The 114,367-nt window shown below is 48.6% G+C and carries 104 protein-coding genes, 3 tRNA genes, 4 pseudogenes and 2 riboswitches (1 of these 113 cut by a window edge); of the genes and pseudogenes, 52 read left to right on the plus strand and 59 right to left on the minus strand.

Annotated elements, in window-relative coordinates; genetic code table 11:
* Positions 1-181: 181 nt before the first annotated feature.
* Positions 182-1,693: a ubiquinone biosynthesis regulatory protein kinase UbiB gene (gene ubiB / locus ACTHTU_RS07510; RefSeq protein WP_070850202.1), complete on the minus strand. Its 1,512-nt coding sequence runs from the start codon at positions 1,691-1,693 to the stop codon at positions 182-184.
* Between the two features lie 206 nt (positions 1,694-1,899).
* Positions 1,900-1,997: riboswitch (glycine riboswitch) on the plus strand.
* A 210-nt stretch (positions 1,998-2,207) separates the two neighbouring features.
* Between ubiB and gcvT the strand changes: the two genes are divergently transcribed.
* The 15 genes from gcvT (at position 2,208) to ACTHTU_RS07585 (ending at position 17,757) form a co-directional block, all read left to right on the plus strand.
* Positions 2,208-3,308 carry a glycine cleavage system aminomethyltransferase GcvT gene (gcvT, locus tag ACTHTU_RS07515; RefSeq protein WP_440362192.1) on the plus strand — a complete coding sequence of 367 codons (1,101 nt, stop codon included), beginning with the start codon at positions 2,208-2,210 and terminating at the stop codon, positions 3,306-3,308.
* A gap of 147 nt (positions 3,309-3,455) precedes the next feature.
* Positions 3,456-3,854 carry a glycine cleavage system protein GcvH gene (gene gcvH / locus ACTHTU_RS07520; RefSeq protein ID WP_036492952.1) on the plus strand — a complete coding sequence of 133 codons (399 nt, stop codon included), beginning with the start codon at positions 3,456-3,458 and terminating at the stop codon, positions 3,852-3,854.
* A 107-nt stretch (positions 3,855-3,961) separates the two neighbouring features.
* Positions 3,962-4,513: a DNA-3-methyladenine glycosylase I gene (locus tag ACTHTU_RS07525; RefSeq protein ID WP_440362193.1), complete on the plus strand. Its 552-nt coding sequence runs from the start codon at positions 3,962-3,964 to the stop codon at positions 4,511-4,513.
* A 55-nt stretch (positions 4,514-4,568) separates the two neighbouring features.
* The gene (gene gcvP / locus ACTHTU_RS07530) at positions 4,569-7,421 is read left to right on the plus strand and encodes an aminomethyl-transferring glycine dehydrogenase (protein WP_440362194.1); all 2,853 of its coding nucleotides are present in this window, start codon (positions 4,569-4,571) and stop codon (positions 7,419-7,421) included.
* Positions 7,422-7,645: 224 nt separating this feature from the next.
* Positions 7,646-8,455, plus strand: a complete 810-nt coding sequence (gene thiD, locus ACTHTU_RS07535) for a bifunctional hydroxymethylpyrimidine kinase/phosphomethylpyrimidine kinase (protein ID WP_314459278.1) — start codon at positions 7,646-7,648, stop codon at positions 8,453-8,455.
* Between the two features lie 111 nt (positions 8,456-8,566).
* Positions 8,567-8,986, plus strand: coding sequence for an OsmC family protein (locus ACTHTU_RS07540; protein WP_049348121.1), 420 nt, complete (start codon positions 8,567-8,569; stop codon positions 8,984-8,986).
* Between the two features lie 259 nt (positions 8,987-9,245).
* Entirely contained in the window at positions 9,246-9,959 is a 714-nt protein-coding gene (locus tag ACTHTU_RS07545) for a GntR family transcriptional regulator (RefSeq protein ID WP_107810448.1), read from the plus strand.
* A gap of 72 nt (positions 9,960-10,031) precedes the next feature.
* The gene (locus ACTHTU_RS07550; RefSeq protein WP_440362195.1) at positions 10,032-10,811 is read left to right on the plus strand and encodes a DeoR/GlpR family DNA-binding transcription regulator; all 780 of its coding nucleotides are present in this window, start codon (positions 10,032-10,034) and stop codon (positions 10,809-10,811) included.
* Positions 10,812-10,916: 105 nt separating this feature from the next.
* Complete coding sequence (locus ACTHTU_RS07555; RefSeq protein WP_440362196.1) at positions 10,917-12,605, plus strand: glutamine--tRNA ligase/YqeY domain fusion protein; 1,689 nt, start codon at positions 10,917-10,919, stop codon at positions 12,603-12,605.
* Positions 12,606-12,688: 83 nt separating this feature from the next.
* Positions 12,689-13,591: a DMT family transporter gene (locus ACTHTU_RS07560; RefSeq protein WP_440362197.1), complete on the plus strand. Its 903-nt coding sequence runs from the start codon at positions 12,689-12,691 to the stop codon at positions 13,589-13,591.
* A gap of 244 nt (positions 13,592-13,835) precedes the next feature.
* The gene (gene rho / locus ACTHTU_RS07565; RefSeq protein WP_003680905.1) at positions 13,836-15,095 is read left to right on the plus strand and encodes a transcription termination factor Rho; all 1,260 of its coding nucleotides are present in this window, start codon (positions 13,836-13,838) and stop codon (positions 15,093-15,095) included.
* A gap of 56 nt (positions 15,096-15,151) precedes the next feature.
* Entirely contained in the window at positions 15,152-16,510 is a 1,359-nt protein-coding gene (locus ACTHTU_RS07570) for a deoxyguanosinetriphosphate triphosphohydrolase (RefSeq protein ID WP_440362198.1), read from the plus strand.
* A 132-nt stretch (positions 16,511-16,642) separates the two neighbouring features.
* Positions 16,643-16,719, plus strand: a tRNA-Arg gene (locus tag ACTHTU_RS07575).
* Positions 16,720-16,731: 12 nt separating this feature from the next.
* Positions 16,732-16,806 (plus strand) — tRNA-Glu (locus tag ACTHTU_RS07580).
* A 393-nt stretch (positions 16,807-17,199) separates the two neighbouring features.
* Positions 17,200-17,757, plus strand: a complete 558-nt coding sequence (locus ACTHTU_RS07585) for a hypothetical protein (protein WP_440362199.1) — start codon at positions 17,200-17,202, stop codon at positions 17,755-17,757.
* An 83-nt stretch (positions 17,758-17,840) separates the two neighbouring features.
* Here the strand turns inward: ACTHTU_RS07585 and ACTHTU_RS07590 are convergent, their stop codons facing one another.
* From ACTHTU_RS07590 to ACTHTU_RS07600, 3 genes are all read right to left on the minus strand, one after another.
* On the minus strand, positions 17,841-19,151 hold the full coding sequence (locus ACTHTU_RS07590; protein WP_070713519.1) for an NCS2 family permease: 1,311 nt from the start codon (positions 19,149-19,151) through the stop codon (positions 17,841-17,843).
* Between the two features lie 227 nt (positions 19,152-19,378).
* Entirely contained in the window at positions 19,379-20,701 is a 1,323-nt protein-coding gene (gene miaB, locus ACTHTU_RS07595) for a tRNA (N6-isopentenyl adenosine(37)-C2)-methylthiotransferase MiaB (RefSeq protein ID WP_036492978.1), read from the minus strand.
* A gap of 73 nt (positions 20,702-20,774) precedes the next feature.
* Entirely contained in the window at positions 20,775-21,170 is a 396-nt protein-coding gene (locus tag ACTHTU_RS07600) for a hypothetical protein (protein ID WP_049333912.1), read from the minus strand.
* Positions 21,171-21,368: 198 nt separating this feature from the next.
* On the opposite strand from ACTHTU_RS07600, the gene hemL reads away from it, so the two are divergent.
* Entirely contained in the window at positions 21,369-22,652 is a 1,284-nt protein-coding gene (hemL, locus tag ACTHTU_RS07605) for a glutamate-1-semialdehyde 2,1-aminomutase (RefSeq protein WP_440362200.1), read from the plus strand.
* A 78-nt stretch (positions 22,653-22,730) separates the two neighbouring features.
* Here the strand turns inward: hemL and ACTHTU_RS07610 are convergent, their stop codons facing one another.
* Positions 22,731-23,195, minus strand: coding sequence for a universal stress protein (locus ACTHTU_RS07610; RefSeq protein ID WP_049333908.1), 465 nt, complete (start codon positions 23,193-23,195; stop codon positions 22,731-22,733).
* Between the two features lie 186 nt (positions 23,196-23,381).
* On the opposite strand from ACTHTU_RS07610, the gene ACTHTU_RS07615 reads away from it, so the two are divergent.
* The 6 genes from ACTHTU_RS07615 (at position 23,382) to rpmG (ending at position 27,625) form a co-directional block, all read left to right on the plus strand.
* Positions 23,382-24,158, plus strand: a complete 777-nt coding sequence (locus ACTHTU_RS07615; RefSeq protein ID WP_049333907.1) for a tRNA threonylcarbamoyladenosine dehydratase — start codon at positions 23,382-23,384, stop codon at positions 24,156-24,158.
* 10 nt (positions 24,159-24,168) lie between these two features.
* Entirely contained in the window at positions 24,169-24,636 is a 468-nt protein-coding gene (locus tag ACTHTU_RS07620; RefSeq protein WP_440362201.1) for a hypothetical protein, read from the plus strand.
* A gap of 92 nt (positions 24,637-24,728) precedes the next feature.
* Entirely contained in the window at positions 24,729-25,625 is an 897-nt protein-coding gene (locus ACTHTU_RS07625; protein WP_440362202.1) for a segregation and condensation protein A, read from the plus strand.
* 1 nt (position 25,626) lies between these two features.
* On the plus strand, positions 25,627-26,955 hold the full coding sequence (gene brnQ, locus ACTHTU_RS07630) for a branched-chain amino acid transport system II carrier protein (protein ID WP_440362203.1): 1,329 nt from the start codon (positions 25,627-25,629) through the stop codon (positions 26,953-26,955).
* A gap of 250 nt (positions 26,956-27,205) precedes the next feature.
* Complete coding sequence (gene rpmB / locus ACTHTU_RS07635) at positions 27,206-27,439, plus strand: 50S ribosomal protein L28 (protein ID WP_002216391.1); 234 nt, start codon at positions 27,206-27,208, stop codon at positions 27,437-27,439.
* A 30-nt stretch (positions 27,440-27,469) separates the two neighbouring features.
* A complete protein-coding gene (gene rpmG / locus ACTHTU_RS07640) occupies positions 27,470-27,625 on the plus strand; it encodes a 50S ribosomal protein L33 (RefSeq protein ID WP_003684373.1) in 156 nt (51 codons plus the stop codon).
* A gap of 228 nt (positions 27,626-27,853) precedes the next feature.
* On the opposite strand, the gene nqrM is transcribed toward rpmG, so the two are convergent.
* From nqrM to ACTHTU_RS07725, 17 genes and pseudogenes are all read right to left on the minus strand, one after another.
* Positions 27,854-28,075 (minus strand): (Na+)-NQR maturation NqrM, encoded by a 222-nt coding sequence (nqrM, locus tag ACTHTU_RS07645; protein ID WP_003680888.1) that lies wholly within the window; start codon positions 28,073-28,075, stop codon positions 27,854-27,856.
* 17 nt (positions 28,076-28,092) lie between these two features.
* The gene (locus ACTHTU_RS07650; RefSeq protein WP_300482877.1) at positions 28,093-29,160 is read right to left on the minus strand and encodes an FAD:protein FMN transferase; all 1,068 of its coding nucleotides are present in this window, start codon (positions 29,158-29,160) and stop codon (positions 28,093-28,095) included.
* 132 nt (positions 29,161-29,292) lie between these two features.
* On the minus strand, positions 29,293-30,510 hold the full coding sequence (nqrF, locus tag ACTHTU_RS07655; RefSeq protein ID WP_049352532.1) for an NADH:ubiquinone reductase (Na(+)-transporting) subunit F: 1,218 nt from the start codon (positions 30,508-30,510) through the stop codon (positions 29,293-29,295).
* 13 nt (positions 30,511-30,523) lie between these two features.
* The gene (gene nqrE / locus ACTHTU_RS07660; RefSeq protein ID WP_003684365.1) at positions 30,524-31,117 is read right to left on the minus strand and encodes an NADH:ubiquinone reductase (Na(+)-transporting) subunit E; all 594 of its coding nucleotides are present in this window, start codon (positions 31,115-31,117) and stop codon (positions 30,524-30,526) included.
* 3 nt (positions 31,118-31,120) lie between these two features.
* Positions 31,121-31,747, minus strand: a complete 627-nt coding sequence (locus ACTHTU_RS07665; RefSeq protein ID WP_049329022.1) for an NADH:ubiquinone reductase (Na(+)-transporting) subunit D — start codon at positions 31,745-31,747, stop codon at positions 31,121-31,123.
* Positions 31,747-32,523, minus strand: a complete 777-nt coding sequence (locus ACTHTU_RS07670; protein WP_440362204.1) for a Na(+)-translocating NADH-quinone reductase subunit C — start codon at positions 32,521-32,523, stop codon at positions 31,747-31,749. Before ACTHTU_RS07670 ends, ACTHTU_RS07665 begins: the two co-directional genes overlap by 1 nt.
* Complete coding sequence (locus tag ACTHTU_RS07675; RefSeq protein ID WP_315039643.1) at positions 32,516-33,748, minus strand: NADH:ubiquinone reductase (Na(+)-transporting) subunit B; 1,233 nt, start codon at positions 33,746-33,748, stop codon at positions 32,516-32,518. Before ACTHTU_RS07675 ends, ACTHTU_RS07670 begins: the two co-directional genes overlap by 8 nt.
* A 2-nt stretch (positions 33,749-33,750) precedes the next feature.
* On the minus strand, positions 33,751-35,094 hold the full coding sequence (locus ACTHTU_RS07680) for a Na(+)-translocating NADH-quinone reductase subunit A (RefSeq protein WP_440362205.1): 1,344 nt from the start codon (positions 35,092-35,094) through the stop codon (positions 33,751-33,753).
* A 337-nt stretch (positions 35,095-35,431) separates the two neighbouring features.
* On the minus strand, positions 35,432-36,850 hold the full coding sequence (locus tag ACTHTU_RS07685; protein ID WP_315039640.1) for a sodium:proton antiporter: 1,419 nt from the start codon (positions 36,848-36,850) through the stop codon (positions 35,432-35,434).
* A 441-nt stretch (positions 36,851-37,291) separates the two neighbouring features.
* A complete protein-coding gene (locus tag ACTHTU_RS07690) occupies positions 37,292-37,651 on the minus strand; it encodes a YbaN family protein (protein WP_440362206.1) in 360 nt (119 codons plus the stop codon).
* Between the two features lie 14 nt (positions 37,652-37,665).
* Positions 37,666-38,262: a DUF1415 domain-containing protein gene (locus ACTHTU_RS07695; RefSeq protein ID WP_440362207.1), complete on the minus strand. Its 597-nt coding sequence runs from the start codon at positions 38,260-38,262 to the stop codon at positions 37,666-37,668.
* Between the two features lie 117 nt (positions 38,263-38,379).
* Positions 38,380-38,862: an Lrp/AsnC family transcriptional regulator gene (locus ACTHTU_RS07700; protein WP_003684427.1), complete on the minus strand. Its 483-nt coding sequence runs from the start codon at positions 38,860-38,862 to the stop codon at positions 38,380-38,382.
* Between the two features lie 402 nt (positions 38,863-39,264).
* Positions 39,265-39,738: a pilin gene (locus ACTHTU_RS07705; RefSeq protein WP_440362208.1), complete on the minus strand. Its 474-nt coding sequence runs from the start codon at positions 39,736-39,738 to the stop codon at positions 39,265-39,267.
* Positions 39,739-39,837: 99 nt separating this feature from the next.
* Positions 39,838-40,353, minus strand: coding sequence for a pilin (locus ACTHTU_RS07710; protein ID WP_440362209.1), 516 nt, complete (start codon positions 40,351-40,353; stop codon positions 39,838-39,840).
* Positions 40,354-41,144: 791 nt separating this feature from the next.
* Entirely contained in the window at positions 41,145-43,703 is a 2,559-nt protein-coding gene (glnD, locus tag ACTHTU_RS07715; RefSeq protein WP_440362210.1) for a [protein-PII] uridylyltransferase, read from the minus strand.
* Between the two features lie 19 nt (positions 43,704-43,722).
* Positions 43,723-44,019: a helix-turn-helix domain-containing protein gene (locus tag ACTHTU_RS07720; RefSeq protein WP_003680870.1), complete on the minus strand. Its 297-nt coding sequence runs from the start codon at positions 44,017-44,019 to the stop codon at positions 43,723-43,725.
* 240 nt (positions 44,020-44,259) lie between these two features.
* Positions 44,260-44,541: pseudogene (locus tag ACTHTU_RS07725) on the minus strand (transposase); the annotation flags it as partial.
* On the opposite strand from ACTHTU_RS07725, the gene ACTHTU_RS07730 reads away from it, so the two are divergent.
* A complete protein-coding gene (locus tag ACTHTU_RS07730; RefSeq protein ID WP_440362211.1) occupies positions 44,527-45,171 on the plus strand; it encodes a hypothetical protein in 645 nt (214 codons plus the stop codon). The pseudogene ACTHTU_RS07725 and the gene ACTHTU_RS07730 sit on opposite strands and share 15 nt — an antisense overlap.
* A 15-nt stretch (positions 45,172-45,186) precedes the next feature.
* Entirely contained in the window at positions 45,187-45,702 is a 516-nt protein-coding gene (locus tag ACTHTU_RS07735) for a hypothetical protein (protein WP_440362212.1), read from the plus strand.
* A gap of 2 nt (positions 45,703-45,704) precedes the next feature.
* Here the strand turns inward: ACTHTU_RS07735 and ACTHTU_RS07740 are convergent.
* The 6 genes and pseudogenes from ACTHTU_RS07740 to ACTHTU_RS07765 form a co-directional block, all read right to left on the minus strand.
* Positions 45,705-46,424 (minus strand): annotated as a pseudogene (locus ACTHTU_RS07740) (IS5 family transposase); the annotation flags it as partial.
* Positions 46,425-46,515: 91 nt separating this feature from the next.
* Entirely contained in the window at positions 46,516-49,245 is a 2,730-nt protein-coding gene (locus ACTHTU_RS07745; protein WP_440362213.1) for a lactoferrin/transferrin family TonB-dependent receptor, read from the minus strand.
* A gap of 86 nt (positions 49,246-49,331) precedes the next feature.
* On the minus strand, positions 49,332-51,110 hold the full coding sequence (locus tag ACTHTU_RS07750) for a transferrin-binding protein-like solute binding protein (protein WP_440362214.1): 1,779 nt from the start codon (positions 51,108-51,110) through the stop codon (positions 49,332-49,334).
* 137 nt (positions 51,111-51,247) lie between these two features.
* A pseudogene (locus ACTHTU_RS07755) lies at positions 51,248-51,781 on the minus strand (glutamate racemase); the annotation flags it as partial.
* 432 nt (positions 51,782-52,213) lie between these two features.
* The gene (locus tag ACTHTU_RS07760) at positions 52,214-52,654 is read right to left on the minus strand and encodes a TIGR01244 family sulfur transferase (protein WP_440362215.1); all 441 of its coding nucleotides are present in this window, start codon (positions 52,652-52,654) and stop codon (positions 52,214-52,216) included.
* Between the two features lie 78 nt (positions 52,655-52,732).
* Positions 52,733-54,484 (minus strand): M61 family metallopeptidase, encoded by a 1,752-nt coding sequence (locus tag ACTHTU_RS07765; RefSeq protein ID WP_440362216.1) that lies wholly within the window; start codon positions 54,482-54,484, stop codon positions 52,733-52,735.
* 332 nt (positions 54,485-54,816) lie between these two features.
* Between ACTHTU_RS07765 and ccoN the strand changes: the two genes are divergently transcribed.
* The 4 genes from ccoN to ccoP are packed head-to-tail and all read left to right on the plus strand — an operon-like array spanning position 54,817 to position 58,419.
* A complete protein-coding gene (gene ccoN / locus ACTHTU_RS07770; RefSeq protein WP_440362217.1) occupies positions 54,817-56,250 on the plus strand; it encodes a cytochrome-c oxidase, cbb3-type subunit I in 1,434 nt (477 codons plus the stop codon).
* Positions 56,251-56,274: 24 nt separating this feature from the next.
* Positions 56,275-56,886: a cytochrome-c oxidase, cbb3-type subunit II gene (ccoO, locus tag ACTHTU_RS07775; protein ID WP_063075589.1), complete on the plus strand. Its 612-nt coding sequence runs from the start codon at positions 56,275-56,277 to the stop codon at positions 56,884-56,886.
* A 4-nt stretch (positions 56,887-56,890) separates the two neighbouring features.
* Positions 56,891-57,088 carry a cbb3-type cytochrome oxidase subunit 3 gene (locus tag ACTHTU_RS07780; protein WP_003748776.1) on the plus strand — a complete coding sequence of 66 codons (198 nt, stop codon included), beginning with the start codon at positions 56,891-56,893 and terminating at the stop codon, positions 57,086-57,088.
* Positions 57,088-58,419, plus strand: a complete 1,332-nt coding sequence (gene ccoP, locus ACTHTU_RS07785; protein WP_285071107.1) for a cytochrome-c oxidase, cbb3-type subunit III — start codon at positions 57,088-57,090, stop codon at positions 58,417-58,419. Before ACTHTU_RS07780 ends, ccoP begins: the two co-directional genes overlap by 1 nt.
* Positions 58,420-58,569: 150 nt before the next feature.
* Here ccoP and ubiT read toward each other — a convergent pair whose 3' ends face one another.
* The 10 genes from ubiT to ACTHTU_RS07835 form a co-directional block, all read right to left on the minus strand.
* Positions 58,570-59,016: a ubiquinone anaerobic biosynthesis accessory factor UbiT gene (gene ubiT, locus ACTHTU_RS07790; RefSeq protein WP_049323906.1), complete on the minus strand. Its 447-nt coding sequence runs from the start codon at positions 59,014-59,016 to the stop codon at positions 58,570-58,572.
* Positions 59,003-59,920: a U32 family peptidase gene (locus ACTHTU_RS07795; protein WP_440362218.1), complete on the minus strand. Its 918-nt coding sequence runs from the start codon at positions 59,918-59,920 to the stop codon at positions 59,003-59,005. The genes ubiT and ACTHTU_RS07795 overlap by 14 nt, the downstream gene beginning before the upstream one ends.
* 10 nt (positions 59,921-59,930) lie before the next feature.
* Positions 59,931-60,938, minus strand: a complete 1,008-nt coding sequence (gene ubiU / locus ACTHTU_RS07800; protein ID WP_003748766.1) for a ubiquinone anaerobic biosynthesis protein UbiU — start codon at positions 60,936-60,938, stop codon at positions 59,931-59,933.
* Between the two features lie 333 nt (positions 60,939-61,271).
* A complete protein-coding gene (locus ACTHTU_RS07805) occupies positions 61,272-61,892 on the minus strand; it encodes a DUF2238 domain-containing protein (protein ID WP_440362219.1) in 621 nt (206 codons plus the stop codon).
* 107 nt (positions 61,893-61,999) lie between these two features.
* Positions 62,000-62,989: a phosphatidate cytidylyltransferase gene (locus ACTHTU_RS07810; protein WP_315092974.1), complete on the minus strand. Its 990-nt coding sequence runs from the start codon at positions 62,987-62,989 to the stop codon at positions 62,000-62,002.
* A complete protein-coding gene (locus ACTHTU_RS07815; protein ID WP_003748762.1) occupies positions 62,986-63,693 on the minus strand; it encodes a lysophospholipid acyltransferase family protein in 708 nt (235 codons plus the stop codon). The genes ACTHTU_RS07810 and ACTHTU_RS07815 overlap by 4 nt, the downstream gene beginning before the upstream one ends.
* A gap of 62 nt (positions 63,694-63,755) precedes the next feature.
* Positions 63,756-64,130 carry a hypothetical protein gene (locus ACTHTU_RS07820; RefSeq protein WP_315093111.1) on the minus strand — a complete coding sequence of 125 codons (375 nt, stop codon included), beginning with the start codon at positions 64,128-64,130 and terminating at the stop codon, positions 63,756-63,758.
* A gap of 2 nt (positions 64,131-64,132) precedes the next feature.
* Complete coding sequence (locus ACTHTU_RS07825; RefSeq protein WP_440362220.1) at positions 64,133-65,431, minus strand: phosphatase PAP2/dual specificity phosphatase family protein; 1,299 nt, start codon at positions 65,429-65,431, stop codon at positions 64,133-64,135.
* Between the two features lie 53 nt (positions 65,432-65,484).
* Entirely contained in the window at positions 65,485-67,227 is a 1,743-nt protein-coding gene (locus ACTHTU_RS07830) for a bifunctional alpha/beta hydrolase/class I SAM-dependent methyltransferase (protein ID WP_440362221.1), read from the minus strand.
* Between the two features lie 155 nt (positions 67,228-67,382).
* Positions 67,383-67,604, minus strand: a complete 222-nt coding sequence (locus ACTHTU_RS07835; RefSeq protein ID WP_440362222.1) for a hypothetical protein — start codon at positions 67,602-67,604, stop codon at positions 67,383-67,385.
* Positions 67,605-67,926: 322 nt separating this feature from the next.
* Here ACTHTU_RS07835 and ACTHTU_RS07840 point away from each other — a divergent pair, with 322 nt between their 5' ends.
* Entirely contained in the window at positions 67,927-68,211 is a 285-nt protein-coding gene (locus ACTHTU_RS07840) for a PepSY domain-containing protein (RefSeq protein WP_070632613.1), read from the plus strand.
* 363 nt (positions 68,212-68,574) lie between these two features.
* On the plus strand, positions 68,575-70,221 hold the full coding sequence (locus tag ACTHTU_RS07845) for a Pycsar system effector family protein (RefSeq protein ID WP_440362248.1): 1,647 nt from the start codon (positions 68,575-68,577) through the stop codon (positions 70,219-70,221).
* A gap of 140 nt (positions 70,222-70,361) precedes the next feature.
* On the opposite strand, the gene ACTHTU_RS07850 is transcribed toward ACTHTU_RS07845, so the two are convergent.
* Positions 70,362-70,961, minus strand: a complete 600-nt coding sequence (locus tag ACTHTU_RS07850) for a CDP-alcohol phosphatidyltransferase family protein (RefSeq protein ID WP_440362223.1) — start codon at positions 70,959-70,961, stop codon at positions 70,362-70,364.
* 71 nt (positions 70,962-71,032) lie between these two features.
* Positions 71,033-71,078, plus strand: a riboswitch (PreQ1 riboswitch).
* 3 nt (positions 71,079-71,081) lie between these two features.
* On the opposite strand from ACTHTU_RS07850, the gene queC reads away from it, so the two are divergent.
* Positions 71,082-71,741 carry a 7-cyano-7-deazaguanine synthase QueC gene (gene queC, locus ACTHTU_RS07855; protein ID WP_440362224.1) on the plus strand — a complete coding sequence of 220 codons (660 nt, stop codon included), beginning with the start codon at positions 71,082-71,084 and terminating at the stop codon, positions 71,739-71,741.
* A 95-nt stretch (positions 71,742-71,836) separates the two neighbouring features.
* Here the strand turns inward: queC and ACTHTU_RS07860 are convergent, their stop codons facing one another.
* A complete protein-coding gene (locus tag ACTHTU_RS07860) occupies positions 71,837-72,898 on the minus strand; it encodes a L,D-transpeptidase (protein ID WP_440362225.1) in 1,062 nt (353 codons plus the stop codon).
* A 139-nt stretch (positions 72,899-73,037) separates the two neighbouring features.
* Between ACTHTU_RS07860 and rlmD the strand changes: the two genes are divergently transcribed.
* From rlmD to ACTHTU_RS07905, 9 genes are all read left to right on the plus strand, one after another.
* Positions 73,038-74,363, plus strand: a complete 1,326-nt coding sequence (gene rlmD / locus ACTHTU_RS07865) for a 23S rRNA (uracil(1939)-C(5))-methyltransferase RlmD (RefSeq protein ID WP_440362226.1) — start codon at positions 73,038-73,040, stop codon at positions 74,361-74,363.
* Between the two features lie 124 nt (positions 74,364-74,487).
* Positions 74,488-75,963, plus strand: coding sequence for a 23S rRNA methyltransferase (locus tag ACTHTU_RS07870; RefSeq protein ID WP_440362227.1), 1,476 nt, complete (start codon positions 74,488-74,490; stop codon positions 75,961-75,963).
* A 23-nt stretch (positions 75,964-75,986) separates the two neighbouring features.
* A complete protein-coding gene (locus tag ACTHTU_RS07875; protein ID WP_070843488.1) occupies positions 75,987-77,090 on the plus strand; it encodes a response regulator in 1,104 nt (367 codons plus the stop codon).
* A 10-nt stretch (positions 77,091-77,100) separates the two neighbouring features.
* Positions 77,101-77,637 (plus strand): GTP-binding protein, encoded by a 537-nt coding sequence (locus ACTHTU_RS07880; RefSeq protein ID WP_003748733.1) that lies wholly within the window; start codon positions 77,101-77,103, stop codon positions 77,635-77,637.
* Position 77,638: 1 nt separating this feature from the next.
* Positions 77,639-78,280: a peptidase M23 gene (locus ACTHTU_RS07885; RefSeq protein WP_440362228.1), complete on the plus strand. Its 642-nt coding sequence runs from the start codon at positions 77,639-77,641 to the stop codon at positions 78,278-78,280.
* 39 nt (positions 78,281-78,319) lie between these two features.
* Positions 78,320-78,679, plus strand: coding sequence for a roadblock/LC7 domain-containing protein (locus tag ACTHTU_RS07890; protein ID WP_070460119.1), 360 nt, complete (start codon positions 78,320-78,322; stop codon positions 78,677-78,679).
* Positions 78,680-78,775: 96 nt separating this feature from the next.
* Positions 78,776-78,851 (plus strand) — tRNA-Asn (locus ACTHTU_RS07895).
* Positions 78,852-79,057: 206 nt separating this feature from the next.
* Complete coding sequence (locus tag ACTHTU_RS07900; protein ID WP_440362229.1) at positions 79,058-79,849, plus strand: fimb protein; 792 nt, start codon at positions 79,058-79,060, stop codon at positions 79,847-79,849.
* Between the two features lie 260 nt (positions 79,850-80,109).
* Entirely contained in the window at positions 80,110-81,669 is a 1,560-nt protein-coding gene (locus ACTHTU_RS07905) for a TerC family protein (protein WP_440362230.1), read from the plus strand.
* A gap of 63 nt (positions 81,670-81,732) precedes the next feature.
* Here ACTHTU_RS07905 and ACTHTU_RS07910 read toward each other — a convergent pair whose 3' ends face one another.
* Positions 81,733-82,836, minus strand: a complete 1,104-nt coding sequence (locus ACTHTU_RS07910) for an anhydro-N-acetylmuramic acid kinase (RefSeq protein WP_440362231.1) — start codon at positions 82,834-82,836, stop codon at positions 81,733-81,735.
* A 153-nt stretch (positions 82,837-82,989) separates the two neighbouring features.
* Between ACTHTU_RS07910 and ACTHTU_RS07915 the strand changes: the two genes are divergently transcribed.
* Positions 82,990-84,564 carry an inorganic phosphate transporter gene (locus ACTHTU_RS07915; protein ID WP_440362232.1) on the plus strand — a complete coding sequence of 525 codons (1,575 nt, stop codon included), beginning with the start codon at positions 82,990-82,992 and terminating at the stop codon, positions 84,562-84,564.
* A 342-nt stretch (positions 84,565-84,906) separates the two neighbouring features.
* Here the strand turns inward: ACTHTU_RS07915 and ACTHTU_RS07920 are convergent, their stop codons facing one another.
* From ACTHTU_RS07920 to secA, 3 genes are all read right to left on the minus strand, one after another.
* Entirely contained in the window at positions 84,907-85,344 is a 438-nt protein-coding gene (locus tag ACTHTU_RS07920; protein ID WP_070606914.1) for a ProQ/FINO family protein, read from the minus strand.
* A 117-nt stretch (positions 85,345-85,461) separates the two neighbouring features.
* Positions 85,462-86,562 (minus strand): chorismate synthase, encoded by a 1,101-nt coding sequence (gene aroC / locus ACTHTU_RS07925; RefSeq protein WP_440362233.1) that lies wholly within the window; start codon positions 86,560-86,562, stop codon positions 85,462-85,464.
* Between the two features lie 132 nt (positions 86,563-86,694).
* Positions 86,695-89,448 carry a preprotein translocase subunit SecA gene (gene secA / locus ACTHTU_RS07930; protein WP_440362234.1) on the minus strand — a complete coding sequence of 918 codons (2,754 nt, stop codon included), beginning with the start codon at positions 89,446-89,448 and terminating at the stop codon, positions 86,695-86,697.
* A gap of 153 nt (positions 89,449-89,601) precedes the next feature.
* Between secA and ACTHTU_RS07935 the strand changes: the two genes are divergently transcribed.
* From ACTHTU_RS07935 to ACTHTU_RS07965, 7 genes are all read left to right on the plus strand, one after another.
* Complete coding sequence (locus ACTHTU_RS07935; protein ID WP_107769191.1) at positions 89,602-90,024, plus strand: DciA family protein; 423 nt, start codon at positions 89,602-89,604, stop codon at positions 90,022-90,024.
* Positions 90,025-90,315: 291 nt separating this feature from the next.
* Positions 90,316-90,885: an azurin gene (gene azu, locus ACTHTU_RS07940; RefSeq protein ID WP_070460143.1), complete on the plus strand. Its 570-nt coding sequence runs from the start codon at positions 90,316-90,318 to the stop codon at positions 90,883-90,885.
* An 85-nt stretch (positions 90,886-90,970) separates the two neighbouring features.
* Positions 90,971-91,480 carry a hemerythrin domain-containing protein gene (locus tag ACTHTU_RS07945; RefSeq protein ID WP_070584903.1) on the plus strand — a complete coding sequence of 170 codons (510 nt, stop codon included), beginning with the start codon at positions 90,971-90,973 and terminating at the stop codon, positions 91,478-91,480.
* A gap of 34 nt (positions 91,481-91,514) precedes the next feature.
* Positions 91,515-92,135, plus strand: a complete 621-nt coding sequence (locus ACTHTU_RS07950) for a glucose-6-phosphate 1-dehydrogenase family protein (protein WP_004519621.1) — start codon at positions 91,515-91,517, stop codon at positions 92,133-92,135.
* Between the two features lie 112 nt (positions 92,136-92,247).
* The gene (gene dapE, locus ACTHTU_RS07955) at positions 92,248-93,381 is read left to right on the plus strand and encodes a succinyl-diaminopimelate desuccinylase (RefSeq protein WP_440362235.1); all 1,134 of its coding nucleotides are present in this window, start codon (positions 92,248-92,250) and stop codon (positions 93,379-93,381) included.
* Positions 93,382-93,477: 96 nt separating this feature from the next.
* Positions 93,478-94,233 carry a methylated-DNA--[protein]-cysteine S-methyltransferase gene (locus tag ACTHTU_RS07960; protein ID WP_440362236.1) on the plus strand — a complete coding sequence of 252 codons (756 nt, stop codon included), beginning with the start codon at positions 93,478-93,480 and terminating at the stop codon, positions 94,231-94,233.
* 145 nt (positions 94,234-94,378) lie between these two features.
* Complete coding sequence (locus ACTHTU_RS07965) at positions 94,379-95,374, plus strand: ornithine carbamoyltransferase (RefSeq protein WP_440362237.1); 996 nt, start codon at positions 94,379-94,381, stop codon at positions 95,372-95,374.
* Positions 95,375-95,473: 99 nt separating this feature from the next.
* Here ACTHTU_RS07965 and ACTHTU_RS07970 read toward each other — a convergent pair whose 3' ends face one another.
* The 3 genes from ACTHTU_RS07970 to hemN all read right to left on the minus strand — a co-directional run bounded on the left by ACTHTU_RS07970 (position 95,474) and on the right by hemN (position 98,235).
* Positions 95,474-96,460, minus strand: coding sequence for a TraB/GumN family protein (locus tag ACTHTU_RS07970; protein WP_440362238.1), 987 nt, complete (start codon positions 96,458-96,460; stop codon positions 95,474-95,476).
* Between the two features lie 38 nt (positions 96,461-96,498).
* Positions 96,499-96,744, minus strand: a complete 246-nt coding sequence (locus tag ACTHTU_RS07975; RefSeq protein WP_440362239.1) for a DUF1289 domain-containing protein — start codon at positions 96,742-96,744, stop codon at positions 96,499-96,501.
* A 69-nt stretch (positions 96,745-96,813) separates the two neighbouring features.
* The gene (gene hemN / locus ACTHTU_RS07980) at positions 96,814-98,235 is read right to left on the minus strand and encodes an oxygen-independent coproporphyrinogen III oxidase (protein WP_440362240.1); all 1,422 of its coding nucleotides are present in this window, start codon (positions 98,233-98,235) and stop codon (positions 96,814-96,816) included.
* Positions 98,236-98,397: 162 nt separating this feature from the next.
* Here hemN and fnr point away from each other — a divergent pair, with 162 nt between their 5' ends.
* Complete coding sequence (fnr, locus tag ACTHTU_RS07985) at positions 98,398-99,132, plus strand: fumarate/nitrate reduction transcriptional regulator Fnr (protein ID WP_039862092.1); 735 nt, start codon at positions 98,398-98,400, stop codon at positions 99,130-99,132.
* Positions 99,133-99,218: 86 nt separating this feature from the next.
* Here fnr and ACTHTU_RS07990 read toward each other — a convergent pair whose 3' ends face one another.
* Complete coding sequence (locus tag ACTHTU_RS07990) at positions 99,219-100,169, minus strand: CysB family HTH-type transcriptional regulator (protein ID WP_440362241.1); 951 nt, start codon at positions 100,167-100,169, stop codon at positions 99,219-99,221.
* Positions 100,170-100,611: 442 nt separating this feature from the next.
* Between ACTHTU_RS07990 and ACTHTU_RS07995 the strand changes: the two genes are divergently transcribed.
* Both ACTHTU_RS07995 and ACTHTU_RS08000 read left to right on the plus strand, forming a co-directional pair.
* Positions 100,612-101,373, plus strand: coding sequence for an OmpA family protein (locus ACTHTU_RS07995; RefSeq protein ID WP_107868239.1), 762 nt, complete (start codon positions 100,612-100,614; stop codon positions 101,371-101,373).
* Positions 101,374-101,529: 156 nt separating this feature from the next.
* Positions 101,530-102,509: pseudogene (locus tag ACTHTU_RS08000) on the plus strand (IS5 family transposase).
* A 195-nt stretch (positions 102,510-102,704) separates the two neighbouring features.
* Here ACTHTU_RS08000 and ACTHTU_RS08005 read toward each other — a convergent pair.
* Together ACTHTU_RS08005 and greA are read right to left on the minus strand one after the other, a co-directional pair.
* The gene (locus tag ACTHTU_RS08005; RefSeq protein ID WP_440362242.1) at positions 102,705-103,133 is read right to left on the minus strand and encodes a DUF4149 domain-containing protein; all 429 of its coding nucleotides are present in this window, start codon (positions 103,131-103,133) and stop codon (positions 102,705-102,707) included.
* A gap of 98 nt (positions 103,134-103,231) precedes the next feature.
* Positions 103,232-103,708, minus strand: a complete 477-nt coding sequence (gene greA / locus ACTHTU_RS08010) for a transcription elongation factor GreA (protein WP_003684304.1) — start codon at positions 103,706-103,708, stop codon at positions 103,232-103,234.
* Between the two features lie 344 nt (positions 103,709-104,052).
* Between greA and ACTHTU_RS08015 the strand changes: the two genes are divergently transcribed.
* Positions 104,053-105,462 (plus strand): PepSY-associated TM helix domain-containing protein, encoded by a 1,410-nt coding sequence (locus tag ACTHTU_RS08015; protein ID WP_440362243.1) that lies wholly within the window; start codon positions 104,053-104,055, stop codon positions 105,460-105,462.
* 212 nt (positions 105,463-105,674) lie between these two features.
* On the opposite strand, the gene rplS is transcribed toward ACTHTU_RS08015, so the two are convergent.
* The 9 genes from rplS to ACTHTU_RS08060 all read right to left on the minus strand — a co-directional run.
* Positions 105,675-106,040, minus strand: coding sequence for a 50S ribosomal protein L19 (rplS, locus tag ACTHTU_RS08020; RefSeq protein ID WP_003679470.1), 366 nt, complete (start codon positions 106,038-106,040; stop codon positions 105,675-105,677).
* Positions 106,041-106,054: 14 nt separating this feature from the next.
* Positions 106,055-106,804, minus strand: a complete 750-nt coding sequence (gene trmD / locus ACTHTU_RS08025) for a tRNA (guanosine(37)-N1)-methyltransferase TrmD (RefSeq protein WP_003679468.1) — start codon at positions 106,802-106,804, stop codon at positions 106,055-106,057.
* Positions 106,804-107,313, minus strand: coding sequence for a ribosome maturation factor RimM (rimM, locus tag ACTHTU_RS08030; protein ID WP_440362244.1), 510 nt, complete (start codon positions 107,311-107,313; stop codon positions 106,804-106,806). The genes trmD and rimM overlap by 1 nt, the downstream gene beginning before the upstream one ends.
* Before the next feature lie 15 nt (positions 107,314-107,328).
* Positions 107,329-107,577 (minus strand): 30S ribosomal protein S16, encoded by a 249-nt coding sequence (gene rpsP, locus ACTHTU_RS08035; protein WP_003684452.1) that lies wholly within the window; start codon positions 107,575-107,577, stop codon positions 107,329-107,331.
* A gap of 75 nt (positions 107,578-107,652) precedes the next feature.
* Complete coding sequence (locus ACTHTU_RS08040) at positions 107,653-110,043, minus strand: bifunctional acetate--CoA ligase family protein/GNAT family N-acetyltransferase (RefSeq protein WP_296183926.1); 2,391 nt, start codon at positions 110,041-110,043, stop codon at positions 107,653-107,655.
* A 55-nt stretch (positions 110,044-110,098) separates the two neighbouring features.
* The gene (locus tag ACTHTU_RS08045) at positions 110,099-111,496 is read right to left on the minus strand and encodes a HAMP domain-containing sensor histidine kinase (RefSeq protein WP_296183924.1); all 1,398 of its coding nucleotides are present in this window, start codon (positions 111,494-111,496) and stop codon (positions 110,099-110,101) included.
* 15 nt (positions 111,497-111,511) lie between these two features.
* Positions 111,512-112,189, minus strand: coding sequence for a two-component system response regulator MisR (misR, locus tag ACTHTU_RS08050; RefSeq protein ID WP_003748666.1), 678 nt, complete (start codon positions 112,187-112,189; stop codon positions 111,512-111,514).
* Positions 112,190-112,395: 206 nt separating this feature from the next.
* Positions 112,396-114,228 carry a Wzy polymerase domain-containing protein gene (locus ACTHTU_RS08055; protein ID WP_440362245.1) on the minus strand — a complete coding sequence of 611 codons (1,833 nt, stop codon included), beginning with the start codon at positions 114,226-114,228 and terminating at the stop codon, positions 112,396-112,398.
* A protein-coding gene (locus ACTHTU_RS08060; protein WP_049336736.1) for a DUF2069 domain-containing protein crosses the window boundary here: on the minus strand, positions 114,225-114,367 show its 3' portion. 214 nt of this gene lie beyond the right edge of the window; only the last 143 of its 357 coding nucleotides appear in the window; its start codon lies off the right edge, out of view; it ends in the stop codon at positions 114,225-114,227. The genes ACTHTU_RS08055 and ACTHTU_RS08060 overlap by 4 nt, the downstream gene beginning before the upstream one ends.

Genomic DNA, 114,367 nt, shown 5'->3' on the forward strand with positions numbered 1-114,367 from the left:
ATGTGTTTGGCAATCATGGCTTGTGCGGTTTGCTGGAAGAAGGTGCTCATGGAAAATCCCCTAAATGTCTTAGTAGGAATTTAGGGGATTTTGGGGAATTTTGCAAAGGTCTCAGGCCGTCTGAAAATCAGATTTCAGACGGCCTTTTACTTTTATATATCGTTTAAATCTGTATTGCGGTTTACTTAAACAGCAAAATCAGCAACAAAACAACCGCAATCATACCCAGCCACAGGCTTTGGCGTTGCTGTACTTTGACCAAGTGCACATAGGCATCGCGCATTTCCTGCTGGCGGTTTTCGTCAACCAACGCATTGATTTTGCGCGGCAGGGAAGGGATGATTTGCGCCCAGTCGGGGGCTTCGTTTTTGAGGTTGCGCCAAAGGGCTTTGGGGCCGACCTGTTCATTCATCCAGCGCACCAAAAACGGTTTGGCGGTTTTCCACAAGTCCAAATCGGGATCAAGCTGCCTTCCCAAACCTTCGATGTTGAGCAGCGTTTTTTGCAGCAATACCAGCTGCGGTTGGATTTCGACATTGAAGCGGCGGCTGACTTCAAACAGGCGCATCAGCACCAAGCCGAAGGAAATTTGCGAAATCGGTTTGTTGAACACCGGCTCGCACACGGCGCGGACGGCGGCTTCCAATTCTTCCGCGCGCGTGTCGGCAGGCACCCAGCCCGATTCGATGTGGGCGGTGGCGACGCGGTGGTAATCGCGGTTGAAAAAGGCAAGGAAGTTGATGGCGAGATAGCGTTTGTCGTAATCGGTCAGCGTGCCGACGATGCCGAAATCGAGAGCGATGTAGCGGTTGTCGGCAGCGACCAGAATATTGCCGGGGTGCATATCCGCATGGAAAAATCCGTCGCGGAAAACTTGCGTGAAGAAGATTTCCACGCCGTAATCGGCCAGTTTGTGCAAATCGATGCCGTCGGCTTTGAGTTTGGCAATATCGGATACCGGCGTGCCGTCCATCCATTCGATGGTCAGTACGTCGCTGGTGCAGTAGTCGTAAAATACCTTGGGCACAATCAGCATATCGCTGTTTTGAAAATTACGTCCGAGCTGGCTGGCATTGGCGGCTTCGCGCATCAAGTCCAACTCGTCGTGCAGGTATTTGTCAAATTCGGCCACCACTTCGCGTGGCTTCAAACGCTTGCCGTCTGAAAACAAACGTTCCACCCAGCCTGCGCCAAAGCGCATCAGCGACAAATCCTGTTCGATAACGGGCAAAAGGTTGGGGCGCAAGACTTTCACTGCGACCTGTTCGCCCGAATGCAGGCGGGCTTTGTGTACCTGGGCGATGGACGCGCTGGCGACAGGCTCGGTTTCAAATTCCGCGTATAAAGTGTCGATGGATTGGCCCAGCGATTTTTCGATTTGCGAGCGTGAAAGCTGCGCGTCAAACGGCGGTACTTTGTCCTGCAACCTTGCCAGTTCGACCGCGTAATCATGCGGAATCAAATCGGGGCGCGTGGACAATACCTGCCCGAATTTGATGAAAATCGGCCCCAGGCTTTCCAAAGCCAAACGCAGGCGCACGGCAGGCGTCTCGTGTTTGAACTTGGACGACTGCGGCAGCATATTGAGGAAAGTCCGCGCCCAACCCGGACGGACCAGCGAAGCAATCAGCTCGGCAAGGCGGTAGCGGTAGAGCGTGCAGAGGATGGTTTTAATGCGTTTGAGGCGGTTCATGATGGACGCAGATAAATCGAAAAAACAGAATTATATAGGAAAAACGGGTAAGGGCTTCAGACGGCCTGAGACTTTTGCAAAAACATTTGCCGCATAGCTAACAATTTTATAAAGGCTCAGGTTTTGCCACCCCAATAAAAAGACGAATATTCACATCATAAATATTCGTCGGCTACTTGCCCAAACTGCCGATTCAAGACATAATCGGGAAATGTGCAGGAGAGTGTTACACCCAACTACAATGTAACCACCGAAGGCGCAGACACCCTTAAATCGCTCAGGTATCAGGGACTGCACATTGAAACAAACAATCTGGAGAGCGGCGTTAGAATAACGTCCACCGAAGGGGAGAAGGCCGTCTGAACCACCATTCAGACAACCGCGCAAAGCAGTGAGCAGACTGGTTTGCCATCATGCGGATACGGCCGAAAATCTCAGGTTCAAGGACAGATAGGGTCATCCGCGCACAGGTGCGCGGGCGGCATCTGAACAAAAAATCCGGAGAAACTTGAGAATGACTGCTCTGAAAACCACCCCATTTCATCAAGCCCATCAAGATGCAGGCGCGAAGCTGGTAGATTTTGCCGGCTGGGAGCTGCCCATCCATTATGGTTCACAAATCGCCGAACACGAAGCCGTGCGCACCGACGCCGGTATGTTTGACGTATCCCATATGCTCGTTACCGACGTAGCAGGCGCAAATGCCAAAGCCTTTTTCCGCAAATTGATTGCCAACGATGTCGCCAAACTCGCTTTTGTCGGCAAAGCCCTTTATTCCGCTTTGCTCAACGACAACGGCGGCGTGATTGACGACTTGATCGTTTACCGCACCAATGAAGCCGAAACCCAATACCGCATCGTGTCCAACGGCGCGACCCGCGAAAAAGACACGGCGCAATTCCACAAAGTCGGACAAGAGTTCGGCGTTGCCTTCAATCCGCGCTACGACCTCGGCATGCTCGCCGTACAAGGCCCGAAAGCCATCGAAAAACTCCTGACCGTCAAACCTGAATGGGCAGACGTGATTCGCGGCCTCAAACCGTTCCAAGGTGCAGACTTGGGCAACGACTGGTTTGTCGCCCGTACAGGCTATACCGGCGAAGACGGCGTCGAAGTGATTCTGCCGGGCACTGAAGCCGTCGCATTCTTCAAAGCCCTGCAAGCAGCAGGCGTACAGCCTTGCGGCCTCGGCGCACGCGACACCCTGCGCATGGAAGCCGGTATGAACCTTTACGGCAACGATATGGACGACAATACCAGCCCGCTCGAAGCAGGCATGGGTTGGACCGTTGATTTGAAAGACGAAAGCCGCGATTTCGTCGGTAAAGCCGCATTGGTGGCATTGAAAGAAAAAGGCGTTGCCGTCAAACAGGTTGGCTTGTTGCTCGAAAAAGGGGGCATTCTGCGCGCGCATATGGAAGTGTTGACCGATAAAGGCCAAGGCGAAACCACCAGCGGCGTATTCTCTCCAAGCCTGAAACAATCCATCGCCATCGCCCGCGTACCGAAAGATTTTGACGGTGATACCGCCAAAGTTCTGATGCGCGGCAAAGAAGTGGACGTACGCGTACTGAAGCTGCCGTTTGTCCGCAACGGTCAAAAACAGTTTGATTAATATCGGTTCAGACGGCCTTTATTTGTTAAGGGCCGTCTGGAAGCAGGTTTTAATTGTCGTCCGATACGGACGTTTGTAGAAAGCATTGAACAAGGCATCTGTGGATATTGATTCATGCAGATGCCGTCTGAAAATAACCCCCTATCAATGGAGTATCAAACCATGAGCAACATCCCAGCAGAACTGAAATACGTTGCCAGCCACGAATGGCTGCGCCTTGAAGAAGACGGTACCATCACCGTCGGCATTACCCATCACGCGCAAGAACTGTTGGGCGACATCGTGTTTGTCGAGCTGCCAGAAGTTGGTGCGAACCTGGCTGCCGAAGAGCAAGCCGGTGTGGTTGAGTCTGTAAAAGCCGCATCTGACGTGTACGCGCCGATTGCAGGCGAAGTCGTTGCCGTCAACGAAGATTTGCCAAGCGCTCCGGAAACTGCCAACAGCGATCCTTACGGCGCAGGCTGGTTCTTCAAAATCAAACCTGCCAACCCTGCCGATTACGACGGTCTGCTGACTGCCGAACAATACGCAGGCGAAGTAGCTTGATTTTTGCAAACATCCAAACAGGTTTTGCGCCTGTTTGATATTGCAGGTCTTAGGTCGTCTGAAAAATGCTTTCAGACGGCCTTTGTTTCAATTTTTCCTTAGCAAACATGAATTACTGCGAATTTGTCGACACGCTTCCTGACGATACGGACAATCCCAACCAACATTATCACGACACGCAATACGGTTTTCCAATTGAGGACGACAATGAATTGTTTGAGCGGCTGGTATTGGAAATCAATCAGGCAGGATTGAGCTGGACGCTGATGCTGAAGAAGCAGCAGGCATTTCAGACGGCATTTAAAGGTTTTGACATCGATACGGTCGCCGCATTTGACGAAGCCGATATTGAGCGGCTGCTTGCCGATGCAGGCATCGTCCGCAACCGCCTGAAAATCAACGCAGCCATTTATAACGCGCGACAAATCAAACAAATACAGCAAGAATACGGCTCATTCAAAAACTGGTTGGATGCGAACCATCCGCTCGACAAGGCTGAATGGGTGAAGCTGTTTAAAAAACATTTCAAATTTGTCGGCGGCGAAATCGTCGGCGAATTTCTGATGAGTACCGGCTACCTGCCCGGCGCGCATGTGGAAACCTGTCCGGTTTATAGGGAAATATTGGCATGTCGTCCAAAGTGGGCGGAGGCCGTCTGAAACAACATCTGCAAGAAAAAACAGTGTTGATATCGATAACACCGAAGGAGTAGAAATGAAACTATCTGAATTGTTCAACCCGAACGAATTTGCCGCGCGCCATTTGAGCTTTGGTGACGAGGCTGCGCTTTTGGAAGCGCTCGGCGAGAAGAGCATGGATGATTTTGTCGGCAATACCGTGCCGCAAAGCATCCGTATGCCGTCCGAACTCGATTTGCCCGAGGCTTTGACCGAGGCGGATGCATTGGCGAAATTGAAAGGCATTGCGTCGAAAAACGTGATCAACAAGTCCTATATCGGTTTGGGTTATTATCCGACCCGTGTGCCGAACGTGATTTTGCGTAACGTATTGGAAAATCCGGGTTGGTACACCGCCTATACCCCGTATCAGGCGGAGATTGCCCAAGGTCGTTTGGAAGCTTTGTTGAACTTCCAACAAGTGTGTATCGATTTGACCGGTTTCCCTGTGGCAGGCGCGTCTTTGTTGGATGAGGCAACTGCCGCCGCCGAAGCGATGGCAATGGCGCACCGCGTGGGCAAAGTGAAATCCGAGCGTTTCTTTGTGGATGTGCGCGTGTATCCGCAAACTTTGGACGTGATGAAAACCCGCGCCAAATATTTCGGCTTCGAGCTGGTGGTCGGCGATTTTGCCAAAGCGGATGAAGGCGAATACTTCGGCGCGCTGTTCCAATATGTCGGCAAAGACGGCGATGTGCAAGACTTGCAGGATGTTATCGGCCGTCTGAAAACCAAAGGCACAATCGTGGCCGTTGCCGCCGACATTATGAGCTTGGTTTTGTTGAAGTCGCCTGCCGAATTGGGCGCGGATATTGCTTTGGGCAATACCCAGCGCTTCGGCGTACCGATGGGCTTCGGCGGGCCGCACGCTGCTTATTTCGCGTTTAAAGACGAGTTCAAGCGTTCCGCCCCGGGTCGCATCATCGGCGTATCCAAAGACGCATCGGGCAAACCTGCCTTGCGCATGGCGTTGTCCACCCGCGAGCAACACATCCGCCGCGAAAAAGCGACATCCAATATTTGTACCGCGCAGGCATTGCTGGCGAACTTGGCCGGTATGTACGCCGTTTACCACGGCCCCGAAGGCGTGAAACGCATCGCCAACCGCATTCACGCGCTGGCTTCTGCCTTTGCCGATGCGCTGGTTTCAGACGGCCTGAATGTGGTTCATAAAGTCTTCTTCGATACCGTTACCGTCGATTTCGGCAGCAAAGAGAAAGCAGACCAAGTGTTTGCCGCTGCTTTGGAATCGGGCTACAACCTGCGCCGCGTGAGCGATACTCAAGTTGCGGCAGCCTTCCATGAAACTTCGACACGCGAAGATTTAACCGATTTGTATCGCGCGTTTACCGGTAAGGATACGTTCACATTTGCCGATGATGTCAAAGGCCGTCTGAATGCCGAATTGCTGCGTCAAGACAATATCTTGCAACATCCTGTGTTCAACCGTTACCACACCGAACACGAAATGCTGCGCTACCTGAAAAAACTCGAAGACCGCGATTTGGCGATGAACCGCAGTATGATTTCGCTCGGTAGCTGCACCATGAAGCTCAATGCGACTGCGGAAATGTTGCCGATTACCTGGGCAGAGTTCACCGACATCCACCCTTACGCCCCCAAAGACCAGGCCGCAGGCTACCGCGAACTCTTGACCGACATGGAAAACAGCCTGAAAGCCATCACCGGCTTTGACGCGATTTCCTTCCAGCCCAACTCCGGCGCGCAGGGCGAATACAGCGGTATGCTGTCCATCCGACGCTATCAGGAAGCCCAAGGCGAAGCGCAGCGCAACATCTGCCTGATTCCCAAGTCCGCCCACGGCACCAACCCCGCCACCGCCGCCATGCTCGGTTTGAAAGTCGTCGTCGTCGATACCGACGAACACGGCAACGTCAACATCGACGATTTGAAAGCCAAAGCCGAGCAACACCGCGACGCCTTGTCCGCCATCATGATTACCTACCCGTCCACCCACGGCGTGTACGAAGAAGGCATCCGCGACATCTGCCGCATCATCCATGAAAACGGCGGACAGGTTTACATGGACGGCGCCAACCTCAACGCCCAAATCGGCATCATGCAGCCCGCCGAAGTCGGCGCGGACGTGTTGCACATGAACCTGCACAAAACCTTCTGTATCCCCCACGGCGGCGGCGGCCCGGGCATGGGCCCTATCGGCCTGAAAGCCCACCTCGCCCCGTTTGCCCCAGGCCATACCTTGACTGACACGCACAGCGCCAGTGCCAAGCAAACCGCCGTTTCCTCCGCCGCCTTCGGTTCCGCGTCCATCCTGCCGATTACCTGGATGTACCTGACCATGATGGGCAAACAAGGCATGGAACAGGCAACACGCTGGGCATTGCTCAACGCCAACTACGTCGCCAAACGCCTGAGCGAAGACTATCCGATTCTGTATGCAGGCAAAAACGGCCGCGTCGCGCACGAATGTATTGTCGATTTGCGTCCGCTTAAAGCCGAAAGCGGTATTACCGAAACCGACATCGCCAAACGCCTGATGGACTACGGCTTCCACGCCCCGACGGTTTCCTTCCCTGTTGCCGGCACGCTGATGATCGAGCCGACCGAGAGCGAAAGCAAAGCCGAACTCGACCGCTTCATCGCCGCCCTGAAACAAATCAAACAGGAAGTGCTGAAAGTCGAGCGCGGCGAATGGCCGAAAGACGACAACCCGCTGGTCAACGCCCCGCACACCGCCGCCGACGTAACCGGCGAATGGGCGCATCCGTATTCCCGCGAAGAAGCCGTCTTCCCGCTGCCGTTCGTGCGTGAAAACAAATTCTGGCCGAGTGTGAAACGTTTGGATGAGGTCTATGGCGACCGCAATCTGGTTTGCTCCTGCTTGCCGATTGACGCATACGAAGAATAAGTCTGAATAGGTTTAAAATTGAACAGGCCGTCTGAAAATGAAAATAGTTTTCAGACGGCCTTTTGTTTGTTAAGATATTCCGCCCGAGAACGTACGTTTGTTTTGGGTAAAACAACAAATAAGGCTTTCGGAAAGATAGACGGCGCATGACTTGTTTGCGGATAAAACCAAAACGGCTTTCAACAACGATAAGCAAAAGGCCGTCTGAAAAACAGGAGGACACGATGGATGAACTTTTTATTCAAACGCTGACGATTGCCGGCTCCGATTCCGGCGGCGGCGCAGGCATACAGGCGGATTTGAAGACATTTCAAATGCGCGGCGTGTTCGGCACCAGCGTACTGACCGCGGTTACCGCACAAAATACTTTGGGCGTATCGGCGGTGCATCCGATACCGACCGACATGATTGCCGCGCAGATTGCCGCGATTCAGGAGGATTTCCAAATCCGTGCCTATAAAATCGGCATGCTGGGTACGGCGGAAATTATCGAATGCGTGGCGGAACAAACGGCCGAATGCGACTTCGGCAAACGCGTGTTGGACCCGGTCATGATTGCCAAAGGCGGCGCGCCGTTGTTGGAAAACTCAGCCGTCGAAGCCATGAAACGCCTGTTGCTGCCGCATACGGACGTATTGACCCCCAATCTCCCCGAAGCGCAGGCATTGACGGGTATTGATATTGAAAACCGCCAAGATGCGGAACGCGCTGCCAAAACTCTTCAGGAGTGGGGTGTGAAAAATGTGGTGATTAAAGGCGGCCATCTTGCCGACAGCCAAAGCGAATATTGCACCGACTGGCTGTTTACGCCATACGAAACCATCGAGCTGAACAGCAAACGTTTCCCGACGCCGCATACGCATGGCACGGGCTGCACGTTTTCGGCCTGTATTACTGCCGAGTTGGCAAAAGGGTTTAGCGTTCCTGAAGCTGTACAAACGGCAAAAAACTATATTGCCGCCGCCATTTCCCATCCTTTGGGCATCGGGGCAGGGCACGGGCCGGTCAACCACTGGGCGTATCAGGACGAATAATGGGTTTAGGCCGATTGTAATTGATTGTATTTTTCAGACGACCTGACTAGGTTTATCACTTGAAATTGTTTACAATATCGGATTAATGCTTTTACGGATAAAAAAGACACCATGCAAGTTACCTCAAAATGGATAGACGGAATGTGCTTCGTCGGTACAACGGCAAACGGACACAGCGTTGTGATGGAAGGCGCAGCGGCTGAAGGCGAAGTCAAACGCGGCCCCAGCCCGATGGAAATGCTGTTGTTGGGTGTAGCAGGCTGTTCCAGTATCGATGTAGTGATGATTGCCGAGAAACAACGCCAAAAAATCACCGACTGCCGCGCCGAAGTGACTGCCAAACGCGCCGACACTGCGCCGCGCGTGTTTACCGAAATCCATATCCACTTCAAAGTGTATGGTCGAGATTTGCAAGAAAGCGCGATTGAGCGCGCCGTACAGATGTCTGCTGAAAAATATTGCTCCGCATCGATTATGCTGGGCAAAGCGGCAAAAATGAGCCACAGCTTCGAAATCGTCGAAGCAGAATAGGGCGGTTTTCAAGGAAAAAGCTGGAGCGTGAGACGGCTGCACACAAAAAAGCAGATATATTCACGCATTAACATGAATATATCTGCTTGCTTTTTATTCCTTTTTCTCTCTCTCTATCAGCCTTTATAACTTGGCTTGTTGATCTCATTGTGCAAGTTTCGTTTAACATTGTCAACAATTTTTAATTATATTTTAAACAACCCCGAAAGCTGCAGGTTTGTAAACGCTTGCGCCTTAATACGGATACTGGGGAAACAGTATGGATTACGAAAATAATACCAACATTGCGCCTGCAACTTCATCGCTTATTTTGGAAGAGCGTCACGATTCGGAACTCTTCCGCGTGTACGCATTGATTTTGGACGGCATTACCGACCATCTGCTGCTGCCGGGCAAAAAACTGACCGAGTCCGAGCTTTGCCGACAAATGGTTTGCTCGCGCAATACCGTGCGTGGCGCATTGTCACTTTTGGCGCACGATAAAATCGTCGATCTGCAGCCCAACCGCGGTGCATTTGTCCATGTGCCGGACTTGAAAGAAATGAAAGACGTGTTCAACACGCGTATCGAAATGGAAAGCATGATTTTGAGCGTCCTTATCGATATGCCTGATTTGGAAACGCGTCTGCAACCGCTTTACGCCATGATTGAGCAAGAGGGCGCAGCCTCCGAAAGCGGCGACCGCGTGGGTTGGAACCGCCTGTCCAATGCCTTCCATGTCGAATTGGCGCGGCTGCTGGACAACGATGTCCTGTTTGAAATCATGAATACCTTGTGCGCGCGTTCTTCATTGATTGTGGCTGTTTCCGATCCGCTTCGCAAAGAAAAGCGCAACATCGATTCCAATTCGCACCATGAACACCGCGAAATCCTCGATTTGTTGCTGGCAGGCAAGCGCAACCGTGTGACCAAAGTCATGCGCCGCCACTTGGGCGCGTGCATGGAACGCTTGGAACAGAAACTCGAGATGTAATCGGTTTGACAATAAAAAGGCCGTCTGAAATATTCAGACGGCCATTGGTTTATCCTTACAAAACGAAATGCCATGAAACCCAAAATCCAAAGACACGAACATATCCTCACCCTTATCCGCGAACATAACTTCATGACGGTGGAAGAGTTGGCGGCGAATTTGGATGTTACGCCGCAAACCATACGCCGCGATGTGCAGGAGTTGAGCGAGACCGGACAGCTCAAACGCTATCACGGCGGCGCATCTTTGGGCGACGTTTCAGTCGTAACGGCAGGGCAGGAGCGGCGCAACCATCAGCAGCAGGAAAAAAACGCCATTGCCCAATTGATCGCTTCCACCATTCCCGACAATGCCTCGCTCTTTATCAGCATCGGCACCACCATGGAAGCCGTTGCCGCCGAGTTGGTCAGACAGCGTAAAAACCTGCGGATTATCACCAACAATATCTACGCCGCCTCCATCACTGCGGCGCGTACCGACTACACGGTCATCATCGCTTCCGGTGTGGTCCGCCCGTTGGACGGCGGTATTACCGGTGTGGCGACCGTCGATTTCATCAACCAATTCAAAGTCGACTATGCCATCATGAGTACCCACGGCATAGAAAACGACGGCTCGCTTTTGGATGACGATTACAAGGAAGTCAGTGTCATGCAGGCGATGGTGAACAATGCACGCGTGCGCTATCTCGGCGTCGACCACAGCAAATTCAACAGCAATGCCTTGGTCAGACTGGGCGATATCGGCGCATTCGATAAGCTGTTTACCGACCGCCCACCATCCGCCGCCATGCAGAAAACCCTAAACGAGCGCGGCGTGGCGTGGCAGGTTGCCGACCCTGTATCAAAGTAGCCAAGTCGGGTACAATTGAGCCATCATTCCATTCCTTTCAGACGGCCTGATTGAATATTCAGGCCGTCTGAAAACAGAAAATCATTTTCCTATCAAAGAAATATTATGTTGAATAAAGACCAATTCGCGGACAACCACTTTATCCGCACTATTATCGAAGAAGACCTCAAAAGCGGTAAACATACAGCCATCCAAACCCGTTTCCCGCCCGAGCCGAACGGCTATTTGCACATCGGCCACGCCAAATCCATCTGCTTGAACTTCGGTTTAGCTTATATTTATGACGGTTTGTGCAACCTGCGTTTTGACGATACCAATCCTGAAAAAGAAAACGACGAATACGTCAACGCCATCAAAGAAGACGTTGAGTGGTTGGGCTTCCATTGGGCGGGCGAGCCGCGTTTTGCCTCCAACTATTTCGACCAGCTTTACGACTACGCCGTAGGTTTAATCAAAGACGGTAAAGCGTATGTCGATGATTTGACGCCAGAAGAAATGCGTGAATATCGCGGTACGCTGACCGAAGCGGGTAAAAACAGCCCTTACCGCGACCGCAGTATCGAAGAAAACCTCGACCTGTTTACGCGCATGAAAAACGGCGAGTTCCCCGACGGCAGCAAAACCTTGCGCCTGAAAATCGACATGGCATCAGGCAACATCAATATGCGCGACCCCGTCATCTACCGTATCCGCCGCGCCCATCACCACAACACCGGCGACAAATGGTGCATCTACCCGATGTACGACTACACGCATTGCATTTCCGATGCCATCGAAGGCATCACGCATTCCTTGTGTACGCTCGAATTTGAAGCCCACCGCCCGCTTTATGACTGGGTGTTGGACAACATCCCCGCGCCACACGCCACCCGCCCGCGCCAATACGAGTTTTCCCGTTTGGAGCTTTTGTATTCCATCACGTCCAAACGCAAGCTGAACCAACTGGTTTCAGACGGCCACGTTACCGGCTGGGACGACCCGCGTATGCCGACCATTTCCGGTATGCGCCGCCGCGGCTACACGCCCGAAGGCCTGCGCCTGTTTGCCAAACGCGCCGGTATTTCCAAATCTGAAAACATCGTCGATATGAGCGTGTTGGAAGGCGCGATTCGCGAAGAGTTGGAAAACTCCGCCCCGCGCCTGATGGCGGTTTTGAACCCGCTCAAAGTCACCCTGACCAACTTTGAAGCCGGCAAAACCCAAAGCCGCCGTGCCGCGTTCCATCCCAATCACGAAGAAATGGGCGAGCGTGAAATCCCTGTGTCCCAAACCATCTACATCGAGGCAGACGACTTTGCCGAAAATCCGCCCAAAGGCTTCAAACGTCTGACTCCGGGCGGCGAAGTACGCCTGCGTCACGGCTATGTGATCAAGTGCGACGAAGTCGTAAAAGACGCGGCAGGCAATGTGGTCGAACTTAAATGCAGCATCGACCATGACACCTTGGGCAAAAATCCCGAAGGCAGAAAAGTCAAAGGCGTGATTCACTGGGTGTCTGCCGAACACGCCGCCGAAATCAAAGTCCGCCTGTATGACCGCCTCTTTACCGTCGAGCGTCCCGATGCCGTGCGCGGCGAAGACGGCGAATACCTGCCGTTTACCGATTTCCTCAACCCTGAATCCATTAAGGAAATCACCGCCTACGCCGAGCCTGTCGTAAAAGATTTGCCGGCGGAGAGCCGTTGGCAGTTCGAGCGCATCGGCTACTTCGTAACCGACCGCAAAGACCACAGCAAAGACACTCCGGTGTTTAACCGCACGGTGACGTTGAAAGATTCTTGGCAGCCTAAGTAATCTGTTTGCAGTCGCTAAATTGAAGGCCGTCTGAAAACGTGAAATCCGGTTTTCAGACGGCCTTTGTCGATAAAAGGGATGAGATGGAACGTTATTCTGTACATTTGAAACTGCTGGGAATGGCGGTGTTGTGGGGTGCATCTTGGCCGATGGGGCGGATGTTGGGGCAGTCGCTGCCGCCGTTGACGGGCGGGGCGGTTCGGTTTGTCTTGGCTTCGGTTTTGTTGTTGGGCTGGTTGTTTGCGCGCAGCAGGTTCGCGACTTTGGCGGCTTTGTCGGCGCGGCAATGGCTGGGTTTGACGGCAGCCGCTTCTGTTGGCGTGTGCGGCTATGCGGTGTTTTTTATGCTGGGTTTGCAGACTATGCCGGCAGGCAAGGCAGCGGTGGTCGTGGCGGTGAATCCGGTATTGACACTGCTATTGGCGACTTGGTTTTTCGGCGAGCGTTTAAATACGAAGATTTTGGCGGGCATGCTGCTGGCGGTTGGCGGTGCCATTATGGTGGTAACGCAAGGGCAGCCGTTGACAGTTTTATCGGGCGGTATCAATGCAGGAGAGTGGCTGATTTTTGGTTGCGTGGTTTGTTGGGCGGCTTATACTTTAATCGGGCGCGCGGTTTTGCGCGGGATAGATGCGCTGACGGTAACGACGGCAACTTCGTTCATTGGTGCGTTGATGTTATCGGCGGTGGCGTTATGGACGGATGGAATACCGTTTGAGGCGATAGCGGCAATGGATGGGCGCGGCTGGACGGCCTTGGCGTGGCTGGTCATCGGCGCGACGGTATTGGCCTATGCGTGGTATTTTGAAGGTGTGAAGACTTTGGGGGCAGGCAGCGCGGCGGCGTATATTACGCTCGTGCCGATTTTCGGTGTGCTGTCTTCAGCGTGGTTTTTGGGAGAACCGCTGCATATTTCTCTGGTTGCGGGTTGTGCGGCGGCGGTCGGCGGCATGACGCTGATGCGGTACGGGCAAAAGGCCGTCTGAAGTTGGGTAAATACTCGAATTTTTGATGATAAGATTGCGGTTGCCACCTTACTTCCAGCCGTAATCTTATTGAAGGATAAGACCAAGTCACGGTCTCAGTGTTCGATTTAAAAATTTGACACCCTGCCTCCAACTGCCTAAAATTCAACTTTCTCAAAAATCTACCGTATCCTGCGGCACGATTTCATCCTTTCAGACGGTCTTTGTGCCATCTCTCTGATACCATTCAAAATATATCAATACTATGCACGTTTCAGAACTCCAAACCCTCCACATTTCCAAACTCTTGGAAATGGCAGAAGAACATGGCATTGAAAACGCCAACCGTTTCCGCAAACAAGACCTCGTTTTTGCCATCGTCCGCCAGATGATGAAGCAGAATGTCAGCTTTACCTGTTCGGGTACACTTGAAATCCTGCCCGACGGCTTCGGTTTCCTGCGCAGCGCAGATACTTCTTACCTTGCCGGCCCTGATGATATTTATGTTTCGCCCACGCAAATCCGCCGCTTCAATCTGCATACCGGTGACACCATCGAAGGCAGCGTGCGTGTGCCTAAAGATAACGAGCGTTATTTCGCACTTGTCCGCCTCGATACCATCAACGGCGATCAGCCCGAAGTCTGCAAACACAAAATCCTTTTTGAAAACCTCACGCCTTTATTCCCAACCGAACAATTCAAACTCGAGCGCGACATCAAAGCGGAAGAGAATTTGACCGGCCGCGCTATCGACTTGGTTTCCCCAATCGGTAAAGGCCAACGTGCATTGTTGGTGGCGCCGCCTAAAACCGGTAAAACCGTGATGTTGCAAAACATTGCCCACGCCATTACCGCCAATTACCCCGATGTCGAGCTGATTGTCCTGTTGATTGACGAGCGTCCGGAAGAAGTGACCGAAATGAGCCGTTCTGTACGCGGCGAAGTGGTTTCCTCTACGTTTGACGAGCCTGCGCAACGCCATGTACAAGTGGCCGAGATGGTGATTGAAAAAGCCAAACGCATGGTCGAACATAAAAAAGACGTGGTGATTTTGCTGGATTCGATTACCCGTTTGGCACGCGCCTACAATACCGTCGTGCCGACTTCGGGCAAAATTCTGACCGGCGGTGTCGATGCCAACGCTTTGCACCGTCCGAAACGCTTCTTCGGTGCAGCGCGTAATGTGGAAGAGGGCGGTTCGCTTACCATTATTGCGACGGCACTTGTTGAAACCGGCAGCCGCATGGACGACGTGATTTACGAAGAGTTCAAAGGCACGGGTAATATGGAATTGCACCTTGACCGCCGCATGGCAGAAAAACGCCTGTTTCCGGCCATCAGCATCAACAAATCCGGTACGCGCCGCGAAGAATTGCTGGTGCCGAACGATCAGTTGCAACGTATGTGGCTCTTGCGCAAATTCTTGCATCCTATGGACGAAATCGAAGCAACCGAGTTTTTGGTGGGTAAACTCAAAGACTCTAAAAATAACGACGATTTCTTTGAATTGATGCGCGGTAAATAAGCATAAGGCCGTCTGAATATGTTTCAGACGGCCTTTACTTTGCTTGAGGAACCTTTATGACCATCCGAATGAATTGGCAAAACTTATTGTCCACCCAACGCTTCCGTACCAAAAACGGCGAAATCGTGCCGACCGTTACCCCTTCGACTCAGGAAGGTGCCGATGCTTTGCGTACGGATTTTCACATCGACTACGACCGGGTTGTTTTTTCCGGAGCCTTCCGCCGCCTTGGCCGTAAAACGCAAGTGCATCCGCTGGCACAACATGACTTGACGCACAACCGCCTGACGCACAGCGTTGAAGTTGCCAGCGTGGGCAGGAGCTTGGGTAACCGCGTGGGCGTAATGTTGCACAACGGCGGTTTTCTGCCGCAGGGCAATACGCCCAGCGATATTGGTGCCGTGGTGCAGGTTGCCTGTTTGGCGCATGATTTGGGCAATCCGCCGTTTGGTCATACAGGCGAAGATGCTTTGCGTGATTGGTTCAGACGGCCTGAACATCAAATTTATCTGAACACATTAAACGAAGCGGAACGCAACGATATTCAAACCTATGAAGGCAATGCGCATAGCCTGCGTATCGTCGCCAGCCTTGAAATGTATCCGGAGGCGGGCGGAATGCGCCTGACTGCGGCAGCCATCGGCGCATTGTTGAAGTATCCGTGGACAACGCAACATCCGAACGGCAGAAAGAAATTCAATATTTATCAAACAGAGTTGCCGTTTATCCGTCAAGTTGCCGACGAATTGGGACTGGTTTCCGCAGGAATAGACAGCTGGGCGCGCCATCCTTTGTCTTATTTGATGGAGGCTGCAGACGATATTTGCTATGCCTTGCTGGACTTGGAAGATGCCGTCGAATTAGATTTGCTCACGGATACGGAAGTAGAAAGTATCTTGTCCGAGCTGACCTTTGCCGAAAGCGCATGGCATGCCAGCTCCAGTCGTCAGCGTTGCGCCATGTTGCGCGGCATTGCGATCGGCAAGGCGATTGATGATGTCGCGCAAACCTTTATGCTGCATCAGTCCGATTTACTGGACGGAACATTCAAAGGCAAAGACTTGCTTGCTCTGTGTAGCCCGCAAGTGCAAAACACTTTGGCAAAAGCGAAAGAATTGGCGCAAACACGGATTTTTCATCATCACACCAAGCTCTTGACCGAGATTGCCACGTTCCCATGCTTAGGCTCTATCTTGGATTTACTCGTCCCTGCCGCTTATGCCCTGATTGCTGAAAAACAGCTGGCAACGCGTCAGTCTCTAGCGTTGGAATTATTGAAAAAGCACAATCCGATTCTTCCTGAAGACAGTCTGTATCAGGCCTATATGAAGATTTTGGATTTTGTCGGCGGCATGACCGATAACTCCGCCGCCAAAATGGCGCAGGATTTGTCAGGAGTAGGGATTTTGCGTTAATTTTATATTATTTAATTTCAATTAGTTAATTAAAAATATAAAAAATATCCGTGAAAAGAGTAGACAGGTTTCAGTAAAGCCTATATTATTCGGTCTTCTTGATTCACAACGCACTTGCGAAGTGATGAGGATGCACCCGTAGCTCAGTTGGATAGAGTATCTGGCTACGAACCAGAGGGTCGGGCGTTCGAATCGCTCCGGGTGCGCCACAAGATTTATCCGCGCCCATCGTCTAGCGGTTAGGACATCGCCCTTTCACGGCGGTAACCGGGGTTCGATTCCCCGTGGGCGTGCCAGTTTTCAAAAAAGCGCAATCTATTTCAGATTGCGCTTTTTTATTGCATTTACTGTTTGTGTTCTAAGGCCGTCTGAAACGCTCAGCAAATCGAGAGGTAGAAGTATATAAAATAAATTGCTCAGACTTTTGTCGTCTAAATGCGTTTTTCAATCTCATTCTACCATTGCCAACCCCCAATTTATTGACAATAGTATTCATCTTAAAAATACCTAAACCTGAATTTACATGATTTCATATTTATAATTTCTTGATTTTATATCATAAAAATATTTATTTGAACTTTTCTTAAAAAATGCCGTCTGAGATAAAGACAAGACGGAATATCTCTGTTAATGTGTAAATGTCAGCCGGCGTTTGCCGGTTTTTTATTGAAACCATTTGGGAGTCAATTATGAATATGAATGTTAAATTAATCGTTCCTGCCGTTTTGGCGGCTGTTGCCCTGACTGCATGTAGCAGCGGTTCTAAAGCCAAACCTGAAGCTAAAGCTGCGCCTACTGCGCAACAACAAACTCAAGCTCAGGCTCAACAAGCTCAAGCTCCAGTGCCTAATACTTTGAAAGTAGACTCTATCGACGGTACTAAAGAAGTTCACTACAAATGCGGTAAAGACGGCAAAGAGCCTCTGAGCGTAATGTACGGTTTCAAAGGCAACGAAGTTGTTGCTGCACAAGTAAAATACAAAGGCCAATTAACTGAAAACCTGTTCCGTATCACTGACAGCAGCAAAGATGTAAACGCATTCTGGGGCGGTAATGTCGCTTGGGTTGCCGAAGCAGCCACTGCAGCCAACGTAGACAAAGTTGATGGCAACATGCTGACTATCCGCGGTACTACCGAAGTAAACGGCAAACAAGAAGTGGTTGATCAAATCGTTACCCGCTTCTGCGCATTGGACAAAGGCGCGAAAGCTGCCGTTAAACCTGCTGCTAAAAAAGCGAAAAAATAATCTTTTACCGACAGCTTTAAACGCTGGGTAAAATAAAACAGGCCGTCTGAAAAGTTTTCAGACGGCCTGTTCGTTTGAGCGGTTTAACCTAAGAACCAGAATTTCAATGCCCACAACACGGCGACAATCCATACCATAGGCGGTACGTCTTGGGTACGGTTGCACAAGAGTTTGATGAGTGCGTAGCTGATAAAGCCAAACGCAATACCGTCGGCAATCGAATAGGTAAACGGCATGAAGACGATGGTCAGGAATGCCGGTGCGGCTTCGGTCATGTCGTCCCAATCGATTTCACGCGCGCTGCGCAACATTTGCGCGCCAACATAGAGCAGGGCGGGGGCGGTAGCGAATGCAGGAATGCTTTGAACCAGCGGGGAGAAAATCAGACAGGCCAGCATCAGTACGCCGACGGTAACGGCAGTCAGGCCGGTACGGCCGCCGGCAGAAACGCCTGCCGCGCTTTCAACGTAAGGGGTGGTAGAAGAAGTACCCAGGGCGGCGCCTGCGATAATGGCGGTTGAGTCAGCAAGCAGGGCGCGTTTCAAACGCGGCAATTTGCCCTCTTGCAACAGGCCTGCGCGGTGCGAAACGCCGACCAATGTGCCGGTAGAGTCAAACAGGTCAACCAGGAAGAATACAAAAATCACGCTGACCATGCTGACGGTGAATAAGCCTTTGAAGTCCATCTGCATGAATGTTGGCGCAATGCTCGGAACTTCGCCGACCACGCCTTTGAACTCGCTCAAGCCCAAGATGGTGGAGACGGCGGTCAGCGTCAGAATGGTAATGATGATGGAGCCTTTAACGCGGAAGTGGCCAAGTGCAACCACCATGACAAAGCCTGCCATCGCCAGCAGGGCGGTAGGCTGGTGGATGTCGCCCAAACCGACCAATGTGGCAGGATTGGCCACAATCACGCCTGCGCCTTTGAGTGCAATCAATGCCAAGAAGAGGCCGATGCCTGCGGCAATCGACATTTTCAAGCCCATAGGCAGGGCGTTGACCAGCATTTCGCGCACTTTAAAGAAGCTGAAAAGGATGAAAATAATGCCGGAGATGAAGACGGCACCCAAAGCCACACGCCAGTCCACGCCCATGCCTTTGACGACGGCAAAGGTAAAGTAGGCGTTCAAACCCATGCCCGGAGCGAGGGCGATCGGGTAGTTACCGACAAAGCCCATCACGAAACAGCCGATGGCGGAGGCGATACAGGTGGCCACAAATACTGCGCCCATATCCATGCCGGTTTCGCCCAAAATCAGGGGATTGACGATGATGATGTAGCACATGGCGAGGAAGGTTGTCACACCGGCCATAATTTCCGTGCGCACGTTGGTCTGATTGGCGTTGAGGTTGAATAATCTTTCCAAAACGCTTTGATTTGAAGAACTCATTCGAGATATTCCTTTGGGGAAAGCCGTTCGAGGACGGCATCAGCGGGTTTAACTGCCGGAAGCTCGGATTTTGGCCTTAACTTCTAAACAGATAAGGGAATTTTCGGGCGGTATTATACTGAAAAGCCTTTTGTTCGGGTAATAAAAATACATGAATCAGATAATGCCGGGCCGAACCAAGATAAAGGCCGTCTGAACAGTTTCAGACGGCCTTTGTTTGTGTGTGCTTATACCGGTTTGCCTTTCAGGGAGAAGGTGTAGGCTTCGGTGATTTCCAAATCGATCATTTGGTTGATCATGTCGGGTGTACCGGTAAAGTTGACCACACGGTTGTTGGCGGTACGGGCTTGCAGTTGGTCAGGGTCTTTTTTGGAGATACCTTCAACCAAGCAGCGTTGAACCGTGCCGACCATGGTTTGGTTGATACGCGCGGTTTCGGCTTCGATGACTTCGTTCAAAGCTTCGAGGCGGCGCACTTTTTCTTCGTGCGGCGTGTCGTCGTGCAGGTTGGCGGCAGGCGTGCCAGGGCGCGGACTGTAAATAAAGACGAAGCTCAAGTCGAAGGCAATGTCTTTGACCAGTTTCAAGGTTTGCTCGAACTCGCGCTCGGTCTCGCCCGGGAAACCGACGATAAAGTCGGAGCTGAGGCACAAATCAGGACGGATGGCGCGCAGTTTGCGGATGATGGATTTGTATTCCAAGGCGGTGTAGCCGCGTTTCATCGCGCTCAATACGCGGTCGGAACCGCTTTGAATCGGCAGGTGCAGATGGGAAACCAGCTTCGGCAGGTCGCGGTAGCACTCGATAATCGCGTCGGTAAATTCGCGTGGATGGCTGGTGGTAAAGCGCAGACGTTCGATGCCCGGGATTTCGTGGACGATGCGCAATAAAGTGGCAAAGTCGCAGATTTCGCCGTTTTCCATTTCGCCGCGATAGGCATTGACGTTTTGGCCTAAGAGGTTGATTTCTTTAACGCCTTGTTGCGCCAAACCGGCAATCTCGGTCAATACGTCGTTGAGCGGGCGGGAGAATTCTTCGCCGCGGGTATAAGGGACGACGCAGTAAGAGCAGTATTTGGAGCAGCCTTCCATAATGGAAATGAATGCCGAGCCGCCTTCTACGCGCGCAGGCGGCAGGTGGTCGAATTTTTCGATTTCGGGGAAGGAAATGTCGATTTGAGACAGGCCGGTGGTTTCTTTGTCGACGATGAGTTTGGGCAGGCGGTGCAGCGTTTGCGGGCCGAAAACCACGTCCACATACGGAGCGCGTTTGACGATGTTTTCGCCTTCTTGAGAGGCAACGCAGCCGGCAACGCCGATGATGAGGTCGGGATTTTTTTCTTTGAGCGGACGTACGCGGCCTAAGTCGGAGAAGACTTTCTCTTGCGCTTTTTCACGCACGGAGCAGGTGTTGAACAAGATGATGTCGGCGTCGTCAGGTTGGGTAACCTGTTCGATGCCGCCGTGTTCTTCGGCGAGGACGGACAGCATTTTTTCGCTGTCGTACTCGTTCATTTGGCACCCGAAGGTGCGGATAAATACTTTTTTCATGGTTTGTTTTGATTGACTTGCTTGTTGTAAAAGGGTTCAGACGGCCTGTGAAATATTCGGGCCGTCTGAAAAATTATTCTTCCGCCTTTTTCTGCTTTTTGGCGTGTTCGATGAACCTGTCGGCTTCGGCGTCGGTCAAAATCCAGATTTCGCGGACGAGGCGGCTTTCTTCGTTGTATTTGAATGCGACGGCTTTGCCGGTTTGATTCAGCAGGCGGCCCATGGGGATGAAACGGTCGTTTTCATCGTGGATTTTGGTAAAGCGCGTGATTTGCAGTTTGGCCGCGTTGCCGTCCACAATGCCCAAGGTCAGCAGGCGCGTCCAAGAAAAACCGCCTTTGCTGACTTTCAGATAAGGCAAATCGACAGTCTTTAAAACGGCTACATCCATATCGTCAGGCAGGCTGCGTTGTGCATGGACGAGGGAGGACGCCAAAAGGGCGAGGCTGAGTATGAATCCGCGTAACATGATGCTTTTCTTTTATTGTTTCAATAGGTCGCGGATTATAGCACAAGCAGGAAAAATGTGGATAGAGTGTTTGTTTTTAAAGAATAATTTTGATTTTGCGCCCGATTCTTATTTTGAAGCTTGGGCCGTCTGAAAAGGATTTGGTGTTAAAATGGCATCGATTTGATTTTCAGACGACCTCTTACGAAAGAATTGACCATGAACCGTAATGAAAGCTTGTTCAACCGCGCCAAAGCCATTATTCCCGGCGGCGTGAACTCTCCTGTGCGCGCATTCGGCAGCGTCGGCGGCGTACCGCGCTTTATCAAAAAGGCAGAAGGCGCGTATGTTTGGGACGAAAACGGCACGCGTTATACCGACTATGTCGGCTCTTGGGGCCCTGCTATTGTCGGCCATGCCCATCCTGAAGTCATTGAAGCCGTGCGCGAAGCAGCATTGGGCGGTTTGTCGTTTGGTGCACCGACTGAAGGCGAAATTGTCATTGCCGAAGAAATCGCCAAAATCATGCCGTCCGTCGAGCAGCTGCGCCTTGTCAGCTCCGGTACGGAAGCAACGATGACCGCCATCCGTCTGGCACGCGGTTTTACCGGCCGCGACAAAATCATCAAGTTTGAAGGCTGCTACCACGGCCATTCCGACAGCCTGTTGGTTAAAGCAGGCAGCGGTCTGCTGACGTTTGGCAATCCTTCTTCCGCCGGTGTGCCTGCCGACTTTACCAAACATACTTTGGTACTCGAGTACAACAATATCGCCCAACTGGAAGAAGCCTTTGCCCAAAGCGGCAATGACATTGCCTGTGTGATTTTGGAGCCTTTTGTCGGCAATATGAATCTGGTTAGGCCGTCTGAAGCCTTCGTCAAAGCCTTGCGCGAATTGACTGAAAAACACGGTGCTGTGTTGATTTACGACGAAGTGATGACCGGCTTCCGCGTGGCGCTGGGCGGCGCGCAATCTTTGCACGATATCAAACCTGATTTGACCACCATGGGCAAGGTGATCGGCGGCGGTATGCCTTTGGCGGCGTTCGGCGGCCGTAAAGACATCATGGAATGTATTTCACCATTGGGCGGCGTGTATCAGGCAGGTACATTGTCCGGCAATCCAATTGCGGTTGCAGCCGGTTTGAAAACGCTGGAAATCATTCAGCGCGAAGGCTTCTATGAAAACCTGACTGCCTTGACCCAACGCCTCGCCAACGGTATTGCCGACGCGGCTAAAGCACATGGCGTTGAATTTACGGCGGACAGCGTAGGCGGCATGTTTGGTTTGTATTTCGCCAGCCATACGCCGCAAAACTATGCCGATATGGCGCGTTCCAATATCGACGGTTTCAAACATTTCTTCCACGGTATGCTCGACCGCAATGTCGCATTCGGTCCGTCAGCTTACGAAGCCGGGTTTGTTTCTGCCGCGCATACGCCTGAGCTGATTGACGAAACCATTGCTGCGGCACACGAAGTGTTCAAAGAAATGGCGAAATAAAAGCTGAAACTGTCATGTGAGAAAAGGCCGTCTGAAAAATATTCAGACGGCCTTTCGCTATTTTAAATCAATGCTTGATTATGCTTCTTCGGCTTTGCTGCGGATAATCAGCAGAGGCAGGTGGCTTTGACGCATTACGGTCTCGGCGAAGCTGCCCATCAGCAGGTGCATCAGGCCGGTGCGGCCGTGTGTGCCGAGTACCAGCAGGTCTGCGCCGTTGTTGTCGGCGTAGTCAACCAAGTCTTGCGCCATTTCGCGTGCGCCTTTGTTGGCAACCAACAAGTGTTTCACGATGTTTTCAACGCCGTTTTCACGCGCTGTTTTTTCTGCGAAATCCAAAACTTCGTTGCCTTGAGCCACTGCGGCGGCTTCGTAGCTTTCATGTTGCAGGAATTCAGGAGCCAAAGCCATGTATTCGGCAGGGTTGGCAACGTGAACCAAAGTCAGTTGGGCTTTGTTGAGGCTTGCCAGTTCGGCGGCGTGTTTCAATGCATTGAGGGAGGTCTCGCTACCGTCAACGGCTACAACCAGATGTTTGTACATATTCATTCTCCTTTTGCGCCGAGTAGCGGCACTTTCGTTTAATATGAAATCAGAACTTGTCTGAATGTGAAACGATTATAAACTCTTTCGGGCAGGTACAACAGCCCATCTGCTTTCAAGTATAATATCGGTCCGATTCGCCTGTGGCGTTTTTCATTAATTTATTGATATATCACAAGGTTACTTATGCAAGACGCCGCTTTTCTTTCTTCGCGCCGCTTTGGCGGCATTGCCAGACTTTACGGAGACGAAGCACTGGCACGCTTTTCGCGTGCGCATGTGTGCGTGGTCGGCGTCGGCGGCGTCGGTTCGTGGGCGGTGGAGGCTTTGGCGAGGAGCGGTATCGGTCGTTTAACGCTGATTGATTTGGACAACGTTGCCGAGTCTAATGTCAACCGCCAGTTGCACGCTTTGACCGATGATTTCGGTAAGGCAAAAGTTACTGCTTTGCGCGAACGCATCGCCCAAATCAATCCGCAATGCGAAGTGACGGAAATCGAAGATTTTGTGACCGAAGACAATCTAGACGAACTTTTCAGACGGCCTTTTGACTTTGTCATCGACGCCATCGACCAAATCCGTGTCAAAGCGGCGATGGCGGCGTATTTCGTGCAACATAAACAACCGTTTATTATCAGCGGCGGCGCGGGCGGACAGAAAAATCCGGCTTTAATCCAAACCGCCGATTTGAGCCGCGTTACCCACGACCCTCTGCTTTCCAATTTGCGCTATACCTTGCGCAAACGCTACGGCTTCAGCCGCGATACCAAAGAAAAAATGCGCGTGCCTTGCGTCTATTCAACCGAGAATATTACGCCGCCGCAATCCGGCGAAGCGTGTTCGACCGATGCAGCGCCGCAAGGTTTGTCCTGCGCGGGCTATGGGGCGAGTATGCTGGTAACGGCTTCGTTTGGGCTGTATTGTGCGCAGGCTGCGGTGGAGCATATCGCAGAGCGGAAGTGAGGGGTAGGAAATGGGTAAGAGCCGATTTTTTAAAGCCTACTTTATTGCCAGTCTGATTTATGCAGTATGGTTCGGCGTATTGATGTATGCTGTCGATCCGATGTTTCTCGATGTGATGGAATGCAATACGCTGCCGGGCGATTATTTGTGTGTGCAAAGCGGTTATAACCGCCCGTTCACCACTTTTCTTTATCCGTTTCTGTCCGTCATGATATTCAGCCTGTTGCACGCCGGGATCATGAAATGGCGCAAACGCCGTTCGGTTAAAATGATTTGGTTTTTGGTAGGCTGCGAAAGTTTGCTACTGTTGGCTTTGATAGTGGCGATGCTTGCGAGGGATGGTTTTATGTTTTCCCGCGATATTGGCTCGGTACTGACGGGTACGGTTTTTGCCAGCCTGCCGCTGTTGGGTATGGCCTTGGCCCAGACCTTTGCCGTCGCCATTGTTTCTTTGCAAATCAATCGTAAAAAACGTTGATTTTTATATTTAAAACGGCTTGTCCTTGTTTCAGACGGCCTTTTGTTGATGAAACTTCTTACTAAACTTAAAAAGAAAAAGACCCTTTAACCATGCCTTCAGAACACCTTATTTCTTCCACTGCCGCAACGCCGTCTGAACATACCGTTGCGTGGGTGTTCGGTCAGCCTGTCACCGATGTGCCGCAGGATTTGTTTATTCCGCCTGATGCGTTGAAGGTGGTATTGAGCAGCTTCCAAGGGCCGTTGGATTTGTTGTTGTACCTCATCCGCAAGCAGAATATCGATGTCCTCGATATTCCGATGGTGAAGATTACCGAGCAGTATCTGCACTATATTGCTCAAATGGAAGCGTATCAGTTTGATTTGGCGGCGGAATACCTGCTGATGGCGGCGATGTTGATTGAAATTAAATCGCGCCTGCTGTTGCCGCGTCCTGAAGAAGTTGAGGATGAAGAGGCGGATCCGCGTGCCGAGCTGGTGCGCCGTCTGTTGGCTTACGAGCAGATGAAACTGGCGGCTCAGGGTTTGGATGCGTTGCCGCGTGCCGGACGTGATTTTGCTTGGGCGTATTTGCCGTTGGAAATTGCGGTCGAAGCGAAGTTGCCGGAAGTGTACGTTGCCGATTTGACGCAGGCTTGGTTGGGTATTTTGTCGCGTGCCAAGCATACGCGCAGTCATGAAGTGGTGCGGGAAACCATTTCCGTGCGCGCGCAGATGACGGCGATTTTGCGTCGCTTGAACGAAAGCGGTATCAGCAAGTTCAGCGATTTGTTTAAGCCGGAGCAGGGCGCGACATATGTGGTGGTCAATTTTATTGCATTGCTGGAATTGGCTAAAGAAGGCTTGGTGCGTATCGTACAGCCTGAAAATTATGGTGAAATCGAAATCAGCCTGAAAGACGGTTTGGAAACAAACGAAGCCGAAATGCTTTCAGACGGCCTTGAAGTCGATGAAACCGATAACGAAAATTTGAAAAAAGAGAACTAAAATGAATTCGACGACGAGTCATACCAAAGCTTCTTTATGGGCGGTGGGCTTAATGCTGTTTGCCCTGTTTTTTGGGGCGGGAAACCTGATTTTTCCTGCTTTTTTGGGACAGCAGGCCGGTGAAAACTGGCTTTCGGCCATGTCCGGCTTTCTGCTGACAGGGGCGGGTTTGCCATTATTGGGCGTGATTGCCGTCGGCTATTCCGGCTCGCGTGATGTGGAGGCACTGGCTTCCCGTGTTGCGCCTTGGTACGGTGTGACTTTTGCCACTGCGCTTTATCTGGCAATCGGCCCTCTGTTTGCCATGCCGCGTACGGCAACGGTATCTTTTGAAACCGCGATTTCCCCTTTCATTGATGAATCTTGGAAAAACATCGCATTGGCCGTATTCAGCCTGGTGTTTTTCGGCATGACTTATTGGCTGTCGATTTCCCCGGGGAAGCTGGTTGACCGTATCGGTAAAATCCTCACGCCTGTTTTGTTGCTGTCAATTGCGATATTGGTCGGCTATGCCGCCATTAATCCGATGGGTGTGCCGCAGGCGGCGCAAGGCGATTTTGCTACTCATCCGTTGGTTAAAGGCATTTTGGAAGGCTACGGCACCATGGACGCGCTGGCTTCGCTGGTGTTTGCCATTATCGTCATCGATGCCGTTCGCGCCATGGGCGTGGACAACCGCGCGGACTTGCTGAAGACCACGACGATTTCCGGTGTGTTGGCGGCTTCTTGTTTGGCAGTGGTTTACCTGTTTATCGGCTATATGGGCGCGACAGGTGTGGCCGGTATCGGCTTGCAGGAAAACGGCGCGTCGGTTTTGTCTAAAACCGCACAGCACTATTTCGGTACGGCCGGTATTGTGTTGCTTGGCGTCATGGTGCTGCTTGCCTGTCTGAGTACGGCGGTTGGCTTGATTACTTCATGCGCCGAATATTTCAACCGTCTTTGCCCGGGTATTTCTTATAAAATCTTTGTGATACTGAATACGGTGGTGTCTATCCTGTTGGCCAACAAAGGCCTGTCAGCGATTTTGCAGTTTTCCATCCCTATGTTGATGCTGTTGTATCCGCTGACCATCGTTATTATTCTGCTGGCCTTGACAGATAAACTGTTTGGCGGCGGCCGTATTGTCTATTTCTGCACCATGATGGCGGCCCTTATGGTCGGTTTGCTTGATGCCTATAAGGCCGCGTTTGGATTTGATGCCGAAACCGCGGCTGCCATCGAGCGCGCATTGCCGTTTTACAATATCGGTTTAGGGTGGGTTGTTCCCTCTTTAGCCTGCTTTATACTCGGCTGCATTTTGAATGCGGCGTTGAAGAAAAAAGCATGACGATAAACAGGCCGTCTGAAATGTTCAGACGGCCTGTTTATTTCGCCGACCACGCAAACGACAGATGATTTTTTCAAAGAAATCCGTTATAATTGAAAAGTTAAGGCTTTGCGAAATACCGTTTCGCAGATGCAACATATTGAGAAGATTTATTTCCACAAATCCCGTTTTTTCAGTAAACGACTTGAACTGAAGGCGGATTTCGTGGTATAAATCGCGTTTTACTATTTTAGAAGTTTGGAGACTAACCATGGCACGAGTTTGCAAAGTGACCGGTAAGCGCCCGATGTCTGGCAATAACGTATCACACGCCAACAACAAAACCAAACGTCGTTTTTTGCCTAACTTGCAATCACGTCGTTTCTGGGTAGAAAGTGAAAACCGCTGGGTTCGCCTGCGCGTTTCTAACGCTGCATTGCGCACCATCGATAAAGTAGGCATTGATGTCGTATTGGCTGATTTGCGTGCTCGCGGCGAAGCTTAATTTAAACACCATTAATTAAGGATTACTGCAATGCGCGATAAAATCAAACTGGAGTCCAGTGCTGGTACTGGTCACTTCTACACAACTACTAAAAACAAACGTACTATGCCTGGCAAACTGGAAATCAAAAAATTTGACCCAGTAGCCCGTAAACACGTTATTTACAAAGAAACTAAATTGAAATAATCCGGTTTCTTCCAAGAAAAAGCTCCTGTTTTGCAGGAGCTTTTCTTTTTGTTTCATGATTGGTTTGGAGCGGTTTTGATTTAAACGGGTGTGCAAGATATTTTTGGATTGCTTTGGAAGAAGCAAAATAAAAGAGCGTGTATCCATTGGGATTACGCTCTTTTATTTTTCAGACGGCCTGATAGGGGATAAGTAGTCTTAAATCATGAATAAACATTCAATAACAACTTAATGATCAACCTTGATGCCTTGATTGTCGGAATGTTGTTTTTTATCCAGCTCTTTTTGCAAGGTATCGCACGGCGTGTCGCAATCGCACATTTTCTTCATGCCGAGAGAGGAAATGCCGCCGCAGCTGCCTTTGATGGTGCGTTTGGAGAAAATATAGCCGACTGCCATGCCGAGGATGACAATGATAAAAATGCCGAAAGTCAGAAGAAGGGTTTTCATGTGTGTATTCCTGAAGATTAGTTTAATAATTTCTTGAATGCGCTGGACATTTTAGTATGGTAGCCGCCTTGCGGGGTCCGGATGATAAGGAAAACGGCGAGATTTTCTTGCTCGGCAAGTTTAAGTGCTTCAGTTTCTCCGAGGACGAACAATCCGGTTGAAAGGCCGTCTGCAAGTGTGGCGTTTTCAGCTACTACGCTGATGGAAGCAAGGTTGTGGCTGATGGGTTGTTTGGTTTTAGGGTTGATGATATGGGAAAGGCGGCGGCCTGACTTATCAACATGGAAAATGCGGTAGTCGCCGGATGTAGCCAGTGATTTATTGTCCAATGGAATGGTGATTTGGGTGGCACCGCCTTGAACGATATTGGGCTGCTCGATGCCGATACGCCAAGGGTTGCCTTGCGCATTGTGGCCTTTGCCATGCAACTCGCCTCCGATTTCTACCAAATAATTGCCGATATTGAGTTTTTCAAGTTCGGCGGCGGTTTTATCCACACCAAAGCCTTTGGCGATGGAGGATAGGTCTAAATAGACTTCGGGATGGGTTTTGGCGAGTGTAGGCTGCTGTCCGTCTTGGGAAAGTTTGAGTTTGTCCGTACCGACCATTTCTGAAGCATGTTGGATTTCTTGTGCAGTCGGTTCGTGCGTGATTTCTTTTTGCGGGCCGAATCCCCAGAGGTTGACCAAAGGGCCGACGGTTACGTCCAGTGCGCCGTGTGTCAGTTTGTTTAAACGCAAGGCTTCTCCGGTCACATAGGCAAAGTCTTGGGAAATGGGCATGGCCTGATTGACGGTGCGCAGCTGGTTGAATTGGCTGATTTCGGAATCGGTCTGGTAGGTAGACATTTGCCGATTGACTTCTTTAAGCGCGTCATCAATGCGTTTTTGTATTTCGGCAGGGGAGGGGAGTTTATCTTGGCCGTCTGAAAGATATTTGACGGTATAGGTCGTGCCCATGGTCTCGCCTTGCAGGGTAATGGTTTGTTGTTTTTCAGGTTGGCAGGCAGAGAGTGTGAGTGAGGAAAGGATGGCAACGGTGCAACCGATTATCGGACGGTAAAACGAATTGGAAAGAAACGGCATAGGGGATTTGCGGATTATTTTTTGAAGCCTTTATTGTATCGTAAAAGAAAGGTTCAGGCCGTCTGAAAGTATGGTTTTCAGACGGCCTGGCAATAAAAAAGGAAGAAACCGAAGTTTCTTCCTTTTTGTCTGTTAACCGCCGAAATCGTCCAAGAGGATGTTTTCGTCTTCCACGCCCAAATCTTTGAGCATTTTGATCACGGACTGGTTCATGATCGGAGGGCCGCACATATAGAATTCGCAGTCTTCCGGTGCTTCATGGTTTTTCAGGTGGTTTTCGTAAACCACGTTGTGAATGAAGCCTGTGTAACCGTCCCAGTTGTCTTCAGGCAATGGGTCGGACAGGGCGACGTGCCATGTGAAGTTCGGGAATTCTGCTGCGAGTTGGTCGAAGTCTTCGACATAGAACATCTCGCGTTTAGAACGGGCACCATACCAGAAAGTAATCTTACGTTTGGAGTTCAAGCGTTTCAGCTGGTCGAAAATGTGGGAACGCATCGGCGCCATACCCGCACCGCCGCCGATAAATACCATTTCGGCATCGGTATCCTTGGCAAAGAATTCGCCGAACGGACCGGAGATGGTTACTTTATCACCGGGTTTGAGCGACCAGATGTAGGACGACATTTGTCCCGGAGGTGCATCTGGTACGCGCGGAGGCGGTGTGGCGATACGCACGTTCAGCATGATGATGCCTTTTTCTTCAGGGTATGAAGCCATAGAGTAGGCACGCAAAATCGGCTCGTCCACTTTGGAAACGTATTGCCACAGATTGTATTTGTCCCAGTCTTCGTGGTATTCCTTAGGAATGTCGAAGTCTTTGTAGGCAACAGTGTGAGGAGGGGCTTCGATTTGGATGTAGCCGCCGGCGCGGAAGGGAACTTCTTCGCCTTCGGGAATGGCAAGTTTGAGTTCTTTAATGAACGTGGCTTTGTTGTCATTGGAGATGACAGTACATTCCCATTTTTTCACGCCGAACACTTCTTCCGGTACTTCGATGTCCATGTCGGTTTTGACGTTGACCTGACAAGACAGACGGCAGCCTTCGCGCGCTTCGCGTTTGCTGATGTGGGACAACTCGGTCGGTAGAATGTCGCCGCCGCCGCTTTTCACGACAACGCGGCATTGTCCGCATGAGCCGCCGCCACCGCAGGCGGAAGGAACGAAAATACCTTGGCTGGCAAGCGCACCCAGCAGTTTGCCGCCGGCAGGCATCGTCAGCTCTTTTTCGTTATTGACTTTGATGGTGATGTCGCCTTCGCTCACCAACTTGGATTTGGCAAACAGAATCATCAGTGCCAAAACCAAGACGATGACGGTAAACATCACGATACCCAAAATAATCTCCATGCCGATTCCTTTCTTATAACTGGATGCCGGAGAACGACATAAACGCCATTGCCATCAGGCCGGCGGCGATAAAGGTAATGCCCAAGCCTTTGAGGCCTTTAGGGACATCCGAATATTTCATTTTTTCGGTAATGCCCGCCAAAGCGACAATAGCCAAAAGCCAGCCCAAGCCTGCACCGAAACCGTATACAACGGACTCGCCGAAGTTGTATTCGCGTTGCGCCATAAACGATACGGCACCGAAAATCGCGCAGTTTACGGTAATCAGGGGCAGGTAGATACCCAATGCGTTGTAGAGGGCAGGGACGAATTTGTCCAAGAACATTTCCAAGATCTGCACCAAAGCGGCAATCACGCCGATGAAGGTGATGAATTTCAGGAAGGTCAAATCCACGCCTTCAACCAGCGCACCGTCTTTCAGCAGCGAATAAACGAGTTGGTTGGCAGGGACGGACAGGCCGAGTACGAAAGTGACGGCAACGCCCAAACCAAATGCAGTGGATACTTTTTTAGATACCGCCAAAAATGTACACATCCCCAAGAAGAAGGACAGTGCCATGTTTTCCAGAAAGACGGATTTTACAAAGAGGCTTAAGTAATGTTCCATGTGTTATTTCTCCGCCTGTTCAGGTTTCCAAGTGCGCAGACCCCATACCAAGAAACCGATGATGAAGAACGCGCTGGGAGCGAGCAGGAACAAGCCGTTGGTTTGATACCAGCCGCCATCTTGTACGGTTTGGAAAATGGTGTAGCCAAAGAGCTTGCCTGAGCCGATCAGTTCGCGGATGGTTGCGATGATGATCAACATCATGCCGTAACCTGCGCCGTTGCCGATACCGTCAACCAAACTCTCCAAAGGAGGCTCTTTCATGGCGAATGCTTCGGCACGGCCCATCACGATACAGTTGGTAATAATCAGGCCGACGAATACGGAGAGCTGTTTGGACAGCTCATAAGCAAAGGCTTGAAGCAGTTGGTCAACCAGCGTTACCAAGGAAGCAACAATCGCCATTTGCACAATAATACGGATGCTGTTGGGGATGTAGTTGCGTACCAAAGAAATGAAGAAGCTGGAAAAACCGGTTACCAAAGCTACGGAAATACCCATTACGATGGCCGTCTGAAGTTTGGTGGTAACCGCCAAAGCCGAACAAATACCCAAAACCTGCAAGGCAATCGGGTTGTTGTCGATAAAGGGTGAAAACATCAAATGTTTCAAGCGTTTCATGTCAGCCATTATTGTGCTCCTGCTGATTTCAATTTGTTCAGGTAGGGGATATAGCCGTTTTCGCCGAACCAGTAGTCGAACGAACCTTGCACACCTTTAGACGTCAGCGACGCGCCGGAGAGGGCATCTACGCCGTGTTCTTTGTCCGAACTTGCGCCTTTGCCGACGTGCAGGGCAAATTTGCCTTGTTCGTTAAACAGTTTTTTGCCGACGAATTTTTGTTGCCACAGAGGATTGCCGATTTCGCCGCCTAAGCCCGGGGTTTCGCCTTGGTCGTAGTAGGTGATGCCGTTGATGGTGTTGCCGTCGGGTTGGATGGCGACAAAGCCGTACATAACAGACCACAAACCGTTACCGTGCATAGGCAGGATGATTTGGCTGACTTTGCCGTCATCGCCTTTTACCAGATAAACCTCGGTGTATTTGGCACGGCTTTTGATGCCTGCCAAATCGTCTTCAGGTTTGATTTGGATGCTTTGGGCAGGGTCTTTGCCGGCAACGCGTGCGCTGAAGTCTTTAGGCGCATCGGCGACGTATTCGCCGGTAGCCAAGTCCACGACACGTTGCTCGATACGCTCGGCAAAGGTTTTGCTGATGTCGGTGTTTTTATCCATCAAACCGGCTACGCTCAAGATATAGCCTTGTTTATCTTGGAGTTTTTGTTTCTCTTGGATTGGTTTCAAGCCAACGACCGCACCAGCAACGATGATGGAACAAATCAGGCTGACAACCAATACCACAATCAGCGTGCCGCTGAAGCTGTCTTTATCGAATTTCTTAGCCATTGCTGCGCGCCTTTCTGCGTTTGATGTTCGCTTGTGCGACGAAATAGTCGAAAATCGGGGCAAACAGGTTGGCAAACAGGATCGCCAACATCATGCCTTCGGGGTAAGCAGGGTTGACCACGCGGATCAATACGCACATCACACCGATAAGTGCGCCGTACCACCATTTGCCGACATTGGTAAAGGAAGCGGAAACAGGGTCGGTCGCCATAAACAGCATACCGATGGCGAAGCCGCCTACCACCAAGTGCCAGTACCAAGGCATGGAGAACATGGCGTTGGTGTCCGAACCGATGAAGTTAAACAGCGAAGACATGGCAATCATACCGATCATCACGCCGGCGATAATGCGCCAAGAGGCAATACGAGTGAACACGATAAACGCACCGCCGATTAAGAGCGCCAAAGTGGATACTTCACCGATTGAGCCGGGCACATTACCGATAAATGCGTCCATCCAAGAAATATTTTGACCGGTTACAACGTTTTTCAGGCCGTCTGCACCGTGTGCCGCCCATTGCGCCAAAGCAGTGGCACCGGAATAGCCGTCAACTGCAGTCCAGATGGTATCGCCGGTAATGTTGGCTGGGTAGGCGAAGAACAGAAACGCACGGCCTGCAAGAGCAGGGTTCATGAAGTTTTTACCTGTACCGCCGAATACTTCTTTCGCAACCACAACGCCGAAAGAAATACCCAAAGCGGCTTGCCACAAAGGCAGGGTAGGGGGAACGATCAAAGCAAACAGAATCGAAGTCACGAAGAAACCTTCGTTGATTTCATGTTTGCGTACAGTGGCGAACAAGACTTCCCAGAAGCCGCCCACGACAAATACAGTCGCGTAAATCGGCAGGAAGAAAATCGCGCCGAACAGCATTTTGCCCAACACACCCGCTTCAGACGACATATTGATGCCCAAAGCGTTGGCAAGGGCGTAATGCCAGTCGTTGGCGATATTTTGTTGTAACAAATCAGGCGTTAACGCACCGAATGCCTGCACGCCGACGTTGTACATACCGTAGAACATGGCGGGGAACAAAGCCAGCCATACCAAAATCATCATGCGCTTGGAGTCGAGCGCATCGCGGACGTGGGCCGCTTTGCGCGTTACCGCGCCGGATGTATAGAAAATCGTCGCTGCAGCTTCGTAGAGGGCATACCATTTTTCATGTTTGCCGCCTGGCAGGAAGTGCGGTTCGATTTTTTCAAGAAAATGTTTTAAGCCCATAATCAGCCTTCCTTCTCAATGGTTTCCAGCACCTTACGCAACAGCGGGCCGTATTCGTATTTGCCCGGGCAGACGAAGCTGCACAAAGCGAGGTCTTCTTCGTCCAATTCCAAGCAACCCAGTGCCTGAGCGCTGTCGGTATCGCCGACGATTAAATCGCGCAAGAGCAGGGTAGGCAGGATATCCAAGGGCATCACGCGCTCGTAAGTGCCGATCGGTACCATGGCGCGGTCGCCACCGTTGACGGCTGTGTTGAACTTGAAGAGTTTGTTTTTCAGGAAATGGCCGAGGGTTGTGCGCGTGATGGAGTATTTGTCCGGTTGTGGCGCAACCCAGCCGAACAGCTCTTTGCTGCGGCCTTCTTCGATAACGGAAATCTGATTGTGGTAGCGGCCGAGGTAATCGTGCGCGCCTTGTACAATCGCACCGTTCAATACTGAGCCGGAAATCACGCGGTTGTCTGCATCAACCAATTCGCCCGCAGTAATTTGCGATACTTTCGCACCTAAAACAGTACGCAAGAGGCGCGGTTTGTTGACTTGAGAGCCACCCAAGGCAATTACGCGCTCGGTGTTCAGACGGCCTGTTGCAAACAAACGGCCAATGGCAATCACATCTTGATAATTGATGGTCCAAACGGTTTTGTTCGCACCGACTGGCTCGATGAAATGAATGTGCGTGCCACTCAAACCGGCAGGGTGCGGACCGCCAAATTCATGTGTTTCGATGTTGGCAGCGTTTTCAGACGGCACATCTGCGCCGGCTGCTTTACACACATGGATTTTACGCTCGGTCAGGCGGCTTAATACCAACAGGCCGCGTTTGAAGTCCTCGGCGGCTTCTTTGATAATGACCGTAGGGTCGGCAGCCAGCGGATTGGTGTCCATCGCATTGACGAAGATGGCGAACGGCTCGGCATCGACGGCAGGGATTTTGCTGAACGGACGGGTGCGCAGCGCAGTCCACAAACCGGATTGAATCAGGTTGCGGCGCACTTCTTCGCTGCTCAATTTTGCCAGCGCTTCAGGTGCGTAGCGTTCGAACTCGATTTCGTCGATGCCTTCAACGGCAATCACGACTGACTGAAGTACGCGCTTTTCGCCACGGTGAATCGCGGCGATTTTGCCTGAAGCCGGAGCGGTAAATACTACGCCCGGATTCTTTTTGTCTTCAAACAGCACTTGGCCTTTTTTGACGGCTTCGCCTTCCTTGATTTTCATCGAGGGGCGCATGCCGACATATTCTTCGCCAAGCAACGCGACTTCGGTAATGGCCGGGCCGTCATAAATGACTTGCTCCGGTCTGCCTGCGATAGGCAGGTCTAAGCCTTTTTTTATCTTAATCATAAGGATGCGTTACTTTTTGGTGGGTTGAGATTCGGATGTCGGATTGTTTTTTCAGACGGCATGTAATGCTTTGAAACAAAGGATGGGCCGTCTGAAAAAAGCAGAGGTTTGCTATAAAAACAACGAATAAACGCAAACAACAAAGCTTTAGATTTTATCAGGTATAGGCTGCTTTATGTCAGTTTTACGCTTATTTTTACGGGAAAAGTGGGAAAAAAGTAGGAATGTGTAATCGAGTGTTAAGGGGAATAAATTTTAACTGATTGATATTTAGACGCTATATTTGATGATATAGCTGAAAATAAAAGGCCGTCTGAGTTTCAGACGGCCTCTAAGTTTAAAAGAGCTGCCAAACGAAGAAAATCATCGTATGCAGGGCAAACAGCGGTACCAATACAATCACCGACCATGCCATATAGCCGAAGAAGGAAGGCATCGGTACGCCGCGTTGTTCGGCAATGGCTTTTACCATGAAGTTCGGCGCATTACCGATATAAGTGAGCGCACCCATAAATACGGAACCCATGGATACTGCCAGCAGCGAATGGAACAGGTGGCCTGTCATCAAGGCTTGGGCATCGCCACCGGCCATATTGAAGAACACCAAATAAGTTGGCGCATTATCTAAGAATGCCGACAAAATGCCGCTCATCCAGAAATACATCACATTAATCGGATTGCCTGCCGCGTCGTGAACCAAAGAAACAACGGAAGCCAATGCGCCTGTTTCGCCGGCTTTCAAAATCGCCAAGACGGGGGAAATGGTAATGAAAATACCCAAAAACAGTTTGCCCACTTCGGCAATCGGCTCGAAGTTGAACTCATTACCTGCGCGTACCTGTTTGGGCGTAATAATCCAAGATACGGCGGTCAAAGCCAGCAAAATGCCATCGCGCATCAGGTTTTGCAAGGCGTAATGGCTGCCCAAGATTTCAAAGCCCGGATGATTTGGTTTCCACAAGCCGGACAATAAAACCGCGCCGACAACACCGGCCAGTAACAGAAAATTCCATTTGCCATAGATTTTGACTTTTTCTTCTTTATCGGAAGGAGCAGGAGCAAGGTGTTCGCTTTGTTCGCGGTTGAAGTGTCGGCTGTCGATGATGTAGAAAACGGCCAGCAAAATCACAGAACTAATCAATACAGGCATCAGCATGTGTTTGACCGTCCACATGAAATCTACGCCTTTCAGGAATCCTAAGAACAGCGGAGGATCGCCTAAAGGAGTCAGACCGCCGCCAATATTCGCTACCAGGAAAATGAAGAAAATCACGATGTGAACGCGGTAGTGGCGTTTATGGTTGGCTTTCAAAAGCGGACGAATCATCAACATCGCCGCGCCTGTCGTCCCCATGATGGAAGACAAAGCCGTGCCGACTGCCAACAGGATTGTGTTCAATTTGGGCGAACCGTGCAAATCGCCGCTGACAAAAATACCGCCTGAAATGGTATAGAGCGCTAAAAGCAGCAGGATAAAGGGGATATATTCTTCAACCAACGCATGGGCAACGGTATGTACGCCGGCTCCGAAACCAAAGGTGATGATAAACGGCGTTAAAAACAGCAGCGTCCAAAACGCTGTAATTTTGCCGAAGTGGTGGTGCCAAATACGGGAGAAAAACAGAGGTCCGAGTGCAATGGACAAGAGAATCAGTGCAAACGGCAGACCCCAAAGCAGGCTTGCGGATGAGCCGTCAAAATCGGATGCCGAGGCAGGAAAGGCGGCAAGAAGCAGTAAAAATGAGAGAGAGCGCATAGTATTTCCTTTTTATTCTGTTGCACCGTTAGAAACTTCGTTGAGAAAGCACGGCGGTGAAATATTCAGGCCGTCTGAAAATATCCAGACGAACTGCGCGGTGGTGTCAGGGGAAAGTATAACGCAAAGCAAGTGTTAAGGGATGGTTTAGAATGTTGGAATCAAAAGAAATGTTGATACAAATAAAGAAATAAAAGCGATGGGAGTAGTTGGAAGTAGTAAAAAAATGTTTTTGAAACAGGAGCTTGAAACCTTGAAAATAATGCTATCGAAAAAATGTTTTAAATTAATTTTAGCTAAAATTTACATTTGATTGAATAAATGGAGGCCGTCTGAAAAATGAGGATGAATAGGGTGCTTTAGTTCTTACTGATTGTTTTAATGGATAAATTGGGTGTGAAAATAAAAAACAGGTAAGCGAAAATGCCCACCTGTTTTATTTTATGCTTCCGGCCGTAACCACATCCATACTGCCACGCAACTACAGAAGATTGATGATAAGGCACCAATCCACCAGCGTTCTGGAAATTGCCAAAACATAAACAGGCAAGAAAGGGCCATCATGCCGATAGCGAAGAACTTTGCCTTGCGTGGCACGGCGCCGTTGTTTTCCCAGTTCTGTATGATTGGACCGAAATGGCGGTGATGATAGAGCCAATTGTGAAAGCGCGGCGAAGCTTTTGCCCAGCAGGCGGCGGTCAATAAAATGAAAGGCGTAGTCGGCAGTAATGGCAGGAAAATGCCGATAATGCCCAAGACGAGCGACAATGCGCCGCAAAAAATCAACAAATAGCGAACCATATTCCCGTCACCAATTATTTGTTTTCAGACGGCTTGTGATGCGGAAATGGACAACGCGGAATGTCTAATTTATCCCAGCCCTCATGTCCCATTTTTTCAAGCAGCGCGATATTGCGGTCAAAAATTGCCGAGGCATCGGGAAATGCTTCAGTCGCTTTGGCAATACTGTCTTCACGAATCAGATGCAAGGTCGGGTAGGGCGAGCGGTTGGTGTAGTTGCTGATGTCGTCGGCTTCTGTGCCTTCAAATTGGAAATCGGGATGGAACGGCGCAACTTGGACAATGCCTTCCAATTCGTTTTCTACAACGGCATCATCGGCAATTTCCAGCATTTGGTTGAAGGTTTCAAAATCAGGGAATAGCGTCGGATGAACCAGTAAAGTGGTTTCCAATTCCGAAGCGGGCGTATTGCCTAGAAGCTGCAATTCACGATCCAAGTCCTCAAGGAAACCGTCCAAATGACGGGCTTCACTAACAACGATGCGAACCAGGTTTTTAACGTGCGGCGCTTTGGCAAACGGGCAGAGATTCAGCCCGATAACGGCTTTTTCCAGCCATTGTTTGGTATGTTCGGAAACAGTATTGGTATCGAGATGGGCGGTGTCAGTCATGGTAAAAGCTTATGTGAATTATTCTTAAAAAGTATACAAGTGTATGGACGTGAAAGCAAACCATTGGAATTTAAAAGGCCGTCTGAACAACAGACGGCCTTTATCAGTTTCAAATCATCAATCCTGAACTAAATGAACCAAAGGCAGAGCAGTCGTGTTTTTAATTTCTTTCAACACAAAACTCGATTGCGCATCTTGCACGCCGTGGTGCGAAAGCAGCGTGTCCAAAACAAAATGGGAAAACGCGTTCATATCGGTAAAAAAGGCATGGAGCAGATAATCGGTTTCGCCCGTTAAAGCAAAGCAGCTCAATACTTCCGGCCAAGCGCGGACAGATTCGGAAAAATCCTCGCGCGCATCTTTTGCCTTGCTAATCGATACACGGATAAAAGCCTGCAAACCCAAGCCTAAAGATACAGGAGAAAGCTGGGCTGCGTATTTTTGAATAATGCCTGCATCTTCAAGCTGTTTGAGACGGCGCAGACAGGGAGAAGGGGATAGCGCCACCTTTTCAGAAAGCTCAACATTGCTCAACCGCCCATTTTCCTGCAAAACCTGCAGAATCTTTAAATCCGTTTTGTCCAAGTTTAGATGAGGCATGATGGTTCTCCCAGCGTAGATAATGTATGTTTTGAAAATGAAAAATGCTTAAAAATAAAGACTTGCATGGTTAAATTATATATTGAGTTCAGATGTGCGACAAATTGTCTTATCAGGGGTGTTGCGAATTTGTTTTATGTAGTTGTGAAAAGATGAAGGCCGTCTGAAACTAATCAAGACCAAAGTTTTATGTCATATTAGGATTGGATATAAAGAGGCCGTCTGAAAATGATTTCAGACGGCATTTATTTTCGTAATGTGATCATTCAGGCTCTTAAGGACCTTGTTTTGGAGAGTTTTGTTCTTTTGGTTTGTTCGCTTTCCGCGTTTGTATTTGGCTGTGTTTGGGGTGTTTTCTTTGCAATGTATTTTTGTGTTTTTCTTAGGGTATATGCTTGGTTCTTATCCGTGTGAGTCGTCACGGCACATGGCGGGAACCATCATCGGATCCAGTGTTCCGCCGCATTGCCAGTTGAGCAACCAAGTCGAATCGTTATGATTTCGATAAGGGGTCAGGGTCAGGACTTTTCCTTTGTTTTGCCCTTTATCGAAAGGAATACTGATTTTGCCTGTATCTGCTTCTACCGTTACGCCACCGTTTTGGATGTATGTGCCGCCGATGCGTTGAGCGGTAACACCGATTGTGCCTTGTTTGCTGACATCCTCTGCATTGGGCAGGCGGTTATTTACCGCTGAAGCGATGCTGATTTCGGTTTTCAGGTCATCGGCAAGGTATAGTGCTTCGGAGGCTTGCGCCCTACCAGTATAGTTTTGGTAAGTGGGTATGGCGACAACAACCAGAATACCGATGATGGCGATAACTATCATCAACTCAATCAGGCTAAAGCCGGTTTGGGCTTTGCGTAGTTTTTTCATTTTTTGATATGTCGTTTTCTTATTTTTATTTTATAAAGCAAATCCCATAATTCTTATGGGATTTGCTTTGAGTCGAATATCTTTTGTTAGATATTTAAATTAACCACCTGTTCCAGAACCACTTGTAGCAGCAGGAGTAGCAGGACGGCAAGAGGAAGGCAAGAATTTTGTAGCTACGCCATCGGTTGCACCTGGAGTACAAGTCCAGGTAAAGGAGCCGTTAGCAGTTGCAGCAGCACCAGCGGCACCAGCAGTAGTGGCATGAGGAGTAAGTGATACGGTTTTGCCTTTAATTTCGTTATTTACGTCAGCAGCTTTCATTTTGGCAGTAATAATACCATTAGCTCCGACATCTACTTGTGCAACATATTTACCTTGAATGCTTGTATTTGTTGCGATACCTGCTTGCTCATTATTTGCAGGCCATGCACCTTTATCTGCATAGTATTCAACCACAGCGGACTTTTGACCTTCCATCAAAGAGATGGCTTCAGAAACTTGGGCGCGCGCAGTGTAGTCTTGGTATGCAGGCAGGGCGATAACTGCCAAGATGCCGATAATCGCGATGACGATCATCAATTCGATCAGGGTAAAACCTTTTTGGATTGCTTTCATTGTTTAAAACTCCAGTTTGAAAGTGTGAATAATTGTGTTTAAGTAAAAAGTCCGTAATGTGCTTGGCACTATGTATTATGAGTAAACCATAAGTAAGAAGGAATATACAGCTTCCGTCGGGCTTGCTGCTTTGAGGCTTGGGCCTTATCGGATGTGTTGTTACAAGCAGTCTGTGTGCCAAGTGCGAAAAACTAGTTAAAAAATTTATTTTTTATTTCTTGTTTATTGTTTTTATTGGGATTATTTTTTAATTTTTAAATTTTATGAGGTTTTGTTTGAAAGTTTCAGGATTTTAGGGAATTTGGGTGGTTGACGTTTTTTGTCAGTTTTGTGTTTTTTGTGACAGGGAAAGGAGGCAAGTTTGGGTGTGTGACGTTTTTTGTCAGAAATTAAGCTTGTTCAATAATATGTTAATTTGTTTAGATGGGCGGTGATTTTTTGGATTAATCGGTGAGTTTAATATTTTTTGATTTTATTTTTTTGTTTTTTATAGGTTTTATTTTGTATGCGTATTTTTTTTGAATATGGATGAGGAAAAGATTTGGCAGGAAGGATTTTTAAAGAGGGTTTGGTGTAATAGGTGAATGAAAATTTGTTATTAGAATTATATTCATTTGGATTATGATTTTAGAATGTAGTTTTATGTCATGGTAAAGGTCTGATTTTGAATTTTAAAGTTTTGGATTTCTTGAGTGTTTTAAAAGAGTATATTCAGGATGTTTATATATTTGGATGTGATTAGGGTGAGCAAAAAATGCTCACCCTATGTTTTTAAGATGTTCAGACGGCCTTTATGGGGTCAAGACTTCGATCAATGCTTGTTTTAGGGTGTTTTGGGTTTGTGGGTCTTGCAGGGATGGGCTGTAGGTGATGAAGCTGTCCTCAATGCGCTGATCCAAGGTGGTGATTTTGGCGTAGCGCAGGCTGATATTGTGTGCGAAGAAGGTCTCGGCGATGTCGGCGAGGAGATGGGGGCGGTTGACGGCGGTGATGTCTATGGTGTGCCAGCCGGGATAATCTTCTTCGGGGGTGATGATTACGGTAGGCGGAATGGGGATGTGGCGGATGCGGCGGCTGATGTGCGGGCGGCCGCTTTGTTTTTGGACGGTGGTATTGCCGTGGATGAAGCTGTTGAGTTCGGCTTCAAGTGCGCTTTGGCGGTCGGGATATTCTTCGGGCGGGAGATTGTCGGGGAGTTGCAGGATAAAGGTGTCAAGGATGTAGTCGTGCTCGGTGATGAAGGCGCGGGCGGCTTGGATGTCGAAGCGGTGGCTGCTGAAAATGCGGCAGAGGCGTGCGAAGAGGCGGTCGCCATTGGGCATGAACACCATGACTTGAAGGCTGTTGCTTTGGGGAAGGATGCGGCTGCGGACGGCCGGACTTTGGGTGTCGTAGGCGAGGTTTGCGGTGTGCCAGAGGATTTCCCGCGTCTGATGGCGGACGTAGTATGCGCTGCCGAGGATGCGGCGGAGTTTTTGTTGGTTTTTGAGGGGAACGGCCGCGCGCGTGAGCTGATCGGTCGAGGCTTGTTCACGTCGGTTGGGAAGGCGTTCGGGATCGTGGTGTTTGCTGTGTAAAACGGCGGCGGTACTGTGGTAGAGGGTTTGGAGCAGACTGGCGCGCCATGTGTTCCAAAGTTTTGGGTTGGTGCCGCGGATGTCGGCAATGGTAAGCAGGTAGAGTGCGTCGAGGTATTCGCGTGTGGGAATACGGCGGCAAAAGGCTTGGAGGACATGGGGGTCTTGGATGTCTTCTTTTTGGGCAACAGTAGACATGAGCAGGTGGTTTTCAACCAGCCATGCGAGGAGGTGGCTTTCTTCTTCGGTGTAGTAGTGATTGGCGGCGAATTGTTGTGCGTCTTTGATGCCTTCTTTGGCGTGATCACCGCCACGGCCTTTGGCGATGTCGTGCAGCAGTGCGGCGGTGTAGAGGACATGTGGTCGTGGATAGGCCTGCATGATGGCGCTGGCTTCGGGCATTTCGTGGCTGTGGGTTTCGATGGCGAGACGGCGCATATTGCGGACGACGGTCAGGATGTGGTCGTCTACGGGGTAAATATGGAAGAGGTCGTGTTGGAGCAGGCCGGTGATTTTTTCCCATGCGGAAAGATAGCGGCCAAGTACGCCGTAGAGGTTGAGAAAACGGAGGGTTTGGGTGAGGCCGGTACCGTGCTTGAAGAATTGGATAAAGCGGCGGCGGTTTTCTGGATTTTGGGTGAAACGGGTGTTGATTTTTCGTGTGGCCGCCCACCATGCGCGCAGGGTTTGCGGCTCGATGGTGGTGATGTTTTGCTCCTGCATGGTTTGGATGATGGTGAAGATGTGTTCGGGATTTTGTTCGAACAGGGCAAGGTCGTTGGCGGCGATTTGGTGGCCGATGCGTTTGTAGTGGCTGTCGATGGGGTGGATATGTTGGGGACGGCTGGAGGTTTGATGGTTTTTGAGAACCGGTATGAGGATGCCGTTGAGTTGTTTGATGGCTTTGGTGGCGCGATAGAAGGTGTGCATCAGGGCTTCGCTTCTGCCGCGGATGTCGGGTTGGGTATAGCCTAAGCTTTCGGCAACTTGGGACTGGTAGTCGAAAAGCAGCCTGTCTTCGGGGCGGTCGGCGGTAAGGTGGAGGTGAATGCGGATATTGGCGAGACGGCGGTAGCCATGAGCCAGCATGCCGGCTTCGGTGCGTGTGAGGACGCCGGCGGTAACGAGGGCGGTGGGGTTGCTGTCTATGCCTTGTGCTTTGGCTGTCCAGATAAGGGTGTGGATGTCGCGCAGGCCGCCGGGGCAGGTTTTGATGTTGGGTTCGAGTTGTGCGCCTGTGCCTTGGGATTTGGTATGGCGTTGCTCCATTTCGAGGAGTTTGGCTTCGATAAAGGCGGCTGTGTCGCGGCGTGTGTTGAGTTTGTTTAGAAGTTGGGCGGTAAGGTCGGCATTGCCTTGTAGGTGGCGTGCTTCAAGAAAGGCGGTTTCTCCGGTAATGTCGTTTTGGGTACTTTGGAGGATTTCTTCTATGCTGCCGCTTTTGATGGCCGGATTGAGGCGTGCGTCCCAAAGGGTTTGAATAAATTGGGCGGTTTGTTGTTGCAGGCCGTCTGAAAATGGGGCAGAGGAAATAATCGCTAAGTCCCAGTCAGAATGGGGATAGAGTTCGCAACGCCCGAAGCCGCCGATGGCAATCAGACTGATGTCGTTGCTGTCGGGAAAATGGATTTGCCAGAGGGTTTGCAGCAAGGTTTCGGCAGCGGCGATATGGTCGCGGAAGTAAGCGGTAGGGCGGTTGTTTTGGCGGTAGGCAGTTTCTGCTGCGGCTTTTTGCTGCCGGTAGGTTTGGATGGCTTGTTGAGCGGCGGTCATGATGGTGTCTGGCTGTGAATTAGGCTTGGGTATCGGCAGGTTCGGTCATTTGGCGGAGCATTTCTTGCGGCGGAAGGAGGAGTTTGTAAGGGGCGATTTTAAGCGCGGATGCGATTTTTTCGATGTTGGAAAGGGCTATGTTCCAGCGTTTGCGCTCGACGGCGGAGACGTAGGTGCGGTCAAGTCCGCATTGGCGCGCCAGTTCTTCTTGCGACCAGCCGTGATTAACGCGGTAGAGGCGCATGTTGTAAGCGATAACGGCACGGAGGTCTTGCGGATCGGGCAGGCTTGGAGGGGGAGTGAGTTTGTTGACCATGGTATTTTGAGTTTGTGGTTTGAACGATAAGGAGATTTTATACTATTTTTGTGAGGGGAAAGGAAAGGCCGTCTGAAAGTTTTCAGACGGCCTGAGACCTTTGCAAAATTCCTTTTCCCCCGACAGCCGAAATCCAAACACAGGTTTTCGTTTATTTCCGCTCCTAATTACTCCTGATTTTACCCAAATATCCCCTTAATCCTTCCCGGATACCCGATAATCAGGCATCCGGGCCGCCTTTTAGGCAGCAGCAGGCGCACTTAGCCTGTTAGCGGCTTTCAATAGGTTCAAACACATCGCCTTCAGATGGCTTTGTGCACTCACTTTAATCAGCCCGAAATAGCTTGACCGCGCATAGCGGAATTTACGGTGTAACGTACCGAAGCTTTGTTCGACCACATAACGGGTTTTCGACAAATATCGGTTACGTTTGGTTTGCGCTTCCGACAGCGGATGTTTGCGGTGGGCTTTGCGCATAATGCCGCCTAACAACTGATGGTCTTCCAGATGTTGCCGGTTTTCCTTGATGAAAATAAATTTCCTATTACAGATAATCCGACACTATATGTTGATTCATATGCCAAAATGATTTGGGATCCAAGTGATTTTAATACACCAAACATGAATGATAATGCTCAAACAAATAAAGAATATCAGCATTTAGCAAATCGTTTACTTATTACACAACCTATAGTTGAACGTTTAAATTCTCAAAATTATACCCAAAATAGTGAAGAATTTGATAAAGCGGAAACAGAACTAAATTCAATCTTACATAAATATCGATATAATCGTTTAAAAGATTTTTTAACAGATGTAACACCTATAAAGTTGAAAAAACTACAAGGTCAAAATTTGACATCTGAAGAGCATAATTTGCTGCAAGATGCAAATTTAGCATTTCAATATCATACCATACTAAAGATGTTCTCAGATAATATTTATAAAAAAGGGATGAATGTACAGAGTGATATTCTAAAAGAAAAATTCCCACACCTAAAAGATAAAATTATTAGTGCAGATAAGCCTGAAAATTATACAGAAAATGGAAAGGTTGTGGGTTTAATATCAGATTTTGGAGCAGTAAAATTTATTATGTACACTAATCCAAAACAAAATCAAATATTGAAAACTAGATTTATTATCGAATAAATAGAAAGCTGTCTTATGTATAGTAATAAATTAATAACCCTGTTTTTTCTATTGCCTTTATTGTGCCATGCAGTTGAGTTTGATGAAACTCTATATAACGACTGTAAAGATAGACCTATGTTATGTGCTGCTAGAATTTATTCTCCCAAAGGCAATAACTATAAATCTATATGGTATGACGACAATGGCAAGTTAGCATTTATAGCCTTTACTAATCAACAAATGGAAAATCAAGGTCGCCCATCTCTAGCGATGTTTATTAGTGATGACAAAATATCTGATACCAATATTGATGAATTTTTAGCATCTTTCGATCCTGATAAATATCGAATATTTCATGATCCAAGATATAAATTTTTACCATTAGTATGTCGAACTCATTGTAATCCTTATTCTCTTTTTAATATTGATAACAAATTTAAACCTGATGAGAAAGATAAAATCTTTTTTTCAATCCCGACAGATGACACAGATTTTTATAAGAGTTTTTATTTAAATAAGGATTATATAGAAGGTATATATCCTAATTAAATGTTATAGCCTTTGTCGGCATAGACGGTCGTACCTTTGGGCATCCCTTCCAATAAAGGCGACAGGTGTTTGCACTCATGGGCATTGGCAGGGGTAATGTGCAGTTTCTCGATATAGCCTTCCGCATCGGTACGGGTATGTTGTTTGTAGCCAAGTTTGTAAAGGCCGTTTTTCTTTGTCCAGCGGGCATCGCTGTCTTTACTCGGTGTTGTTTGGCCGCTGATTTGTCCTTCTTCATCAACTTCTATAGCCTGACGCTGTTTGCTGCCGGCGGTCTGAATAATGGTGGCGTCAACGACGGCAGCGGATGCTTTCTCTATTTTTAGGCCTTTTTCGGTCAGTTGGCGGTTAATCAGTTTCAGCAATTCGGACAGGGTATTGTCTTGCGCCAGCCAGTTACGGTAGCGGCATAAGGTGCTGTAATCGGGGATGCTCAGTTCATCAAAACGGCAAAACAGGTTAAAATCAATGCGGGTGATAAGGCTGTGTTCGAGTTCGGGATCGGAGAGGCTGTGCCATTGTCCGAGCAGGACGGCTTTGAACATGGACAACAGGGGATAGGCGGGACGGCCGCGGTGGTCTCGAAGGTAACGGGTTTTTTGACGATTCAGGTATTGTTCGATCGGCTGCCAATCAATCACCTGATCCAACTTCAATAGTGGGAAGCGGTCAATGTGTTTGGCGATCATGGCTTGTGCGGTTTGCTGGAAGAAGGTGCTCATGAGAAATCCCCTAAATGTCTTGGTGGGAATTTAGGGGATTTTGGGGAATTTTGCAAAGGTCTCCTATTGCCTTGATGCACGGTTGCTTAGGTTAAAACTTCATCTCCAAAGTCAGGGTGTAATTTCGTCCCGGTGCGGCGTAGCGGTTATACCTGCCGACATTATTGTGCCTATTGACCGCTCCTTCGGCAGTCTGCCTTACAGACTCCCAAGTGGTATACCGGTAGTTGAAGAGGTTATACACGCCTGCGCGCAGGGTCAGGTGTTTCTTGATATTGTAATATCCGGAAACATCCGTAACATGCCAAGGCCGCGTCCGCCGTGATGCTGCTTTTTTAGCATTGGCATTACCGTTCAACAGCGCCTGGCTGCCTAGCAGTTCGTCAACAGATTTTGCCTTGGAATAAGTAAACATCGTATTGATGCCCCATATTCCGTCAGGATGGTCGTAACCCAAACCCAATACATATCGTGAAGGTTGGACGGCATCAAAGAGATATGAAGTTACAAACGTCCTGTCGGCGCGTATATCGGCATCTTTGACCTTGATACGGTTATAGGCAAGCGTGGAATACAACCCGTCCGGCAACCCGCCCCATACACCGTGCCAATCGATTTTACCCAAAATATTGATACCGGCTATCCGTGCATTTTGAGCATTTCGATATCCGGGGTCGCCAGAAGCCGAAGTTTGCCCGTTTTGAGTTCGGGTTTCATAACCGAATGCAATTAGGTCGCGATAAGCATTGTTGAAATAGCTGGCTTCCAAATTGCCGAAGTCCCCTTTAAATACAATACCTGTCTCTCTATTAAAGGATTTTTCCGGTTTCAGATCCAACGTTTTCAAAGACTCCCCGGCTCTCCAGCCGTACATTTCGGCAAACGACGGCAGACGGAAGCCCGTAGAAGCGCGATAAGTCAAATCCATCCAGGTGAAAGGTTTGAGGACTACGCCCGCGTTCCAAGAAAGGTTGCGGTGAGTGCCGGTAGAGACACTCTTATCTTCCGAATGCGTACTGCGATAATCGTAACGTATGCCTGCTCCGACATCCGCCCACCTGCCCAAACGAACATTGTCTTGAACGGCTGCATAATAACCGTTGCCGCCGATATTCCTCGGTGTGCAGTCTGTATAGGTGTTATTGCCGAAACGGCATATCGGCGATGTATTGACCGTGGTCTTGCCGATAGACACCCAATACGGTTTGCCTTGGCTTCCGTTGGGTGACTGCACCCCTTCCGGAATTTTCGATCCATATGCCTGAACTGCGTTTTGAAGATAATAATCGCTGTGGGACAATTGCGACTTAAAGCGGTCGTACCCTAGATTGATACTCAAATTGTGACGGATTTTGGCCGTATCAAATGCCTTTTTAAATACTGCTTGGAACAGGTTTCGGCTTTCTTCATAAATCATCCGGTCGGATTTATAGAAGGAATACGGTTTATTGCCGTCGGGACGGCAATTTTTATCCGAACCGTCGTGAGAGCAATGCGTCTGCTGCAAACGGTTGTCCAAATCTATACCTTGCCGGTCATAAGAAAGTCGGGCGTAATCGGCCCAGGTATCCTTGTCAGCATTATGGTAAACATATTCGACCCCGTACCGGTTTTTAGTATGGCGTTCATCATAAAACACGCCGGTACCGTAACCGATACCCTGCAATGTACCGCCCTCTCCCTGAACAAACAGCCTTTCGGCCTTATTATTGCCCGAATATTTGCCAAAGCCGCTCGGCGTACCGTTTCTCCGGACACTTTCATTCAGATCGGCCTCGGTAAAATAGGCAGGAACAGTCATATCCCGTGTATCAAAGGTCTGCTGCGTACGTTCAAGAACGGCTCCGACATAATGGCGGTTGTCCAAATGCCAACCCGGTCGGAACAGCCATGATTGGCTGCCATACTCAAGCGGGTCCGCAAGGAAGCGGCTGGGGCCGGTATAATCCTGCGTGCTGACGGTTTTGCGCTCATCTTTGGCCAAAGCATCTTTTTTCGCATTGTCTTTACAGGCCGCATATCCATTGGAACATTCCTCTTCGACAATGAAATTTGCGTACGGATGGGTATCCTCGACCGGCATCAGCCGGTTGAAACTCTGCACACCTTTACCAGCATCTTTATGCGCATGGATTTCCTGCCCCCGCCGTTTAGTATAAATAAGGAGGGCTTCCGCGCCGCCGCTGCGTCCTGCAAGCGCAAGGGACTGTGTCAGGGCATGGTCTTTTCCAGAATAGGCAGTTTTACTCTGAATGCCCCACTGTTTTCCCTCTCCGATAATGTCGGCTGCGGTTTTGGTTTGAAATGCGACCGAACCTGCCAATGCGCCGTTTCCGTATTCTGATGAATTCGAACCCTTGCTGATTTCAACGGCCTTAACGTTTTCATACTCAATTTCATTGATTGCGCCGCTGCTGCCCGCCGTCCTCGTCCCACCCAATGCCGCCTGCGCGGTGTAGGACTGTATTTGCGAAACGCCGTCTACCGTTAAGGAAACGCGGTTTTTATCCATGCCGCGTATTGAATAGCCGGAACTTGCGCCCCGACCCTGTTCGACCACGGCAATACCCGGATCGTAACGGGTCAGGTCTCGGATATTCAAAACCTGTTCTTTACTTAGCGTCTCGGAAGATTTGACCAGCTTGCCCAGCCCGGTTACTTCGTTATCACGGCGGGTTTTCTGTTTTTTCGCATTGACCTGCACGGTATCGAGCTGCTTTTCCCACACTTGTCCAGACGGTAAAACATCCGCATAAGCAGGCAGCGCAGTCATCAGCGACAGGCATAAAATATTTAATCGGAACAAATGTTGCTGTTTCATATCATTTCTCTACTTACTGCCTTCAGACGGCATTTAAAACCGATATGCCGTCTGAAGAACTTTCCTCTGTCAACCGGCAGCCCAGTTTACCGGACAAGCTGTTGGCGTTTCGTACCGAATACCACTGCCGCCTTGCCGCTTTCTCCCTCCAATGTATTTCCGGAGAACGATCCGCCCATCTCAATGGCGGTTTTGCCGTAGAAGCTGCCGGACACATCTGCACGGATATTCGTCCGTTTCGGATCGATGGTATTTTTCGGATCTAATGCAAAGCCGTTTTCACCGGTTTTCGCCACACCTGAAAAACCGTTGCCCTGAATCGTGGCAGTGATGGTGAATACGGGGGCAATGCGGTCTTTCGCCGTCAGCATACCGTTGAGGGTTTTCTCGGCAAAATTAACTTTAAACTCCGCCCGGTTACCGCCTTCCTTATTGGAAGGTTCGGCACTCCAGCTCGTACCATTAACAATAGTACCCGACCATGTACCGCGATATACCGCCTCTCCCGCCGTTACAGGCATATCGGAAACCGGCGTACGGCTGCCCTGCAGGAACATATCGTGCGAACCGCCGTGTTCCAACACCCCGAAATGCAGGTAATCCAAATTGGAGCAGCATACCGACACCTTCACACCGTCTTTCTCAAATACATGCTGGAATGCCGTCTGAGTGCCTTCGGACGGCACAAGCGCAAGCTCTACGCCGTCAATCAGCAGTTTGGCCACGTTGCCAAAGCTGTCTATCTGTTTTTTCACAAAATCCGCACCGATGCGGTAAGCGTCCATAAAGGTTTCAGCCAATGGTTTTTCTGCACCGTCTTTCTGTTTCGCGCTGAATACGGCAAGCACTTTCTTATCGTTTGCCAAAAACTTGCCGCCCAACTCATCGCCCTGAGGCCCGTAGAAACCACCTTCCAGACTATCAGAATCAGAAACAAAGGGATGACCGTTCCCAGTATCTTTATCTGCAGCCAACGCCTTACCTTTGAAACGGTTACCGTGCAGGTTAGCCTGAATGTCGTAACGTTTAATTTGTTTGGCTTTATTTTCGGTTTCGTTATGGGTAATCCGGTTATTGCGGTAGAGCGCGCCGGTCATGGTCTTGGCGGCGAAGTCCACCTCAAACTCGCTGGTCAGCCCAAAATCGGTCTGACCTTCCGGTGCCTCGCTTTTATTGCGCAACACATCCGCTTCCTCGGCAGACAAAGCCCCGTACCTATCGCCCGCTTGCGAATTACCCAACTGGGAAAACTTCTGTTTTTCCTTGGCATCGGTTACATAATCCCAAGTGCCTTTGTAAATCGACTTGCCCATCGGCAGAGCTTGGGAAGGATTGCTGCCTTTGTAGAAAAGGTAGCCGTCCGCGCCGGAAAGGGCGATATTGTTTTTGAAATCGATTTTATTGGCACCGTTGCGGTAGATATAGCCCGAGCGGACATATTGGAAATCCGTGTATCCTTCCACACGGCTTTTGCCATCGCCCGTTGTGATGGATTCGTTCAGCGTACCCTTATCCATCGCAAAAATCTCATTCTTTTGGGGAAACTCACCCGGCTCACCCGCACCTAATTTCTCCCAATCCGCTTCTGATAATGCCTTATGATCTTCTTTATTTTTCGGGTGCCAGTTCCGACGCGGTATTTTGGCTGCAAAACCGTAAACCGGACGGTCGTTTTCCGCCGCCTGCGCTTCATCGGGTTTTGCCGGTTTTTCAGTCTGTTCGTCTTGGTATTTCGGTGCTTCGGACTGCGGGTTGTGCTGTTTCGTTTCCACGCTGTCCAAATCGAAACTGCCGCCACCCGCGCAGGCAGAAAGCAGCAGCACAGGCAGGATACCGGCTGCTTGGGCAATAAGTGAATTTTTCATATCAACTTTTTTAAAAATGATAATAGTTTATATTTTATTAACTTAAAATGTAATTTGCAAACATTTTCTGACGTACCTTCACAAAAAACACCCGCACATCCTTACTCCGGATATGCGGGTGTTTGAGCAAACCTTGACTAACCCAAAGACACCATTTCAATCTGCTCCATCGTTCTACTTAGAAAACGTTCGCCTATCATTCTGAATTTCAAAGGAATATCGCTGACATAAAAACGATAGTCGGGATTATTGTTGTCAGTATTGAGAAATCCCTCCTGCGCAAGGACGCGTGCTGTTTCTTCAGCCGTCGTAATTGCAGAATCAACCAACGCGACATTACCCGCCTCCCTACCGATTAAGGGCTTGAGCAAGGGAAAGTGCGTGCAGCCCAACACCAGCGTATCGATGCCGTCTGCAAGCAATGGTTTGAGGTATTCGCATACGGTCAGGCGGGTAACTTCATGTTCCAACCAACCTTCCTCCACCAAAGGGACGAGCAGCGGCGCAGCCTGCGTGCGGACGAGCGTATCAGGGTTGTTCCTATGGATGGCGCGCGCATAAGCATTGCTGTTGACTGTCGTATTGGTGGCGATAATGCCGATTTTATTGTTGCGCGTCGTTGTCAGCGCGGCTTTCGCGCCGGCGGAAATCACGTCCAACACAGGCATATTGAGACCTTTGCAAAATTCCCCAAAATCCCCTAAATTCCAACCAAGACATTTAGGGGATTTTGGGGAATTTTGCAAAGGTCTCGGCCTTAAAGAGGGTAGGTATAAAAAAAAGGGGGTGGCTTTCGGCCACACCCAAACACACACACATCAAGAGGAAAGAAAAATCATTTAATAAGAGAGCTGGCTCTTATAGAGGAAAACTGGAGGATTCGGGCTTGGCCCTGAAGCATTGAAAGGCATTATAAATGAAAATAGGGTCAGGGTATTGATACAGGTCAATTCGGGTTTGATTTAGAAAATATATTTTTAGGATAGTGGAAATAAATTAAAAATAAGATTTGATTGTGAATAAAAGCCATCAGGCCGTCTGAAAGATGGGTTTCAGACGGCCTGATTGGTTTGAAGGCTGCTACTTATTATATAAATAAAGTATTAAGCCAAACCTTTATCTTTGGCTTCTTGCAGGCGGGTCTCAAAGTTGCTGAGGTTGACGCCAGCCTGTTCGGCTGCGGCAACTACTTCGGCTACGGATACGCCGTGTTGCACTTGATGATAACCCCAAAGCAGGGAGCAGCGAGTACCGGTACGGCAGAAGGCAAGGATAGGAGCCGGAGATTGTTGCAACAGATTTTGGAAGGATGCAACATCGGCTGCGTTGATTTGAGGCGCAACGACGGGCTGGTGGGAAAATTGGTTGATGCCGGCCTCTTTAAACCAGTTTTGTACTTCGGCAAAAGCCGGTTGGTTTTCTTCTTCGCCGTCTGGGCGGTTGCAGATGATGGTTTGGATGCCGAGGCGTACGGCTTCTTGGACGTCGGCTTCGGTCAGCTGAGGGGCGATATAGAGGGTGTCGGTCAGTTTACGGATGGGCATAGTTTTTCCTTTCTTTATATTAAATGGATATGTTGATTTCAGACGGCCTAGGAAGTGGCAGGCCGTTTGAAGTTTTATTTAATGATTGTACAACCAGTTTTCGAGTTTTTGGCGATCGGTAATGTGCAGCAGGGCAGTATTGGCTTCTGCTGCTTGAACTGTGATGCTGGTTTCACGCAATAGGCCTTGGCGGAAGAAATGGATGGTGGTGCGCGTGCCGATAGGCAGTTTGCCCCACTGCGCTGCAAGGTCGTTGCAGGCATAGCCGCCTAAGGCGATGATTTTATCTTGCGGGCAGAGTCCGGCATTTTCTGCGCTACCGCCATTAAATACATGAGTCAGGACGGCATGATCGCTGTTTTGTTTGAAACGTGCACCGAAATCGTTGGCAGGGACAACCGACTGGGGTTCGTTGGCAAATGCTCCGCCGTGTTGGCGAGGTAGGGGAATAAAGTCGAGTTTGACACCTATGCTTTGTAGGCATTCTGCGAGCGGAAGGTCTTCGGTGCTGTATAAGGCCGTCTGAAAGAAGGTTTCTAAATCTAAACCGGTCATTTCTTGGCAACGGGTTTGCCAGTGTTTTTCGGGTATGCCTTGATGGGTGTTGCACCAATCGCGATAGTGTTGCTGCATCACGCTGTCGAGGGTGTATTTACTCTGGCTTTTTTCACGGATGATAAGGTCGAGGCAAAGTGCGGCCAGTGCGCCTTTTTGATAGTAGCTGACGATGGCGTTGGGGCTGTTTTCGTCTTGTTTGTAGAACTTGTCCCATGCGCTGAAACTGGATTGGGCAAGTGTTTGTTTCAGACGGCCTTGTGTCTGCTGTACGCGTGTAATGCCTTGTGCAAGCAGGGTAAGGTAGGCTTCGGGGCTGATGGTTTTGCTTCGGGCTAGAAAAAGGTCGTCGTAGTAGGAGGTAATGCCTTCAAATGCCCAAAGTTGCTCGGTGTAGTTTTCTTGGTCGAGATTGTAAGGTGCGAAGACGGCCGGTTTGATGGATTTAACATTCCATGCGTGGAAGTATTCATGGGAAAAGAGGCCGAGTAGTTCGGTATAGGCCTTGTCGGCTTCGCCCATATCGTAAGATGGCAGGCTGTGGCGGTCGGCAAGAAGGGCGGTGCTGCTGATGTGTTCCAGTCCGCCGTAGAGGTTGTCGCCCAGATGTAGTAGGAAAAGGTATTCGGTAAACGGGGCAGGGGAGGGGAACATTGTCAACTCGGTTTCGCAGATTTTTTGAATATCGGCGAGGAAGCGGGCGCGGTCGAAATCGGGGTAGATACCGCTTAATGCAATACGGTGGGGGATGCCTTGTGCTTCAAAGTCGAGGAATTCGATGATGCCTGTTTCAACGGGGTGATCAATAAGCTCGGCATATGAGGCCGTCTGAAAAGTGGTCGCCGAAATTTTGGGCAGGGTTGTAGCTATCTGCCATGTGTGTGGCAGGGTAGGAAATTCGACTTGTTGTAGTTGCTGTTCTTGTCCGTGTACTTTTAAGAATAGGCATGCACCATCGAAAAAGCCGCGCTCGGTACTGAGGAATGAGCCGCGAACAGACAAGTCGAATGCGTAGACGGTGTAGTAAATTTCCCACGCTCCACTGAGGGCAGGGGTTTGCCAATGGTTTTTGCTGGTTTGCGTCAGTGGCTGGGCTTTACCGTTGCAACGCGCGCTGATGTGTGTGATGTGGCGGGCAAAGTCACGGATGAGGTAGCTGCCGGGAACCCAGTTCGGCAGGCTGATTTCTGTTTCAGAATCATTGGTTTGAGTGAATGATAAGGTGATGTGCCATTCATGAGACAGAAAGTTGGGGGTAATTTTGTAATTAATCATAGCTATTGTATACTTTGCTAAAGTTTATTAAGGATAAGTGTTTTTAAAGGTTAGGTTTAATCTATATCAATAAATTTGTACGAAAAAGGGGGCTTGAAAAAATGCTGTGTCTGATTTCTTAGATATGTTTAAATAATTTATTGATTATAAAAGAAATGATATTATGTCTCACTAAAGTTTTTATGCGATATGGAATGTAATTTTGCTTGGCATGTTGTGGTGTCTATGTTAAATTTAGAAAAATTTGAGCCTTAGCCGTATTGCGCTTTTCATAAACGTAAGGGTTGGGGTGAGATAAAAATTTTTTATACCCATAATTTATGGAGACTTCCATGGACACACAAACTTATAACTACAAAGTGGTGCGCCAGTTCGCCATCATGACTGTAGTTTGGGGTATTGTGGGCATGTTGGTCGGCGTTATCGTCGCTGCCCAGCTTTTTGCTCCGGCCCTAGATTTATCCAATATCGGACCTTGGTTCCACTTCGGCCGCCTGCGTCCTCTGCACACCAATGCGGTTATTTTTGCATTCGGCGGTTGCGGTTTGATCGGTACATCATACTACGTTGTTCAACGTACATGTAATACCCGTCTGTTTGGCGGTTGGCTGCCTGCATTTACCTTCTGGGGTTGGCAGGCTGTCATTGTGGCTGCGGCTATCAGCTTGCCTATGGGTTACACCCAAGGTAAAGAATATGCCGAGTTGGAATGGCCTATCGACATTTTGATTACGCTGGTGTGGGTTGCCTACGCCATCGTATTCTTCGGTACGATTGCCAAACGTAAAATCAAACATATTTACGTTGCCAACTGGTTCTACGGCGGCTTTATCTTGGCCGTTGCGCTGTTGCATATCGTCAATAATATCAGCATCCCTGCCGGTTTGATGAAATCTTACCCGGTTTACTCTGGTGCGATTGATGCGATGGTTCAATGGTGGTACGGCCACAACGCGGTAGGCTTTTTCCTGACAGCCGGTTTCTTGGGTATGATGTACTACTTCGTACCAAAACAAGCAGGCCGTCCTATTTACTCTTACCGCTTGTCCGTTGTTCACTTCTGGGCTTTGATTTTCACTTATATGTGGGCAGGTTCTCACCACTTGCACTACACCGCATTGCCTGACTGGACTCAATCTTTGGGTATGGTATTGTCTTTGATCCTGTTCGCACCTTCTTGGGGCGGTATGATCAACGGTATCATGACTCTGTCTGGTGCATGGGACAAACTGCGTACCGACCCGATTTTGAAATTCTTGATCGTATCTCTGTCCTTCTACGGTATGTCTACCTTCGAAGGCCCGATGATGTCTATCAAAACAGTTAACGCTCTGAGCCACTATACTGACTGGACTGTTGCGCACGTTCATGCCGGTGCATTGGGTTGGGTAGGCTTCGTAACCATCGGTTCCGTTTACTACATGATCCCACGCCTCTTCGGTAAAAACGAAATGTACAGCACCAAATTGGTTGAAGCGCATTTCTGGATTGCAACCATCGGTGTGGTTCTGTATATCGCCGCGATGTGGATTGCCGGTGTGATGCAAGGCCTGATGTGGGGTTCTTTGAACGAAGACGGCACACTGACTTATTCCTTTGTCGAATCTGTAAAACGTACCATGCCTTACTACATGATTCGTTTCACCGGCGGTCTTCTGTACCTGAGCGGTATGTGCATCATGGCATATAACGTTTACCGTACTGCTATCAGTGGTAAAGCGGTTGATGCTGAGATTCCTGCGGTTTCTCAAACCCAACACCACTAATAATAAGAAAGATAGGCTACCAAAATGAAATTGCAACAATTAGCTGAAGAAAAAGTTGGTGTACTGATTGTATTCACCCTGCTTGTAGTCAGCGTCGGCCTTCTGATCGAGGCTGTCCCGCTGTTCTTCTCCAAGGCAGTTACTGAACCTGCGCCAGGCGTGAAACCATACAACGCCTTGCAAGTGGCCGGTCGTGATATTTACGTACGCGAAGGCTGCTACAACTGCCACTCTCAAATGATTCGTCCATTCCGTGCAGAAACTGAACGTTACGGCCACTACTCCGTTGCCGGTGAGTCTGTTTATGACCATCCGTTCCAATGGGGTTCTAAACGTACCGGTCCGGATTTGGCTCGTGTCGGTGGTCGCTATTCTGATGAGTGGCACCGCATCCACCTGCTGAACCCGCGCGACGTTGTGCCGGAGTCCAATATGCCTGCATTTCCATGGCTCGCACGCAATAAAGTCGATGCCGAGGCAACTGTGGCGCATATGAAAGCCCTGCGTAAAGTGGGTACACCTTACAGCGATGAAGAAATTGCCAAAGCACCTGAAATGCTGGCCAACAAATCAGAGCTGGACGCTGTTATCGCCTACCTGCAAGGCTTGGGCTTGGCATTGAAAAACGTAAGGTAACATCATGGACGCTAACTGGGCTCGCTCGCTCTTTACTGTTTGGGTATTCATCAGCTTTATTTTAGTCCTCTATATTGTGTTCAATAGACGCAATAAGAAAAACTATGATGATGCAGCCAGCAGTATTTTCGATAATGACGAACAAAGGCCGTCTGAAAAGGACGATCAAGCTCAGTCAGTCCGTGATCACGGAGCAAAATAATGAACACAACATCCCAATTTACCAGTAGTTTCTGGAGTATATATATTGCCGTTATCGTCGTGCTCAGCTTCATCGGCCTGGCTTGGCTTCTGCTTTCGCAAAACGTTGTGAAACGCCCTAAAAAAGGCGAAGAAGTAAAAACCACAGGTCATGAGTGGGACGGCATTTCGGAGTACAACAACCCTCTGCCACGTTGGTGGTTTTGGCTTTATGTCTGCACATGGCTGTTTGGCGTCGGCTACCTGATTATGTATCCGGGTGTCGGCGACTTTAAAGGTATCTGGGGCTGGACTAGCCACGGTCAGTATGAAGAAGAGGTTGCCAAAGCCGAACAAGAATACGGCCAAGTTTATGCTAAGTTTGCCAAAATGCCGATTGACCAAGTGGCTAAAAATCCTGAAGCACGTGCCATTGGTCAAAACCTTTTCAATACCTACTGTATCCAATGTCACGGTTCAGATGCTAAAGGCTCTAAAGGCTTCCCAAATCTGACTGACGATGACTGGTTGTGGGGTGGCGAACCTGAAAAAATTCAGGAAACCATTGAAAAAGGCCGTACTGCCGCCATGCCTGCATGGGGTCCTGCTTTGGGTGAAGAAGGCGTGAAAAATGTAACACAGTATGTTATGTCCCTTTCTAAACCTAAAGGTCAATACGACGAAGAACGTGCAGAACGCGGTAAAGCCCTGTTTAGCGGCCCGCCTGCCAACTGTTTCACTTGTCACGGCGACAAAGGTCAAGGTATCCAAGGTCTTGGTCCGAACCTGAGTGACGACGTATGGTTGTGGGGCGGTACTCAAAAAGCGATTACCGAAACCATTACCAACGGTCGCAGCAGCCAAATGCCTGCTTGGGGTCACTTCCTCGACAAAGACAAACTGCACATCATGACTGCTTATGTTTGGGGTATGTCTAACAAAGACGGTAAAAAAGCTCCTGCTAAAAAAGCTGAGCCTGCTCCAGCTGCTCCTGCAGCCGAAGCATCAGCCCCTGCAGCTGACAGCGCAGCATCTGCCGCTCCTGCATCAGATGCCAAAGCAGCTCCAGCAGCTGAAGCTAAACCTGAAGAGGCTTCTGCCAAAGTTGATGGTAAAGCTGTTTTTGAAGCCAGCTGTAAAACATGTCATGGCGGTTTGATTCCAGGCGCTCCTGTCGTAGGTAAAAAAGAAGACTGGGCTCCTCGCATCAAACAAGGTAAAGACACTCTGCACAAACATGCTATCGAAGGCTTTAATTCTATGCCAGCAAAAGGCGGTAATGGCAGCCTGAGCGATGATGAAGTGAAAGCAGCTGTAGACTTTATGGCAAACGAGTCTGGCGCGAAATTCTAATTTTGAGTCAGATTGAAAAAAGCGTACCTAACAAGGTACGCTTTTTTATGTTTGATAAAACCAATAAGAGAAGACATATCAAAGAGGTGAAATATATAAGGCCGTCTGAAACATTCAGATGACCTTTGTTCTTGGTTCAACCAAAATTAATCAATCCAAAGTGGACGTGCTGCGTTTCAGGAACCATTCGCTGAAAGGCCACTCGACGCTGTCGAGTAAGTTTTTGGTAATTAGCCCCAGTTCCGTATCGCCTTCAATTTGCAATTTACGGTTGAAAAATAAGGTATCGGGATCTTCCTCGCGCATCATCATGCGCATGAAGTCTATACCGTTGGCGGCCAGCCTCAGATCGGGGGCGCCGCTGAAGTTGTCGTCCAGGAATTTTTCCGTATCGGCACTAAACCGCACTTTGATACCGGCATCCAAAACTTCGATTTCGAATTTTCTTCCGGCAAAAAGTTCCATATCGGCAGGCAGTAAACCTTTTTTCAGCATGGTATTCAATACGGAGACCAAAACAAAGCGTGGAGGTTTGCCGGGAAGTTTGGTACCGATTTTTGCCATCCATTTGGGTAATATGATTTCAGGCAGCGCCATAATATGCCTCCTTCACGGTTTCAATACCGGGCTGACCGCGCCAATAGCCGTCAACCAGTGTTCCGGTAGTCAGTCGTTCCAACTCGGGGCGGACATCTTCCCATGTGGCTTTTCCGTCCAATACATCGCGGTGAATTTGGATAATTTCAGCCATGCCGTGCATTTGTGGCGACAGTCTGAGCATATTCACGCCAATTTTATTCAAGTTTTCATGGTGGGGCAGTAGGTTTTGGCAGCCGTAAGACATGGTTTGGATGCCGTTGATGGTGAGAAACGGCTGGCCTTCTCGCGTATTCATGGCCATACCGTGCTCGTGGTCGAGGCAGCGGAACTCGCAACTGTCTTTATTCAGATTGTAATGGCGGGCGGTAAAGCAACGTGATGAATAGGCGAGCGGCATTTTACCCCAAGCGAAGAGTTCGGTTTCAATGCCGTCTGAAGCCTTGATGATTTCGGCAACCTTATCGCGGCTCAGCTCGGACGGTGCAATCCAGCGGAATGCCCCTAATTTTCGGAATACGTCCAAAGTGGTTTCGTTGTAGATATTCAGGCTTGCACCGGCAACAAACGGGATGCCATGTTCGCGTGCCAATTTGACCGCACCCATGTCGTTGGCTTCAACTTTAAACTTTCCCTGCTCCGTAATTTTGCGCAGGCGTTTCAGATCGGATTCGCTTTCGAGCAGGACTTGTGAAGAAAGAATAATCTCCTTACCGCTTTCCGCCAAGTCTTCAGCCAGTCCGAACCAGTCGGCAAAGCGCATTTTCTGACGGCGTGAGCAGACTACCTCACCCAAATAAACAGTGTCCAACGGCGTATCCAGCATGGAAACGTAAAATTCCAGTAGGGCTTCTTTTTGCCAGAAAAATAAAATAGGGCCCAGCGACAATTTCAATGAGTTCATTTTCTTCCCCTTATTTCCATGGGCGGTTGTATGCGCCCAAAGTTGTCTGATGACCTTCCGAAACTTTGCTCAAGGCATTGTTCCAGGACGGATTGACTTTGAAATGCGACGGGTCGGCTGCGGCTGCATCCAGTGCTTGGCGCAGGGATTTGGTTACTTGCGCCGTATACATCGGACTGCGTTGGCGTCCCTCGATTTTGATGGCGGATACACCGATTTTGATGAGTTCGGGCAACATTTCCAAAACATTCAGGCTGGTCGGTTCTTCCAAAGCATAGTAGGTTTCATCATTGACTTCAAAGCGGCCTTTGCACAAGGTTGGATAACCTGCCGGTTCATTGGGTTTGTATTGGTCTATCAATACCTGGTTTAAACGTACGTTCATGCGGTCGGGCAGTTGTTCCCAGCGGACGGATTTTGCCGGAGAGCAGACACCTTGCATATTGGGCGATTCGCCTGTTGCATAGCTCGACAAGATGCAACGGCCTTCCACCATCACACACAAACTGCCGAAACCAAAGACTTCAATTTCCACATCAGTATTGTCAATCACATGTTTGACCTGATCGATGGTCAGCACGCGCGGCAAAACGGCACGACGGATGCCGAACAGCTCTTTCATCATATTGATGGCTTCGTAATTGGTGGCCGAACCTTGTACTGACATATGCAGGCGTAAATTCGGATGTTTGTCTGCCGCATACGCCATGATGGCGGGGTCGGCAACAATAATCGCATCGGCACCCAAATCCGCCGCCGTATCCACAGCAGCGTGCCAACGTTCCACTTGGCCGGCTTGTGCGAATGTATTGATGGCCATCAGTACATTGCGCCCGCGCGCATGGGCGTAAGCTACACCTTCCCGTGCCGATTTCATATCGAAATTCAGTCCCGGAAAGTTTCGTGCATTGGTCGCATCTTTCAAACCCATGTAAACCGTGTCCGCACCGTTGTCCACAGCGGTTTTAAGTGCAGGCAGGTTGCCGGCGGGGCAGACCAATTCTGGAATTTTCTGCATTTTGTGTTCCTCGTCTTGATGATAACCTCTATAGGGTTAATCAATATTTTGTAGAATTCCGAATATTTTATGGATTAATGACACAAGATATGCTGACTTAAATCAAACGAAAAATTCAGGTTGACGTAGACATATTGTTTACAAAATCTTAACAGATGTTGTTTTTTATATATTTCATGTGCTTAAAAATTTTGATGACGGATTTTGTTTCAAAATCGGCTTATGTTTTTAACTATCGTATTTATTAATTTTTACAATAATAGTGATAGAAAAATGAAAAAAGGCCGTCTGAAAATCTGGTTTCAGACGGCCTTTCGCTTTAAAGGGGTAGATTTAAGAGAAACCCAAGCGGTTATCGGGTCGGGTAAACACAAAAATAAACAGAGAAGTTAACGCGCCCAAAGTATCGGCAAGCATGTCTTTTTGCGCGTCCCAAATATCGCCTTGAGAACCCAAGAATTCCAGTCCGGCCTCTCCGCCGTCGATGACGGCATATTGCCATTCGATGATTTCATAGGCGGCAGCCACGCTCATAATGAAGAACAAGGAGAAAAATAAGGCCAGGGGCAGATTACACAGCTTGCGGCGCAGCAGCCACTCAGCCATTGGATAGGCGTAGAAGCCGATGATGTAATGGGCAATACGGTCGTAATGATTGCGGTTTTCGCCCAAAATCGGTTCAAAAAAGCGGTTGATGGATTCAAATGGCACATCGGCAAAAGTATAGTATGCACCGATGGAATGCATAATCAGCCAAAAGCTCATGAATAAGTAGGCCAAGTTGCTGAAGCGGAAAATGCGGTAGGTGGCAACCAGAAGGAAGAATACGGATGCTACGGGGATGATTTCGGCGTACCAGACTGCACGGTCATGGGGATTGATGCCAGACCAAACAATGAGGGCGAAGATAATCGTAGCAAGAAAAATGGGAAAGATTGGAGAGGGTTTATTCATTTTTTGTGTGTAATAACAATGGTTGCGTATTGTATAACGAATTGGCAGGGCTGGCAGTTTCATACATTCAAGGCTGTCTGAAAAACAGCTTTCAGACGGCCTGAAGTTTAGCCGTTCCAGAAATAACGGGTGATGTGGAAAAACACGGGTGCGGCAAAACAGATCGAATCCACGCGGTCAAGCATGCCGCCGTGGCCGCGTATCATATTGCCCCAGTCTTTGACACCGTAATCTCGTTTGATGGCAGACATAACCAGGCCGCCAAAGAAGCCCATCAGGCAGACGATAAAGCCGATAACGGCTGCTTGGCCGTGGGAGAACGGCGTAATCGGCGCCATCAGCGCGGCAATGGCAGTGGCCGACAAAATACCGCCGACAGTGCCGGAAATGGTTTTTGACGGCGAAAGTGAAGGCATGATTTTTGCACCGCCGATCAGTTTGCCCCAAACGTATTGCAACACATCCGATACTTGCACCACGCCAATCAGAAAAATCAGCAACAGGATATTGTTGCCGTTATCGAAGCCGTCCAAGTCTAGAAACATCAGCGCCGGAACATGGGACAGACAGAAGATGCAAATCATCGCCATCCATTGCGTTTTGGCGGCGCGTTCCAAAAAGTGCGCGGTTTGGCCGCTGAGGCTGGCAATAATCGGCAGTATCAAAAAGCCGTAAACCGGAATAAAAATGCTGAACATGCCGTACCAGCCGTCATAGACGAAATAGTATTGCACCGGCAGCAGCAGGTAAAAGCAGACCACCATGCTGTAATAGTCGCTGCGGCGGCGATAGACGAGGGTCATGAATTCGCGCAGTGCGGCAAATGAAATCAGGAAAAACAGTACAACCGTTCCGATTTTGCCGAACCAAAACGCACACAGCAACACCAGTGTCATCAGCCACCATGCGTAAATGCGGGCGTTGAGGTTGGCGATGGTGGCATTATCGGCGCCGTTTTTGCGCTTGAGCCATTGTCCGATGATGCTGGCAAAACACAATACGGCAAACACGCCGACAAAAATATAGCCGGCTTGCGGAGTCAGATGAGCGGCGGCTTGTTCGACAATGATTTGTTGGGAAGTCGTAGAAAGGCTCATGCTTGTCCTCCTTTGTTTTGCTGAACTTCAGATTCATTTTGGCGAAGCTCGCTGCGGTCGTTTTCAGACGGCCTGAGTGCCAGCAGCGCTTCACGGCTGCGTGTCAAAAAGCTGTCTTTGTCTTCGTTTTCCTGCAAGGTAAGCGGTTGTCCAATATGGACTTCACACAAAAGCGGGATAGGCAGGATTTTACCTTTGGGCAGTACGCGGCTGATGTTGTCAATCCAAATTGGTACAAATTCGGTATTGGGTTTGCTTTTCGCCAGATGATAAATGCCGGACTTGAACGGCAGCAGGATGGTGTTGTCGTCAGTGTTACGCGTGCCTTCAGGAAAAATAATCAAGGAGTCGCCTGCGTTCAGCGCGTCTTTCATCTGTTCGGTAATCGCTTGCGGATTATCGCTATGGCGCGGAATCAGCAAAGCGTTGAAAACGTTTTGAATGATGAAGCGTTTGAGTTTGCTCGTCAGCCAATAATCCGAACCGGCGACAGGACGCGTGGACAAGCGCCAGCGGCGGGGCAGGGAAATCCACACCAACACAAAATCGCCATGGCTGCCGTGATTGGCGTAATAAACTTTTTGGTGCTGATTGAATGTCAGCTCGCGCGGACTTTTAGGACGTACGCCAGTAAGAAAAGAGACCGACAGACACAAGGCTTGGTCGGTCAGCCAGGCAAGTTGTTTTTTAAGGAGGTTTTTCATTGTTTCTGCCTTTTGGGGTGAGATACCGCTAAGGATTCGATTTGAGTAAATCAGCAAAATAATCAAATGCTTTGGATAAGCAAAATTAAAAATTGGGCGGCGGTCAGGTATAAGCTTTTGCGCCATAAGGAAAGTGCGCCGTTTATCCGTTGGGTTAAAGTGCGGCTGCCTGAAATTTGGCGCAAACCGTTTTGCTGTAAGGATTGGTCAAAGTCTTCAGGCGAGTAGCAGTTGTCGGCAAAGTCTTGGAAGACGTGGCGGTCGAAGTGAACGCGGATATGGCAGTACAACAAAACCGCTGCCAAGACGAGTTGCACCGCAAACCATGTGCCGCCATATTTTGCCGACAAGGCGAGCAGCAAGGCATTGCAGGCGACAACATAATGTGCGGTAGAGAGCAGGTGGGCAGTAATACGGCTATCGGTTGCGTTGTCCATCATTATCCTTGTTTTAAACGGTTGGCAGCAGCTTCGACTGCTTGGGCAGTGGCCGGCGATAATACCATTTGCGGTCGAGCCTGTTTGAGTTCAGCCTTCGCTTGCGCCAAGTCTTTGCAGCCACCATAGGCTAGCAGCCACGTCAGCACCACCGCGGCACTTCTTCCATAACCTAAAGCGCAACATACCAATACTTTGCCGTGTTTTTGGCGCAAGGTTTCCAATACCAAGGCCGTCTGAACCAAATCGTTTTCAGACGGCGTTACCATATCCAGTAAAGGCAGGGCGCAATATGCTCTCTGATGGCTACAGCAGGGATATTCGGCGCATACATCCAATACTGCAGGCAGATGGTTTGAAATCCCTAAAACGCTGCCAATCCACATATCATGGCGGACTTGTGCTGTTTTCGCTTTACCGCGTAACCAATACGCCATGTTTAGCCGTACGCCCACCAGATAAGGCAACAGCAAAACTGTCGCAGCTGCCGATAATTTACCATTAGCCTGTTTTTGGAATACGTTTACATTTCCAGTCAAATAGGCAAAGGCCACCATCAGCAAAGACACGCTAATCCATATCAACCACAGCCACGCGCCACCCAGCAGCGCAGGCAAAGCTATTAAACACGTACCAAGCAAATACAGCAGCGCAATCTTTTGTGAGTGTGCATGACTCAAGCCCAGTTTTAGCGGTGAAGCCATCTGACGCGGGAAAGCCCACAACACCAGCCAGCCGAGCAATGCTCCGGTTGGTACGTCGATAAAATGATGTTGATAAGTTGTCAGTACCGACAAAGCAATCAGGCTTTGCCATAAGAAAAGCGGCAGGCGGATTTTGGGAAAGCGCGTCCAATAAAATGCACCCACGATAATTGCCAACGCAATATGCAAAGATGGCGCTTGGTTGTACGGCAAATCAAACGCAGCCAATGAATCAAACAGCCAGCCCGACAGCCCATAGGCAGGCGGTTTGGACCACCCGAAACGCAGCGGAAACAGCACGAAGCAAAGAGTCGCAATCAGTTGGGCAGCTACAAGGTGCGCTACATATCGGTTTTGTTCATGTGTATCACGGCAAAGGAAAAATGCCGCAGCATACATCAGGTTTAGCGACCAATAAGGCACAATCGTCCATGCCCAAAACGGAATATTGCGCTCCCATGCAAAAGCGATTTCAGGCACATAGTCCAGCGATGCCGCGTAATGATTGGAGATGCCGTAGCTGGTGTAGAACAGGATACCGACTAAAATCAGCTTGAGCAGGGAGGTTTTGAGGGAGGATTTCATGGATAGGTACATGGTTTAAATAAGGCCGTCTGAAAGTTAAAAAATTGTTCAGACGGCCTTTATTTTTATTTCTTCACTGCCAAGCTCACGGTGAAAATACCGTCTTCGTCTATCCATTGATGGATTTTTTCAAAACCGGCTTTTTCAACCAACTGATCCATTTCCTGCTGACTGCGGCGGCGCATTACCCAGTTTGGACTGCCTGCTTTGTGGCTGGTCAGGGCGCGGGCAATCATTTCCAGTTGTGGATGCCACGGCTGGCCGGTATAGATCAGGTAGCCGCCGGTTTCAATGGCTTCGCCGAAGCCGTAGAGCGAGTTCAAAATCAAATCATTGTCGGCAAACAATTCGTGCAAGCCGGAGACGATGCCTAGGGTAGGGCGCGGCTGTAAATCGTGATAATTGGCGCGGTCGTAGGCATTGACTTCATTGAAGGTCACCGTGTTTTGCAAGCCGCGCTCGGCAATCAGCTTGCGTCCGGCTTCGACATTAATCGGGCTGTAATCGCGCAAGCGTACGGAATCGGGCAATGTGTCGGCAGTCAGGGCATCCAATACATAGCGGCCATGACCGGACGCAATATCTAAAACGTGTACAGGTTTGCCTGCTTCACGCAGTTTGGCTGAGGCCGTCTGAATGGCTTTGCCGATATTGATTTTGCGTTGGCGGATACCGCGCCAACCGATGGCGTTGAGATAGTATTTGTCCACCCATACACCGAAAGCATTGCTGCCTTGCGGTTGATTGCGGTAGACGTAATCCAGCGTGCTACCTGAATCAAAACCTGTTTCTTGACCGATTCTCAAACCCTCACTCCAGCGTGAACCCAGTTTGAGCGAGGCGCGATATGTTGACCAAAATGCGCCACAAGGCGTACAAATAGGCAAAGGCGTCGCCAGTTCGTCAGCTTCGCGACGGCTGTCTCCAAATAAGTGCGCTTGAGTCAGATCGACTTGTTGCAAAGGCTGATTGAAACGCTCGCGGATAAAACGGCGCATTTCGACAAACGCGATTTCACGGTTTTGCTCACCTAAAGTATCGTGGTAGAAACCGGGCAGGATATGGCGTTCTTTAATATGGCTGCCCAAACGGTTATAGAAATCGTGTTGCGGTTTGTGATGAACGACCCAATCGCTGCCAGAAATCAACAGTTGTACAGGTGTAGTAATCGCTTGTGCATCGGCAACGACGCGCTCGGCAGCTTCATATAAACCCAGCAGGATACGAACGGAAATAGCGCGGGCAATAAGCGGATCATCGTCGTAGCTTTTTTGACGTTCGACGTTGTGGGTCAGATAGTGGGCTTTGACATAGCTGTTGACAAAGAAATTGCCACGCCATTTTTGCATAATTTTCAAACCAGTACGGGCAAACGGCACATAGAGTTTGACTTTGAACGCAGGCGAAGCCAATACGGCGCAACGGATTTTCGGCGCGTAATCGTGTAACCAAGTAGAAACCAATACCGCACCGACACTTTGCGCAATCACGCAGATGTTTTCAGGTTTGATGCCGTATTCGCTTTGGATGTGTCGGATAAAATCATCTACATCTGCAACCGAAGTGCTGATACTTGGGCTATCGCCGCGTTCACCGGGGCTGTAACCATGACCGCGCGCGTCCCAAGCAAAATAGGCAAAATCATCAAAACCCAGCTCATCCGCCACAAACATCATTCGGCCGGAATGCTCATGCCCGCGATGGAACAGCACAATGGCTTTGTCGGAAGAACCATCGGCAGCAGGGCGATAGCGGTAGAAAAGCGAAGTACCGTCTTGGGTAGAAAAGTATTTTTGCTGTTCGGACATGAGAAACTCCTAATAGTCATGTTTTTAAACAGTATCATGGCATATCAAATAAAAGCAATGACTATCCGATAGACGGACAAATGCAATGATGGAGAGAAATGGTAAAAGATGATTCCAAATTTTACTTAAAACCGATGACAGTGATTGTTAAAAGGTTAGGTAGAGGGTGTTTGGATAACCTTACAAATTACTACCGACATATCATCATAAACTCGTTTTTTCGCAATTAATTTACGAAATACAGTCAGATGGGACTTATCGTTATCATATTGTTGCCAAATTTTTTCTCTTATTTCTTTTGAAAGGGCGTCACTTAGGCCGTCTGAACAAAGCAGCAGGCTTTCTCCTGCTTTAAGCGTAAGTTCGATATGGCACATTTTGTCTTGGAATTCGGAATAATCTGCTGCTAGATAAGAAGAAACGCCGCCATATATGGTGGCAAAAGGTGATTTCGCAAAATTTGTTCATGATTTGTCCATTTGTTGGGTGAATATTCGATGTAGGCTTTTCATCGTTTCTAACCCTCCGGATTTACACTTGGGCAATACGTTTGAAATTTGATGATTAAGGTCAAAGGCCGTCTGGACAGTTTTCAGACGGCCTTTACTGCGTTTAACCAAGTACTAATTAACTGCTAATTTTGTCATGTTTTAATACATCCATCGAAACCCGAATACACATTTTAAAAGGAAATCAAACATGAAAAAATTCTTATTGACCACCATCGTTGCTTTGTCTGCTGCTACTGCCGGTGCCAGCGATTACATCGAACACAAAATCTACAGCGACAAAAACTTCGAGCAAAATCGTGCTAAAGCCGTAAAAATGTTGGAACAACGTGGCTATCAAGTTCACGATGTTGATGCCGATAGCCGTCGAGGTCAGCCTGTGTTGGAGGTTGAGGCTTTTAAAAATGGCCGTGAGTACGACATTGTTTTGTCGTATCCTGATTTGCAAATTATCAAAGAGCGCATCGATTATTAATATTTCGATATAAAGTGGATTGTCGCAGGGCTTTTAGTTCTGCGACAGTTTGTTATTTGGGAATTTAAAGAATGTAAACAGCATGTAAATTACCTAAAACAAATGAACTAAATATGTTTTTTATTTTCCATGTAGTTCAAAGTGTTTGATGTCGGGAGTCATGATATGAGTTTGAATGATTGGAAGGAAGATGGTCAGCCGAAGCAGATGGGCGACCAAGAAAAACCTTTAAACGACGGCACATCTGCAGAATCCCAACAGGATGTTGATTTGTGGGATCACAAGCAAAACGGCGTTGTTGAAAACGAAGTTGAGGTTGTGGCTGAAGCGGTAGAAATTCAGGAAGTGGTTGAACATCCTGAGATGCCGTCTGAAAAAAACGAGAAGAAGTCCAAACGCAAAAAAGACAAGGCGAAAAAGAAAAAAAATAAAGCCGAGGATTTGAATGCGTCTGATCTGTTGGGTACGAATAAGGGCGTGGAAACCATGTTCCGCAACGCCGTACGCTCGGAGATGGAATTGTTGGCGCTGGCGGCAACTAAAGCGAACATTATGATTTCGCTGAATGGTTTTATTGTTTCTGCACTGATGATTTCGGGGGCGTTTATTTTTTCATCGTCGCCCGAGTTTTTGATTCCGGCTAGTACGTTTATGATTACTGCCGCGGCGTCTATCGTGTTTGCATTGCTTTCTGCTTCGCCGGAACGTATCGGTAAAATGCAGGCAGCGCGTACATGGTTTAAGGATTTTATCCGTGGCCGTTCGAAACTGCAGGATTTGAAAACCCGCCTCAGCAGTACTGAAACGCGCTTTTTTGGCGGCAGTCAACCCAATATTTTGATTTATGAAGACCGTGTGAAACTGCAAAAAGATCAATATTGGGAAATGATGCAGGAAATTATGGGCGACCGTAAACAAGTCTATCAAAAGATGAGCGATCATCTTTACTGGCTCGGTTTGTTGGCGGATAAACAGTTTAAATACATTAACTTATCTTATGCAGTATTCCGCTGGGGTTTGCTGGCTTCGTTGGCGGCATTTATCGGTGTGAAAACACTGCCGTCATTACTTATGCCTCCGGCCAACAACGCGGCAGAGTTGCGTTCGCTGGGGATCAATATGTTTAACGGCGTATTTGAACCTTCTGCCGTACAACAGCTTCCGGATGGTAAGTTGCTGATTGCGGAAGATGAACCCAACCATGCGTTCAGTATCATCAGCATTGATAAAACCGGCAGGTTTGTGGAAGACGAGGCATTGGATACGCGCGTGATTACCGGTTTCAAACGCCGTCTCAGCGACTTGGAGGCTTTGGCTCGCGACGATGAAGGTTTTATCTACGCGATGACTTCACACTCACGCACCCGTAAAGGCAACCGCTCGCCTGACCGCGAACACCTGATGCGCTTTAAAATCCAAGACGGCAACGTGTTGGGGCTGACCAGCTACGACAATCTGACGCAGGTTTTGGAAACCGATCACAAGCTGCATGATTTGATTCGCGAGCGAACCAAGGCAGAAGTTTCTTTTGAAGAAATCAATATTGAGGGCATGGCGTTTGATCCTGTGAAAAAACGTCTCGTTTTGGGCTTCCGTGATCCTGAGTTCAACAACATGGCTTTGGTCGCGTTTATCAGCAATCCGAAAGATGTATTTGAGCGCAATGCCAAGCCTGAGTTTGATGAAGTGGCTGTGATTGATATTGATGGCGGCGGTATCCGTTCCCTCAACTATGATCCTGTGTTGAAAACCTACGTTATCGCCAATGAAGTGAAGGATGAGAATGGACAGAAATTCTCACAACTGTGGACTTGGAGTGGTAATCCGACCGATGAACCGCAAAAAATCTCCCTGCCTAATCTGCAACACATCACCAACGTTGAAGCCGTTGATTCGATTACCGTTAACGGCAAGCCTCAAATGATTCTGATGGGCGATGAAGGCAATGCTTCGCAGAAAATTACTGCCAAGTATATGTTGGTAGATTACAGTCAGCTGGGTAAACAGTAAGTTATCTTGGCTGCTGAATAAAAGGCCGTCTGAAACCGATAGTTTATGGTTTCAGACGGCCTTTTTTGTTTTCAGTAAAACGGGGTGATGGGTTTAAATATTTTAATCAATGATGATTAACCCAAGAACGTGGACAAGTTTCAGACGGCCTTCAAGCCATTGATGACACGGTTGTAGCAGGTATAAACCAATGCCGCGCAGGCCAGCCACATAAGGATATAGAAAAGCGAATGGAAGCTGCCGGCGATTGCATACCATACGGCCAATACGCCGATAAAGAATGCGCGATCGCTTTTGCCGAATGGTCCGTCATAACGACGGCCGTTGCCGTGGACTTGTCCCAAAACACCGCAAAATTCAGTCATTGCCGCCAGCCAAATAAACAGGGCAATTTGTACGCCGCCGAAAGGTGCAATGAAGGCAAAAGGCAGGTATAAAGCAGCATCGGCGGCAATATCGGTGATTTCATTCAAATAACCGCCCAATGCCGATTGTTGGCCGAACTCCCGTGCCAACATACCGTCCATCGCATTCAGTGCCATACGGACAAACAACCAGATCGGTAAAAGCCAGAATAATGTGGATACACCTGCAAACAATGCTAAAAGCAAACCGATCAAAATGGAAACGGCGCAGGCAAACAGGGTAACCTGATTGGCAGTAATACCTTTTTGATACAGTCGCTTAACAATGGGGCGCAACAGGTTTTGAAATTTTGGTTTCAGGGCGTAGATGCTCATAATTATGCTATATAAAAGAAAATGAAGTGCCGTGATTATAGACGAAATCCGTTATAATCCGTCAATCTTCAAATCACGCGGTTCGCAAACCTCCCGCGTTAACAAAACTAGGAATTTACAATGGAAAAACAGCAATCCCTCGTTATTTTTTCGGGCGGGCAAGATTCAACAACCTGCCTGATTCAGGCAATTCAAACATATGGCCGTGAAAATGTGCAGGCCATCACTTTTCAATATGGGCAACGCCACGCCATCGAATTGGAGCGAGCGCGTTGGATTGCCCAAGATTTGGGTGTAAAGCAGACGGTACTCGATTTGAACCTGATGCAACAGATTACACACAATGCCTTGATGGATGATACGGCGTCCATTGAAACAGCTTCAGACGGCCTGCCCAATACATTTGTAGATGGACGCAATGCTTTATTTTTGCTTTATGCCGCTATTTACGCCAAAGGACAGGGGATACGCCATATCATTGCCGGCGTGTGTGAAACCGATTTTTCTGGTTATCCCGACTGCCGCGATGTGTTCGTCAAGTCGATGAATGTTACGTTGAACTTGGCCATGGATTACGCTTTTCAAATTCACACGCCCTTGATGTACTTGACCAAAGCGCAAACATGGGCGCTGGCAGATGAAATGGGTGTGTTGGATTACATTCGCGAGCGCACGCATACCTGTTATAACGGCGTGGTCGGTGGTTGTCATGAATGTCCGAGCTGTATTTTGCGCGAGCGCGGTTTGTCAGAATATTTGGAAAGTAAAAAGGCCGTCTGAATTAAGAGGGGTATATATTTCCAATATCCAGTTGTACGAAAAGGCCGTCTGAAAAATTCATTTCAGACGGCCTTTGGCTATGTATTTTGTTCTGCTTAGAACAGTAAATCTGCCGGTTCGCTGCTTGCCGGAGCATCTTTCACAGGAGCAGAGGCTGGGGCAGTAGCTGGTTCGGAAGCGGCGTTAGGTGCAGAAGCAGGAGCATTGGCCGGAGTGGTTGCCGGTTTGCCAGCCGGTTTTGCCGGTTGCACCGGAGTCGGACGAACGCTTTGTTTCGGTTCGGATGCTGCCTTGTTGGTATCGTCGGTAGCATCGACTTCGATTTCAGTTCCTTGAGGCAATACCACATCTTTAGCCGGAGCCGGTTTCGGTATGACTTTAGGTTTGCTGTAAGCATCCGTGCCGCTGGTCCATGCCAAAGATTTCAAAGGAGATTTGAGTTTCACGCCTTTGGCGCAGGTCAGACAGTTTGCTGCGCCGGTGCGTCCTTTCAGGATTGCATCCACACGCGCGGCAGGAATGGTTTTACCGTGCGCTTTTACCCAGGCGGCAATGCTTTTTTTCAGGGCAGCCGTATCAAGGTTTTTCTTGTCGTATGGGTCACGATATGCAGCCAGCCACAAGTTCTGGTTGGCATCTTCGTTCAGGCTTGCCATTTGGTAGATAACGGAGGCAGGGGAACCTGTTGCGATGGTTTTGGCGAATTCCAATGCATCAGGCGATTTCATGCGCACGCAACCATGGCTGCGGACGCCGGGTACGCTGGCAGGGGCATTGGTACCGTGGATGCCAAGGCTTAATTTAGGGTCGCCAAGACGGACAAATACCGGGCCCAGCGGATTGTTTGGGCCGGCCGGTACGCTTTTTACGCCGTCATTGCGTTCTTTTTGAATAGATTTAGGGATGTGCCAAACCGGGTTGTAGGCTTTTGCGCCGATTTTATGTTCGCCCAGATTGGTTTGGGTCATGGCTTTACCAACGGCAACAGGATAAATTTTGCTCAGTTTACCGTTGTCGTAGAGGAACAAACGCTGTTGCGTAATATTGATAACGACGTGTTGTCCGGAAGAAGCGGGGGAAACGTCTGGAATAAGTGTGTTTGCAGCAGCGGCTGAAGTTAAAAGGGCGGCGGTCAGGCCGAACAGTATTTTTTTCATATCGTCTTTTTTTGTAGGGTTTGAAATGAAAGTTTTTGGCGCATGATACCTGAAACTCTGTGTTTTTGTGAGAAAATATGCGCTTTCGGTATTGGAAGACAGTCAGACGGCCGGTAAGCGGCTGTCTGACGGAAACGGTATGAGTGTGAAAGAACGGTATCAAGAGGCGGAAGTTTTTTCTTTGGATTATGAGGGCAGGGGTGTTGCCAGAGTCGATGGGAAGACTGTATTCATCGGCGGTGCGCTGCCCGGAGAGCGTGTAACGTTTGCCATTCATAAAGAAAAAAAGCAGTTTGCAGAAGCTCAGGTCGAAACGGTTTTAAAACCTTCTTCCGAACGCATTGAGCCAGCTTGTTGCTATTTTGATACATGTGGCGGTTGTTCGCTTCAACATGTTTCCTTTGGCGCGCAAGTTGCATTAAAGCAACGGATTTTGGAAGAGCAGTTGGAACGGATAGGTAATGTCAAGCCTGAGATAATTTTGCCCCCTTTATATGGTTACTCCTGGTATTATCGCGATAGAGCACGTTTAAGTGTTTCGATGGATAAGCAAGGCCGTCTGAAACTCGGTTTTCAGGCCAAAAAAAGCCATGATGTCGTCAATATCCGCCATTGCCATATTTTGCCTAAACATGTGTCCGATAGATTGCCTGATGTCCGCAATTTGCTGCAAAAGCTGCATGATGATGGTGTAAAAGTGAAATTTGTTGAGTTTTATTGCGGAAAAAATGTGACGGTGCTCAACATTCGTTTCGTAAATCAACCGTTTGGACAAATATTAAGCGAATTGCGTAATTGGTTTGATAAGATATTGTCGGGTACTGAAAAGGCATGGCAAATATGGCTGCAGGATCATGCCGAGTCCTTGCCGTTTTACCCTGAGAACGCGCCTGCCCTGAACTATACTTTTGCTCAATTTGATGTGGAAATGCCTTACAAGCCGGGTGATTTTACGCAGATTAATGCGCAATTGAACGAAGTGATGGTGGCAAGGGCGGTCAGGCTTTTAAACCCTCAAAAAGGGGAGAGGATTGCCGATTTGTTTTGCGGTTTGGGCAATTTTAGTTTGCCGCTGGCAAAAAGTGGTGCATCGGTTGTCGGTATTGAAGGTGCCGATTATTTGGTCGATAGGGCAAGGGAAAATGCACGCCTGAATCGTTGTGCCGAGAATATGACGTTTTCTGTTGCAGACTTGTTCGATACCGATGAAAAAACTGTTGAGTCGTGGGGGCAATTTGACAAGATGTTGCTGGATCCTCCGAGAAACGGGGCTTATGCTGTTGTCAAATCGCTACACAAGCCGTTTTTGCCTCAGAAGATAGTGTATGTTTCGTGCAATCCATCAACATTTGCACGAGATGCCGGTGTCTTGGTTGATAGGGGCTATAAGTTTAAGGCGGCGGGAATCATGAATATGTTTGCACAAACCTCGCATGTTGAATCCATTGGTGTGTTTGAGTTGTAAATTGGTATCAAGTCCTTTATGGGGGTAGGGTTTCTAATGTGAAAATGGGTGCGTTCATGTTATCATCATTCGTTTGGCGAATTAATAACGTTGAAGTTGCGTGTAAAGCAACAGATATTAATAAATGCAGTTTGCAGCACAAGACCGGGAGGTGTTCTTGAACTATCAACTTTTAACTATTTTTTTGCTGGTGCTTTTTTTGCTGGTGTTGGTTTTTGTTCGTCATAAACAAAGTAACAATTCAGACAAACAAAGCGCACATGCATCAAAAAGCGGCCGTACATCTGCTGCTCATACAGCCTTCTCTGAGGATGGAAACGACTGGATTGAGAAAGTGAACCAGACAGTTTCCAATGCGGATAATCAAGACTGGGAATGGGGCGGAAGCGGCTCAAACGATGCAACAGCTTCTGTTTCCGCACAAGAAGTCGATCCGTTGACCGAATATCAGGTTTATAAACAGTTTGGCTATGAGAGCAAAGCAGCAGAGTCTTTGGCCGGTTATCTCAATACTTTGGAAGACGGCGCTCCGGAAAAGCTGGTTCATGAATTAATTGGTTTGAATCTGCGGGTCGGTAATATCGACATGCTGGCGGATACACTTGAGCGTCATAGTGCCTCACTTTCAGAAGATAGTGTAGCCGAATACCTGAAAGCCGGTCTGGCTTTGGATTCTACTAACCTGCGCCTGCGTGTTTTTGCCGAGCATCATCTTGGTTGGAATATGCAGGAAGTCGATCGTCAAATTGGCGAGCAAAGCGGTTTGGAAGTTGCTTCCGACGGACATATTGCCTTTGAGAACGATTCGGTTGAACGTATTGTCGTTCCTGGTATGGGCAAACATGCGCTTATCGTATTAGGTAAGAAAGATTTTGGCGAAATTAGCCCTGAAGAGATGGGTGCGGTTATTGGTTTTGCCAAACCGGAGCGCAGTGCAAAAATCCTGAAAGACAAGATCAGCTACGAGACTGCTTTGCATCAATACAATAAAGCAATCCAAACTTCTGCGAAGCCCGCTGGTCTCATTATCGATGCCTTGCGTCTGGATTATCAGAATGAAGAAGTAGGGCAGTTTGCCAAGCATCTGTGGAAGCTTTACCACTCTCTGGGTCAATATGGCCGTCAAGTAAAAGAACGTATGCTTGGTTGGGGTTATAGCCTTGGTTATCACGAAATTTTTGATGATTTGGAAAAAGGGCCGTCTGAACAGCAAATTAAAGAGATTGGCTTGAAACGCGGTTATATCCAGCCAAGTTCTTTGCAGATGAAAGCCAAATATCGTGAGTTGGTTCAAAAAGACTCTTCAGTCATCAGCGCGAGCTCTTCACCTGCAGATGAAGCTGTGAAAGAAGTCGAATCTTTGTTGGCCTATGGTCAGTTGGATTTGGCCATCGGTACTTTGGAACAGGCTGTTTTGCAGTATCCTCAAGAATCGCAGTTATACATTATCTTGTTTGATTTGTACGAACGCGTTGAAGATTGGGGACGTTTGGAACAATTTCTGCGCTTGTTGCGTGAACGTGTTGTCAGCCTGCCTGAAGAGGTTGTCTTGGCAATGAGCCGTCTCTTGCAACGAATGAACCAATATTTAAAAAAATAAGATAATCGTAGAAAGTACGAGTGATGAATAATCATTTACCAAAAATTAAAACCATACGGGTTATGTTACAGGAGATGGGTGAGCAACAGCAGGCGGTATTCCGTATGGCATTTAAAATGCACAATACGACGAATTACGTCATCGTTTCCCCTGATTCTGATGAAAAACCGGATTTGGTATTGGTTGATACCGATACTCCGGCAGGTGTAGAAGCTTGGAAAGAGTCGAAGAAAACTTATCCGGAAGTACCTGTGGCTATGTTTTCTTCCGAGTTGCCGACAGTAATGACTCCTTATTTGGCTAAGCCGGTCAAATTTGATACCTTGTTTCCTGTTTTGCGCAGCCTGGCTCAAGGTGGCAATGTTTTTGAGCCGTCTGAGCAACAAGCGGCTGAAGAGAATAAAAGACAATCCAATTCCGATGGTACAAGAAAAGCAACCATTCGCAGATTTAATCCAAATAAAGGCTTGTTGGGTGCGCTGAAATTTGCCAGTCAAGGACATCAAGATGTTGCCGTCTTGCATGAAGGCAAGCCGATATTAATCGTGTTTCCTAGTATTCAGCGTGTACTGTTGACAGTCAGTGCCAATGAGTTAGAGAAATTGTGTAAGAACGATAACTTGGCTGTCGTGTGTAAGGCTGTCCCTGATAATCCGCAATGGAAAGAAAAAGCCAAAGTCACCATTATGTCATGCCTATGGCAAATGGCTATTTGGACTGCATCAGGCCGTCTGATTTATCCGATGACACCGCAAACTGTCTTTACACTCAAGCGGTGGCCAAACTTAACCCGTTTGGCACATGTTCCGGAATCTATGCGTCTGTCGGCATTTCTGACGAAAACATCTGTTAATCTGAACATCCTCTATAAAGTCATGCCTTTAGAAATGCCTGATATTTTGAACTATTTATCGGCAACATATATGACAGGCTTTTTGGCGACAGATACAGAGTTTGCAACTGATGCGAACAATACGCCTTCGTTGAACGAACAGATTGATGTGAATAGCAAAGACGTACCTGAAACAGCAATGAGCAAAGAGGCTCAAAAAATTGCCGGTCCGTCGAAAGAACAACCTCGCGGCCTGTTGCAACGCCTGATGCGTAAGTTGCTGGGCAAATCGTAAAGGACACGTCATGAAAGAAAATAAAATTATCTTTACCGGTCCTGTTGGCGTAGGTAAAACCACCGCAATTTCAGCTTTATCTGATGAACCACCGGTTCAAACCGATGCATCTGCATCCGATATGACACTTGTCCGCAAGGGGTACACGACTGTAGCGATGGATTACGGTGTCATTCATTTGGATGAGGAAACCAAGGTCCATCTTTATGGTACGCCTGGTCAGGAGCGTTTTAATTTCATGTGGGAAATTCTGAGCCAAGGCAGTATGGGCTTGGTGCTTCTTTTGGATAATACAAGAAGCAATCCATTGAAAGACCTGCAATTCTTCTTGGATGCATTCCGGGAGTTGCTGAAAAAAGCGCCTCTGGTTGTAGGGGTAACAAAGATGGATATCCGATCCTTACCAAGCGTGGATGTTTATCAAAAATATTTAGCACAGAATAATTTTAATGTCCCGGTTTTTGAGATTGACGCGCGTCGAGAAGACGATGTAAAACAATTGGTTACTGCCATGTTGTTCTCAATTGACCCCGGATTAGAGGTATAAGATGGAAGCGACACTTTCTTTACAAGCAAATTTATATCCTAAGATTACACCGGCGGGTGCGTATTATGCTGTTTCAAATGATACGCCCAGTGCCAGCAGAACTTTATTGTATGGCCTGTTGCGTGCAGAGCCGTCTGAAACCATCAGCAGCGAAAAAATCTTGGCATGGGCGGATACCAGCGACATCAATACTGCTTTGAACCTGCTGTATCGCCTCCAACGCTTGGAATTTTTGTATGGTGATGAAGAAATCAGTACAGACGATATCCATTTGACTGACGAGCAATTGCCTACATTGTTGGAACAGTTGTCCAATTCTGGCAAGGCTTTATTGGCTGATGAAAACGGTCTGTATTTTGCCAATGCCAATTTCCATCACGAGGCTGCGGAAGAGTTGGGCCTTTTGGCGAGTGAAGTAGCCAAAATGGAAGACAAACACCGTCTTTTGATTCGCAATAACCTACATATCAATAATAGCGCATGGGGTATTTGTGATCCTTCAGGCCAAAGTGAATTGACCTTTTTCACCCTGTATATTGGCATGACCAAGCTGATTTTGGTAATTGGTGGAATGCCTGACTTAAATAAAGAGGCTTTTGTTACTTTGGTTAAAGTGCTGTACCACCGATACGGCAGCCGTTGATTTTTGCCTGACCGATATTTATTTTAGAATGGAGCGACTATGCAACAACTATTAATCTCTGTATTAAGCGATTTGAACAATACCTCTGCTGATATCACTGCTTCTGCAGTTATTTCTACAGACGGCCTGCCGATCGCAACCATGCTGCCTTCCCACCTGAATGCAGACCGTGTAGGTGCGATGTCGGCAACGCTTTTGGCATTGGGTAATCGTTCCGTACATGAGTTGGCTTGCGGTGAGTTGGATCAGGTAATGGTTAAAGGTAAAAATGGCTATATTCTGTTGAGTCAAGCAGGTGAAAATGCAGTGTTGGTATTGATGGCAAAAGAAAGCGGTAAATTGGGCTTGATTTTGTTGGATGCGAAACGTGCGGCCAAACAAATTGCTGAAATCTTATAAAGTTTTATAAATTAAAAAGATATAAAATATTTTTGTTTTTATATAGATTGTTGCTTGACAAGTTTCTGATATTTTCTATATAATTCCATCTTTAATTCCCCGATAGCTCAGTCGGTAGAGCGACGGACTGTTAATCCGCAGGTCCCTGGTTCGAGCCCAGGTCGGGGAGCCAGATTTGAAAACCACCATCTTGTATGGTGGTTTTTATTTTTATCTATTATTCATTTGTTAGTCTTTTTCAGATATTGAAATGCTTGGTGAGATGGTTGTACTTAATGCTCCAATTTTCAGACGGCCTGCCAATATATTTAAATATCTCATTTATTTTTTTAAGCTGTACATAATATTTATAGAGAAAATAATATCTTATTGTTATCTATGGAAAGCGCACATACATTACATTCTTCATCACGCTTTCGGTTTGCATTAAAAAATGCGGCATGGCATTTGTTGATTAGTCTGATTTTGGCAGGATTGGCCGCTTTGTTGGTATTCAGAGTTTGGTATCCTTATCCGTATGCTGAGCTGACAGGCGGATTAGCTTTATATAAACTGGTCATTTCAGTAGATATTGTTTGCGGCCCGTTGCTGACTTTGATTCTTGCCAGTCCGAGCAAGAAACTTAAAGAGAGGATTGTTGATTTTTCCTTAATTGGCATGATTCAGCTGGCTGCTTTAATTTATGGTTTGTGCAGCGTATCTTTGGCGCGTCCAGTGGTTGCCGCATTCGAAACCGATAGGATAAATGTGGTAACTGCTGCAGAAATTGATGTCAATGATTTGAGCCATGCTCCGAAAGATTTGCAGGATTTATCTTGGTTTGGCGTGCGTCGTGTTGGGTTACGTGAAGCAATGAGTCCAGATGAGGCTAACCAAAGTCTTGATTTGTCTTTGAAAGGTATTGAACCGAGTATGAGGCCTTCTTGGTGGTTGCCAGATTCGCAGCAGGAACGTGAGAAAATTCGTAAGGTAATGAAACCGTTGTCTGTCTTGGCAAAAGCCCGTGGCATGAGTGAGGAATCAATTTTTAAACAGGCTTTATTGGAAAACAATGGGAAAGAGTTGTATTTCTTGCCGTTTACCAGTGCGCGAAACAAGGAATGGGTGGTAATCTTGAATGAACAGGCAGATTTTTTGGGTTATGCGCCGATTGATGGTTTTATCAAGTAAGAAAAGGCCGTCTGAAAGCTGGTAAGTGATGGTATAGGCTGTTTTTAAAAGAAAATATGCTGTCAGACTTTGCCTTTCTTTCGTCAAACTGATAAACTGTTTGCTATTATTGTTGATCGAGGCATAAATTTTTCATGAAAGACGCAGAGCAGAGTAGTTGTTATATCGCTTCTTTCCCTTTATTTATGTCCGAACTTTGGCAGTCTGTCCGTTTTAAGCGGAACGGCTGCCTTTTTGTATTTTAAAGGAACGCAATCATTATGGATTTCAGTTGGTTGGCCGAGCCGCATACTTGGATAGGCTTTGCCACGCTTCTGGTTTTAGAAGTTGTTTTAGGTATTGATAACCTTGTTTTCGTAGCGATTTTGGCAAACAAGGTCAAACCGTTGCAACGGGATAGGGCGCGGATAACGGGCTTGGGTTTGGCTGTCGTTATTCGGATTTTCATGCTGGGCTTCATGGCACACATCATGACACTGACACGCCCTTTGTTTGAGCTGGGTGGTCTGGAGATTTCCGGCAAAGACATGATTATGTTTGCCGGTGGTATTTTCCTGCTTTATAAAGCGACTACCGAGCTGCACGAACGCCTTGAGGGCCACAATCAATTTGCGGTTGCTGAAGGACAGAAGAAGCATTCTTCTTTTTGGGGCGTTGTGGCGCAAATCTTGATTTTGGATGCGGTTTTCTCTATCGATTCTGTTATTACGGCAGTGGCGATGGTGGATCATATTGTAGTGGCAATGGGTGCGGTTGTTGTGGCGATGACGGTGATGATTTCTGCCAGCAAACCGTTGACTGCCTTTGTGGACAAGCATCCGACCGTTGTGATGTTGTGTCTGGGTTTCTTGTTGATGATTGGTTTCAGCCTGATTGCGGAAGCCTTCCATTTCCATATTCCGAAAGGCTATTTGTATGCGGCGATCGGCTTCTCGATTTTGATCGAACTGTTTAATCAGGTTTCGCAAAAGAATGCCCGCAAAAATGACTACATCAGCACTTCTTGGCGTAAGCGCACCGCTGAAAATGTGTTGGGTATGATGGGTATCCGCGAAAGCATTTTGGCAAAAGCAGGCGATAATGGCGGCGATGACGAGCATTTTGAAGAAAACGAAAAATCCATGATTCGCAGCGTGCTGACTTTGGCGGAACGCCCGATTATGGGGGTGATGATTCCGCGTCGGGAAATCGAGAAATTGGATATTTCCCAAAGTCGGGAAGAACAAAATGCGCAGTTGAAAAATACGCCGTATAGCCGTTTGCTGGTTGTCGGCAAGGCAGGTGTAGATGAGCCTTTGGGCTATATCAGTAAAAAAGATTTGCTGAACCAGCTGCTTGAATCAGGGGAAATCAATATTCAGACGGCCTTGCGCCAACCATTGATTTTGCCGGACAGTACGACGGCGTTAAATGCGATTGAATTGTTCCGTCAAAGCAGCGCGGATTATGCGTTGGTGGTGGACGAGTTTGGCGCGGTGCTGGGTATGGTGACCATGAAAGATTTATTGGAAACCATTGCCGGTGAGTTCCCCGAAGAGTTTGAGCGTGAGGAAGAAGAAGCTGCTCCAGCCAGTCAGGATGAAACGCTGTCTGTGGATGGTGCATTGGAGTATGTGGAATTGGCTTCACAGTTAAATCTGCCTGCTCAAGAGGAAGACGCGGACTTTCATACCGTTGCCGGTTTGATTATGGAAGAATTGCAAAGTATTCCTGATGTGGGCGACTTCATCGATTATCATGGCTGGCGTTTTGAAGTGGTTGAGAAGGACGGACAACGGATTGCCCGTGTGAAAATCAATCGTTTGCCGGAAGAAGAATAAGGAAAGGCTAATATAGTAAAGGCCGTCTGAAAATGTTCAGACGGCCTTTTTATTGATTTAACTTTAGTTGCCGTAATGTCCTGAGCCTAAAATTCGGTGTGAATGTGCGCCGGTTGCATGGTGGGGATTGCTCGGGACTTGATTGCACCAACAGGCTGCAAGCCAGGCAAAAGCGGCGGCTTCCACCCATTGCGGGTCAAGATGGAGCTTGGCTGTGCTGTGCAATTTGGTGTCGGGAGAAAACAGGGTTTCCAAGTCTTGCATCAAAACCGGATTGCGGATGCCGCCGCCGCAGATATAAAGATGATGAATCTCCGGAGCAGCTTGTTTGGTCGCATCAAAAATGGTTTGTGCGGTATAAAAGACCAATGTGCGTATTACATCTTCCGGCTTTTCATCACCTTTCAGACGACCTTGAAGCCAGCTTAGGGAAAACAACTCTCGGCCTGTACTTTTGGGATAAGGACGGCTGAAGTAAGGATGGTCGAGCAGGGACGCAAGCAGGTCAGGGAGGATTTTGCCTTGTGCGGCTTTTTCCCCGTTTTTGTCGTAAGGCTGCTGCCAAATATGTTGCATCCATGCATCCATCAACATATTGCCGGGGCCGGTATCGAAGCCGAAAGAAGGGCTGTCGGGTGGAAGGATGCTGATATTGGAAATGCCACCAATGTTGAGTACGGCGCGGGTTTCATTCGCATCTCGAAACAGCGCTTCGTGAAAGGCTGGGACGAGGGGCGCACCTTGGCCATTACAGGCAAGGTCGCGGCTGCGGAAGTCACCGACCGTGAAAATGCCGGTCAGTTCGGCTAACAGGGAGAGGTTGACCAGTTGAATGCTGTAACCGTGTTCAGGCGCATGGCGGATGGTTTGTCCGTGGCAGCCGATTGCGGCAATGTCTTTGGCCGACAGGTTTTGTTCTGCCAATAGTTGTTGGACGGTTTGGGCGTATAGGCGGCTGAGTGTTTGCGCCAGGATATTGCTTCTGTGCAATTCATTTTCGCCTATGTCTTGCAGTGCCAACAATTCTTGGCGCAGGCCGTCTGAATAGGGTAGAAAGCTGTGGGCGACAGCACGTTGCCATTGCTTGCTCTGCATTTGAATCAGTACGGCATCGGCACCGTCCATGCTGGTTCCGGACATGATGCCGATATAGTATTGGGGTTGCATTTCGGTTACAGAAAGAGAAGGTAAAATGACATTTTAACGCCTTTTGACGTTTTTACGGGAATTTCGGCATTTAATGTAAATAGTTGGTGCAAGAAAGATTACAAAAAGGTTAAAATAACGTGACTCAACATGTTTTCCAAAAGGAAACTTTCCATGGCTCAAACTCAGTCGAGTGCGAACTTGAAGCTGATTAATACGGCTTTTGCCGCTATGCTTGTGAGCATGGTCGGCTATTTTATTTATTGGGGCCTGGGTTATACCCACTACAACCACTCAGTCCTGTTTATTCTTGCTACCTTTTTCGGCGTCTTCATGGCGTTTAATGTGGGTGGTAATGATATTGCCAACTCTTTCGGTACAAGTGTCGGCTCCGGCACATTGACCATTCCGCAAGCTTTGCTGATTGCGGCAGTATTTGAAGTCAGCGGCGCAGTGATTGCCGGCGGCGAGGTAACAGATACCATCCGTAAGGGTATTGTCGATTTGAATGGCATGCATCTGGATCCGATGCAGTTTGTCTTTATTATGATGTCTGCGCTTTTGGCTGCGGCATTGTGGCTGCTTTTTGCATCGCGCAAAGGCCTGCCAGTTTCCACTACACATGCCATTATCGGCGGTATCGTCGGTAGTGCCTTGTGTATGGCGGCATTGAACGGTGTGGATTCCGTTGCGCTGATTCAATGGGACAAGTTGGGCGAAATTGCCTTGTCTTGGATTTTGTCTCCGGTATTGGGCGGCATCGTTTCTTATCTGTTGTTTTCACGAATTAAGAAAAACGTTTTGGACTACAACTCTTGGGCCGATAATACACTGAAAGGCATCAAGCTGGAGAAGAAAGCCTATAAAGAAGAGCACCGCCTGTTTTTTGAAGCCTTGAGTGAATCTGAAAAAGTCGAATACGCCACCAAAATGGCGCACGATGCCCAAATTTATGATGAGCCGGACTTTGATCCTGAAGAATTGCAGTCTGAGTATTATCGCGGTCTGCACCGCTTTGACAGCCGTAAGGGCGAAGTAGATTCTTACAAAGCCCTGCATTCTTGGGTGCCGTTTATTGCTTCTGTCGGCGGTATGATGATTGCGGCCATGTTGATTTTCAAAGGTCTGAAAAATCTGCATTTGGGTATGAGCAACGTCAACAGCTTCCTGACCATTTTCATGATCGGCGCGGCTATTTGGATGGGTACGTTTGTATTCGCCAAAAGTTTGAAACGCAAAGATTTGGATAAATCGACTTTCCAAATGTTCTCATGGATGCAGGTATTTACCGCCTGCGGTTTCGCATTCAGCCATGGTGCAAACGATATTGCCAATGCGATTGGTCCGTTTGCCGCAATTATGGATGTGTTGCGTACCAACAGCATTACCGCTCAAAACGCCGTGCCACCGATTGCCATGTTGACTTTCGGTATCGCTTTGATCGTCGGCTTGTGGTTTGTCGGCAAAGAAGTGATTAAAACCGTAGGCACCAGCTTGGCAGAAATGCACCCCGCGTCAGGTTTTTCTGCAGAGCTTTCTGCCGCCGCCGTCGTGATGGCCGCATCATTTATGGGCTTGCCTGTTTCCAGTACCCATATCTTGGTGGGTGCAGTTTTGGGTATCGGCTTGGTTAACCGCAATGCCAACTGGAAATTGATGAAACCGATCGGCCTTGCTTGGGTTATTACCTTGCCTGCCGCTGCTGTTTTGTCTGTTGTCAGCTATTTGGTTTTGCAAGCCGTGTTTTAATTGATTATTTGATTTAAAAAGGCCGTCTGAAAGATATTTCAGACGGCCTTTACTTATGTTCATAAGAGGAGATTTTAATTTGCTTTAATGTTGAACAAATAATGCTGTTCAATGTTTGAACTGATGCAAGAATAATCAAGGTAATAGAGAAATACCTTATTGGGAATAGCTTAGAAAAATTTTGGTTTCAAAACTTGGCTTGGTGAGTGCAAACAAAGCTATTTTTAATCAGTCTACTATAAGGTTAAGGCAATAAAAAAGCCCCAATTCATTGACGTTAAAGATGTCGTATTGAATTGGGGTTTTTCTATTTAGTATGAGCCTTAGCAGGCCGTCTGAACATTATTCAGCAGCTTCGTTGGTCTCAGCTTGTGCAGGAGCTGTTTCTGCTTCAGCGGTAGCCTTAGCGGCTTGGCGTTCGGCTTGTGCAGCCAATGCCTGTTGAACGGCTGGGTGCTGTTGGGCGATTGTTTGTTCTTCTGCGCTGACTTCGCCTTTGAAGCGGTTGTTCAAGTCAAAACGTTTGCCGCCGCGAGCCAGGGCTTTCAGATAGCGCGGACGGCGGCAGTGGTTGGCCAGTACGCGTGCAATCAGTGCAGGGTCGTATTGGGGCAGGGCGGCAACCAAGTCTTGGTCGATACCGACGGCCAACGGTTTGAATCGTTTGAATACATCATATTTGCCGTAAATGTGATCGGCAATCATGTCTGTCTGTTTTTTCTTGCTCATGGTTTGGACGGCAGATTTCAGCGCAGCGCCCAAAGCGGTTTCTTGTGCCATTGCGGTTGTATTCCTCTAATATAAATCCGTATTTTCGTCATACGGCAATAAGGTGCTATTGTAGTATAAAGACTGTGATTTGGCTAAATTTTTCTGAGAATATTCAGAAATAAACGGTTATTTTTCCAATTTGGCAATATCTGGCGTATCAACCACTACGTCAGCATTTTGCGCACGATGGCGTAAGGCATGGTCAATCAATACCAAGGCCAGCATGGCTTCTGCAATCGGAGCGGCGCGTAATCCGACGCAGGGATCGTGGCGGCCATGTGTGGCAAGCTCGACAGGGTTGCCCTCTATATCAATGCTGCGGCGCAGTGTGGCGATGGAACTGGTCGGCTTGATGGCAATATTCACATGAATGTCTTGTCCGGTACTGATGCCGCCCAAGATGCCGCCTGAGTGGTTAGATAGAAAACCTTGAGGCGTGAGCTCGTCTCCATGCTCGCTGCCGCGTTGCGTTACGCTATCAAAACCTGCACCGATTTCAACGCCTTTGACGGCATTAATGCCCATCATGGCATAGGCAATTTCTGCATCGAGGCGGTCAAAAACCGGTTCTCCCAAGCCGATAGGGACGTTGGCTGCTTCGATATGAAGTTTTGCGCCGATAGAATCCAATGATTTGCGCACGCTGTCCATATAGTTTTCCAAGTCCTCAATTTGGCTTTGGTTTGCTGCAAAAAAAGGATTTTGGGAAATATATTCGTAACCTTCAAAATGGATTTCTTTTTCACCGACTTGGGTAACGTAGGCGGTAATTTCAGTACCGAATTTTTCTTTCAGCCATTTTTTAGCGACTGCTCCGGCAGCAACACGTGCGGCGGTTTCGCGGGCGGAACTTCTACCGCCGCCGCGATAGTCGCGTGTACCGTATTTGTGCCAGTAGGTGTAATCGGCGTGACCGGGGCGGAAGCTGGTGGCGATATTGCCATAGTCTTTGCTGCGTTGGTCGGTATTGCGGATTAGGAGGGAGATGGGTGTACCGGTGGTTTTGCCTTCGAATACGCCGGAGAGGATTTCGACTTGGTCGGCTTCGCGGCGTTGTGTAACGTGGCGGTTGGTGCCGGGTTTGCGGCGGTCAAGGTCAAGCTGGATATCCGCTTCGCTCAATTCTAATCCGGGCGGGCAGCCGTCAATGATGCAGCCCAAGCCTGCGCCGTGGCTTTCGCCGAAAGTGGTAACGGTAAAGATTTGTCCGAAGGTATTGCCTGCCATAGGGATACTCTTTTGAAATTGGGTTTGGAAATTTTTTGCTTATTTGGATAATTCTCAGGCCGTCTGAACAGATGTGAGAACGAAATCAAAGATTCTCGTTTCACCGTTCAGACGGCCTTTTGAGATGACTGCTTAGTTCAATTTACCGTGGCACTGTTTGTATTTCAGGCCGCTGCCGCAAGGGCAAGGATCGTTGCGGTGAACAATCAGGCCGTTTTGTGCAAGCGCTTCAGGGCTGAAGTCTGTGCCGTCAGGGTCGAACGCTTCGGTAACCAAATCGGTTTGCGATTGACCGAGCAATTCTTCCATATCAGGCGCATCGGAGTGGACGGTTTGAACATCGCTGACGCTTTGTGCGGCAGTGTGGTCGTATTCACTGTTGCGCTCGATTTGAACGGCGGTCAGCAAAGCGGCAATGTTTTGTTTGATGCCGCGCCACAGGTTTTCAAACATGGCGAAAGCTTCGCGTTTGTATTCCTGTTTAGGATTTTTCTGAGCATAGCTGCGCAGATGGATACCTTGGCGCAAGTAGTCCATGGCGGCGAGGTGTTCGCGCCATTGGTTGTCGATGACTTGCAGCATAACATTGCGTTCGAAGTCAGACATAGCCTGTTTGCCGACCAATTCGACTTTTTCGGCATACTCGTCTTCGATGCGCTTGATGAGGCGTTCTTTAATGTCTTGGTTGTCCAAAGTGCTGTCTTCTTTCAGCCAGCCTTTAATATCGACATGCAGGCGGAAATCGGCGGCAAGTTGGTGTTCCAGTGCCGGAATGTCCCATTGCTCTTCCATGCTGTCAGGCGGGATGTGGTAATCAACCAAGTCGCTGATAACGTCGGCGCGGATTTCGCGGGTCAAATCGCTGACGTCTGTGCTGGTCAGGATTTCGTTACGTTGATGGTAAATCACTTTACGTTGGTCATTAGCAACGTCATCGTATTCCAAAACTTGTTTACGCATATCGAAGTTGCGGCCTTCGACTTTACGTTGTGCGCCTTCGATTTGACGGGTCAGAAGGCCGTGTTCGATGGCAACGCCGCGCTCAGGAGCCAAGCGGTTGAGGATGGCGGCGGCACGGTCGAGTGCAAAGAGACGCAATAATGGGTCTTCAAACGACAGATAGAAACGGCTGGAGCCGGGGTCGCCCTGACGGCCCGCGCGACCGCGCAACTGGTTGTCGATACGGCGGCTTTCGTGGCGTTCGGTACCGATAATGTGCAAACCGCCTGCAGCCACAACTTGGTCATGTTCGGTTTGCCAACCGCTTTCAAGGGCAGAAATTTGCGCTTGTTTCTGCTGTTCACTCAAGGTTTCATCGGCACGGATGGCTTCAATTTGATGTTTGAGGTTGCCGCCCAAGACAATATCGGTACCGCGGCCGGCCATATTGGTGGCAACGGTAATCGCGCCGACTTTACCGGCTTGAGCCACAATCAATGCCTCGCGCTCGTGTTCTTTGGCGTTCAGAACGTTATGCGGCAGACCTGCTTCGTGTAACAAGCGGGAAACCAGTTCGGAGTTTTCGATGCTGGTTGTGCCGACCAAAACCGGTTGGCCGTTTTTGTGGCATTCGGCGATGTCTTTGACGACGGCTTCGAATTTTTCTTCGGCTGAGCGGAAGATTTGGTCGTTGAAGTCTTTACGTTGTACAGGACGGTTGGTCGGGATGATGACGGTTTCGAGGTTGTAAATGCTTTGGAACTCGAAGGCTTCGGTGTCGGCCGTACCGGTCATGCCGGACAGCTTACTGTACAGGCGGAAGTAGTTTTGGAAGGTAATAGAGGCAAGCGTTTGGTTTTCGCGTTTGATTTCTACACCTTCTTTGGCTTCAACAGCTTGGTGCAAGCCTTCGGACCAGCGGCGGCCGGCCATCAGACGGCCTGTGAATTCGTCCACAATCACGATTTCGCCGTCTTGGATAACGTAGTGTTGATCTTTGTGGAACAGGGTGTGCGCGCGCAATGCAGCCATGAGGTGGTGCATTAGGGAAATATTGGCGGCAGAGTAGAGCGAATCGTTTTCCTGCAATAAGCCCATTTGGGTCAGGATTTGCTCGGCGTGTTCGTGACCGGCTTCGCTCAGGATGACTTGGTGTGCTTTTTCATCTACCCAGTAATCGCCTTCGCCTTCTTCGGTTTCTTGGCGAATAAGGTGGGCAGGAACGGCGTTCATCACACGGTAGAGCTGAATGTTGTCATCCGCCTGACCGGAAATAATCAGCGGCGTACGCGCTTCGTCAATCAGAATGGAGTCCACTTCGTCGACTACTGCAAAGTTCAATTCGCGCTGAACTTTGTCGTATTGGTCGGTCACCATATTGTCGCGCAGGTAGTCAAAACCGAACTCGTTGTTTGTACCGTAAGTAATGTCGGCACCATAAGCAGTTTGGCGTTCGAAAGGTTGCAAATCGGCTACGATTACGCCGACGCTCAAGCCTAAGAAATTGTACAACGGCTCCATAATGCTCGCGTCACGGGAGGCGAGGTAGTCGTTGACGGTAACGACGTGGACGCCTTTTCCTGACAATGCATTCAGGTAAACGGCAAGGGTGGCCACCAGAGTTTTACCTTCACCGGTACGCATTTCGGCGATTTTGCCGTTGTGCAGAACCATGCCGCCGATCAGCTGTACATCGAAGTGGCGCATGCCCAATACACGGCTCGATGCTTCGCGGCAGACGGCAAAGGCTTCGACCAAGATGTCGTCCAGGCTTTGTCCGTCGGCGAGACGTTGTTTGAATTCGGCTGTTTTAGCTTGCAGTTCTGCATCGCTCAGGGCCTGCATTTGTTTCTCAAGCGCGTTGATTTTGGCAACGGATTTACGATATTGTTTCAGCAGGCGGTCGTTGCGGCTGCCGAAGATTTTCTTAGCAATGTTTGTCAGCATGAATAATTCCTACGCCTTGATATAATAGTGGGCGAAATTGGGATTTTAACACAAGCGCTTGTATAACGCGGTAATGCTGTTTGAAATAAAGGCGGTTTTGCTGTATTTCAATTGTAATTGTTTGGTTAATTTACTGAGAGGCCGTCTGAAACTATGGATTTAGCACAATTAGGCAAGCGCGATCATTTATTGGCGGGCTTGTTGCAACAATCGCAACAATGGCGGAAATTGGATGCAAAAATCAAAACGGTTTTGCCGGCTAACCTGCATTCGCATTTTCAGACGGCCTGCGTAGAAGACGGAAGATTGGTCTTGCTTGCCGCCAACAATATGGCTGCTTCGCGTTTGAAAATGATCCTGCCTGCCATGCTGCCCAAGTTGCAAACATTGCATGCAGGGGTAAGGGAAGTGGTGGTCAGGGTAGTTCCCAAGCCTCCGGCTCAGCCGAAAACCAATAGTTTGCGATTGAGCGAGGCAGCTTTAGGCAGCTTCGATGAGGCGGCAGCCAAATTGGAAGGCAAACATCCTGAATTGGCGGCGGCATTGGCAGAATTGGTACGCAAGCACAGCCGTTAAAATTATGCCATATGATATTATAGTTAATAAATGTTAAAATTTATATCGTTCGGCTGATGGCATCTAATACTAAAGAAATACGACCTAAAAAGTATCTGTTTTCTTTTAGGTAAACTGATGTAAACTTGGCTTGAAACTTTGATTTCGTGTGAAGTTTGTAGCAAAATAACGCCTGAATTTCACATCACGCTATACGGATAAATTTTAGTTTGGCGTTTGCCTTTTATTAATATATTCGTGTGGTGCTATTAATAGAACTTAACAAAACTCTCATCATTAGGAGATACATCAATGAAAGCTTATCTGGCTCTGATTTCCGCTGCCGTTATCGGCTTGGCTGCATGCTCTCAAGAAGCTGCAAAACCTGCTGAAGCCCCTGCTGCTTCCGAAGCTGCCCCTGCAGAAACTACTGCACCTGCTGATGCAGCTCCTGCTTCTGAAGCCGCTCCAGCCGACGCTGCCGCTGCTCCTGCTGCCGGCAACTGCGCGACTACTGTTGAAGCCAACGACGCTATGCAGTTCAATACTAAAGAAATCCAAGTAAGCAAAGCTTGTAAAGAATTCACCATCACCCTGAAACACACTGGTACCCAACCTAAAGCCAGCATGGGTCACAACATTGTCATCGGTAAAACTGAAGACATGGACGGTATTTTTAAAGATGGCGTTGGCGCAGCTGACACTGACTACGTTAAACCTGATGATGCACGCGTTGTTGCCCACACCAAACTGATCGGTGGCGGCGAAGAATCTTCTTTGACCCTGGATCCTGCCAAACTGGCTGACGGCGAATACAAATTCGCTTGTACCTTCCCAGGTCACGGTGCTTTGATGAACGGTAAAGTTACTTTGGTTGACTAATCCGCCTAAAGCTTGAAAACAGACAGCCTGCCTTGCGCAGGCTGTTTTGTTATAATCTGGAAACATTAATTTAAGAATAAAACCTATGAATCCGTTTGAAACCAAAAGCGTTACTTTTGCCGAACCCATTGAAATGCTATATGCCTGCCACGGCAAAGTGCGCCGTTTCTGCAATCAGGTTGCCATGTTGTCGGACTATATTGCCGAAAACGGCTGCAATCAGGTTGTTTTGCAAACCATCCGCCAAATTGCCCAGTATTTCAACGTTGCCGCGCCGTTACACCATGAAGATGAAGAAGAAAACTTCTTTCCGCTTTTATTGCAATATGCGCCGCAAGCTCAAGAAAGCGTTGACGAGCTGTTGCGCCAACATGTCAGTCTGCATAGTAACTGGGACGGCGTAGCGGCTGAATTTGCCAAGCTTGAAGCGGACAACGCCTATATCCCCGATGCCGAAGCATTCAAACGTTTTGTCGCAGGATATGATGTTCATCTGGCGATTGAAGAGCCGCTGTTTGATATGGGCAAAACCTTTATCCCCAAAGAAAAATTAACCGAAATCGGCGAAATTATGGCCGCACGCCGCCGTAAATAAGGCTGTCTGAAACAATCGTCTCAAGGAATACACTATGCTGACCCCAAAAAGTTGCGATTTGTTCAATATCCCTTTTTTCCAGTTTTCCCAGCTTAAAAAATACCAGCCTGAAAGCATTCCGCAAATCAAGGCAGACTATAAAGAAAACTGGCAGGTATGGCAGCAGCTGATCCAGCAGGTTGCCGCCGAATTGGGTGCACCGTTCGCGCCGCCGCATATCGAACGCTGGTGTAACGGCTGGCAGGTCCGCGCTCATTTCTTTGCCTATTTCAAATACGAACAATATAAAAATTCTGCAGCGATTTTGTCGATTTTGCTTAACCGCCGCCGTTTGAGTGTCAGCTTGGACTGGCATTGCTATAAAGCCGATGTGTCGCCCATCGCGCTGCCTGATTACAATCGCTGGCTGGATAATTTTGACACTGAAAAATACGCTTCATTCGATATGTGGCACGGCGCGGAAAGCGAATATGACGATTATCGTACCGTCGCCCAACAAAGCGACGGCGATAGAAAGCTTCGGGACGACAAAGATTTCTTCTGTATCGGGAAGCACATCGAACGCGATGATTTGGGTAAGCAGGATGTCGCGAAATGGATAGTGGAAACAGTGGAAGACTTACTGCCGCTGTATGAAGCTTGCCATGGAAAATAACTCAGAATACCGAAAGGCAGACTGCCCATTCAGTATCTTCAAATGAACTCAAGGCCGTCTGAAAATTATATTCAGAACGTTTCAGACGGCCTGTTTCTCAAAGTGAACAAATATGACCGAGACCCAATCCCTAGAGCTTGCCAAAGCGCTGATTTCCCGCCCGTCCGTTACGCCGGATGATCAAAACTGCCAACAACTGCTGGCCGAACGCCTGCAAAAAATCGGTTTTGCCGTAGAAGATCTTCATTTTGGCGACACCAAAAATGTTTGGTTGCGCCGAGGTACGCAGGCTCCGGTGTTCTGCTTTGCCGGACATACCGACGTCGTGCCGACAGGCCCTGTTGAAAAATGGGATTCGCCACCGTTTGAACCGACCGAGCGTGAAGGCCGTCTGTATGGCCGCGGCACGGCGGATATGAAAACCAGCATTGCCTGTTTTGTTACCGCCTGCGAGCGATTCGTTGCCGAAAATCCCAATCATCAAGGCAGCATCGCGCTCCTGATTACTTCGGACGAAGAGGGTGATGCGCTGGACGGTACGACCAAAGTCGTCGATGTGTTGAAAGCGCGCGGCGAGTTGATTGATTACTGTATCGTCGGTGAACCGACTGCCGTGGATAAATTAGGCGATATGTTGAAAAACGGCCGCCGTGGCTCGCTGTCGGGCAATCTGAACGTCAAAGGCAAGCAAGGCCATATTGCCTATCCGCATTTGGCAATCAATCCCATGCATACTTTTGCCCCGGCCTTGTTAGAGCTGACACAAGAAGTCTGGGACGAGGGCAACGAATACTTTCCGCCGACCAGTTTCCAAATTTCCAATATCAACGGCGGTACAGGTGCGACCAATGTGATTCCGGGCGAGCTGAACGTCAAATTCAATTTCCGTTTCTCTACCGAGTCCACCGAAGAAGGGCTGAAACAACGCGTCCACGCCATTTTGGACAAACACGGCGTGCAATACGATTTGCAGTGGTCTTGTTCAGGCCAACCTTTCCTAACCCACGCGGGCAAACTGACCGATGTGGCGCGCGAAGCCATTACCGAGATTTGTGGTGTTGAGGCCGAATTGTCCACCACCGGCGGCACTTCGGACGGACGCTTCATCAAGGCCATTGCGAAAGAGCTCATCGAATTAGGCCCGTCCAATGCGACCATCCACCAAATCAACGAAAACGTACGTTTGGAAGATATTCCGAAGCTGTCGGCAGTATATGAAGGTATGTTGAAACGTTTGTTTAAGTGAAAAAGGCCGTATAGGCTTTGAAAAACGATAGGGCGATATGATTCTTTTGCTCTTTTTGTTTTCGTTTAAGTTATCGATAATTGGACAAGGCAAAATATGATTACTCTGCCTTCTTTAAACGACCTTCCATCAAAGTGGAATGAAATCCGAGAGCAATTGGAAACTGACTTTCCCGCTACTCTCGAAGCCTTGCTGCACGAGCGTCTTACTGAACACGAAGCCAAGCAGTTCGAGCAGGATTTTATTGACTGTATCGGTTGTACGCCTGAGGAATATGTCCGTATCCGCCGAGCTATCCGACTGTTGGAAACACGTTATCCAGATAGTCCAAACGAACTGACTGTTGCCGCGGTTGCCACGCCGTTGGGCGAGATGTTGGCGGTGTTTGGTAGCAAGGGTTTGTGTCTGCTGGAATTTGTCGGGCAGAAACATATGGAACAGGAAATCATGGCTGTCCAAAAAGCTTTACATGGGCAGTTTATTTTCCAAGAAAATGAGCAAACGCAACTTTTGCGCCAAGAATTGGATTTATACTTTCAAGGCCGTCTGAAAGTTTTTGCGACACCTTTGGAAACGATAGGTACAGCCTTTCAACAGCAGGTGTGGGATGCGCTGCTGACCATTCCTTACGGTGAAACGCGCAGCTACAAGGAGCAGGCGCAACAGTTGGGTAATCCTAAAGCCATTCGTGCCGTTGCCGCTGCAAACGGACAGAATAAGGTGTCTATCCTGATTCCCTGCCACCGCGTTATCGGCAGCGACGGCAAGCTGACCGGCTACGCAGGCGGTTTGAACCGCAAACAGTCGTTGCTTGCCTTGGAGCGAGGCGAAGTTCAGACGGCCTTATTTTGAGTTTTGATAGAGGATAAGGGGTCATGCTTCGAGCAGGCTTCGCACGTTAAAAAAATTGAGCAGCAGAAGGTCGGTGGAAGCCTGACGAAATCTGCATGGAGAAAAATGTTGGGCAATGCCCACACTAGAAAAAGAGAAATAAGACATGAGCCTGAAAAACCGCCATTTTTTAAAACTTTTGGATTTTACGCCGGAAGAAATTACTGCCTATCTCGACCTTGCCGCCGAATTGAAGGCCGCTAAAAAAGCAGGGCGCGAGGTGCAGCGGATGAAGGGGAAAAACATCGCCCTGATTTTTGAGAAAACCTCAACCCGTACCCGCTGCGCGTTTGAAGTGGCCGCACGCGACCAAGGTGCAGGGGTAACTTATCTGGAGCCGTCTGCCAGCCAAATCGGGCATAAGGAAAGTATTAAGGATACGGCGCGGGTTTTGGGGCGGATGTTTGACGGTATCGAATATCGCGGTTTTGGACAGGATGTGGTGGAAGAGCTGGCCAAGTATGCAGGCGTGCCTGTGTTCAATGGTTTGACCAACGAGTTCCACCCGACCCAAATGCTCGCCGATGCGCTGACGATGCGCGAGCATAGCGACAAGCCTTTGAGCCAAATTGCGTTTGCGTATGTCGGCGATGCGCGTTACAACATGGCCAATTCGTTGCTGGTGTTGGCTGCGAAACTGGGCATGGATGTGCGTATCGGTGCGCCGAAAAGTTTGTGGCCGTCTGAAAACATTATCGAGATGGTGCAGGCTGTTGCCCAAGAGACAGGCGGACGGATTCTGTTGACGGAGAATGCTCAGGAAGCCGTAAAAGGTGTGGATTTTATCCATACCGATGTGTGGGTTAGCATGGGTGAGCCTAAAGAGGCTTGGCAGGAGCGTATTGATTTGCTGAAAGGTTACCGCGTTACGCCTGAATTGATGGCGGCGGCGGGAAATCCGCAAGTCAAGTTTATGCATTGCTTGCCTGCTTTCCATAATCGCGAAACCAAAGTCGGCGAATGGATTTATGAGACATTCGGCCTGAATGGTGTGGAAGTAACGGAAGAAGTTTTTGAAAGTGAAGCCAGCATTGTGTTTGATCAGGCAGAAAACCGGATGCACACGATTAAAGCGGTAATGGTAGCGGCATTGGGCGATTGAGTTTTGCGCTCAACATTGCTTACTGCTTCATTTAATAGAGATTAAATAAAGGCCGTCTGAAAGAAAGACTTTCAGACGGCCTTGTCATTGGATTGGGGTTTATTGCCAAATCAGGACTTTGGGTTCGGGCGTTACTTGATAGCCTTCTTTACGTAATAGTTCGATTAAGCCTTTTTCGCTGGGTAAATGGGCAATACCGACGGCAAAGAGGGTGCTTTGTTTGGCGGATTGCTTGCGGATTTCAGGCAGCCATGCCAAGTTGCGGCGGATCAGGAGGTCGTTTTTCAGCCAATCGGACATGGCTTTGGCGTACTTGGTATCAACAAGTTTGAGGGTGCGTTGTTCGGTTTCTTCCAAAAGTGGGATGAGTTCTTCAAAGCGGCCGTCTGAATAGGCTTGATGGAGTTTTTTGATATCTTCGGTTTCTTCTTTATTGGTTTTAATACTGGCTTTCAGAAAGTTGAGCATGGTTTCTTCAGGCTGGGCTTTGAAGATCGCGGTAACATCGTCCAAGCTTTCTAATGAACCACGCGGCTTATTGATGTCGGCAGCCGCGTTGGTCAGCAACATATCTGCACCGGTTTCTGAGCTATACCCTTGGGGAAATGCGCTGCCGGCAAAAATGAATGCTGCCCACGGATGGAGTTTGTCGGCAATTTGGGCGATGGGTCGACTCTCTTCATTTTGTGAATAGATTTCTTGTAAAAGACGGAAATCTGCTTTGCCAAGCTTACGGCTGAGCGGTTCGGTACTCATGACTTCCTGGAAGTATTTTTGATACATTTTTTTTGTTTCCAGACTGCTGTCCGGTAGTGGGTCAACTTCTGTCGTCAGTTGGGCGGTGGATTGCAACAGTTTGACTGCATCGGGAGACAAGGTTTGATTGGTTTGCCCCATGTGGATGGTGCCGAGCAGATAGGAGTCTGGTTGGCCTTCTTTGCTGATTTTCCAAACATTGCTGGTCAGTTTAGGCTGCTGCCAGTTAAGTTCGGCAGGTTTGTTGTCGGTTGAAGTTGAGGCGGGTTTGCAGGCACCCAAGGCAAGGGCGGTCAATGGCACAAGCAGGCAGGCAAGCAGTTTTTTCATGTTTTTCCTTATTGTGGTGTGCGGTCGGCAAGGGTAATTTAGAAATCGAGCAGGTTTTGAACCGGATGTTCGCCCGTTTCGGTTTTTTCCATTTTGCGGTTGCGGATTTTGGCTTTTCTGAGGGATAGAAGGTGCATGACTTGGTGCTTTTGGCTGTCAGTCATCTGGAGCCAGTGCAAGCGCTCTTCCCGGCTACGCAGGCAGCCTTTGCAATAACCTTTGTCATTGGCTTCGCAAACGCCGATGCAGGGGCTGGGAATGGGGAAGAAATCGGGTTGATCCATTTTGTGTTGCTTTTGATGTGAAAAAAGGCCGTCTGAAATATAGCACATACTTTCAGACGGCCTAAGTGTTTATACAGTTTGCGAGTATTTGGCTTTGGTTTCTTTATGGCGTAAATGGTAGTCGAACACCATGGCGATGTTGCGGATCAGGAAACGGCCCTTCGGCGTAACGGTCAGGCTGTGCGGTTTGAGACGGACCAGGCCGAGGGTTTCCAGTTGCTTCATATCTTCCAGTTCGGCTGCAAAATAACGGCTAAACGGAATGCCGAACACGCTTTCGTAAATCCGATAGTCGAGCGAGAAGCGGCACATCAAATCCTGAATGATGTTGCGGCGCAAAATGTCGTCTTGATTGAGCTGGTAGCCGCGCATGATGGGCAGGTGTCCTGCGTCGAGTGCGGCGTAATAGGCATCGATATCGCGCTCGTTTTGGGAGTAGGTGCTGCCGATTTTGCCGATAGAGGACACGCCGATCGCCACCAAGTCGCAGTCGGCATAGGTGGAATAACCTTGGAAATTTCGTTGCAGGAAACCTTCTTTGAGTGCGATGGAGAGCTCGTCGTCAGGTTTGGCAAAGTGGTCCATGCCGATGAAAACGTAGCCTCGCTCAGTCAGGGTTTGGACGCAATATTGCAGCATATCGAGTTTTTCTTCACTGCCGGGTACGACATTGGTGTCGATACGGCGTTGCGGTTTGAAGATATGCGGCAGGTGGGCGTAGTGGTAAAGGGCGAGGCGGTCGGGATCGAGGGATAAGACCGTGTCGATGGTGGTTTTGATGCTTTCGGTGTTTTGGTGCGGCAGGCCGTAAATCAAATCGACGCTGACCGATTTAAACCCGGCTTCACGCGCGGCATCAATCACTTCTTTGGTTTCTTCGTAGCTTTGAATGCGGTTGACGGCTTCCTGCACTTTAGGGTCAAAGTCTTGAATACCGACACTCATGCGGTTGAAACCGAGTTTGCCCAGTTTGAGGACGGTCTCGCGGCTGACTTTGCGCGGGTCGATTTCGATGGAGTATTCGCCGTTGGGAATCAGCTGGAAGTATTTACGAATCATGTCGAAGACGCGTTCGAGTTGGTCATCGCTCAGGAATGTGGGCGTACCGCCGCCGAAGTGGAGCTGCGCGAGCTGGTGTCTTCCGCCTAAATGAGGTGCCAGCAACTCCATTTCTTTTTCCAGATATTGGATATAGGCATCGGCACGGCTTTTGTCTTTGGTAATGATTTTATTGCAGCCGCAGTAATAGCAGATGGTATTGCAGAAGGGAATGTGGATGTAGAGCGAAAGGGGTTTGTTGAGCGCGCCCATGTTGCGCAGGTTTAAAGCTTGGATATATTCGGCTTCTTTAAAGCCTTCATGGAAGCGGTCGGCAGTCGGATAGGATGTATAGCGAGGACCGCTTGATGGCAAACTGGCAATCAATTCACGGTCAAATTCCGGTAATTCATTGTTTGTGTTGGTGTTATTTGAGATGGGGATGATTTTCATGGTCGGGGCTTGTAGTATAAAGTGAGGAAATTAGGGAAAATTTTAGTCAAAATTTCGATAGTTTGGTAGAATGCCTCATAATGATATGCCGACTTTGACATGGGTCAATAGTTATTCGGCTTAATCAGGGGTTGAGAGAATTAAGCAAATTAAAGGTGCGTTATGGCTACACACAATGCAACACATCAAATGAAAACCTTGTGTTCCACATGTTCTTTACGCGAGCTGTGTTTGCCTGTCGGACTAATGCCTAACGAATTTTCACAATTAGATGCGGTTATTCGTCAAAGCCGCCGTCTAAAAAAAGGTGAATACCTGTTCCGTGCCGGCGAGCCGTTTACCTCTTTGTTTGCCATCCGTGCGGGCTTCTTTAAGACAACAGTCGCCAGCCAAGATGGACGAGATCAGGTAACCGGCTTTTTTATGTCGGGCGAGCTGATCGGTATGGATGGGATTTGTTCCCATATTCACAGCTGTGATGCTGTGGCTTTGGAAGACAGCGAGGTATGCGAGCTTCCGTTTACACATATTGAAGAACTCGGTCAGGATATTCCCAGCCTCCGTTCTCACTTTTTCCGCTTGATGAGCCGCGAAATTGTCCGAGATCAGGGCGTTATGTTGCTTTTGGGCAATATGCGCGCTGAAGAGCGATTGGCAGCATTCTTGCTCAACTTGTCTCAGCGCCTCTATTCACGAGGCTTCGCCGCCAATGATTTTATCTTGCGGATGTCGCGTGAGGAAATCGGCAGCTATTTGGGGCTGAAACTGGAAACAGTCAGCCGCACCTTGTCTAAATTCCATCATGAAGGCTTGATTTCGGTTGAACACAAGCACATCAAAATCTTAGATGCGACAACCTTGAAGAAAATGGTTTCTGGTTGTTCGCATGCTATCTGAATCTTAGGCCGTCTGAAATATTTCAGACGGCCTTTTTAACAAGAATTAAAGAATAATTGTTAAGTTACGCAAGTGATAGTCAGATATTAAATTGAAAAATCTTCAACAACCGGCGTGTACAGAATGCGGTCAACTGCTTCACGGGTCAGTTTCGGTGCAAACATCTGTATAAAATCATAGGTATAACCGCGCAGGTAAGTATCCGAGCGTAAGGCTATCCAAGTGGGCGACGGTTCAAATAAGTGCGCCGCATCAATCAGCTGTAAATCTTGATCGACCGCGGGATCGTACGCCATTTTGGCCATCAAACCAACACCCAAGCCTAAGCGAACATACGTCTTCAATACATCCGTATCGGCAGCCGATAAGGCAACATCAGGTTGCTCAATATGCGCTTTATTAAATGTACGCGCAATGCTGCTGCCGGAATTAAAAGCAAATTCGTAAGTAACCAGCGGAAAAGAAGCCAAATCTTCAAGGCTTAAAGGATTGCGGCAGTCTAAAAGAGGGTGGTCATGCGGAACAATGACGGCATGGTTCCATTCATAGCAGGGCAGCTTGCCCAATTCAGGATGATCGTCAATGCGTTCAGTAATAATTGCCAAATCCGCTTCGCCGCTGCTGACCATTTGCGCAATGGCAGAGGGGCTGCCTTGTTTGATGGTCAAATTGACCTTAGGGTAGTTTTTGACAAATTCCGCAACGATTTTGGGCAAAGCATAGCGCGCCTGGGTATGCGTTGTCGCGATGGTCAGCGAGCCGCTGTCGTGATCGGTAAATTCGCTGCCGATATTTTTAATGTTTTGTACATCACGCAAAATCCGTTCCGAAATCTCTAATACGGCTCTGCCCGGTTGCGAAACGGAAACCACACGTTTGCCGCTGCGGATAAAAATTTGAATACCCAATTCTTCTTCAAGCAGGCGGATTTGTTTGGAAATGCCAGGCTGAGATGTGAAAAGCGCATCGGCGGCTTCAGAGACATTCAGATTGTGTCGGTAAACCTCAAGGGCATAACGTAATTGTTGCAGTTTCATGGTGGCAGTACCGGATACGTTGTTATTGTGGATTTTGTGCGACAAACGGCATGTAATTTAACATATTTTGTCCAGTTTTGCCCCGAGTTTTGAAAATGTTTGTTTTTAATGAAAATATCTTTTAATGATATGAAAACAGAAAATTCAAGAAAGAAGAGGGAAGAGGATTTTGTTGTTTTTGTACAACTTTAGGTGGATGAATTGTCTGATTTTGCCCTAAATTAATGACACAAGATTGATTTTTCGGCATGATTAACTACTAGGAAGCAGGCACTTCATGATTGTTTGAAGGCATCGAGTATTGACAGTTTGCCTTGCGCTTCTTTATAGTGCAACCTGATATATCCGATTTGCCGCTGTTTTGATACTGCGGCCTGTATATTGGTACTTTGCAGCGGTTGCTTTCCTAGTCCGCCGCATAACAATTTGATGAGGGAATAAAATGACCAAACAGCTGAAATTAAGCGCATTGTTCGTTGCCTTGGTTGCCTCTGGCACCGCTATGGCCAGCGAAGCGCACACCAAACACGGTTACACCGTAAGCAGCAAATCTCAAGAAATCGTCCGTAACAACTACGGCGAATGCTGGAAAAACAGCTACTTCGACAAAGCTACCCAAGGCCGTGTTGAATGTGGTGATCGTGAAGCAGTTGCTCCTGTACAACAAGCTCCTGAGTATGTTGATGAAACTGTTTCCCTGTCTACTAAAACTCTGTTCGGCTTCGACAAAGACAACCTGCGTCCTGAAGCTCAAGAAAACCTGAACTCTTTGGCTCAACGCCTGAGCAACGAAAGCGTACAAACTGTACGTGTTGAAGGTCACACTGACTTCATGGGTTCTGAGCAATACAACCAAGATCTGTCTGAGCGTCGTGCTAACGTAGTAGCTAACTACTTGGTAGGTCGTGGCGTTGCTTCTAGCAAAATCTCTGCAGTAGGTCTGGGCGAATCTCAAGCTCGCATGACTGCTACTTGTGAAGCTGAAGTTGCTAAATTGGGCAAAAAAGTTTCTAAAGCTAAGAAACGTGCTGATCTTATCGCTTGTATCGAACCTGACCGTCGCGTTGATGTTAAAATCCGCAGCGTTGTTACTCGTCAAGTTGCTCCAGGCCAAACTATCGAAGGTCAAGGCGAATTGCCTGCTACTGATGAAGGTTGGATCCCAGCTCCTTACAATGGCGTTCACGGTTACGCTAAACCTTAATCGGTTTGTGAAAAATGCCCTGCAATATGTAGGGCATTTTTTTATGGTTTATATTTGAAGAGTCGGGGAATTCATGATTCAAAATAAAAGGCCGAGACCTTTGCAAAATTCCCCAAAATCCCCTAAATTCCCACCAAGACATTTAGGGGATTTTCCATGACCACCTTCTTCCAGCAAACCGCCCAAGCCATCTATTGAAGTTGGATCAAGTGATTGATTGGCAACCAATCGAACAATACCTGAATCGTCAAAGAACCCGTTACCTTCGAGACCACCGTGGCCGTCCCACCTATCCCCTGTTGTCCATGTTCAAAGCCGTCCTGCTCGGACAATGGCACAGCCTATCCGATCCCGAACTCGAACACAGCCTCATCACCCGCATCGATTTCAACCTGTTTTGCCGTTTTGACGAACTGAGCATCCCCGATTACAGCACCTTATGCCGCTACCGCAACTGGTTGGCGCAAGACGACACCCTGTCCGAACTGCTGGAACTGATCAACCGCCAACTGACCGAAAAAGGCTTAAAAGTAGAGAAAGCATCCGCCGCCGTCGTTGACGCCACCATTATTCAGACTGCCGGCAGCAAACAGCGCCAGGCCATAGAAGTCGATGAAGAAGGACAAGTCAGCGGCCAAACCACACCGAGTAAAGACAGCGATGCCCGTTGAATAAAGAAAAACGGCCTCTACAAACTCGGGTACAAACAACATACCCGTACCGATGCGGAAGGCTATATCGAGAAACTGCACATCACTCCCGCCAATGCCCATGAGTGTAAACACCTGTCGCCTTTATTGGAAGGTTTGCCCAAAGGTACGACCGTTTATGCCGACAAAGGCTATGACAGTGAGGAAAACCGGCAACATCTGGAAGAGCGTTGGCTGCAGGACGGCATTATGCGCAAAGCACACCGTAACCGTCCGCTGTCGGAAGTGCAAACCAAACGTAACCGATATTTGTCGAAGACCCGTTATGTGGTCGAACAAAGCTTCGGTACACTGCACCGTAAATTCCGCTATGTGCGGGCAGCCTACTTCGGACTGAGCAAAGTGAGTGCGCAAAGCCATCTGAAGGCGATGTGTTTAAACCTGTTGAAAGCCGCCAACAGGCTAAGTGTGTCTGTTGCTGCCTAAAAAGCGGCCCGGATGCCTGATTATGGGGTATCCGGAGAGGATTAAGGGGGTATTTGGGTAAAATTAGGAGGTATTGGGGGAGGGAAATAGCCGAAAACCTGTTTTGGAGTTTCAGCTGTCGAAGGAAGGGCTTTTTTGCAAAGGTCTCAGGCCGTCTGAAAGACTTATTTTCAGACGGCCTTTTATTAAGACAGCTTAGTTTGGCTTGGGCCATTTCCATACGCAAACAGCGGCGAGTATTGTACAAATCAAAAAGATGATACTGGATAAGCCGTGCCAAACGCCGAATGTTCCACCTACTAGGGACAGTAACCAGTTATCTAGTCCGTACTTGTGTGCCTCGATAACCGGCGTAACCAAAAGGTGGTTGCAGGCTAAGAGTAGCCAAAGGACCAATATCCACCAAGAAAGTGAGGCCAGCTGTTTTCTGAAAAAGGCATAGGCTGCGCTAAAAATAACTAAGCCACATATCGCTGTAATGGCAAACAAAATGCCGGCAATTTCTCCCGCCTGCATTTTGGGCAGGAGGCGGAACAGGATCGGGGCAGTAACATAGCCTGCTGTCAGCTGCATACCAAGCCACATGGCGGCAGCGGTTTGGATAATTTTGTACAGTAGATTCATTATGCTTCTCTTGGGAAGATTTTGTTTTCTTTAATTATGGTGTTTTTAGGTACAACAAAAGGCCGTCTGAAAATGTTTTCAGACGGCCTTTTGTTTATTTAAATATATTGCACGGCAATGATGTCATATTCACGCACGCCGCCGGGTGCTTGAACTTCTGCAACGTCGCCTTCTTCTTTGCCGATCAGGGCGCGGGCAATGGGGGAGCCAACGTAGATTTTGCGTTCTTTGATGTCTGCTTCATCTTCACCGACGATTTGGTAGGTAACTTGTTCTTCAGTTTCCAAATCTTCCAGTGTCACAGTTGTGCCGAACACAATTTTGCCTTCTGCATGGATTTCGGCAGGGTTGATGATATGCGCCATAGAGAGTTTGTGTTCCAGCTCGGCGATACGACCTTCGATAAAGCCTTGACGTTCTTTGGCAGCTTCGTATTCTGCGTTTTCAGACAAGTCGCCGTGTGAACGTGCTTCGGCGATGGCTTCAATGACTTCTGGACGTGCTACGCTTTTGAGGTGTTGAAGTTCTTGTTTCAACAATTCTGCACCACGGACGGTCAAAGGGATTTTTTGCATTGAGTTCTCCATGAAAGCATGATGATGCTTTTAAAATTTTATCCGGCCACGCGCGGTAGCCGGATTGGAAATAAAAATACAAGCCGCCAAAGCTTGGCGGCTTGATGAATAAATAAGTAATGCCTGTATTCTACCAAATTCTGCCGAAACCGCAATGATTAAAACGGATTTTCAGTAAAGTGTTGTTTTCTGTCTATTTTGTTTTTTCAGACGGCCTGAAAACTAAATATTGAAGTATTTCAAAGCTGCATGGGAAAAACGGTTTCTTAAATAAATGTTTTTGATTAAAATGTCTGATGCTAATTCGTAATAATTAGTCTGCTTTAACTATATAAAGAGAATATATGGAAACAAAACCAACTTCCCAAAATGAACAACAGGCTAACCGCCGTTATTTGACTGTTTGGCGATGGCATTTTTATGCCGGACTTTTGGTTGCGCCGTTTTTAACCCTGCTCGCTGTTACAGGGTTGGGAATGCTGCTATTTGCCAATATCACTGGTAAAGAAGGCGAACGCATACATATTACGCCGCAGGCAGTGGTGCAGCCTTTGTCGGCTCAGGCTGAAGCTGCCAGACAGTTTGTGAATCCGGAAACTGCCTCTGTGGTGCAATATATTGCGCCGCGCGCAGATGATATGGTTGCCGTATTCCGCGTAAACAATGACGATAAAGCCACTATGGTTGCCGTTGATCCCTATACGGCAAAAGTCGTGAATACGATGCTGCGCGGGCAAGGCTGGTATCACACGATGGACGAAATCCACGGCGATATTATGCTAGGGGCGACAGGTGACTACCTGTTGGAAACCGCTGCGTCGCTAACCATCATCATGATTGTGACCGGTATTTATTTGTGGTGGATAAAACAGCGTAGTCTGAAGGCTGTTTTTTTGCCTAAAGCAGGCAAAGGTCGTTCTTGGTGGCGCAACCTGCACGGTGCATTTGGCTCTTGGATTTCTTTGATTTTATTGCTGTTCTGTCTGTCAGGTATTGCTTGGGCAGGTATTTGGGGCGGTAAAGTGGTTCAGGCGTGGAGCCAATTTCCTGCGGGTAAATGGGGCGTGGAGCCTAATCCGGTATCTTCCGTACCAACCCATGGTGATGTGCTGAATGACGGTAAATCTAAAGAAGTTCCGTGGATTTTGGAGCTGACGCCTATGCCGGTTTCCGGTACGACAATGGGCGAAAATGGCATTAATCCGAGTGAGCCGATGACGTTGGAGACGGTTGACCGCTTTGCGCGCGAAATTGGCTTTAAAGGCCGCTATCAGTTGAACCTGCCTAAAGGTGAAACCGGCGTATGGACGCTGTCGCAAGACTCAATGAGCTACGATATGATTAGTCCGACTGCGGATCGTACGGTACACATTGATCAATACAGTGGCAAAATCCTGGCTGATATTCATTTCGATGATTACAACTGGTTTGGTAAATTCATGGCGGTCAGCATTGCGCTGCATATCGGCACGATGGGTTGGTGGAGTGTGCTGGCGAACGTTTTGTTCTGCTTGGCAGTCATTTTCGTCTGCATCAGCGGCTGTGTGATGTGGTGGAAACGCCGTCCTGCGGAAGCACGTGGTTTGGTTCCTCCTGCACAGAAAATCAAATTGCCGGCATGGTGGGCAATGGCTGTACCACTTCTGATTTTGGCTGTGATTTTCCCAACAGCCATAGCCGCAATCGCTGTGATTTGGATTTTGGATACATTGTTGTTATCACGTATCCCAGCATTGGCAAGATGGTTTAAATAACCGTCCGATGTTATTAAAGGCCGTCTGAATCTTTTGTTTCAGACGGCCTTTTTTATAAAGGTTAAAAGAGGTAGGTAAGTTACGATTCTGTTTAAGTTTATATGTAAAATGGAGATTGTGGTTGGCTTGCAGGATTGGTGTAAGAAAGACGAGGAGATCTTGTATAAAAACAAAAAACCCACTTCATTGAAGTGGGTTTTTGATGAAGGCTATTAACCTTTGCGAGCAGGCAATTTTTCTTTAATGCGAGCTGCTTTACCGGTCAGGCCGCGCAAGTAGTACAGTTTGGCGCGACGTACGTCACCACGGCGTTTAACTTCGATTTTTTCTACGGTAGGAGAGTACAGTTGGAAAGTACGTTCTACACCTTCGCCGCTAGAGATTTTGCGAACGATGAAGTTGCTGTTCAGGCCACGGTTGCGGCGAGCGATAACAACACCTTCGTATGCTTGCAGACGGCTGCGAGAACCCTCAACCACGCGTACAGATACGACAACGGTGTCGCCTGGAGCGAATTCAGGGATTTCTTTGTTCAAGCGAGCGATTTCTTCTTGCTCTAATTGTTGAATCAAGTTCATTTGTTTTTCCTAAGTTATGATTGGATTTCCTGTTGCTCTTGCAAGATTTCTTTTAAGAGGCGGGATTCCTTTGGGATTAAACTGCGCTTTTCCAATAAATCAGGTCGGCGCTCTAAAGTGCGTCGCAGGGATTGTTTCAATCGCCACTCGGCAATCAAGCCATGATTTCCTGAGCGTAAGACCTCGGGAACCATCATGCCTTGGAATTCTACGGGTTTGGTGTAATGAGGACAGTCTAAAAGGCCGTCTGAAAACGAGTCTTGTTCGGCTGACTGTATATCGCCCAATACACCCGGAACCAATCTTAAGACGGCATCCATCAACATCATGGCGGGTAATTCACCGCCCGAGACGACAAAGTCGCCAATGCTGATTTCTTCGTCCACACTGCTTTGCAGCAGTCTTTCATCTATGCCTTCATAGCGTCCGCATAGAAGAACAAGATGGGGCAGTTCGGCAAGTTCTGCAGCTTTTTTATGTGTCAGCGGCTGACCTTGCGGACTGAGATAAATTACTTTGGCAGGTTTTTGCGAGTTTGCTTTGGCTTCTTCAATTGCTGCTTGAAGCGGCGGCGCCATCATAATCATTCCCGGACCACCTCCGAAGGGGCGATCATCAATATAGCCAAGTTTGTTATCGGCAAATTTTCGGGGATTGATGGCTTGAAACTGCCAAAGATTTTGTTTTCTTGCTCTGCCTGTAACGCCATATTCAACAATGCTGTCGAACATCTCTGGGAAAATGGTGATGGCTTGGATCAGCATCAGTAGTCCAAACCCCAGTCGGCGATAATGGTTTTGCTGTCGGTATCGACAGATTCGATATAGTTGGAGACAAAGGGAATCAGGATTTGTCCGTGTTCGCCTTTAATCATCAAAACATCATTTGCACCGGTTTCCATCAGGTTGCTGACTTTGCCGAGAACGATGTTTTCTTTGTTGATGACGGTCATGCAGACTAAATCTGTCCAGTAGTATTCGTCTTCCTCAGTAGGGGCGAATGACTCTCTGGGGATTTCGATGGTATAGCCGCGCAAGGCAAAGGCTTGGTCGCGATCGTCTATACCTTCAAATTTGACCTGAAGTTCGCCATTGACAATTTTACCTGCCTCAAGCACAACATTCAGGGTTTTGCCATCCTTGCACAACTGCCACTCGGGGTAGTCCAGCAGGCTGTCGGTATATTCGGTATTGGCGGCAATTTTAAGCCAGCCTTTAATGCCGAATACACCTTTGATGTAGCCCATGGCTACCCGTTTTTGAGTGTCTGTCATGGTCGTTTCGGCTGATTAAGCAGCGATTTTTTGCTCTTTAATCAGTTTGGCAACTGCGTCGCTAACTTTCGCGCCTTGAGCAACCCAATGGTTGATGCGGTCTGCGTCGAAACGTACGCGTTCTTGTTTTTCGTTGGCAACGGGGTTGTAGAAACCTACGCGCTCGATGAAGCGGCCGTCACGACGGTTGCGAGAGTCAGTTACGACTACGTTGAAGAAAGGGCGGTGTTTTGAGCCGCCGCGAGCCAAACGGATAACTACCATTTTGAGTCCTTTTGAAAAATGCGGATATATAGAAACCGCTAATTTTAGGATATTTCACACGGGTTATGCAAGTTTTTATTTGTTTTTGTTGCTGTTTTGCCATTCGTTCAAATCGAGGCTGGCTTGATACAGGCCGCGGTCGGTTTCCGACGGGGTAACGGTAAATCCTGATTTTTCAGCGAGTTTGAGCATTGGGGTGTTTTCTTTGAGGATTTCCGCATTCATGATTTGATAACCTTGCTGTGTGGCAGTTTGGATAATGAGGCTCATCATTTTGCCAGCCAAGCCGGTTTTGCGTGTTTCAGGTGCTAAAGTAATGCCGAACTCACACTCATTACGATTGATGCGGCTGTAACGGCTAACTGCGACGATACGGCCGTCTGAAGCGAAGGCTGCCCATGCGCATTCGGTATGGAAATCGGGACGGGTCAGCCGTGCGAGTGTGGGTAGCGGTAACTCGTTGGTATGGGTCATGAAGCGAGTATAGCGGTCGGCCGCGGGTAATTGGCGGACAAATTTTTGTTTGGCTTCGGCATCTTCAGGTTCTAGTGCGCGGATGTGCAGTGTGTTGCCGTCGGGTAGGGTAAATGTATCGGTTTGGCTCGGATAGGGTGCGAGTACGTTTTGTATCTCGGGCGTTTCGGTTTTAGGGTGCAGCAGCTCGGACGCGGCTTCGCCGGTGTTGCGTAGGAATTCGGCTGCGGCCGGATTTTTTTGTTGGAGGTAGGCGGCGGCACTTTGCATTTTAGCGGCGGCCTGTTCTAAGGTTTGGACGGCTTTTTTTGGGATTTTGGTTGTTGGTGCAACAGGTTTTTCCACGATTTCGGGAATGATGGTGCTGCTGTATTGGCTGCCGTTGTAGTTGAGGATGATGTCGCCGATATGCTGGTTGTTGTGGATAAGCGTGTTTAGGGAATGCAGGAATTGATTGAGAACGGAAGTGTTGTAGAGTTCTGCAAATTGGCTTAAACGTTGGATATCGAGTGTGGTAAATGGAGGTAATGCGGCTTCGGTTTTGCCGTTGTAATGGGCGGAAAGGATATTGCCGTAAATGGCATGGCGGCTGAACCGGAACTGGACGGTATTGTGTTTTTGGGTTTGGCACGGAGGCAGGTATAGGGCTTCCGCCATCAGTTCGGTTTGGCCGGATGCAATGGCTTTATCGATACTTTTGCTTTTAGGTGTTTTCAGACGGCCTGTTTTGGCTGGCGCAGGGGTATTTTGCACCTGTTGCAAATAGGCTGTTTGATTGCGGAAATAAAGTGTCAGCAAGGCTTCTTCCGGTGTGTTAAACCGAGTCAGGCCGTCTGAAAAACGATAGCTGACGAGAATGGGCTTACTGGTTTTTTGTGCCAAATTATCTAGAGTTTGATGAATGCTGTACGCATCCGGCGTATCTGGCGAAATAATGCCGAGCAGGGCTTGAGTATGCGGATTTTGTAATTGTTCGATCGCCAGACGGTGGATGCGTGCAGGCGTGGGGTTGCTGCCGATGCAGCCTTGTCGGATGGATGGTGCATCGGTTGGGAGGTCGAGGGTCAATTCGCAGGCGTTGGCGGTAGTGCGCAGCCATTCTATCGGCGTGTCGGACAGAATGGTGGGGTTGGTAATGACGGGAATGCCGGAAAGGTGGGCTTTTAGGGCTGCTTCCAGTTCGGCGTTATTGAATACCGGTTGGAAATTGCAATGGCGGCTGAGGCTGTGCAGGATGGCTTTGTTTGTGTCGTCGGTGTAGTGTGTGGACAACAGGATAAGCGGAGTGTGGCGTGTGAAGTGGCGGATGGCACTGAACAGCTCGCGTTGGTTTTCGGCCGGATTGTAGTGGATAACGGCAACTTTGGTATGGCGGTTGTGGCCGAAGCGGTTGAGCCAGTCGGCGGATGTAGTGGGGCTTAGGTCATAGTTGAGGCTGATGTGGCGTGATGCGCCTTGGTGCAGCGTGTTCAGCAGGTGGTTGATGTTGCGGCTGACGGTGCTGTGGCCGGTCAGTAATGCGATATGACCGGCGGGATAGTCGGTTTGGGTGCCGATGTTGAGGTTGAGCGAGGGAAGTTGGATGCCTGCGCTGTTGCATACGGTGATGTTCAATTCGTCGCCGTGATATTTTTGAATAATGGAACGGGTGTTTTTGCAGGATTCGGGTGGCAGGTTTTCCCAATCTTGAATCAGGATAATGTGGCGCAGGTTTTTTTTACGGCAGGCCTTGAACAGCGAGTCGTAATGATCGGGCGGGATAACGGCAACAACCAAATCGGCTTGGCCCGGAATTTTGCTGAGGCTGGAGTAGGAGGGAATGCCTGCGACACTGCTGTGTCGAAGATTGACGGGAGTGATTTTGCCTTGATATGAGGAACCGAGCAGGTGGCTGAAAATGCGTTCGCCAAGGCTGTGCGGACGTTCGCTGGCGCCGACGAGGATGATGTGTTCAGGCATGAAGAAGTAGCCGGTTTGGGCTGTTGCGCTCATGATGGTTCCTTATTTGTGTTTTTGGCCGTCTGAAAAGTTTCAGACGGCCTTATTTTTAGACTTCTTTTTTGTCTCCGGCTTTCTTTTTGGGAAGGATAAAACGCATCCTCAGGCCGTTGGGTTTGACATTTTCAGCAATGATTTTACCGCAGTGCTGTTCCATAATGTGCTGCGTCAAGGCAAGTCCTAAACCTGTACCGGGCTTGTGCGCGCTGGAGTCGGCGCGATAAAAGGCGGTGAAAATATGCGGAAGCTGCATTTCATCTACGCCTGGCCCGTTGTCGGTAACATCGATAATCCAGTTTTTGCCGTCTTGTCCGATATGGGTTTGAATGGTGCTGCCTTCCGGACTGTAATTGATGGCATTGCGGATAACGTTGTCAAAGGCGCGGTATAGATAGCCTTCGTTGGCGCTGACTACGGCATTTTCGGGGATTTTTGGATCAATGCTCAGGGTAACGCTTTGGTTGTTTTGGTGGGCAATGCTTTGGTTATCCTCAATCAAGTTGGTCAGGAAAGGAACGAGTTTGAGGTTTTCTTTTTCCAAAGGAATATTGGAAGTCTCTAGGCGGGAGAGGGTCAATAATTCACCTACCAAAGTATCCATGCGCACCAATTCGCCTTCAAGCCGCTTGAGGTATTGCTCTTGTTTTTGCGGCTGAGATTGAATCAGGCCGACAATTGCCTGCATGCGCGCCAGCGGCGAGCGCATTTCATGAGAAACGTGGTGGAGCAGGTGGCGCTCTTTGGCAACAAGTTTTTCAAGTTTCTCGGCCATTTTATCGAACTGCACGGCAAGGTGGGACAATTCGTCGTCACGGTCGTCAACTTGTTGGGAAATGCGGGTTTCGAGTTCGCCGTTGGCTACTCTGTCCATGCCGCCGCCAAGAATTTTGATAGGCTTGGTAATGTTGTTGGCAAGGATGTATGCCATCAGCAGGCCGACGATGATGATGAAAGACAGAATAATAAATTCGTGCCAAATAGGCGAAAGCGGCAGGCCGGGAATGAAGAGCGGGCTGGGGAGGCGCTGGGCTTGATGATTGTCCCAGCCTTTAATGAAGAAGAGGTATTCTTCGCCGAAGCGGTCGTATTCGATGTGGGCTAAATCGGATTCGGGGTTGTTGATGGCAAAGATGCGGGCGCGTTCGATGGACAGGCTGTCGATATTGCGGCCTAAAATGTCTTTTTTATCGTCGCCGGCAATGACATAAACGGCATTGGAAACCGGATTGTTTTTCCATTCGGAAAGAATTTCGCGCGCACCGCTGTCTCCGCGTGAGTTAAATGCGGAAACGATGCTGCTCATCAATGTGGTTTCGATGGTGCGGCGTTGGTTGAATTGGTTTTCGGCAAGGGTGTTTTGTACCAGCCAAAATGAAAAACTCGCCACAAAGATTGCGCAGACGATGACTGCGCAAAATGTGGCGAAGATGCGTTGAAACAGTTTCATTGATCTGTTTAATCTTTAGTTTTTAACAAACAGGTAGCCTAAGCCGCGTACAGTTTGAATCAGGGAGGCATCGCCCAATTTGTGGCGGATGCTGGAGATGTGTACATCGATGCTGCGGTCAAATTTAGCCAGTTTGCGGTCGAGTGCCTCGATAGACAGAGTTTCTTTGCTGACAACTTGTCCGGCGTGGCGCATCAAAACTTCGAGCAGATTGAACTCGGTGCTGGTCAATTCAAGCGGAGTGTCTTTGATGCTGGCTTGGCGTTTAGCAGGATAGAGGACAACGTCGCTGACCGAAATGCTGTTAGGCGCGTTGTTTTGTTCGTTGCTGTGTTGTGCACGGCGCAAGATGGCGTTGATACGCGCCAAGAGTTCGCGCGGCGTGCATGGTTTCGGTACATAATCGTCCGCACCCATTTCCAAACCGATAATGCGGTCGATGTCGTCACCTTTTGCAGTCAGCATGATGATGGGCACAGTGCTTTGGGTGCGTACGTTTTTCAGAACGTCCAAACCGTTCATTTTAGGCATCATGGAGTCTAATACGACGACATCGTATTGTCCGGTCAGAATTTCTTGAACGCCGGCTTCGCCGTCGGGAACGCTATGAACGTTGAGGCCTTCGGCAGTCAGGTATTCGGTCAGCAATTCGGTCAAGAGGGCATCGTCATCTACGAGTAATACGCGACTCATGGAATTTCCTTTTCGTGATTGTATGCGCCGCGGTACTAAATGGCAGTACGGCGCTTAAAATAGAGTTGTGTTCAATCTTAACATGCAATCTGCTTTTGTTGATAGCGTAATTTTCTGTGCTTTTGCGCTTTTTTGCATAGAAACTCGCTGCTCTTTACATTTTCAGACGGCCTGTAAGGACAAACTGACAATTAGGTGTGTTTTGTTCAGGGTTTGTCGCATGATTGGGCGGTTTGGTGTTTCGGTGCGTTGATGAAATCTTTGCAATCGGACAAAAGTTTGGGCAGCAAGGGAGCGAATGCCGGGTGACTGCGTATTTTGTCGGCGTAGAAATACATCATATAAGGATAATAATATTGCATTGCCTGCATCCATTGCGCACCTTCTTCTTTTTTACCTTGTCGATAGAGGTAAAGGCCGACTTGGTAGGCGCTGGAGTAGGGGCGGTAGGTCAGGGCTTTGAGTGCGGCTTCTTCTGCCCACGGGCGGATGTAGGCATCGGTCGGGTCTGCACGTTTGCTCAAACTTAAATCGGCGTAATAGGCAAGCATGGGGCTTTCTTTGGAAAGCTGCTGCAAGCCGTCGATTTTATTTTGAACTGTTTGCGGATCGTCGGTTTTCCATACACGGCTATATTGGGTCAGATTTTGATATTCCCAGCTGAGGTTTGCCATGCCGATTAAAATTGATAAAGCGGCTATACCGCCTGCCCACTGCCTGATTCGGGTAGATAAAGGGCCGTCTGAAACATCTTTCGGATAAGAAGGTGTCAGCGACAGAATCAGGCTAAATACGGTGAGGAAGTAGATATACCAAAGCGGATATTCGAGCATGCTGTGGCAGAGGCTGACGGCGGCGGCGGTCAGTAAAAACAGGGAAGCCGGCGTTTGATTGCGGCCCGATAGTCGCCATACGGCTGCAAGCAGGGTTAAGGTTGCGAGCAAGGTGCCGGCAATGCCCATTTCGGATAATAACTGCATGACGATATTGTGCGAATGGGTAAACAGTACGCCGAGGATGTTGTTGGGGAAATATTGTTGTTGGGCATTGATCAGGAAGGTTTGCTGGGCAAAGCTGTTCCAGCCATGGCCGAACCAAGGTGCGGATTGAAAAGCAATCCATGCCTTGCTCCATTCAATTTGGCGCATGGAGCCTTCAAAACCGCTGGTGCCAGCGCGTTCGACAGCGGTTTCGTATTTGATGTTGCCAAACAAATCCAATAGGCTGCCCATGCCGAATTGGAAAGCGGCGGCCAGGATGGCGGTCAGAAGGAAAATGCACAGTGCGCGTTTGTGTTGGAAACGGGTACGCCAAAACCATAACGGCGTAATCAGGAATAGGGCGGCAATGTAGCCTAAGATGGTGCGCGAGTTGACCAGGCCGAGGGTCGCAGTCAAAGCCAATACGAACAGAAAACCTGCTGTATTGGACATTTTGCGTGCCGTCCATAAATAGGATGCCGCCAAAATGCCCCACATTAAATAATGTCCCAAATGATTGCGCTGGCCGAGTTGGCCGTTTACGGTGCCGTTGCTTCGGGCAATGATGCCGTTCAACCATTCCACGTTGGACCAGCCTTTAAATTGCAGCCAGATGATGGCAGCCTGTATGGTTGCACCTATCAATAAAGACCAAGCAAAGATACTGACGACGCGTTCCTGTCCGTAAGCTGCTACCCAGCCCCGCACCGACCATGCGCCCAGTGCCAAAATGACAAAGGTCCAGGCAGTAATATCGCTCATGCCGGGGTAGGTCGAATGCATGAAGCGCGCTTGGAGCGACCAAAATGCAGCCATGGCAAACAAGCCGATACTGAGTGCAGGAAGGCGGATATTCAGCAGGCTTTTGTGTGCGCTAATCGATGTTAGTACCAATGAGCCGCTCAGTGAGATGGCTTCCAAATAAAAGCTGGGCAGTGGACCGACTCGGTAGAGTGAAAGAAAAGGGACGGCGCAAACCCAAAGAAAACTGAGCCATAAAGGCCAAAAGGTTTTCACTGAAGATTCAGTCAGGTCGTCTGAAAGTGTGTGGTATGTCATTTTGATGTGTGTTTTTGTTGTTTGATAAATGCAAGGCAGCCGAGGAAAAAAGCAATGCACAATAATACGGAAACGGCGGCGCAAATCCGGCTAGCGACGGCTGTGTCAGCCAGGCGCATACAGGCTTCGGCAAAGTAAA

The sequence above is a fragment of the Neisseria sp. P0020.S005 genome (assembly GCF_051957055.1).
GTDB classification, from domain to species: Bacteria; Pseudomonadota; Gammaproteobacteria; order Burkholderiales; family Neisseriaceae; genus Neisseria; species Neisseria subflava_A.

Excerpts from the sequence above, each read along its gene's own strand:
- ACTHTU_RS07830 (WP_440362221.1), bottom strand. The coding sequence starts at position 67,227 with ATGTCCGAACAGCAAAAATACTTTTCTACCCAAGACGGTACTTCGCTT.
- rho (WP_003680905.1), top strand. The coding sequence starts at position 13,836 with ATGCACGTTTCAGAACTCCAAACCCTCCACATTTCCAAACTCTTGGAA.
- ACTHTU_RS07780 (WP_003748776.1), top strand. The coding sequence starts at position 56,891 with ATGGACGCTAACTGGGCTCGCTCGCTCTTTACTGTTTGGGTATTCATC.
- ACTHTU_RS07700 (WP_003684427.1), bottom strand. The coding sequence starts at position 38,862 with ATGCCTCATCTAAACTTGGACAAAACGGATTTAAAGATTCTGCAGGTT.
- ACTHTU_RS07570 (WP_440362198.1), top strand. The coding sequence starts at position 15,152 with ATGACCATCCGAATGAATTGGCAAAACTTATTGTCCACCCAACGCTTC.
- ACTHTU_RS07650 (WP_300482877.1), bottom strand. The coding sequence starts at position 29,160 with ATGCCGTTTCTTTCCAATTCGTTTTACCGTCCGATAATCGGTTGCACC.
- ACTHTU_RS07990 (WP_440362241.1), bottom strand. The coding sequence starts at position 100,169 with ATGAAACTGCAACAATTACGTTATGCCCTTGAGGTTTACCGACACAAT.
- ACTHTU_RS07900 (WP_440362229.1), top strand. The coding sequence starts at position 79,058 with ATGGAAAGCGCACATACATTACATTCTTCATCACGCTTTCGGTTTGCA.
- glnD (WP_440362210.1), bottom strand. The coding sequence starts at position 43,703 with ATGACCGCCGCTCAACAAGCCATCCAAACCTACCGGCAGCAAAAAGCC.
- rlmD (WP_440362226.1), top strand. The coding sequence starts at position 73,038 with ATGAGTGTGAAAGAACGGTATCAAGAGGCGGAAGTTTTTTCTTTGGAT.
- ACTHTU_RS07815 (WP_003748762.1), bottom strand. The coding sequence starts at position 63,693 with ATGAAAAACCTCCTTAAAAAACAACTTGCCTGGCTGACCGACCAAGCC.
- ACTHTU_RS07665 (WP_049329022.1), bottom strand. The coding sequence starts at position 31,747 with ATGGCTGACATGAAACGCTTGAAACATTTGATGTTTTCACCCTTTATC.
- fnr (WP_039862092.1), top strand. The coding sequence starts at position 98,398 with ATGGCTACACACAATGCAACACATCAAATGAAAACCTTGTGTTCCACA.
- ACTHTU_RS07860 (WP_440362225.1), bottom strand. The coding sequence starts at position 72,898 with ATGAAAAAAATACTGTTCGGCCTGACCGCCGCCCTTTTAACTTCAGCC.
- ACTHTU_RS07540 (WP_049348121.1), top strand. The coding sequence starts at position 8,567 with ATGCAAGTTACCTCAAAATGGATAGACGGAATGTGCTTCGTCGGTACA.
- ACTHTU_RS07840 (WP_070632613.1), top strand. The coding sequence starts at position 67,927 with ATGAAAAAATTCTTATTGACCACCATCGTTGCTTTGTCTGCTGCTACT.
- ACTHTU_RS08055 (WP_440362245.1), bottom strand. The coding sequence starts at position 114,228 with ATGACATACCACACACTTTCAGACGACCTGACTGAATCTTCAGTGAAA.
- ACTHTU_RS07620 (WP_440362201.1), top strand. The coding sequence starts at position 24,169 with ATGGGTAAGAGCCGATTTTTTAAAGCCTACTTTATTGCCAGTCTGATT.
- ccoN (WP_440362217.1), top strand. The coding sequence starts at position 54,817 with ATGGACACACAAACTTATAACTACAAAGTGGTGCGCCAGTTCGCCATC.
- rimM (WP_440362244.1), bottom strand. The coding sequence starts at position 107,313 with ATGACAGACACTCAAAAACGGGTAGCCATGGGCTACATCAAAGGTGTA.
- ACTHTU_RS07845 (WP_440362248.1), top strand. The coding sequence starts at position 68,575 with ATGCCGTCTGAAAAAAACGAGAAGAAGTCCAAACGCAAAAAAGACAAG.
- ACTHTU_RS07545 (WP_107810448.1), top strand. The coding sequence starts at position 9,246 with ATGGATTACGAAAATAATACCAACATTGCGCCTGCAACTTCATCGCTT.
- ACTHTU_RS07970 (WP_440362238.1), bottom strand. The coding sequence starts at position 96,460 with ATGAAAAAACTGCTTGCCTGCCTGCTTGTGCCATTGACCGCCCTTGCC.
- ACTHTU_RS07880 (WP_003748733.1), top strand. The coding sequence starts at position 77,101 with ATGAAAGAAAATAAAATTATCTTTACCGGTCCTGTTGGCGTAGGTAAA.
- ACTHTU_RS07685 (WP_315039640.1), bottom strand. The coding sequence starts at position 36,850 with ATGCGCTCTCTCTCATTTTTACTGCTTCTTGCCGCCTTTCCTGCCTCG.
- ACTHTU_RS08005 (WP_440362242.1), bottom strand. The coding sequence starts at position 103,133 with ATGAATCTACTGTACAAAATTATCCAAACCGCTGCCGCCATGTGGCTT.
- ACTHTU_RS07965 (WP_440362237.1), top strand. The coding sequence starts at position 94,379 with ATGAGCCTGAAAAACCGCCATTTTTTAAAACTTTTGGATTTTACGCCG.
- ACTHTU_RS07920 (WP_070606914.1), bottom strand. The coding sequence starts at position 85,344 with ATGGCACAAGAAACCGCTTTGGGCGCTGCGCTGAAATCTGCCGTCCAA.
- ACTHTU_RS07680 (WP_440362205.1), bottom strand. The coding sequence starts at position 35,094 with ATGATTAAGATAAAAAAAGGCTTAGACCTGCCTATCGCAGGCAGACCG.
- ACTHTU_RS07820 (WP_315093111.1), bottom strand. The coding sequence starts at position 64,130 with ATGGACAACGCAACCGATAGCCGTATTACTGCCCACCTGCTCTCTACC.
- ACTHTU_RS07710 (WP_440362209.1), bottom strand. The coding sequence starts at position 40,353 with ATGAAAGCAATCCAAAAAGGTTTTACCCTGATCGAATTGATGATCGTC.
- ACTHTU_RS07625 (WP_440362202.1), top strand. The coding sequence starts at position 24,729 with ATGCCTTCAGAACACCTTATTTCTTCCACTGCCGCAACGCCGTCTGAA.
- ACTHTU_RS07765 (WP_440362216.1), bottom strand. The coding sequence starts at position 54,484 with ATGATTAATTACAAAATTACCCCCAACTTTCTGTCTCATGAATGGCAC.
- ACTHTU_RS07590 (WP_070713519.1), bottom strand. The coding sequence starts at position 19,151 with ATGAGTTCTTCAAATCAAAGCGTTTTGGAAAGATTATTCAACCTCAAC.
- ACTHTU_RS07835 (WP_440362222.1), bottom strand. The coding sequence starts at position 67,604 with ATGTGCCATATCGAACTTACGCTTAAAGCAGGAGAAAGCCTGCTGCTT.
- ccoP (WP_285071107.1), top strand. The coding sequence starts at position 57,088 with ATGAACACAACATCCCAATTTACCAGTAGTTTCTGGAGTATATATATT.
- ACTHTU_RS07550 (WP_440362195.1), top strand. The coding sequence starts at position 10,032 with ATGAAACCCAAAATCCAAAGACACGAACATATCCTCACCCTTATCCGC.
- ACTHTU_RS07705 (WP_440362208.1), bottom strand. The coding sequence starts at position 39,738 with ATGAAAAAACTACGCAAAGCCCAAACCGGCTTTAGCCTGATTGAGTTG.
- greA (WP_003684304.1), bottom strand. The coding sequence starts at position 103,708 with ATGCAAAAAATCCCTTTGACCGTCCGTGGTGCAGAATTGTTGAAACAA.
- ACTHTU_RS07995 (WP_107868239.1), top strand. The coding sequence starts at position 100,612 with ATGACCAAACAGCTGAAATTAAGCGCATTGTTCGTTGCCTTGGTTGCC.
- ubiB (WP_070850202.1), bottom strand. The coding sequence starts at position 1,693 with ATGAACCGCCTCAAACGCATTAAAACCATCCTCTGCACGCTCTACCGC.
- ACTHTU_RS07870 (WP_440362227.1), top strand. The coding sequence starts at position 74,488 with ATGCAGTTTGCAGCACAAGACCGGGAGGTGTTCTTGAACTATCAACTT.
- nqrM (WP_003680888.1), bottom strand. The coding sequence starts at position 28,075 with ATGAAAACCCTTCTTCTGACTTTCGGCATTTTTATCATTGTCATCCTC.
- ACTHTU_RS07760 (WP_440362215.1), bottom strand. The coding sequence starts at position 52,654 with ATGCCCATCCGTAAACTGACCGACACCCTCTATATCGCCCCTCAGCTG.
- ACTHTU_RS07910 (WP_440362231.1), bottom strand. The coding sequence starts at position 82,836 with ATGCAACCCCAATACTATATCGGCATCATGTCCGGAACCAGCATGGAC.
- ACTHTU_RS07670 (WP_440362204.1), bottom strand. The coding sequence starts at position 32,523 with ATGGCTAAGAAATTCGATAAAGACAGCTTCAGCGGCACGCTGATTGTG.
- ACTHTU_RS07795 (WP_440362218.1), bottom strand. The coding sequence starts at position 59,920 with ATGAACTCATTGAAATTGTCGCTGGGCCCTATTTTATTTTTCTGGCAA.
- ACTHTU_RS07585 (WP_440362199.1), top strand. The coding sequence starts at position 17,200 with ATGAATATGAATGTTAAATTAATCGTTCCTGCCGTTTTGGCGGCTGTT.
- ACTHTU_RS07875 (WP_070843488.1), top strand. The coding sequence starts at position 75,987 with ATGAATAATCATTTACCAAAAATTAAAACCATACGGGTTATGTTACAG.
- ubiT (WP_049323906.1), bottom strand. The coding sequence starts at position 59,016 with ATGGCGCTGCCTGAAATCATATTACCCAAATGGATGGCAAAAATCGGT.
- ACTHTU_RS07935 (WP_107769191.1), top strand. The coding sequence starts at position 89,602 with ATGGATTTAGCACAATTAGGCAAGCGCGATCATTTATTGGCGGGCTTG.
- thiD (WP_314459278.1), top strand. The coding sequence starts at position 7,646 with ATGGATGAACTTTTTATTCAAACGCTGACGATTGCCGGCTCCGATTCC.
- hemN (WP_440362240.1), bottom strand. The coding sequence starts at position 98,235 with ATGAAAATCATCCCCATCTCAAATAACACCAACACAAACAATGAATTA.
- ACTHTU_RS07735 (WP_440362212.1), top strand. The coding sequence starts at position 45,187 with ATGTATAGTAATAAATTAATAACCCTGTTTTTTCTATTGCCTTTATTG.
- ACTHTU_RS07890 (WP_070460119.1), top strand. The coding sequence starts at position 78,320 with ATGCAACAACTATTAATCTCTGTATTAAGCGATTTGAACAATACCTCT.
- aroC (WP_440362233.1), bottom strand. The coding sequence starts at position 86,562 with ATGGCAGGCAATACCTTCGGACAAATCTTTACCGTTACCACTTTCGGC.
- ACTHTU_RS08015 (WP_440362243.1), top strand. The coding sequence starts at position 104,053 with ATGGAAACAAAACCAACTTCCCAAAATGAACAACAGGCTAACCGCCGT.
- ACTHTU_RS07695 (WP_440362207.1), bottom strand. The coding sequence starts at position 38,262 with ATGACTGACACCGCCCATCTCGATACCAATACTGTTTCCGAACATACC.
- queC (WP_440362224.1), top strand. The coding sequence starts at position 71,082 with ATGGAAAAACAGCAATCCCTCGTTATTTTTTCGGGCGGGCAAGATTCA.
- ACTHTU_RS07960 (WP_440362236.1), top strand. The coding sequence starts at position 93,478 with ATGATTACTCTGCCTTCTTTAAACGACCTTCCATCAAAGTGGAATGAA.
- ACTHTU_RS07555 (WP_440362196.1), top strand. The coding sequence starts at position 10,917 with ATGTTGAATAAAGACCAATTCGCGGACAACCACTTTATCCGCACTATT.
- ACTHTU_RS07850 (WP_440362223.1), bottom strand. The coding sequence starts at position 70,961 with ATGAGCATCTACGCCCTGAAACCAAAATTTCAAAACCTGTTGCGCCCC.
- ACTHTU_RS07750 (WP_440362214.1), bottom strand. The coding sequence starts at position 51,110 with ATGAAAAATTCACTTATTGCCCAAGCAGCCGGTATCCTGCCTGTGCTG.
- ACTHTU_RS07745 (WP_440362213.1), bottom strand. The coding sequence starts at position 49,245 with ATGAAACAGCAACATTTGTTCCGATTAAATATTTTATGCCTGTCGCTG.
- ACTHTU_RS07825 (WP_440362220.1), bottom strand. The coding sequence starts at position 65,431 with ATGTACCTATCCATGAAATCCTCCCTCAAAACCTCCCTGCTCAAGCTG.
- ACTHTU_RS07610 (WP_049333908.1), bottom strand. The coding sequence starts at position 23,195 with ATGTACAAACATCTGGTTGTAGCCGTTGACGGTAGCGAGACCTCCCTC.
- ACTHTU_RS07560 (WP_440362197.1), top strand. The coding sequence starts at position 12,689 with ATGGAACGTTATTCTGTACATTTGAAACTGCTGGGAATGGCGGTGTTG.
- gcvP (WP_440362194.1), top strand. The coding sequence starts at position 4,569 with ATGAAACTATCTGAATTGTTCAACCCGAACGAATTTGCCGCGCGCCAT.
- nqrE (WP_003684365.1), bottom strand. The coding sequence starts at position 31,117 with ATGGAACATTACTTAAGCCTCTTTGTAAAATCCGTCTTTCTGGAAAAC.
- trmD (WP_003679468.1), bottom strand. The coding sequence starts at position 106,804 with ATGCTGATCCAAGCCATCACCATTTTCCCAGAGATGTTCGACAGCATT.
- ACTHTU_RS07915 (WP_440362232.1), top strand. The coding sequence starts at position 82,990 with ATGGCTCAAACTCAGTCGAGTGCGAACTTGAAGCTGATTAATACGGCT.
- ACTHTU_RS07945 (WP_070584903.1), top strand. The coding sequence starts at position 90,971 with ATGAATCCGTTTGAAACCAAAAGCGTTACTTTTGCCGAACCCATTGAA.
- brnQ (WP_440362203.1), top strand. The coding sequence starts at position 25,627 with ATGAATTCGACGACGAGTCATACCAAAGCTTCTTTATGGGCGGTGGGC.
- ACTHTU_RS07525 (WP_440362193.1), top strand. The coding sequence starts at position 3,962 with ATGAATTACTGCGAATTTGTCGACACGCTTCCTGACGATACGGACAAT.
- miaB (WP_036492978.1), bottom strand. The coding sequence starts at position 20,701 with ATGAAAAAAGTATTTATCCGCACCTTCGGGTGCCAAATGAACGAGTAC.
- ACTHTU_RS07975 (WP_440362239.1), bottom strand. The coding sequence starts at position 96,744 with ATGGATCAACCCGATTTCTTCCCCATTCCCAGCCCCTGCATCGGCGTT.
- ACTHTU_RS07675 (WP_315039643.1), bottom strand. The coding sequence starts at position 33,748 with ATGGGCTTAAAACATTTTCTTGAAAAAATCGAACCGCACTTCCTGCCA.
- azu (WP_070460143.1), top strand. The coding sequence starts at position 90,316 with ATGAAAGCTTATCTGGCTCTGATTTCCGCTGCCGTTATCGGCTTGGCT.
- ACTHTU_RS07905 (WP_440362230.1), top strand. The coding sequence starts at position 80,110 with ATGGATTTCAGTTGGTTGGCCGAGCCGCATACTTGGATAGGCTTTGCC.
- secA (WP_440362234.1), bottom strand. The coding sequence starts at position 89,448 with ATGCTGACAAACATTGCTAAGAAAATCTTCGGCAGCCGCAACGACCGC.
- ACTHTU_RS08045 (WP_296183924.1), bottom strand. The coding sequence starts at position 111,496 with ATGAAACTGTTTCAACGCATCTTCGCCACATTTTGCGCAGTCATCGTC.
- ACTHTU_RS07615 (WP_049333907.1), top strand. The coding sequence starts at position 23,382 with ATGCAAGACGCCGCTTTTCTTTCTTCGCGCCGCTTTGGCGGCATTGCC.
- hemL (WP_440362200.1), top strand. The coding sequence starts at position 21,369 with ATGAACCGTAATGAAAGCTTGTTCAACCGCGCCAAAGCCATTATTCCC.
- misR (WP_003748666.1), bottom strand. The coding sequence starts at position 112,189 with ATGAGTCGCGTATTACTCGTAGATGACGATGCCCTCTTGACCGAATTG.
- rplS (WP_003679470.1), bottom strand. The coding sequence starts at position 106,040 with ATGAACTTGATTCAACAATTAGAGCAAGAAGAAATCGCTCGCTTGAAC.
- ccoO (WP_063075589.1), top strand. The coding sequence starts at position 56,275 with ATGAAATTGCAACAATTAGCTGAAGAAAAAGTTGGTGTACTGATTGTA.
- gcvH (WP_036492952.1), top strand. The coding sequence starts at position 3,456 with ATGGAGTATCAAACCATGAGCAACATCCCAGCAGAACTGAAATACGTT.
- dapE (WP_440362235.1), top strand. The coding sequence starts at position 92,248 with ATGACCGAGACCCAATCCCTAGAGCTTGCCAAAGCGCTGATTTCCCGC.
- ACTHTU_RS07720 (WP_003680870.1), bottom strand. The coding sequence starts at position 44,019 with ATGGTCAACAAACTCACTCCCCCTCCAAGCCTGCCCGATCCGCAAGAC.
- ACTHTU_RS07730 (WP_440362211.1), top strand. The coding sequence starts at position 44,527 with ATGTTGCCGGTTTTCCTTGATGAAAATAAATTTCCTATTACAGATAAT.
- ACTHTU_RS07600 (WP_049333912.1), bottom strand. The coding sequence starts at position 21,170 with ATGTTACGCGGATTCATACTCAGCCTCGCCCTTTTGGCGTCCTCCCTC.
- ACTHTU_RS08040 (WP_296183926.1), bottom strand. The coding sequence starts at position 110,043 with ATGAGCGCAACAGCCCAAACCGGCTACTTCTTCATGCCTGAACACATC.
- ACTHTU_RS07690 (WP_440362206.1), bottom strand. The coding sequence starts at position 37,651 with ATGGTTCGCTATTTGTTGATTTTTTGCGGCGCATTGTCGCTCGTCTTG.
- ACTHTU_RS07805 (WP_440362219.1), bottom strand. The coding sequence starts at position 61,892 with ATGAATAAACCCTCTCCAATCTTTCCCATTTTTCTTGCTACGATTATC.
- ACTHTU_RS07950 (WP_004519621.1), top strand. The coding sequence starts at position 91,515 with ATGCTGACCCCAAAAAGTTGCGATTTGTTCAATATCCCTTTTTTCCAG.
- ACTHTU_RS07885 (WP_440362228.1), top strand. The coding sequence starts at position 77,639 with ATGGAAGCGACACTTTCTTTACAAGCAAATTTATATCCTAAGATTACA.
- nqrF (WP_049352532.1), bottom strand. The coding sequence starts at position 30,510 with ATGGAGATTATTTTGGGTATCGTGATGTTTACCGTCATCGTCTTGGTT.
- rpmB (WP_002216391.1), top strand. The coding sequence starts at position 27,206 with ATGGCACGAGTTTGCAAAGTGACCGGTAAGCGCCCGATGTCTGGCAAT.
- rpmG (WP_003684373.1), top strand. The coding sequence starts at position 27,470 with ATGCGCGATAAAATCAAACTGGAGTCCAGTGCTGGTACTGGTCACTTC.
- ACTHTU_RS07810 (WP_315092974.1), bottom strand. The coding sequence starts at position 62,989 with ATGAGCCTTTCTACGACTTCCCAACAAATCATTGTCGAACAAGCCGCC.
- rpsP (WP_003684452.1), bottom strand. The coding sequence starts at position 107,577 with ATGGTAGTTATCCGTTTGGCTCGCGGCGGCTCAAAACACCGCCCTTTC.
- ubiU (WP_003748766.1), bottom strand. The coding sequence starts at position 60,938 with ATGCAGAAAATTCCAGAATTGGTCTGCCCCGCCGGCAACCTGCCTGCA.
- gcvT (WP_440362192.1), top strand. The coding sequence starts at position 2,208 with ATGACTGCTCTGAAAACCACCCCATTTCATCAAGCCCATCAAGATGCA.